The sequence below is a fragment of the Microvirga sp. CF3016 genome (genome assembly GCF_036314085.1).
In the GTDB taxonomy this organism is placed as follows: domain Bacteria; phylum Pseudomonadota; class Alphaproteobacteria; order Rhizobiales; family Beijerinckiaceae; genus Microvirga.
The window spans coordinates 115,015-230,357 of the sequence record NZ_JAYGGM010000008.1; the positions used below are offsets into that span (position 1 = coordinate 115,015).

At 64.7% G+C, this 115,343-nt stretch carries 103 protein-coding genes and 1 tRNA gene (2 of these 104 only partly in view); 52 read left to right on the top strand and 52 right to left on the bottom strand.

From position 1 onward, the window contains the following. A protein-coding gene (locus tag VB672_RS13605; RefSeq protein WP_329784736.1) for an SLC13 family permease crosses the window boundary here: on the bottom strand, positions 1 to 1,037 show its 5' portion. 742 nt of this gene lie to the left of the window's left edge; the window shows 1,037 of its 1,779 coding nt (coding positions 1–1,037); the start codon lies at positions 1,035 to 1,037; its stop codon lies off the left edge, out of view. Positions 1,038 to 1,093: 56 nt separating this feature from the next. Continuing rightward, positions 1,094 to 1,558, bottom strand: coding sequence for a CAP domain-containing protein (locus tag VB672_RS13610; protein WP_329784737.1), 465 nt, complete (start codon positions 1,556 to 1,558; stop codon positions 1,094 to 1,096). Between the two features lie 152 nt (positions 1,559 to 1,710). Here VB672_RS13610 and VB672_RS13615 point away from each other — a divergent pair, with 152 nt between their 5' ends. Both VB672_RS13615 and recQ read left to right on the top strand, forming a co-directional pair. Further along, complete coding sequence (locus VB672_RS13615; RefSeq protein WP_329784738.1) at positions 1,711 to 2,982, top strand: NAD(P)/FAD-dependent oxidoreductase; 1,272 nt, start codon at positions 1,711 to 1,713, stop codon at positions 2,980 to 2,982. Further along, a complete protein-coding gene (recQ, locus tag VB672_RS13620) occupies positions 2,979 to 4,781 on the top strand; it encodes a DNA helicase RecQ (RefSeq protein WP_329784739.1) in 1,803 nt (600 codons plus the stop codon). The genes VB672_RS13615 and recQ overlap by 4 nt, the downstream gene beginning before the upstream one ends. Positions 4,782 to 4,948: 167 nt before the next feature. On the opposite strand, the gene VB672_RS13625 is transcribed toward recQ, so the two are convergent. From VB672_RS13625 to VB672_RS13645, 5 genes are all read right to left on the bottom strand, one after another. Continuing rightward, entirely contained in the window at positions 4,949 to 5,389 is a 441-nt protein-coding gene (locus VB672_RS13625; protein ID WP_329784740.1) for an SRPBCC family protein, read from the bottom strand. Positions 5,390 to 5,401: 12 nt separating this feature from the next. Beyond that, positions 5,402 to 6,541: a Gfo/Idh/MocA family protein gene (locus VB672_RS13630; RefSeq protein ID WP_329784741.1), complete on the bottom strand. Its 1,140-nt coding sequence runs from the start codon at positions 6,539 to 6,541 to the stop codon at positions 5,402 to 5,404. 127 nt (positions 6,542 to 6,668) lie between these two features. After that, positions 6,669 to 7,454 carry an ATP-binding cassette domain-containing protein gene (locus VB672_RS13635; protein ID WP_442932033.1) on the bottom strand — a complete coding sequence of 262 codons (786 nt, stop codon included), beginning with the start codon at positions 7,452 to 7,454 and terminating at the stop codon, positions 6,669 to 6,671. Beyond that, complete coding sequence (locus VB672_RS13640; RefSeq protein ID WP_329784742.1) at positions 7,454 to 8,596, bottom strand: ABC transporter permease; 1,143 nt, start codon at positions 8,594 to 8,596, stop codon at positions 7,454 to 7,456. Before VB672_RS13640 ends, VB672_RS13635 begins: the two co-directional genes overlap by 1 nt. 73 nt (positions 8,597 to 8,669) lie before the next feature. After that, positions 8,670 to 9,611, bottom strand: a complete 942-nt coding sequence (locus tag VB672_RS13645; RefSeq protein WP_329784743.1) for a sugar ABC transporter substrate-binding protein — start codon at positions 9,609 to 9,611, stop codon at positions 8,670 to 8,672. Between the two features lie 261 nt (positions 9,612 to 9,872). On the opposite strand from VB672_RS13645, the gene VB672_RS13650 reads away from it, so the two are divergent. Next, positions 9,873 to 10,733 carry a MurR/RpiR family transcriptional regulator gene (locus VB672_RS13650; protein WP_329784744.1) on the top strand — a complete coding sequence of 287 codons (861 nt, stop codon included), beginning with the start codon at positions 9,873 to 9,875 and terminating at the stop codon, positions 10,731 to 10,733. Between the two features lie 54 nt (positions 10,734 to 10,787). Here the strand turns inward: VB672_RS13650 and iolG are convergent, their stop codons facing one another. Then, positions 10,788 to 11,777, bottom strand: a complete 990-nt coding sequence (iolG, locus tag VB672_RS13655; protein ID WP_329784745.1) for an inositol 2-dehydrogenase — start codon at positions 11,775 to 11,777, stop codon at positions 10,788 to 10,790. 144 nt (positions 11,778 to 11,921) lie between these two features. On the opposite strand from iolG, the gene VB672_RS13660 reads away from it, so the two are divergent. From VB672_RS13660 to VB672_RS13685, 6 genes are all read left to right on the top strand, one after another. Next, positions 11,922 to 13,835, top strand: coding sequence for a bifunctional 5-dehydro-2-deoxygluconokinase/5-dehydro-2-deoxyphosphogluconate aldolase (locus VB672_RS13660; protein ID WP_329784746.1), 1,914 nt, complete (start codon positions 11,922 to 11,924; stop codon positions 13,833 to 13,835). A gap of 90 nt (positions 13,836 to 13,925) precedes the next feature. Then, complete coding sequence (gene iolD, locus VB672_RS13665; RefSeq protein WP_329784747.1) at positions 13,926 to 15,773, top strand: 3D-(3,5/4)-trihydroxycyclohexane-1,2-dione acylhydrolase (decyclizing); 1,848 nt, start codon at positions 13,926 to 13,928, stop codon at positions 15,771 to 15,773. 21 nt (positions 15,774 to 15,794) lie between these two features. Beyond that, positions 15,795 to 16,679, top strand: coding sequence for a myo-inosose-2 dehydratase (gene iolE / locus VB672_RS13670; RefSeq protein WP_329784748.1), 885 nt, complete (start codon positions 15,795 to 15,797; stop codon positions 16,677 to 16,679). Positions 16,680 to 16,691: 12 nt separating this feature from the next. Next, on the top strand, positions 16,692 to 17,495 hold the full coding sequence (gene iolB, locus VB672_RS13675; protein ID WP_329784749.1) for a 5-deoxy-glucuronate isomerase: 804 nt from the start codon (positions 16,692 to 16,694) through the stop codon (positions 17,493 to 17,495). Between the two features lie 51 nt (positions 17,496 to 17,546). Further along, entirely contained in the window at positions 17,547 to 17,744 is a 198-nt protein-coding gene (locus tag VB672_RS13680) for a hypothetical protein (protein WP_329784750.1), read from the top strand. 79 nt (positions 17,745 to 17,823) lie between these two features. After that, a complete protein-coding gene (locus VB672_RS13685) occupies positions 17,824 to 17,991 on the top strand; it encodes a YqaE/Pmp3 family membrane protein (RefSeq protein WP_329784751.1) in 168 nt (55 codons plus the stop codon). 26 nt (positions 17,992 to 18,017) lie between these two features. Here the strand turns inward: VB672_RS13685 and VB672_RS13690 are convergent, their stop codons facing one another. Continuing rightward, positions 18,018 to 18,380 (bottom strand): hypothetical protein, encoded by a 363-nt coding sequence (locus tag VB672_RS13690; RefSeq protein ID WP_329784752.1) that lies wholly within the window; start codon positions 18,378 to 18,380, stop codon positions 18,018 to 18,020. A gap of 248 nt (positions 18,381 to 18,628) precedes the next feature. Between VB672_RS13690 and VB672_RS13695 the strand changes: the two genes are divergently transcribed. Beyond that, entirely contained in the window at positions 18,629 to 18,817 is a 189-nt protein-coding gene (locus VB672_RS13695; protein ID WP_329784753.1) for a hypothetical protein, read from the top strand. Positions 18,818 to 18,833: 16 nt separating this feature from the next. On the opposite strand, the gene VB672_RS13700 is transcribed toward VB672_RS13695, so the two are convergent. From VB672_RS13700 to VB672_RS13725, 6 genes are all read right to left on the bottom strand, one after another. Then, positions 18,834 to 18,910 (bottom strand) — tRNA-Arg (locus VB672_RS13700). Between the two features lie 193 nt (positions 18,911 to 19,103). Continuing rightward, complete coding sequence (locus VB672_RS13705) at positions 19,104 to 19,844, bottom strand: pseudouridine synthase (protein WP_329784754.1); 741 nt, start codon at positions 19,842 to 19,844, stop codon at positions 19,104 to 19,106. Further along, positions 19,841 to 20,746 (bottom strand): class I SAM-dependent methyltransferase, encoded by a 906-nt coding sequence (locus tag VB672_RS13710; RefSeq protein WP_329784755.1) that lies wholly within the window; start codon positions 20,744 to 20,746, stop codon positions 19,841 to 19,843. The genes VB672_RS13705 and VB672_RS13710 overlap by 4 nt, the downstream gene beginning before the upstream one ends. Positions 20,747 to 20,816: 70 nt before the next feature. Continuing rightward, positions 20,817 to 21,035, bottom strand: coding sequence for a hypothetical protein (locus tag VB672_RS13715; RefSeq protein ID WP_329784756.1), 219 nt, complete (start codon positions 21,033 to 21,035; stop codon positions 20,817 to 20,819). 88 nt (positions 21,036 to 21,123) lie between these two features. Further along, positions 21,124 to 21,333, bottom strand: coding sequence for a cold-shock protein (locus VB672_RS13720; RefSeq protein ID WP_099509679.1), 210 nt, complete (start codon positions 21,331 to 21,333; stop codon positions 21,124 to 21,126). A gap of 218 nt (positions 21,334 to 21,551) precedes the next feature. Further along, positions 21,552 to 21,890 carry a hypothetical protein gene (locus VB672_RS13725; protein ID WP_329784757.1) on the bottom strand — a complete coding sequence of 113 codons (339 nt, stop codon included), beginning with the start codon at positions 21,888 to 21,890 and terminating at the stop codon, positions 21,552 to 21,554. A gap of 236 nt (positions 21,891 to 22,126) precedes the next feature. On the opposite strand from VB672_RS13725, the gene VB672_RS13730 reads away from it, so the two are divergent. After that, positions 22,127 to 22,411, top strand: coding sequence for a hypothetical protein (locus VB672_RS13730; RefSeq protein WP_329784758.1), 285 nt, complete (start codon positions 22,127 to 22,129; stop codon positions 22,409 to 22,411). Between the two features lie 6 nt (positions 22,412 to 22,417). Here the strand turns inward: VB672_RS13730 and VB672_RS13735 are convergent, their stop codons facing one another. Further along, positions 22,418 to 23,347: a DMT family transporter gene (locus VB672_RS13735; RefSeq protein ID WP_329784759.1), complete on the bottom strand. Its 930-nt coding sequence runs from the start codon at positions 23,345 to 23,347 to the stop codon at positions 22,418 to 22,420. Positions 23,348 to 23,587: 240 nt separating this feature from the next. On the opposite strand from VB672_RS13735, the gene VB672_RS13740 reads away from it, so the two are divergent. The 4 genes from VB672_RS13740 to VB672_RS13755 all read left to right on the top strand — a co-directional run bounded on the left by VB672_RS13740 (position 23,588) and on the right by VB672_RS13755 (position 27,533). After that, complete coding sequence (locus VB672_RS13740) at positions 23,588 to 24,832, top strand: MFS transporter (protein ID WP_329784760.1); 1,245 nt, start codon at positions 23,588 to 23,590, stop codon at positions 24,830 to 24,832. A 274-nt stretch (positions 24,833 to 25,106) separates the two neighbouring features. After that, the gene (locus VB672_RS13745) at positions 25,107 to 25,433 is read left to right on the top strand and encodes a septal ring lytic transglycosylase RlpA family protein (protein ID WP_329784870.1); all 327 of its coding nucleotides are present in this window, start codon (positions 25,107 to 25,109) and stop codon (positions 25,431 to 25,433) included. A 170-nt stretch (positions 25,434 to 25,603) separates the two neighbouring features. After that, entirely contained in the window at positions 25,604 to 26,362 is a 759-nt protein-coding gene (locus tag VB672_RS13750; RefSeq protein WP_329784761.1) for a hypothetical protein, read from the top strand. A 28-nt stretch (positions 26,363 to 26,390) separates the two neighbouring features. Beyond that, positions 26,391 to 27,533 (top strand): thermonuclease family protein, encoded by a 1,143-nt coding sequence (locus VB672_RS13755; protein ID WP_329784762.1) that lies wholly within the window; start codon positions 26,391 to 26,393, stop codon positions 27,531 to 27,533. 50 nt (positions 27,534 to 27,583) lie between these two features. On the opposite strand, the gene minE is transcribed toward VB672_RS13755, so the two are convergent. The 3 genes from minE to minC are packed head-to-tail and all read right to left on the bottom strand — an operon-like array spanning position 27,584 to position 29,344. Continuing rightward, a complete protein-coding gene (gene minE / locus VB672_RS13760; RefSeq protein WP_329784763.1) occupies positions 27,584 to 27,847 on the bottom strand; it encodes a cell division topological specificity factor MinE in 264 nt (87 codons plus the stop codon). After that, positions 27,844 to 28,659, bottom strand: a complete 816-nt coding sequence (minD, locus tag VB672_RS13765; protein ID WP_329784764.1) for a septum site-determining protein MinD — start codon at positions 28,657 to 28,659, stop codon at positions 27,844 to 27,846. The genes minE and minD overlap by 4 nt, the downstream gene beginning before the upstream one ends. Before the next feature lie 16 nt (positions 28,660 to 28,675). Beyond that, positions 28,676 to 29,344, bottom strand: a complete 669-nt coding sequence (gene minC, locus VB672_RS13770; RefSeq protein WP_329784765.1) for a septum site-determining protein MinC — start codon at positions 29,342 to 29,344, stop codon at positions 28,676 to 28,678. A gap of 463 nt (positions 29,345 to 29,807) precedes the next feature. On the opposite strand from minC, the gene VB672_RS13775 reads away from it, so the two are divergent. Both VB672_RS13775 and VB672_RS13780 read left to right on the top strand, forming a co-directional pair. After that, on the top strand, positions 29,808 to 30,956 hold the full coding sequence (locus VB672_RS13775) for a TAXI family TRAP transporter solute-binding subunit (protein ID WP_329784766.1): 1,149 nt from the start codon (positions 29,808 to 29,810) through the stop codon (positions 30,954 to 30,956). Between the two features lie 69 nt (positions 30,957 to 31,025). Continuing rightward, entirely contained in the window at positions 31,026 to 32,603 is a 1,578-nt protein-coding gene (locus VB672_RS13780; protein ID WP_329784767.1) for a hypothetical protein, read from the top strand. A gap of 52 nt (positions 32,604 to 32,655) precedes the next feature. Here VB672_RS13780 and VB672_RS13785 read toward each other — a convergent pair whose 3' ends face one another. Next, positions 32,656 to 32,913, bottom strand: a complete 258-nt coding sequence (locus VB672_RS13785; RefSeq protein WP_329784768.1) for a hypothetical protein — start codon at positions 32,911 to 32,913, stop codon at positions 32,656 to 32,658. A gap of 180 nt (positions 32,914 to 33,093) precedes the next feature. Here VB672_RS13785 and VB672_RS13790 point away from each other — a divergent pair, with 180 nt between their 5' ends. From VB672_RS13790 to VB672_RS13805, 4 genes are all read left to right on the top strand, one after another. After that, positions 33,094 to 33,630 carry a helix-turn-helix domain-containing protein gene (locus VB672_RS13790; RefSeq protein ID WP_329784769.1) on the top strand — a complete coding sequence of 179 codons (537 nt, stop codon included), beginning with the start codon at positions 33,094 to 33,096 and terminating at the stop codon, positions 33,628 to 33,630. 71 nt (positions 33,631 to 33,701) lie between these two features. Beyond that, the gene (locus VB672_RS13795; RefSeq protein WP_329784770.1) at positions 33,702 to 34,241 is read left to right on the top strand and encodes a GNAT family N-acetyltransferase; all 540 of its coding nucleotides are present in this window, start codon (positions 33,702 to 33,704) and stop codon (positions 34,239 to 34,241) included. A 240-nt stretch (positions 34,242 to 34,481) separates the two neighbouring features. Continuing rightward, positions 34,482 to 35,249: a sulfite exporter TauE/SafE family protein gene (locus VB672_RS13800; RefSeq protein WP_329784771.1), complete on the top strand. Its 768-nt coding sequence runs from the start codon at positions 34,482 to 34,484 to the stop codon at positions 35,247 to 35,249. 128 nt (positions 35,250 to 35,377) lie between these two features. Then, positions 35,378 to 35,860 (top strand): hypothetical protein, encoded by a 483-nt coding sequence (locus VB672_RS13805; protein WP_329784772.1) that lies wholly within the window; start codon positions 35,378 to 35,380, stop codon positions 35,858 to 35,860. Between the two features lie 61 nt (positions 35,861 to 35,921). On the opposite strand, the gene VB672_RS13810 is transcribed toward VB672_RS13805, so the two are convergent. Next, the gene (locus VB672_RS13810; protein ID WP_329784773.1) at positions 35,922 to 36,953 is read right to left on the bottom strand and encodes a cysteine synthase A; all 1,032 of its coding nucleotides are present in this window, start codon (positions 36,951 to 36,953) and stop codon (positions 35,922 to 35,924) included. A gap of 223 nt (positions 36,954 to 37,176) precedes the next feature. Here VB672_RS13810 and VB672_RS13815 point away from each other — a divergent pair, with 223 nt between their 5' ends. Continuing rightward, complete coding sequence (locus tag VB672_RS13815) at positions 37,177 to 38,412, top strand: YeeE/YedE family protein (RefSeq protein ID WP_329784774.1); 1,236 nt, start codon at positions 37,177 to 37,179, stop codon at positions 38,410 to 38,412. Between the two features lie 33 nt (positions 38,413 to 38,445). Here the strand turns inward: VB672_RS13815 and VB672_RS13820 are convergent, their stop codons facing one another. Next, positions 38,446 to 39,363, bottom strand: coding sequence for a LysR substrate-binding domain-containing protein (locus tag VB672_RS13820; RefSeq protein WP_329784775.1), 918 nt, complete (start codon positions 39,361 to 39,363; stop codon positions 38,446 to 38,448). A 93-nt stretch (positions 39,364 to 39,456) separates the two neighbouring features. On the opposite strand from VB672_RS13820, the gene VB672_RS13825 reads away from it, so the two are divergent. After that, positions 39,457 to 40,923, top strand: a complete 1,467-nt coding sequence (locus VB672_RS13825; protein ID WP_329784776.1) for a catalase — start codon at positions 39,457 to 39,459, stop codon at positions 40,921 to 40,923. A gap of 212 nt (positions 40,924 to 41,135) precedes the next feature. Here the strand turns inward: VB672_RS13825 and VB672_RS13830 are convergent, their stop codons facing one another. Further along, positions 41,136 to 41,801 (bottom strand): MBL fold metallo-hydrolase, encoded by a 666-nt coding sequence (locus VB672_RS13830; RefSeq protein WP_329784777.1) that lies wholly within the window; start codon positions 41,799 to 41,801, stop codon positions 41,136 to 41,138. 111 nt (positions 41,802 to 41,912) lie between these two features. On the opposite strand from VB672_RS13830, the gene VB672_RS13835 reads away from it, so the two are divergent. Both VB672_RS13835 and fghA read left to right on the top strand, forming a co-directional pair. Further along, positions 41,913 to 43,025, top strand: coding sequence for an S-(hydroxymethyl)glutathione dehydrogenase/class III alcohol dehydrogenase (locus VB672_RS13835; RefSeq protein ID WP_329784778.1), 1,113 nt, complete (start codon positions 41,913 to 41,915; stop codon positions 43,023 to 43,025). 13 nt (positions 43,026 to 43,038) lie between these two features. Continuing rightward, the gene (gene fghA / locus VB672_RS13840) at positions 43,039 to 43,884 is read left to right on the top strand and encodes an S-formylglutathione hydrolase (RefSeq protein WP_329784779.1); all 846 of its coding nucleotides are present in this window, start codon (positions 43,039 to 43,041) and stop codon (positions 43,882 to 43,884) included. 3 nt (positions 43,885 to 43,887) lie between these two features. Here the strand turns inward: fghA and VB672_RS13845 are convergent, their stop codons facing one another. Continuing rightward, positions 43,888 to 44,463, bottom strand: coding sequence for an NUDIX domain-containing protein (locus tag VB672_RS13845; RefSeq protein WP_329784871.1), 576 nt, complete (start codon positions 44,461 to 44,463; stop codon positions 43,888 to 43,890). Positions 44,464 to 44,601: 138 nt separating this feature from the next. Between VB672_RS13845 and VB672_RS13850 the strand changes: the two genes are divergently transcribed. Further along, a complete protein-coding gene (locus tag VB672_RS13850) occupies positions 44,602 to 45,426 on the top strand; it encodes an SIR2 family NAD-dependent protein deacylase (protein ID WP_329784780.1) in 825 nt (274 codons plus the stop codon). A 60-nt stretch (positions 45,427 to 45,486) separates the two neighbouring features. Continuing rightward, positions 45,487 to 46,812 (top strand): AmpG family muropeptide MFS transporter, encoded by a 1,326-nt coding sequence (locus VB672_RS13855; protein WP_329784781.1) that lies wholly within the window; start codon positions 45,487 to 45,489, stop codon positions 46,810 to 46,812. Positions 46,813 to 46,986: 174 nt separating this feature from the next. Here VB672_RS13855 and VB672_RS13860 read toward each other — a convergent pair whose 3' ends face one another. The 4 genes from VB672_RS13860 to xylF form a co-directional block, all read right to left on the bottom strand. Beyond that, the gene (locus VB672_RS13860; protein WP_329784782.1) at positions 46,987 to 47,739 is read right to left on the bottom strand and encodes an SDR family NAD(P)-dependent oxidoreductase; all 753 of its coding nucleotides are present in this window, start codon (positions 47,737 to 47,739) and stop codon (positions 46,987 to 46,989) included. A gap of 143 nt (positions 47,740 to 47,882) precedes the next feature. Then, on the bottom strand, positions 47,883 to 48,662 hold the full coding sequence (locus VB672_RS13865) for an ATP-binding cassette domain-containing protein (protein ID WP_329784783.1): 780 nt from the start codon (positions 48,660 to 48,662) through the stop codon (positions 47,883 to 47,885). 12 nt (positions 48,663 to 48,674) lie between these two features. Further along, positions 48,675 to 49,973: a sugar ABC transporter permease gene (locus VB672_RS13870; RefSeq protein WP_329784784.1), complete on the bottom strand. Its 1,299-nt coding sequence runs from the start codon at positions 49,971 to 49,973 to the stop codon at positions 48,675 to 48,677. A gap of 96 nt (positions 49,974 to 50,069) precedes the next feature. Next, complete coding sequence (gene xylF / locus VB672_RS13875) at positions 50,070 to 51,113, bottom strand: D-xylose ABC transporter substrate-binding protein (protein ID WP_329784785.1); 1,044 nt, start codon at positions 51,111 to 51,113, stop codon at positions 50,070 to 50,072. Between the two features lie 221 nt (positions 51,114 to 51,334). On the opposite strand from xylF, the gene VB672_RS13880 reads away from it, so the two are divergent. From VB672_RS13880 to VB672_RS13905, 6 genes are all read left to right on the top strand, one after another. After that, a complete protein-coding gene (locus VB672_RS13880) occupies positions 51,335 to 52,546 on the top strand; it encodes an ROK family protein (protein WP_329784786.1) in 1,212 nt (403 codons plus the stop codon). A 75-nt stretch (positions 52,547 to 52,621) separates the two neighbouring features. Further along, positions 52,622 to 55,675, top strand: a complete 3,054-nt coding sequence (gene polA, locus VB672_RS13885; protein ID WP_329784787.1) for a DNA polymerase I — start codon at positions 52,622 to 52,624, stop codon at positions 55,673 to 55,675. 141 nt (positions 55,676 to 55,816) lie between these two features. Then, positions 55,817 to 56,122: an antibiotic biosynthesis monooxygenase family protein gene (locus VB672_RS13890; protein WP_329784872.1), complete on the top strand. Its 306-nt coding sequence runs from the start codon at positions 55,817 to 55,819 to the stop codon at positions 56,120 to 56,122. A 1,662-nt stretch (positions 56,123 to 57,784) separates the two neighbouring features. Beyond that, positions 57,785 to 60,424 carry a calcium-binding protein gene (locus VB672_RS13895; protein ID WP_329784788.1) on the top strand — a complete coding sequence of 880 codons (2,640 nt, stop codon included), beginning with the start codon at positions 57,785 to 57,787 and terminating at the stop codon, positions 60,422 to 60,424. A gap of 189 nt (positions 60,425 to 60,613) precedes the next feature. Then, positions 60,614 to 61,324 (top strand): glutathione S-transferase, encoded by a 711-nt coding sequence (locus VB672_RS13900; RefSeq protein ID WP_329784873.1) that lies wholly within the window; start codon positions 60,614 to 60,616, stop codon positions 61,322 to 61,324. 104 nt (positions 61,325 to 61,428) lie between these two features. Beyond that, the gene (locus tag VB672_RS13905; RefSeq protein ID WP_329784789.1) at positions 61,429 to 61,713 is read left to right on the top strand and encodes a hypothetical protein; all 285 of its coding nucleotides are present in this window, start codon (positions 61,429 to 61,431) and stop codon (positions 61,711 to 61,713) included. A 19-nt stretch (positions 61,714 to 61,732) separates the two neighbouring features. Here VB672_RS13905 and VB672_RS13910 read toward each other — a convergent pair whose 3' ends face one another. Further along, a complete protein-coding gene (locus VB672_RS13910) occupies positions 61,733 to 62,521 on the bottom strand; it encodes a class II glutamine amidotransferase (RefSeq protein ID WP_329784790.1) in 789 nt (262 codons plus the stop codon). Between the two features lie 174 nt (positions 62,522 to 62,695). Here VB672_RS13910 and VB672_RS13915 point away from each other — a divergent pair, with 174 nt between their 5' ends. Beyond that, positions 62,696 to 64,102, top strand: a complete 1,407-nt coding sequence (locus VB672_RS13915; protein WP_329784791.1) for a sodium:proton antiporter — start codon at positions 62,696 to 62,698, stop codon at positions 64,100 to 64,102. Here the strand turns inward: VB672_RS13915 and VB672_RS13920 are convergent. Both VB672_RS13920 and VB672_RS13925 read right to left on the bottom strand, forming a co-directional pair. Then, positions 64,099 to 65,199 carry an NAD(P)/FAD-dependent oxidoreductase gene (locus VB672_RS13920; RefSeq protein WP_329784874.1) on the bottom strand — a complete coding sequence of 367 codons (1,101 nt, stop codon included), beginning with the start codon at positions 65,197 to 65,199 and terminating at the stop codon, positions 64,099 to 64,101. The two genes, VB672_RS13915 and VB672_RS13920, sit on opposite strands and share 4 nt — an antisense overlap. Before the next feature lie 211 nt (positions 65,200 to 65,410). After that, on the bottom strand, positions 65,411 to 66,466 hold the full coding sequence (locus tag VB672_RS13925) for an ABC transporter ATP-binding protein (RefSeq protein ID WP_329784792.1): 1,056 nt from the start codon (positions 66,464 to 66,466) through the stop codon (positions 65,411 to 65,413). Positions 66,467 to 66,775: 309 nt separating this feature from the next. Between VB672_RS13925 and VB672_RS13930 the strand changes: the two genes are divergently transcribed. Then, positions 66,776 to 67,876 (top strand): Gfo/Idh/MocA family protein, encoded by a 1,101-nt coding sequence (locus VB672_RS13930; RefSeq protein WP_329784793.1) that lies wholly within the window; start codon positions 66,776 to 66,778, stop codon positions 67,874 to 67,876. Between the two features lie 89 nt (positions 67,877 to 67,965). Here the strand turns inward: VB672_RS13930 and VB672_RS13935 are convergent, their stop codons facing one another. From VB672_RS13935 to VB672_RS13960, 6 genes are all read right to left on the bottom strand, one after another. Further along, on the bottom strand, positions 67,966 to 68,769 hold the full coding sequence (locus VB672_RS13935; protein ID WP_329784794.1) for an NAD-dependent epimerase/dehydratase family protein: 804 nt from the start codon (positions 68,767 to 68,769) through the stop codon (positions 67,966 to 67,968). 128 nt (positions 68,770 to 68,897) lie between these two features. Then, complete coding sequence (locus VB672_RS13940) at positions 68,898 to 69,776, bottom strand: SMP-30/gluconolactonase/LRE family protein (RefSeq protein WP_329784795.1); 879 nt, start codon at positions 69,774 to 69,776, stop codon at positions 68,898 to 68,900. Continuing rightward, complete coding sequence (locus VB672_RS13945; RefSeq protein ID WP_329784796.1) at positions 69,776 to 70,807, bottom strand: Gfo/Idh/MocA family protein; 1,032 nt, start codon at positions 70,805 to 70,807, stop codon at positions 69,776 to 69,778. Before VB672_RS13945 ends, VB672_RS13940 begins: the two co-directional genes overlap by 1 nt. 11 nt (positions 70,808 to 70,818) lie before the next feature. Continuing rightward, positions 70,819 to 71,685, bottom strand: coding sequence for a carbohydrate ABC transporter permease (locus VB672_RS13950; RefSeq protein WP_442932037.1), 867 nt, complete (start codon positions 71,683 to 71,685; stop codon positions 70,819 to 70,821). After that, a complete protein-coding gene (locus VB672_RS13955; RefSeq protein WP_329784797.1) occupies positions 71,678 to 72,619 on the bottom strand; it encodes a carbohydrate ABC transporter permease in 942 nt (313 codons plus the stop codon). Before VB672_RS13955 ends, VB672_RS13950 begins: the two co-directional genes overlap by 8 nt. A gap of 88 nt (positions 72,620 to 72,707) precedes the next feature. Further along, the gene (locus tag VB672_RS13960) at positions 72,708 to 73,988 is read right to left on the bottom strand and encodes an ABC transporter substrate-binding protein (RefSeq protein ID WP_329784798.1); all 1,281 of its coding nucleotides are present in this window, start codon (positions 73,986 to 73,988) and stop codon (positions 72,708 to 72,710) included. Positions 73,989 to 74,352: 364 nt separating this feature from the next. On the opposite strand from VB672_RS13960, the gene VB672_RS13965 reads away from it, so the two are divergent. Beyond that, complete coding sequence (locus tag VB672_RS13965; protein ID WP_329784799.1) at positions 74,353 to 75,603, top strand: Gfo/Idh/MocA family protein; 1,251 nt, start codon at positions 74,353 to 74,355, stop codon at positions 75,601 to 75,603. Positions 75,604 to 75,687: 84 nt separating this feature from the next. Further along, on the top strand, positions 75,688 to 76,800 hold the full coding sequence (locus tag VB672_RS13970) for an Ldh family oxidoreductase (protein ID WP_329784800.1): 1,113 nt from the start codon (positions 75,688 to 75,690) through the stop codon (positions 76,798 to 76,800). 41 nt (positions 76,801 to 76,841) lie between these two features. Here VB672_RS13970 and VB672_RS13975 read toward each other — a convergent pair whose 3' ends face one another. The 10 genes from VB672_RS13975 to VB672_RS14020 form a co-directional block, all read right to left on the bottom strand. After that, positions 76,842 to 78,122, bottom strand: a complete 1,281-nt coding sequence (locus VB672_RS13975; RefSeq protein ID WP_329784801.1) for an ABC transporter substrate-binding protein — start codon at positions 78,120 to 78,122, stop codon at positions 76,842 to 76,844. A 53-nt stretch (positions 78,123 to 78,175) separates the two neighbouring features. Continuing rightward, a complete protein-coding gene (locus tag VB672_RS13980) occupies positions 78,176 to 79,042 on the bottom strand; it encodes a sugar phosphate isomerase/epimerase family protein (RefSeq protein WP_329784802.1) in 867 nt (288 codons plus the stop codon). A 3-nt stretch (positions 79,043 to 79,045) separates the two neighbouring features. Further along, positions 79,046 to 80,236, bottom strand: a complete 1,191-nt coding sequence (locus VB672_RS13985) for a dihydrodipicolinate synthase family protein (protein ID WP_329784803.1) — start codon at positions 80,234 to 80,236, stop codon at positions 79,046 to 79,048. Then, positions 80,223 to 81,410: a Gfo/Idh/MocA family protein gene (locus VB672_RS13990; protein WP_329784804.1), complete on the bottom strand. Its 1,188-nt coding sequence runs from the start codon at positions 81,408 to 81,410 to the stop codon at positions 80,223 to 80,225. Before VB672_RS13990 ends, VB672_RS13985 begins: the two co-directional genes overlap by 14 nt. A gap of 11 nt (positions 81,411 to 81,421) precedes the next feature. Beyond that, positions 81,422 to 82,807, bottom strand: a complete 1,386-nt coding sequence (locus VB672_RS13995) for an enolase (RefSeq protein WP_329784805.1) — start codon at positions 82,805 to 82,807, stop codon at positions 81,422 to 81,424. Beyond that, positions 82,779 to 83,042 carry a hypothetical protein gene (locus VB672_RS14000; protein ID WP_329784806.1) on the bottom strand — a complete coding sequence of 88 codons (264 nt, stop codon included), beginning with the start codon at positions 83,040 to 83,042 and terminating at the stop codon, positions 82,779 to 82,781. The genes VB672_RS13995 and VB672_RS14000 overlap by 29 nt, the downstream gene beginning before the upstream one ends. A gap of 120 nt (positions 83,043 to 83,162) precedes the next feature. Beyond that, complete coding sequence (locus tag VB672_RS14005) at positions 83,163 to 83,804, bottom strand: TetR family transcriptional regulator (RefSeq protein WP_329784807.1); 642 nt, start codon at positions 83,802 to 83,804, stop codon at positions 83,163 to 83,165. A 103-nt stretch (positions 83,805 to 83,907) separates the two neighbouring features. Beyond that, positions 83,908 to 85,365, bottom strand: a complete 1,458-nt coding sequence (locus VB672_RS14010) for an FAD-binding oxidoreductase (protein ID WP_329784808.1) — start codon at positions 85,363 to 85,365, stop codon at positions 83,908 to 83,910. Positions 85,366 to 85,428: 63 nt separating this feature from the next. Then, entirely contained in the window at positions 85,429 to 86,367 is a 939-nt protein-coding gene (locus VB672_RS14015; RefSeq protein ID WP_329784809.1) for a dihydrodipicolinate synthase family protein, read from the bottom strand. Positions 86,368 to 86,446: 79 nt separating this feature from the next. Continuing rightward, positions 86,447 to 87,415, bottom strand: a complete 969-nt coding sequence (locus VB672_RS14020; protein ID WP_329784810.1) for a Bug family tripartite tricarboxylate transporter substrate binding protein — start codon at positions 87,413 to 87,415, stop codon at positions 86,447 to 86,449. Between the two features lie 347 nt (positions 87,416 to 87,762). On the opposite strand from VB672_RS14020, the gene VB672_RS14025 reads away from it, so the two are divergent. The 3 genes from VB672_RS14025 to VB672_RS14035 all read left to right on the top strand — a co-directional run bounded on the left by VB672_RS14025 (position 87,763) and on the right by VB672_RS14035 (position 91,506). Next, positions 87,763 to 88,551 carry a FadR/GntR family transcriptional regulator gene (locus VB672_RS14025; protein ID WP_329784811.1) on the top strand — a complete coding sequence of 263 codons (789 nt, stop codon included), beginning with the start codon at positions 87,763 to 87,765 and terminating at the stop codon, positions 88,549 to 88,551. Between the two features lie 121 nt (positions 88,552 to 88,672). Next, a complete protein-coding gene (gene araD, locus VB672_RS14030) occupies positions 88,673 to 90,394 on the top strand; it encodes an L-arabinonate dehydratase (RefSeq protein ID WP_329784812.1) in 1,722 nt (573 codons plus the stop codon). 62 nt (positions 90,395 to 90,456) lie between these two features. After that, positions 90,457 to 91,506: an aldose epimerase family protein gene (locus tag VB672_RS14035; RefSeq protein WP_329784813.1), complete on the top strand. Its 1,050-nt coding sequence runs from the start codon at positions 90,457 to 90,459 to the stop codon at positions 91,504 to 91,506. Here the strand turns inward: VB672_RS14035 and VB672_RS14040 are convergent, their stop codons facing one another. From VB672_RS14040 to VB672_RS14050, 3 genes are all read right to left on the bottom strand, one after another. Beyond that, positions 91,507 to 92,271, bottom strand: coding sequence for an SDR family NAD(P)-dependent oxidoreductase (locus VB672_RS14040; protein ID WP_329784814.1), 765 nt, complete (start codon positions 92,269 to 92,271; stop codon positions 91,507 to 91,509). Positions 92,272 to 92,284: 13 nt separating this feature from the next. Next, a complete protein-coding gene (locus VB672_RS14045) occupies positions 92,285 to 93,220 on the bottom strand; it encodes a DMT family transporter (protein WP_329784815.1) in 936 nt (311 codons plus the stop codon). A 180-nt stretch (positions 93,221 to 93,400) separates the two neighbouring features. Next, complete coding sequence (locus VB672_RS14050) at positions 93,401 to 95,011, bottom strand: phosphoenolpyruvate carboxykinase (protein ID WP_329784816.1); 1,611 nt, start codon at positions 95,009 to 95,011, stop codon at positions 93,401 to 93,403. Positions 95,012 to 95,535: 524 nt separating this feature from the next. Between VB672_RS14050 and VB672_RS14055 the strand changes: the two genes are divergently transcribed. From VB672_RS14055 to trxA, 12 genes are all read left to right on the top strand, one after another. Then, on the top strand, positions 95,536 to 96,234 hold the full coding sequence (locus tag VB672_RS14055; protein ID WP_329784817.1) for a response regulator transcription factor: 699 nt from the start codon (positions 95,536 to 95,538) through the stop codon (positions 96,232 to 96,234). Between the two features lie 188 nt (positions 96,235 to 96,422). Further along, positions 96,423 to 98,276, top strand: a complete 1,854-nt coding sequence (locus VB672_RS14060; protein ID WP_329784818.1) for a sensor histidine kinase — start codon at positions 96,423 to 96,425, stop codon at positions 98,274 to 98,276. Next, the gene (locus VB672_RS14065) at positions 98,273 to 98,728 is read left to right on the top strand and encodes an HPr kinase/phosphorylase (protein WP_329784819.1); all 456 of its coding nucleotides are present in this window, start codon (positions 98,273 to 98,275) and stop codon (positions 98,726 to 98,728) included. The genes VB672_RS14060 and VB672_RS14065 overlap by 4 nt, the downstream gene beginning before the upstream one ends. Before the next feature lie 88 nt (positions 98,729 to 98,816). Further along, positions 98,817 to 99,218 (top strand): PTS sugar transporter subunit IIA, encoded by a 402-nt coding sequence (locus tag VB672_RS14070; protein WP_036360951.1) that lies wholly within the window; start codon positions 98,817 to 98,819, stop codon positions 99,216 to 99,218. Between the two features lie 5 nt (positions 99,219 to 99,223). Further along, on the top strand, positions 99,224 to 99,544 hold the full coding sequence (locus tag VB672_RS14075) for an HPr family phosphocarrier protein (RefSeq protein ID WP_329784820.1): 321 nt from the start codon (positions 99,224 to 99,226) through the stop codon (positions 99,542 to 99,544). A gap of 107 nt (positions 99,545 to 99,651) precedes the next feature. Beyond that, positions 99,652 to 101,052 (top strand): adenosylhomocysteinase, encoded by a 1,401-nt coding sequence (gene ahcY / locus VB672_RS14080; protein WP_329784821.1) that lies wholly within the window; start codon positions 99,652 to 99,654, stop codon positions 101,050 to 101,052. A 394-nt stretch (positions 101,053 to 101,446) separates the two neighbouring features. After that, positions 101,447 to 103,984: a PAS domain-containing sensor histidine kinase gene (locus tag VB672_RS14085; protein WP_329784822.1), complete on the top strand. Its 2,538-nt coding sequence runs from the start codon at positions 101,447 to 101,449 to the stop codon at positions 103,982 to 103,984. An 8-nt stretch (positions 103,985 to 103,992) separates the two neighbouring features. Beyond that, the gene (tsaE, locus tag VB672_RS14090; RefSeq protein ID WP_329784823.1) at positions 103,993 to 105,579 is read left to right on the top strand and encodes a tRNA (adenosine(37)-N6)-threonylcarbamoyltransferase complex ATPase subunit type 1 TsaE; all 1,587 of its coding nucleotides are present in this window, start codon (positions 103,993 to 103,995) and stop codon (positions 105,577 to 105,579) included. Positions 105,580 to 105,588: 9 nt separating this feature from the next. Continuing rightward, positions 105,589 to 106,323, top strand: coding sequence for a nucleotidyltransferase family protein (locus tag VB672_RS14095; RefSeq protein WP_329784824.1), 735 nt, complete (start codon positions 105,589 to 105,591; stop codon positions 106,321 to 106,323). A gap of 57 nt (positions 106,324 to 106,380) precedes the next feature. Beyond that, a complete protein-coding gene (gene addB, locus VB672_RS14100; protein ID WP_329784825.1) occupies positions 106,381 to 109,557 on the top strand; it encodes a double-strand break repair protein AddB in 3,177 nt (1,058 codons plus the stop codon). Continuing rightward, positions 109,554 to 112,988 carry a double-strand break repair helicase AddA gene (gene addA / locus VB672_RS14105; RefSeq protein WP_329784826.1) on the top strand — a complete coding sequence of 1,145 codons (3,435 nt, stop codon included), beginning with the start codon at positions 109,554 to 109,556 and terminating at the stop codon, positions 112,986 to 112,988. Before addB ends, addA begins: the two co-directional genes overlap by 4 nt. A 102-nt stretch (positions 112,989 to 113,090) precedes the next feature. After that, a complete protein-coding gene (trxA, locus tag VB672_RS14110) occupies positions 113,091 to 113,411 on the top strand; it encodes a thioredoxin (RefSeq protein WP_036360939.1) in 321 nt (106 codons plus the stop codon). A 75-nt stretch (positions 113,412 to 113,486) separates the two neighbouring features. Here trxA and VB672_RS14115 read toward each other — a convergent pair whose 3' ends face one another. Next, entirely contained in the window at positions 113,487 to 114,812 is a 1,326-nt protein-coding gene (locus VB672_RS14115; protein ID WP_329784827.1) for a bifunctional folylpolyglutamate synthase/dihydrofolate synthase, read from the bottom strand. Positions 114,813 to 114,826: 14 nt separating this feature from the next. Further along, positions 114,827 to 115,343, bottom strand: the 3' portion of a protein-coding gene (gene accD / locus VB672_RS14120; protein ID WP_329784828.1) for an acetyl-CoA carboxylase, carboxyltransferase subunit beta. It continues 374 nt past the right edge of the window; 517 of the gene's 891 nt are visible here — the last part of the coding sequence; the start codon falls outside the window, past its right edge; it ends in the stop codon at positions 114,827 to 114,829.

Sequence of the window (115,343 nt, forward strand, 5' to 3'; positions counted from 1 at the left end):
CTGCGGCTCACCGCGATGAGATTGACCCCGAAGCGTTCGTAAAGGCCGATGCGCTCCGCCGAGAGACCCATGAGCACGGAATTGGGCCCGACAACCGCTTCGATGGCGCCGATCTCGTCCGTCGCTTCGTCGATCTCCGGCTGCCGGTGTTCTCGGCTGAGTCTGAGGCCGGCCCGCGCGACGGCGCTCTCAAGCGCATCCGATTCGCCCTCAAGCATCAGCACGTCGTTTTCACGGATCGTCGCATCGGGCAGAGGGCTGGAACTGCGCGTTTCATTTCGGATGATGGCCGCGACCTTGACTTCGCCGTTGGCGAGCTTGTGCAGATCCGCCACTGTCTGGCCGATCACGTCGGACTCCGACGTGACACGCGCCTCGGTGACGTAATCCTTGATGTTGAGCGCTGCATCGAGGGAAGCAGCCCCTTTGCGCCCCTGCGGCAGCAGGCGATAGCCGAAAGCCAGGAAGACGACGCCCGCCAGCGCAATGCCGAGCCCGACCGGCGTGAAGTCGAACATGCCGAAAGGCTCGCCCAGCAGTTCTTCCCTGACCCGCGATACGATGATGTTGGGCGAGGTGCCGACCAGGGTGACGATGCCGCCGAGAAGGGAGCCAAAGGCCATCGGCATGAGAAAGCTCGAAGGTGGCGTGTTCGTGCGCCGGGCGATTTGGAAGGCGACCGGGATCATCATCGCCAGCGCGCCGATATTCTTCACGAAGGCCGAGAGCACAGTCACCACGCCGACCAGAACGATGACTTGGATCTGCGTGGTGCGGAGATAGGGACCGACTCTGTTCAGCCCGGCCTCAAGGATGCCCGACTTCGCCACGGCTGCGCTCACCAGGAGGGCGCTCGCCACGATGATGACGATATCGTCGCTGAACCCTTCAAAGGCCTTGTCGGCGGGAACGATGCCGACGAGCACGGCCACGAGCAGCGACAGGACCGCCACGAGATCGTAGCGGAAACGGCCCCAGACGAAGAGCGCCATCATCCCGGCGACGATGGCGAAGGAGAGCATTTGTTGGTGGGCCATGCAAAGCGCGAAGGAGAGGAACTTTCATCCTAACGCTTCACGCTCCCATTGGTGCCTTATTGACCGAGAACGAGCGCCCAATAGCGGCCATAACGGTTGTTCGCATCGGCGCGGGCGAGCCCGATCCGGCGGGCCTGGGGCATCAGGAGGTTGCTGTTGTGGCCGGGAGAGGCCTTCCAGCGCCCGATGGCTCCATCGACCGAGTCCGAACCGGCGGAAAGGTTCTCGGCGGAATAGCCGATGATGCCGTAATCATCCATGCGGCTGGCGAAGCTGCCATGGCTGAGACGGCCTGCCGCTGCGACCGCCCGGGCTTGATGTTCGGCAGCCTTGTTGAGCCGGGGATCCACCGTTACGGGACTTAAGCCCCTCGCGACCCGGTAAGCCGAGATCAGCCGAGCCGCCTCGGCGGCATCGCTCGTGGAACTCGCCAGGACGGCATCCTTGGGGGTGAGAGCCAGATCGCCCGCGCAGCCGGCCAGTCCCAGGGCGACGAGGCCCGAGATGAATAGAGCACGCATCGAAAATCCCCTTTGGGCGGCGTTCAAGCGCCGCTCCCCTTGCAAAAACAGCCTGTGGCGTTCATGTGCAAAAGCCATGAGCCCGATGACGCTGAATGCCATGTTGAAGCGCAAGGGTCCAGATTCCACACTCTCCCGCGTCAGCTGACCGCATGCCCTCGTTCCCCTCTTCTCCTGAAGTCGCCGTTATCGGCGGCGGCCCCACCGGCCTGATCGCCGCGGAGGTGCTTGGGCGCGCAGGGCTCGCCGTTACGGTCTACGATCAGATGCCGTCCGTCGGTCGCAAGCTGCTCATGGCAGGCCGGGGCGGCCTGAACCTGACCCATTCGGAGAGCTTCGAGCGCTTCGTCACCCGTTACGCCGAGGCTCAGCCGCGGTTACAGCCCTTGATCGAGGCCTTCCGCCCGGAGGATCTGCGCGCCTGGTGCGAGGGCGTGGGACAGGAGACCTTCGTCGGCTCCAGCGGGCGCGTCTTCCCCAGGGCCTTTAAGGCCTCTCCCCTCCTTCGCGCCTGGCTCGCGCGGCTCGAGCAGCTCGGGGTCCGCTTCGCCCTGCGTCATCGCTGGCAGGGCTGGGACGAGGACGGCCAACTGGTCTTCACCGCAGCATCCGACCAGACGGTGCGGGTCAGGCCCGCCGCCACGATCCTGGCGCTGGGCGGCGCGAGCTGGCCCCGGCTCGGCTCCGATGGGAGCTGGGTCGAGCTCCTGTCGCAGCGCGGTATCGCGATATCACCCCTGCGTCCCGCCAATATGGGCTTCACCCTCGTCTGGTCCGACCTCATGCGCAGCCGCTTCGAGGGCGAGCCCTTGAAGCGAATCGCCATGACCTTCGAGGGCACGACGGTGAGGGGCGAAGCCATCGTCACGGCGGACGGGATCGAAGGCGGCGCGGTCTATGCCCTCTCGGCCCGGCTCCGCGATGCCATCGAGCGGATGGGCGCCGCCACCCTGCACCTGGATCTGCGGCCCGATCTAGCCGAGGAAGCCCTGGCGAAGCGCCTGAGCGCCCCGCGAAAAGGCCAGTCCGCCTCCACCTTCCTGCGCAAGAGCGCCGGTCTCAGCCCAGTCGGGATGGCGCTGCTCCGGGAGGCCTCGCCTTCGCTTCCATCCGAGCCCGATGCCTTGGCACGCCTGATCAAGGCGGTGCCCCTGACCTTGACGGGAACGAAGCCCCTCGACCGGGCGATCTCCAGCGCGGGCGGCATTCCCTTCGGTGAAGTCGACGATCATCTGATGCTGCGCCGGATACCGGATGTCTTCGTGGCCGGCGAGATGCTGGACTGGGAGGCGCCCACCGGCGGCTACCTGCTCCAGGCCACCTTCGCCACCGGTATTGCCGCCGCGCGAGGGGTGCTGGCCCGGTTGGGGATTCCCGATGCCGCATTGACGGGAGGCCTCTCCTCGGCCACACGGCAGACGTGATCGACCCCGCCAAGATTCTCCACGATGTTTTCGGCTTCCCCTCCTTCCGCGAAGGACAGGAGGAGATCGTGCGCGCGGTCCTGGCCGGCGAGGACGTTTTGGCCGTCATGCCCACCGGCGCTGGCAAGTCCCTGTGCTTTCAACTGCCGACTCTCGCCCGCGAGGGGCTGACCCTCGTGGTCTCGCCCCTGATCGCGCTCATGCGCGATCAGGTGGCGGCTTTGCGCCATTTCGGCATCGAGGCCGGCAGCCTCAACTCCGCCAACGATCCGGAGGAGAACCGCCGCGTGGTCGATGCGGTGCGCGACCGCCGCATGCGCATTCTCTACGCCTCGCCCGAGCGCCTTGCCAACACCAGCACGACCGAGTGGCTGGGCCGGGCCGGTGTGAACCTGCTCGCCATCGACGAGGCCCATTGCGTCTCACAATGGGGGCACGATTTCAGGCCCGAATACGCCATGCTCGGCGAGGTGCGCCAGCGCCTCGGCAACGTGCAGACCATCGCGCTCACCGCGACCGCCGATGTGGCGACGCGCAGCGACATCATGCACCGGCTGTTCGAGCAGGAGCCGCGCCTCTTCATCCATGGATTCGACCGGCCGAACCTGCGGCTCGCCATGCAGTCGAAGGAGAATTCCAAGCGCCAGCTCTTCTCCTTCCTCGACAAGCATCGGCACGAGAGCGGCATCGTCTATTGCTCGTCCCGTAACGCCACCGAACGGCTGGCGGATTCTTTGAGCCAGGCCGGCTACCGCGCCCTGCCCTACCATGCCGGCATGGCGCAACAGGACCGCGCCAAGAACCAAGACATCTTCCTCCAGGAGGACGGCGTCGTGATGGTGGCGACCGTCGCCTTCGGCATGGGCATCGACAAGCCGGATGTGCGCTTCGTCGCCCATGCGGCCCTGCCGAAGTCCATCGAGGCCTATTACCAGGAGATCGGCCGCGCGGGCCGCGACGGCGCGCCCGCCGACACCCTCACACTCTACGGCCTCGACGACATGCGCCTGCGCCGCCTGCAGATCGAGGAGAGCGACGCGGCGGACGAGCAGAAGCGCGTCGAACGCCAAAGGCTCAACGCGCTCGTCGCCCTGTGCGAAGCGCCTCGCTGCCGCCGTCAGACCCTGCTTGCCTATTTCGGCGAGAGCGCCGAGCCTTGCGGCAATTGCGACCTGTGCATCGACGGCGTGATGTCCTTCGACGGCACCATCGAGGCGCAGAAGATCCTCTCTGCCATCGTGCGCACGGGCGAGCGTTTTGGCACCGAGCATCTCATCAGCATCCTCGTAGGCGAGGAGACGGATTCCATCCGTCGCTTCGGCCACGACAAGCTGAAGACGTTCGGGGTCGGCAACGACCGTTCGAAGACCGAATGGCGCTCGCTCCTGCGGCAGATCTATGCGGCGGGCCTGATCGGACTGGAACTGGCGGAATACGGACGCTGGACGCTGACGGACAAAGGCGTCGCCGTTCTCAAGGGCCAGGAGCAGATCGAGCTGCGTTCCGACGTGCTCATGAAACCCGCCGAGCGCCGTCGCAGGCGTGGACGCATGGAAGCGGAATCCGTGGTATCGTCCGACGATCCGCTGCTCCTCGATCTGAAAGGTCTGCGCACGCGGCTCGCCAAGGAAGAGGGTGTGCCGGCCTACGTGATCTTCTCCGACCGCAGTCTGATCGACATGGCCGCCAAGCGCCCGACGACCGTACGCGCCTTCGGCGAGATCCATGGGGTGGGGCAGGCCAAGCTCGACCGATACGCGGATGCTTTTCTGGAGGTCTTGAAGGCGCACGCGGCCTGATTCACTCACAGATGAGCCTCCGTCATGGCCGTCCCCGGACTTGATCCGGGGATCAGTCCTGGCCATCTCGATTGGGAGAACGACGCGCTTCACAGCATCGGGATCACCGGCACAAGGCCGCTGATGACGTGGAGGATGTTATCCCCGGCAGGCCTTCAGCACCTCACCTACCGACCAAGATATGCCTCCAGGTCCCGCAGGTGATGATGCCAGCCGGCCGCATGCTGCTCGATCAGCCGCTGCCTCCTGTCGATCGGAAGCACGGACCAGCCGCGGTGCTCCAGGCGAAGGAGCGTTTTCGTCTCGGCGACCGGATCGAGAACCATGGACACCTGGGTGGGTTGAGGCCAATCCTCGTCCGCCCAGGACAGTTCGAGGAATTCCGGCGGCTCGAACCGGCTCACGGTTCCGGTGGTGACCACCCTTCGCCCGGTTTCGTCGGTCCGTTCTTCGCGAAAGCCTCCGCCGGCTTTCGCATCCAGGCTCACATGGTGACCCCACCAGGAGGCGATCGCCTCCGGCGTGGTCAGCGCCGCCCAGATCTGCCGCGGTGGGTGCTTGATATCATATTCGATAACGATCCGATCCGCCGTTGTCCCGACTTTCATGGTCGAACCTCCTCAAGAGGCTTGTCCGTCTCCATTCGCTGCGACATCGACCCACACGCCGGAATGCGCGCTTCTCGCGATCGCGTCCACGATCCGCTCGATGCGGATGCCCTCCTCGAACGTGATCAGATGCGCAGCTTCCCCATCGATGCGGCGGATCAGCTCCCGGCACTCGACGATCTTCAGGTCGTTGAAGCCGAGCCCATGCCCCGGCGCGGGGATGAATTTATCATAAGGCGGGTGATGCGGGGAGGTCAGGATGGTGCGAAAGCCCTGTGTCTCCTTCGCTCCGTCAACCGTATAAAGCTGAACTTCGTTCATGCGCTCCTGGTCATAGACAATCGTGCCCTTCGAGCCGAAAAGCTGCACGAAGATGCGCCCCTTGCGGCCCCAGGCGGAGCGATTGAGCGCGATCACGCCGGATGCGCCATTGTCGAGCTCGATCAACGTCGTGGCGATATCGTAGGTTTCGACGGCCCTGCGGCCGCCAGCCTTCGCCGGGCGGTCCGCATAAGGCTTGGCCATATGCCCACAGACACGGCGCACGCCGCCGAACAGGACCCAGATCAGGCTTAAGCCATGAACGCCGAAATCGTCGAGGGCGCCATGGCCGGAACTCGCCTCGCTCTTCCAGTAAAAGAGCTCCTCCGGATCGGCCATGAAGTCCTCGTCCATCTCGAGGCGCACATGATTGATCTCACCGATCCACCCCTCGCTCACAAGCCTCCGGATCAGGCGGACAATCGGGTTCTGGATATAGTTGTAGCCCAGGGCAGCAATCTTCCCCGTAGCGCGGGCAGCCACCAGCATCCGCTCCGCATCCGGCAGGCGTGTCGCCATCGGCTTCTCGCACCAGACATGCTTGCCCGCTTCCAGCGCGGCGATCGCCATCTCGGGATGAAAGGCATTGGGTGTGGTGATGGACACCACATCGACGGCCGGATCCGTGACAAGCGTGCGCCAATCCCCCGTGGCGCGTTCAAAGCCCAGCTCGCGTGCTTTCCTTTCTGCGAGGTCCTGAGAGGCTTCCGCCAAGACCGCGAGACGTGGTCGCGCGACATCGCCAAAGACGGCCGCAACGGCGTTCCAGGCCAGCGCATGACATTTGCCCATATAGCCGGTGCCGATGAGGCCAATGCCCAGTGCCGTCATGAGTTACCTCTCGCCAATTCCTGTTTCAGCCCCGGCGCGCTCATCCGGAGGGCGCTTCCGGTGCTCGCTGAATTCTCCTTCGAGATGCCGCTCCGCGGCTCCTCAGGATGAGATCGGGCTTTGAAGCTCAGACCATTCCGCCAAGCTCTTCCGAGACCGCCTGCAATTCCTTGCCGCCAGCCATGAGGTTCTGCAGCTCGTCGATCTGGATTTCCGACTTCTTGTACGTGCCAAGCGTCTTGCCGCGGTTGAGCACGGTGAATCGGTCGCCTACTGCGTAGGCGTGGCGGACATTGTGCGTGATGAAGATCACGCCGAGACCCTTGCTCCGCACCTGATGGATGTATTTCAGCACCATGGAGGTTTGCGCCACGCCGAGCGCCGAGGTCGGCTCGTCGAGGATCAGCACCTTGGCGCCGAAATAGACTGCCCGCGCAATCGCCACGCATTGGCGCTCGCCGCCCGAGAGCGTGCCGACAGCCTGATGGGGATCGCGCACGTCGATGCCGATCTTGTGCATCTCCTCGCGCGTGACCTCGTCGCAATGGTCGAAATCTACGTTGCGAAACGGCCAGATCCCCTTCACCGGCTCGCGGCCCATGAAGAAGTTGCGCGTGACCGACATCAGCGGGATCATGGCGAGATCCTGGTAGACCGTCGCGATGCCTGCATCGAGCGCATCACGCGGGCTGGCGAAGGCGACCGGCTGGCCGTCGACGAAAAACTCGCCGGAGGTCGGCTTGTGTACGCCGGCGAGCGTCTTGATCAGGGTCGACTTGCCGGCGCCGTTGTCGCCGAGCAGGCACATGACCTCGCCGCGATGGACCGTGAGCGATACACCCGAGAGAGCGATCACCGAGCCGAAATGCTTGACGAGATTGCGGATGTCGATGAGGGGAGTTTCCTTGTCCATCAGCGTTCTCCCGTCACTTTGCGCCGGATGAAGTTGTTGAACAGCACGGCGAGCAGCAGCATGGCGCCGAGGAAGACCTGGAACCAGTCGGAATCGAACCTCGTATAGGTGAGGCCGATGGACACCATGCCGAAGATGATGGCGCCGAAGAAGGCCCCAATGGCCGAGCCGTAGCCGCCGGTCAGCAGGCAGCCGCCGATCACCGCTGCGATGATGGCTTCGAACTCCTTCTGAAAGCCGCGCCTCGCATCGGTCGAGCCCGCATCGAGGACCGTGAGAATGGCCACGAGCGCGGCTGCGCAGGCGGTGAGCATGAAGAGCACAGTCTTCACCCGGTCCACCGGCACGCCCGAATTGCGCGCTGCATTGGCATCGCCGCCAGCGGCAAAGATCCAGTTGCCGGCCCGCGTGCGCAGGAGAAGCCAGGTGGCAACGAGCGCAAAGCCGGCGAACCAGACGATGGACACGGGAACGCCCGTCACGGTCGGCGTGCCGTTCGGGAACTTGGCGATGATGTTCTGCGCTGCGAGCCACGAGAACACGCCTTCGAAGGCAACGCCCGAGAAAAGTTCGCGGATGAGGCCTTCGCCCGCCTGATCGCCGATGCCGCGCATCTGGGTCGATCCGCCGGTTGCCCATTTCAAACCGACGAGCGAGAGACCGCGCAGGATGAACAGGAAGGCGAGCGTGACGATGAAGGACGGAAGCCGCGTGCGGATCACCATCTGGCCGTTCAGGCCGCCGAGCACGGCCGCCACGACGAAGGTCGCCGCGATGGCGAGGAGGAGCGGCCAGCCGCTGAGCGTGATGAAGGCTCCGAAGACGAGGCCGGTGAATGCCACCATGGAGCCGATGGAGAGATCGAACTCGCCGCCGATCATCAGAAGGGCCGCCGCGATGGCGAGAATGCCGAGCTGCGACGCAGGCGAAAGAATGTTCATGATGCCCGCGAGCGTGAACATGGACGCGTCGGCGGTGGAGAGAAAGAAGATCGCGACCAGAACCAAGCCCGCGAGAGCGCCCAGTTCAGGACGCCGCATGATCTTCGTGACGAGGGAGACCTCCCGCAGCCGCTCATCCTGAATTTTTCTGACTGTGGGGGCCTGAGGCAAATCTGCGGTCGGCTGGGTGGTGTTCACCATGGGCGCCTCCCTCGAATGAATGCATGAAAAACAAGGAGTCCGCGGTCGCATTGACCGCGAACTCCAGCAACGATCAGCGGATGCCCTTGGCGGACAGATCGATCACCTGGCTGGCCTTTTCCTTCGTGATCAGGTTCGGGCCGGACGGCACGTTGCCGCCGGGCATGAGGCCGTACTTGGCATAGTTAGCCAGGAACACCACCGGCAGGTAGCCCTGGAGGTATTGCTGCTGGTCAATGGCGAAGACCGCCTCGCCGCTGGCCACCGACTTGAGGAAGCCGGCCGACATGTCGAACGTGGCGACGCGGATGGCGCCTGTCTTGCCGGCCTCTTTCACGGCTGCAACCGAAGGCTCGCCTGCCGTGCCGGCGCCGAGCGCCAGGATCGTGTCGACCGAGGCGTCGGCGGCGACCGCAGCCTTAACCTTGGCGCGCACATCCGCTGGATCGTTCGTGACGGGGAGCACCGTCACCTTGCCGCCGAAGCCTTCCGTGAAGCCTTTGCAGCGCAGATCAAGCGATACGTTGCCGACCTCCTGGTTCACGCACAGCCCGACCTTACCGCCCATTTCCTTGAGCTTGGCTCCAGCGATGCGTCCGGCCTCGATCTCATCCTGACCCACATGCAGCTGCGCGCCGAGCTTCTTCGACACATCGGAGCCTGAGTTCATGGAGATCACCGGAATGCCGGCGGCGACAGCCTTCTGGATCGACGGGCCGAGCGCCGAAGCGTCGGGGATCGAGACGATCAGGCCAGCCGGCTTCTGGTTCACGGCCGCGTCGATCAGTTGCGCCATGGCGACCATGTCGAAGGTCTCAGGCGCCCGATAATCGACCTGGACCTTCATGTCCTGGCCACCGGCCGCCACGCCGTTCTTGACCACCGACCAGAACGGATCGTTGGCCTGACCATGGCTGACGACGATGATGCGGGAATTCTGCTGTGCCGCGGCCGGGGCGGCGGCGGCAAGGGCCAGAGCTGCTGCGGCAGCCAGACCGGTAACGATGGATTTCATGCTCTTCCTCCCAGATGATTCTCACGCGAGCACCGCAACGCCTGTGCGCTGCGGCGAACGCCGCGGCCTTGCCGCTTGCCTTGCGGGGCAGAGAGAAAACAAATGAGCCGAAGGGCGAATCACCGTCCGTACAGCGTTCCCTCTGCCGATCCGATCGTCCGCCGGAACGGAACGTCAGAACCTTTTTGTTTGTATATTGGAATTTTTATTCCATTTTTGTAGGATCGGTGTCAAGGCCGATCTGGCGTCTTGAGGCCTGCAATGGAAACCGAGGACAGCATGGGCGCGGAAGCGATGGTGACGGAGGCCCCGGACGATTACGATGGCCTTCGCATGCTCCTGCTCAGCCGCCGCGAGTCGATGCCCAAGCGCCTGAAACAGCTCGCCGCCTTCGCCCTCGAGCATCCCGAAGACGTGGCCTTCGGGACGGTCGCAGGCATTGCCGAGCACGCCGGGGTGCAGCCCTCCACTCTGGTACGGTTCGCCAAGAGTCTCGGCTATGACGGCTTCTCCCATCTTCAGCAGATCTTCCGCGACCGCCTGCGGGAGAGATTTCCGGATTACCGGGAGCGGCTCCGCGGCCTGCGTGACGCCGGGGGGCACCATGTTCATGCGGTGTCCCTGCTCGAAGGCTTCACCAATGCCGCAGCCGTTTCCTTGGAGCGCATGCGGGCTTCGGTGCGTCCCGAGGAGCTGTCCCGCGCCATCGAGACGCTGGCCAAGGCGGATACCGTTTATCTCCTGGGCGCCCGGCGGGTGTTCCCGGTCATCGCCTATTGCGCCTATGCTTTCGGAAAGCTTGGCATACGGGCTATCCTCATCGATCATGTCGGCCAGCTCGGCCCCGAGCAGCTCGCCATCGCCACCAAGCGCGATGCGGTCCTTGCGATCAGCTTCACGCCTTATGCACCCGTCACGGCCGATCTCGCGGCGGCTGCCGCGCAACGCGACGTGCCGGTGGTCGCCATCACGGATTCGGCCTTCAGCCCGCTGGTGACGAATGCCGATGTCTGGCTCGAAGTCGCGGAGGCCGATTTCGGCGCTTTCCGGTCGCTCTCCGCGTCCTTTGCTCTGGCCATGGCCCTCGCCGTCGGTACGGCGGAGAAGCGGGCGGAAGGCTGAAGGAGTTCCACGCCTACTCCCAGATGAAAAAGGGCGCTGCCGCGCCCTTTTTGCTTAGAGCCGCACCGGCTTCCCACTCTGAGCCGATGTCGTCGCGGCATCCGCAAGACGCTGCGCCATGAGCCCGTCGCGTCCGGTCGGATTGCACGGCTTTCCGTCGCGGATGGCGTTCAGGAACGTGCTGAGCTCGTCGCGATAGGCTTCGGCATAGCGCTCCAGGAAAAAGTCCTGCACCGGGTCGGCGGTGATGCCCGAGGCGTTGGCGACCTCCACGGTCGTGCGATGGATGTTGCCGGCGCGGATCATTCCCTTGGAGCCGTGGACTTCGATGCGCTGGTCGTAGCCGTAGGTGGCGCGGCGGGAATTGGAGATCTGCACGATCTTGCCTTTGGCGGTCTTCAGCATGACGGCGGCGGTGTCGACGTCGCCCGCCTGACCGATCGCGGGATCGACGAGAGAGGATCCCACCGCATGGACTTCCACCGGCTCGTCGTCGAGGAGCAGGAAGCGAGCCATATCGAGATCGTGGATCATCATGTCGCGGAAGAGACCGCCGGAGGTGGCGATGTAGCTGACCGGAGGCGGGCCGGGATCGCGGGAGAGGATCGTGACGAGCTCCACGTCCCCCACCTCGCCGTCGGCAAGACGGCGACGCAGCGACGCGAAATTCGGATCGAAGCGGCGGTTGAACCCGATCATCAACGGCGTGCCCGCCTTTTCCACCGTGGCGAGGCAGGTTTCGATGCGCTCGCTCGACAGATCGACCGGCTTCTCGCAGAACACCGCCTTGCCGGCGCGCGCGCCACGCTCGATCAGGTCGGCATGGGTCGTGGTCGGCGTGCAGACGAGGATGGCGTCCACATCCGAGCGCTCGACGATCTCTTCTAGCGGCGCGACCTCAGCGCCCGTCGCGGCCGCCAGCTCCTGTGCGGAGGGGGCATGCGGATCAGCCACCGCCACGAGCCGAGCATCGGGATGACCGGCGGCGTTGCGTCCGTGAATCCGGCCGATGCGGCCTGCTCCCAAAACAGCGATTCTGATCATGTCTCCCTCGATCCTTTGCCGGCTCACGGCGGATTTGGAATTGATATTCCAGTGTAAGATGCTAATAGAATAAACGTTCTATAACGACAAGAGCCGAGCGCGGCTCTCACGCGGTTTATCAAGACCGGGAGCGGGAGGAATAGCATGAAGCCAGCCCTGGATGTGATCACCATCGGGCGCGCCTCGGTCGACCTCTACGGCCAGCAGGTGGGCGGACGGCTGGAGGACATGGCCTCCTTCTCCAAAGCCGTCGGTGGATGCCCGGCCAATATCGCCATCGGAACCGCGAGGCTTGGCCTGAAATCGGGTTTCGTGACCCGTGTCGGCGACGAGGCCATGGGCCGCTTCATCCGCGAGCAGATGGAGCGCGAGGGTGTCTCGACGACAGGTATTGTCACAGACAGGGAGAGGCTGACGGCCCTCGTGATCCTTGGCGTGCGGGATGAGAGCTCCTTCCCTCTGATCTTCTATCGCGACAATTGCGCCGATATGGCTCTGAGCGAGAGCGACATCGACGAGAGCTTCATCGCGTCCGCCGGCGCCGTCGTCGTCACCGGCACGCATTTTTCACGTGAAACAACGGCCGCTGCGCAGTTGAAGGCCATCCGCATCGCCAGGGCGAACGGCCGCAAGGTGGTGTTCGACGTGGATTACCGCCCGAATCTCTGGGGCCTTCTCGGCCATGGCGCCGGCGAATCGCGTTATGTACGCTCCGACGCGGTCACGGAACATCTGAAGCCGATCCTCGCCGATTGCGATCTCATCGTCGGCACCGAGGAGGAATTGCACATTGCAGGCGGGTCCGAGGACACCCTGACTGCCATTCGGGCGATCCGGGCGATCTCCAAGGCGACCATCGTGTGCAAGCGAGGCCCCATGGGCTGCGTGGTGTTTCCCGACGCCATTCCGAATTCGCTCGATGACGGTGTCAAGGGGCCCGGCTTCCCGGTCGAGGTCTACAACGTGCTCGGCGCCGGCGACGCCTTCCTGTCCGGTTTTCTGCGCGGGTGGCTCAAAGGCGAGCCGCTCGAGACCTGCTGTGCCTATGCCAATGCCAGCGGTGCCTTCGCGGTGTCGCGGCTGCTCTGCTCCCCCGAGATCCCAACCTTCCCGGAGCTGCAGCATTTCCTGAAGACCGGCAGCCGCCACAAGGCGCTGCGCTTCGACGAGACCATCAACCACATCCATTGGGCGACGACCCGCCGGCCCCAGAGCGACACGCTCATGGCGCTCGCCATCGACCACCGCATGCAGCTGGAAGTGATGGCGAAGGAGATCGGCGCGCCTGTCGAGCGCATCCCTGATTTCAAGGTGCTCGCCGTCGAGGCTGCGGCGCGGGTGGCGGATGGACGCTCGGGCTTCGGCATGCTGATCGACGGAACCTATGGCCGCGAAGCGCTGTTTCGCGCCGCCGATCACCCGTTCTGGATCGGCCGCCCGGTGGAGCTGCCCGGCTCCCGTCCGCTCGACTTCGAGGGCGGCGGCTCGCTCGGCGCCAAGCTCGTGGAATGGCCGGTGGGGCACACCATCAAGTGCCTGTGCTTCTACCACCCGGACGACCCGCCGGAGCTGAAGCAGCGACAGGAGCGTGAGCTCCTGCGCCTGCACGATGCCGCGCGCCGCATTGGCCGGGAGCTGCTGGTGGAGATCATCGCGGGCAAGCATGGGCCTCTCAAACCAGATACGGTCGCCGGCATCCTGCAGCGTCTCTATGACCTCGGCATCAGGCCCGACTGGTGGAAGCTCGAGCCACAGCAGGACGAAGCGGCCTGGCATGCGATCGGCGAGGTGATCACCCGGAACGACACATACTGCCGCGGGATCGTGCTGCTCGGTCTCGAAGCGCCAGAGAACGAGCTGGAGGCCGCCTTTGCCGCCGCCGCCAAGGAGCCGCAGGTGAAGGGCTTCGCGGTTGGGCGCACCATCTTCAATGATGCGGCGCGACGCTGGCTCAAGAGCGAGATTTCGGACGAAGCTGCCGTCAGCGACATGGCCTCGCGCTTCCAGCGCCTCGTCGATGCCTGGCAACGGGTCTCGGCCCGCGCGAAAGCGGCCTAATACCAAGGGCGGAGCCTGTGGAAGGCTCCGAACTCTTTTCATGAATGGGAAAACCTGAAATCCCTGCGACGCCCTTCGAGAGGAACACGCATGAGCACGATCCGCCTGACCATGGCGCAAGCCGTTGCCCGATTCCTGACAGCCCAGAAGACGGAGATCGATGGACGATTGCTGCCGCTCTTCGGCGGCGTCTGGGCCATCTTCGGCCACGGGAACGTGGCCGGCATGGGCGAGGCGCTGCACGGCGTGCGCGACCAGCTTCCCACCTATCGGGCGCATAACGAGCAGGGCATGGCCCATGCGGCGATCGCTTTCGCCAAGGCCTCCCGGCGGCGGCGCATGATGGCCTGCACCACTTCCATCGGCCCGGGCGCCACCAACATGGTGACGGCCGCCGCCGTCGCCCACGTGAACCGCCTGCCGGTGCTGCTCCTCCCCGGCGACGTCTTCGCCAATCGCAGGCCCGATCCCGTGCTGCAGCAGATCGAAAGCTTTGCCGACGGCACGGTCTCGGCAAATGACTGCTTCCGGCCGGTCTCCCGCTATTTCGACCGCATCACGCGCCCTGAGCAGATCATCCCGGCGCTGCAGCGCGCCATGACCGTGCTCACGGACCCGGCCGAATGCGGCCCTGTGACCCTTGCACTCTGCCAGGACACGCAGACCGAAGCCTATGACTACCCGGAGAGCTTCTTTGCGGAAAAGATCTGGGTGCCGCGCCGCATCCGCCCGGACGAGACGGAACTTGCGCAGGCCGCCGATCTCATCCGCAATGCCAAGAAGCCGTTCATCGTCGCGGGCGGCGGCGTACTCTATTCGAACGCCGAGACGGTTCTGGCGGATTTCGCACAAGAACACGGCCTGTTCGTGGGGGAAACGCAGGCCGGCAAATCGAGCCTCCCGCATGATCATGCATCTTGCCTCGGCGCAGTCGGTGTGACCGGGACGGGCGCAGCCAATGCGCTCGCCGAAGACGCCGATGTGGTGATCGCAGTCGGCACGCGTCTTCAGGATTTCACCACCGGATCCTGGGCGCTGTTCAAGAATCCGGACCGGCGTATCGTCGGCCTCAACGTGCAGGCGTTCGACGCCACCAAGCACAACGCGGCCCCGCTCGTGGCCGATGCCCGCGTGGGCCTGGAGGAATTGAGCCGTGCCCTCGCCGGTTGGAAGGCGCCTGAGGCCTGGACGGCAAGAGCGCAGGACGAGAAGGCACGCTGGTTCGAGACCGCAGCCCGTTACACGGACCCGACCAACGCGGAGCTTCCATCCGACGCCCAGGTGATCGGCGCGGTGCAGCGCACAGCCTCGCCGACCGACGTGGTGGTCTGCGCAGCGGGTGGCCTGCCGGGCGAGCTGCACAAGCACTGGAAGGCCAGCACCGCATTGGGCTACCACATGGAATACGGCTATTCCTGCATGGGATACGAGATCGCAGGCGGGCTGGGCGTGAAGATGGCGGATCCGTCCCGCGAGGTGATCGTCATGGTGGGCGACGGCTCCTACCTCATGATGAACTCGGAACTCGCCACCTCCGTGATGCTCGGGCAGAAGCTCACAATCGTGCTGCTCGACAATCGCGGCTATGGCTGCATCAACCGTCTTCAGCGCGCGACGGGCGGCGAAAGCTTCAACAATCTCCTGCAGCACACCAACCACGTGACCCTGTCTGACATCGACTTCGCGGCCCATGCGGCGAGCCTTGGCGCGCAGTCCGTCAAGGTGAAGGGCATCGGTGAGCTGGAGGATGCACTCAGCGAAGCCCGCAGTGCGGACCGCAGCACCGTCATCGTCATCGACACCGATCCCCTCGCCTCGACCGATGCCGGCGGCCATTGGTGGGATGTGGCGGTGCCGGAAGTTTCGACGCGCGAGCAGGTGAAGTCCGCTCGCAAGGATTATGAAACGGCCCTGGCCGCACAGCGCGTGGGCGATTGATCAGGACAAAGGAAAACAGACATGACGATCCGCATCGGGGCCAATCCCATCGGCTGGTCCAACGACGACATGCCGGAGCTCGGCGGCGAAACACCGCTGGAAGTATGCCTGGCCGAGGCCAAGGAAGCCGGTTTCGAGGGCATGGAGCTCGGCAACAAGTTCCCCCGCGAGCCGGAAGCACTGAAGAAGGCGCTGGCGCCCTTTGGTCTGGCCTGCGTGTCGGGCTGGTATTCCGCCGAATTGTTGCGGCGTGATGCCGATGCGGAGATGAAGGCGTTGCGGCCGCATCTCGATCTCCTCAAGAGCATGGGCTCGAACGTGCTCGTCTTCGCCGAGACCTCGAATGCCATCCACGGCGACCGCTCCAAGCCCTTGTCGCAGCGTCCCGTCCTGCAGGCAGGCGACTGGGCCGAGTTCGGCCGCCGCATCACCGAGTTGGCTGAACGAACTCTCCAGGAAGGCGTGCGTGTGGTCTATCACCACCACATGGGCACCATCGTGGAGTCGGAGGCCGATATCGATGCCTTCATGCGCTCGACCGGCGAGGCCGTGCATCTCCTGCTCGACACGGGACACGCGACCTGGGGCGGCGCGGATCCGGCAGCGCTCGCCCGCCGCTACCGTGATCGCATCAGCCATGTGCACACCAAGGACGTGCGCAAGGACGTGATGGAGAAATCGCGGGCGCAGGGCTGGAGCTTCCTCGATTCGGTCATCGAAGGCGTCTATACGGTGCCGGGTGACGGCATGGTGGACTTCGTCTCCGTGTTCAAGGAACTGCCGGGCTATAACGGCTGGGTGGTGATCGAAGCGGAACAGGATCCGAAAAAGGCGCATCCACTGACCTATGCCAAGATGGGATACGCCAATCTCACCCGGTACCTCAAGGAAGCCGGCCTGCGATAAGGGAGAGATGCGATGTCGAAGCTCCTCGTGAAACCGTCGAAGCCGGACGCCCAAGGGCGCATCCATACCATCACGCCGGAATCCGCCGGCTGGACTTATGTGGGGTTCGAGGTCTACCAGCTAAGGGCCGGACAGAGCTTGCAGCAGGAGACGGCTAACCGGGAAGCCTGCATCGTCCTGCTGTCGGGCAAGGCGCACGTGGCAGCCGCGGGGCAGGATTTCGGCGTGATCGGCGGACGCTCCTCGCCGTTCGAGGCGGATCCGTGGTCGCTCTATGCGCCTGCCCGCTCCGAATGGTCGCTCCAAGCGCAAACCGATTGCGAGATCGCTGTCTGCACGGCTCCCGCGGACGGAAAGCTCCCCGCCCGTGTGATCCGTCCCGACCAGGTCGGTCAGGAGACGCGCGGCCAGGGCACCAACACGCGCCATGTGCGCAACATCCTGCCGGAAACCGAAGCCGCGGAGAGCCTGCTCGTGGTCGAGGTCATCACGCCCTCGGGCCACTGGTCGAGCTATCCGCCGCACAAGCACGACCGGGACATGCTGCCGAACGAATCCCTGCTCGAGGAGACCTATTACCACCGTCTGAACCCGCCTTCCGGCTTTGCGCTCCAGCGGGTCTATACCGACGACCGTTCCCTCGACGAGACGCTGGCTGCAAGCAACGGCGACGTGGTGCTGGTGCCCAAGGGCTATCACCCGGTGGGCGCGCCGCATGGCTATGAACTCTATTATCTGAACGTGATGGCGGGCCCGAAGCGGATCTGGAAGTTCCACAACGATCCGGATCACGAATGGATGCTGGCGAAAGCTTGATCCTGCCGCGCGCTTCAGGCATGAGGCGAACGGAACACCTTCAGAGGCCTCATGTCCTGGTCCGATCTCGCCTCGCGCGCCTTCAAGACCGTGATTGCGCTCGTCGGCGCCATCGTGATGGATTACGCGTTCCTGAACGGCCGCATGACGCGCCAAGCCGTGACGGGAATCGAGCGCATGGCGGCCGACGCGCCGGTTCTCATCGACCGGCTGGTCACGAGCGCCCTCAGCATCAAATGGGATCGCTGACCGCACGACAGCTTTGGACTTCGGAACGGAACGGCCACGGTGCCGTTCTTCCCATGGCTTCACCTCTCGCCGCGATATCATGACGAACCTTCTGCGCATCCTTCTGGCCATCCTGCTCCCGCCCGTCGGCGTGTTCTTCACCGTCGGCTTGGGTGGACAGTTCTGGCTCAACATTCTCCTGACGATCCTGGGCTACATTCCGGGCATCGTTCATGCCGTCTGGATCATCGCGCGTCGGACGCCTTGAAAGGGCGACGGACAGTCCGGTGTGAACTACCAGCGTCCCTCTTCCATCGCCCGGTCCGTGCGGCCAGGCCTCGGCCGCTCCACGGGCCAACCATACTCGCGCCGCGGATAATAGGATTGTCCGTAATAGCGGTTTGGAGCATAGCGGTAGGCGCGATAGGCCGGACGATGGCGATAGCGCTCTCGAACATAGGGTCGGCGACGCACGGGCCGGGCATCCTCATAATAGTCGCCGGGCTCATACCAGCCAGGGCCATAGGGGCCGTTCACCATGCCGTTGCGCCAAGTTCCCGTGCTTTCGCCAGCCTGCGCCGGAAGTGATGCGAATGTGGCTGCTCCGGAAAGCACCGCTGCGAGAAGACCAACTTTCAAGATGTGCGAAGAAAACATCAAAATCTCCGGCAGCCCACAACTATAGGGCAACGTCGCCAAGCTGAGCCTCGTTCCCGAGGAAGCCTTCACGAGATTGGCACGCAGCAGATGACGCGCGGATGAATACTTGTTTTCTGGATCGTTCAGCTTTCGTCCTGGTGCTGCAGCGCACATGATGCGACGGATCCCCTGAACGGAGTGGAGACCGGATCGTTTTCACTTTGTGGATACGGCATTGCCGGATCTGAAACGGAAAGACGACGATCATGACTGTTTTCGACCCCATCTCCGGCAAACACGTCCTGATTGACCTGTCGGAAAAGCCACGCAATGCGCGCGGGATTGCTGGCTTTGACGAGGGATTCTTGCCTGACCGCCAGGAATCATCGATTGCCTGCAAACCGGAGCCGCATGCCGGGGTCAGCATTCGGCCAAGGCCGAGCCGCGGAAGCTGATGTTCTGAAGTGGGAATGGCGCACCCGACACGATTCGAACGTGTGACCTTTGCCTTCGGAGGGCAACGCTCTATCCAGCTGAGCTACGGGTGCTTGAGGCGGTGGGCCTGCTCTTTCCCTACCCGATTACGGCCGTGAGGGCAACCTCCGCCGGCGGGATCCCGCCAATGCTCTGTCCATCCGTGTGGAAGCTGCGCCAGTGCCTGGAACCCCACACCTTCCTCACCAGATCGAAGGCTTCGGGATCACCGGAGCTACGCATGCGAGGCCCGCGAGGCGCGATGCCTCAGCCAGGCGGCAGCACGAGGGCGAGATCAGCCTCGCTGAGCAGGTGATAGTGTCCCGGTTCGAGATCTTCCGGCAGAGCTAGCCGGCCAATCCGATCGCGGTGGAGAGCCGTGACGTGGTTGCCGACTGCGGCGAACATGCGCCGGACCTGATGATAGCGGCCCTCCGTCAGGATCAGAAAGGCGCTGGTGCGGTCGATCACCTCCAGTTGGGCCGGCAGAAGGGGCTTGTCCTCGTTCTCAAGCATCAAGGTCCCGGCTGCGAAGATCTGGGCCTCGTCGCCACGTAAAGGCCGGTCGAGATTCACCCGGTAGCGCTTGGGAATGTTTGCGCGGGGCGAGATGATCCGGTGCAGCAGATTGCCGTCGTCGGTCATGAGCAGAAGTCCTGAGGTTTCCTTGTCCAGCCGCCCGATCGTGGAGATGGCCGGGTCGCGCCGACGCCAGCGTTCCGGCAGCAGGCTGTAGACCAGGGGGCCGGCCTCCTTGTGCGAGCAGGTGACGCCCAACGGCTTGTGCAGCATCAGCGCCAGGCCGGGCGGCGGATCGAGCGGCTTGCCCTGAACGCGCATCCGCTCCGGGAGATCGCGCGTCACGGCGATGCGTCGATCGGAATGCTCGATCTCAGCCCCATCCAATGTGACCAGACCTGCATCGACCAGGGACTGGACCTCGCGGCGCGAGCCGTAGCCCATATTGGCGAGAAGCCGATCGAGGCGGAGCGTTGGAACCTTGCTCATCTGAGGGCCTCGTAGATCTTGTAGCCGCTAGCCTCGACCTTCGGCGTCACGCGCTTGAACAGGCTCGTCAGCACGGCCTCATAGGGCAGGTGACGATTGGCCACGAGCCAGAGGACGCCGCCCGGCCGGAGGGCCTCAGCGGCCTGGCGGATGAAGGCCTGGCCCAGGCTCTGGTCCTCGGCGCCTCCGTCGTGGAACGGAGGATTCATCACCACGAAGTCGAGCCCCTTCAGTCCCGTGCCGCTGCGGATGTCGGCCCAGCGCACCTGTGCCCGCGGATCGTCGACATTCCGCGCCGCCATCTCGACGGCACGGCGGTCGATATCGATCATGGCCAGATGCTCCACCTGAGGGGAGGCCAGAATCGCGTGGGCGAGAATGCCGATGCCGCAGCCGAGATCGGCGCCTCGACCGCTGAAAGGGGGCAGGGTCTGCTCCAGCAGGGCACTGCCGGGATCGAGGCGGTTCCAGCTGAACACGCCAGGCCAGGTCCAGAGGCCCAAGGCTTCGTCGACACGAGGGCTGCCCTCGGCCAGAGCCTCCTCCAGGCCCATCGGAAGCTCGGGCCGCGCGACGGTGCAGATGCGGTGATGGCGGCGCGAGGTCTCGGCGACCGCGCAGCCGAACCCTTTGAGCTCTTTGGCGATTCGCGAACCACCCTTGTCCTTGGGCGCAAGAACCGTCAGGGACGCGCCGGGCGCGAGTGCTCGCAGGGCCAATGCGATGGTGTAGCGCCGCTCCACCGTACCAGGCGGGGCCAGGATGATCATGAGGCTGAGAGATCCCTCCTCCTGGCCTTCAAGCCGTCCGGAACCGGGGATCAGCGGCGAGAACTGAATGGCCCCGACTGGGACCTCGGCCAGTTCGGCCGGGGGCGTGCCGTAGACGCCGCTTGGTTTCATGTCTTGCAAAATAACCGAGTCCACACTGAACGGGGGCGTTCTTATTATGCCGCGCCCCGAAAGGGTAGTCTCAATGGCCTCGAGCGGGGCGGGTTGCACCGACGGCGCGGATTTCCGATTCTCCGACCGCGCGCTGGGCGCCGCTCACAGTGTCCCGGATCCGGTAACCCAGCTCACCGCTGCTGTTCTCCGGCATCAGACGAATAACCTCATAGGTGCCGTTCGTGCGATCGGCGAAATGTGTGGCAGCGGCATGAACCAATTGGCCCATGGAAAACTTGTGGCTCACGAAAACCTCCTTGGACAAAAAGCAAAAAGCCGCTCCAGGGGAGCGGCTTTGCAGGCGGCACGGAATGCCAAGCCTGATTCAATCGGCATTACGCCGTCTGAATGTTGTTGACGGCGACCTTGCCGGAGCGGCGGTCCTCTGCGGTGTCGAAGGAGACCTTCTGGCCCTCGCGCAGGCCGCGGATGCCGGCGCGCTCGAGCGCGGTGGCGTGGACGAACACGTCCTTGCTGCCGTCGTCCGGCTGGATGAAGCCGAAGCCTTTTTGATCGTTGTAGAACTTAACGGTGCCCGTGATCATGGGAGTATCCTTGGTAAGGCTTGAAGTGCACGTGAGCAAAAAGGGGGCAAAGCACGACCTCTCGCTCGGGTTCGTCGATGTTTGGGAAGAGGGTCTGAACGTGCGCCTGGAAGACCAAGGCGTAACGGCCCGATTGTCCGGCCAAATGTCGATAAGGGCTATCTAGGCGACCCTTGCGGCAAATACAAGGCAGGATCGCAGAAAACGAGCCAGCCGCTTCAGTATTTCAACCGCAGGGCTTGAACGCTCCGCCCCCCGTCCGCGCAGACGATCCGGGCGCGCGGGCAGTAGGATGCATAGACCGGCGTCGGGCAATAGGTCTGCATGAAGCTCTCATCGATGGCGCAGGTCACGTGAACCCGGTAGGAGCCCTGCGGACCACGCGGCGCGTCGTGCAGCACGGAATAGCCGAGCCCCTGGTCGGCGAGCCGCGAGATGGCACGCCCGGGCTGGAGCCGGGCGGCTTCGAACCGGCTGACTGTCGCCACATCCGCTGCCAGGGCTGCCGACCCCATCAGACCGGTTGCCAGCGCGATTCCCGTCAATACCTGCCTCATGCGGCGCCTCACGTCGATCCATGAATGGTAGGCCGTGCGCAACCCGATTCGCCGGGACAGCAAGGACCTGCCGAGGATAATGCAAAGCTGCCCTCTAGGATCCATCACGCGCATCTGCACGAAAGGTTAACCACACCATCGTCTGGCGGGTAGCGGTTCCGAGACTTTAAGCAAGCAGTAGGATCTCGTGCCCGATAAACACGGCCTGTTGTGAAGCGTGAACTGACCAGGATCCCATGAACCACATCCATCTCGCTGAGGGTATGCGGCTTCGTTTTCCGGCGCGGAGCGCCGATTTCGACCAGGGTGTCGAGATCGGCATCGTGGCAGCGCTGATGAGCCAGGATCTGATGGAATTCACCCGAAGGATCTCCAACGACAATCTGGGCCAGGTGCGCGCCCTCGTGGAGCAGTTCGGCTACCGCCTCGTCGAAGGCCCGGCCGACGGGGAGTTCGTGGAACTCAACTTCTACAGCCGCACGGCCCGCCCGCGCCTGCGCGTCGTCCATTCCGGGGCCTGATATCCATCAGGCTGAAAATCGCTTCTGCATGGCGCGGACGCGTTCGCGATAGGCCGTGTAGAAGCCGCTCATGGCAATGAGACAGGCTCCCGTGATCGTCCAGGAATCCGGCAGCGAGCCGAAGGCCAGGTAGCCGAGCGTACCGGCCCAGATCAGCTGAACATAGGAAAACGGCGCGATCAGCGAGGCATTGCCGTGGCGGTAGGCCAGAACTACGCACCAATGGCCGATGGCGAACAGGATGCCCATGCAAAGGCCGAGGGCAATTTCGGTCCCGTTCGGCGTTACCCAGTGGAAGGGCATGAGCGCGCTCAGCACGATGCTGCCGACCGACGCCGAATAGACGAGCGTCGTAAGAGCCTGATCGCCCGTGATCTTGCGGGTCACCACGGCCCCGACGGCCCAGCTCGACGCGCTGATGATCGGCAGGAAAGCCGCAGGCTGAAAGGCGCCCGTGCCGGGCCGCACGACGATCATGACCCCGATCAATCCGACGGCCGCCGCGGACCAGCGCCGCCAGCCGACGGACTCGCCGAGAAAAAGCACAGAAAGCGCCATGATCAGGATCGGGGAGACGAAGAAGATCGCGGTCGCATCGGCCACGGGCAAATGGGGCAGGCTCTGGATGAACATGATCGAGGAGCCGACCATGCCCAATCCTCTGAGCACCTGAAGGCTCGGCCGCTGCGAGCGCAACAGGGCAGGACCGCCCTTCATCAGAACGACCGGGATGATGACGAGTGCAAAGACGACGTAACGCATCCAGGCCACCTCCGGCGGCGGCAAGGTCGAGGCGAGTTGCTTGGTGATGACGTCCGCTACGGAAAACACGACCGTGGAGGCGATCAAGAACAGGATGCCCCGCAGCGGAGAGGCCGGCGCGCTCGGTGATGGGACCGGGGCCTCGGTCTTCCTGGCAACGGGGGCGGAGGTCATGAAGAGCTCAAAAAAGAGGCTCGCGCGGGGAGCAACGAGCCTGAGGGTCTCAAGTTGGGAGGATATGAGTTTGCATAAAATACTGTTTAGTCGCGCAGAGAAGTGCAAAGACGGCACATATTCCATGCTTTACGCGAATGGATAGGTCGATCGACTGGCTGACTCTTGCGCCTTAAGCATGGAATCTTGGAGGTCGCCGAGCTTTGGATGGGCCTGTCGAGACCTGCCGATCGCGCAGGCATGCGGAATAAGTACATGCAGGATCACGTGCCGGAGACTCCAAGCCGTCTGGCGAGCGGGACGCCCGCCTTTCACCGGTTGAACCTGGCCCTGTTCGCCGCCGGCTTCTCGACCTTCGCCATCCTCTATTGCGTCCAGCCCCTGCTGCCGGAATTCTCGCAGGAATTCCACGTCAGCGCGGCCGTCAGCAGCCTGTCCCTGTCGCTGTCGACCGGCTTTCTGGCCGTGGCGATGCTGGTGGCAGGATCCCTGTCGGACGTCTGGGGGCGCAAGCCCGTCATGGTGGCCTCGCTCTTCGCCTCGGCGCTCCTGACCCTTCTGTCCGCCGCAGCCCCGAACTGGTCCAGCCTGCTCGTCGCCCGCATGCTGATCGGCATCACCCTGAGCGGCCTTCCCGCCGTCGCCATGGCCTATGTGAGCGAGGAAGTGGACACAAAGTCCATTGGCCTCGCCATGGGGCTCTTCATCGGCGGCAACGCGGTGGGCGGCATGGCCGGGCGGATCATCAGCGGCGTGCTGACGGATCTCGGGTCCTGGCGGCTTGCCATCGGTCTAATCGGGGTCGTGGGACTGGCCTCGGCCGTGGCAGCCTTGCGAAGCCTGCCCGCCTCGGCCCATTTCCAGCCACGCCCGGCTCATCCGGCGGAGCTGCTGCGCTCCCTCGGCGAGCACCTGCGGGATCCGGGTCTGCGGGCCCTGTTCGCGGAAGCCTTCCTCCTGATGGGCGGGTTCGTGACGGTCTACAACTATCTCGGCTATCGCCTGACGGAGGCGCCCTATTCATTGAGCCAGAGCACCATCGGGGCGATCTTCTCCGCCTATCTGATCGGCACTGCAAGCTCCGCCTGGATCGGCGCCTTGGCCGGACGGCTGGGCCGCAGGCGGGTTCTGTGGGCGATGATCGCGATCATGCTCGCTGGCGTCGCGCTGACGCTCTTCCACCATCTCGCGCTCATTCTGGCTGGCATCGTCGCAGTCACCTTCGGCTTCTTCGGCGCCCATTCCGTCGCCAGCAGCTGGGTCGGCAACAGAGCCCTGACCGGAAAGGCTCAGGCCTCGGCCCTGTACCTGTTCTGTTACTATATCGGCTCCAGCGCCGTCGGCACCTTGGGCGGCGTGTTCTGGGCCCATGGGGGTTGGTTCGGCGTCTCGGCTCTCGTGACCTCTTTGCTGGTGGTGGCGCTGGCCATCGCCCTCTGGCTCATGACTCTCCCGCCACTGAAAACCAATCAGTCTGCCCAATAAGGAAACGGCCGCCGCAAAGCAATCAAGCCATAGATTATTTGCGTCTAATTTAGTTAACAACTAAATTGTAATAATATCAACAGATGTCAATTGCATAGATGGACTTGATACTGAGGCTATACCTGAGAAATCGACACTGATTATATCGTCTTAATGTTGCCCCATTAGCCTCCATTTTGCAGCCTATCGATAACAATCAAGGGAATGCATTGTGGATCAACGTAAGGTCACGCTCGCGCTCGCAGGTCTTTTCATCTCCGGATCGGCGGTCTTCTTGTCTCCGGCCGCTTATGCGGAACCTGACACATCGTCCAGCAAGGTCATTCAGAGCGGCCGCGCTTCCTGGTACGGACCGGGCTTTCACGGCCGGCGGACGGCGAGCGGCGAAACCTTCAACACCAACGATCTCACCGCCGCCCATCGCACCCTGCCCTTCGGCACCAAGGTCCGGGTCGTGAACAAGAAGACTGGCAAGTCGGTGGTAGTTCGTATCAATGACCGTGGTCCCTATGCCCATGGCCGTGTCATCGACCTGTCAAAAGCCTCAGCGCAGGCCATCGGCATCTCCGGCGTCGGCTCCGTGGACGTGGCCCAGATGTAATGCGGCTTTCGATCCCTCTGCCTTTTTCATCACGTATTTATAGTGAAACTTAGCCTTTGCGGACCGCCTTGGCAGGAGCATCCCTGCCAGGGCGGTTCATGGAACCGAGACGCCGCTCACCCGCTTTTCCCTCGTCACCCTTGTCTCGCGAGGAGGCCATTCGGAAACGCATGCAGATCGACCGGTCGCTGACTTCGATCACCACTCTCCTGACGCTGCTCATGGCCGCGGCCCCCATGACCATGGCGCAGACGGGACGGACCTGGATTGATCCTCCGGCCGAAGGCGGAGCAGTGCCGGCGCCGGCACCCAAGCCGCAGACCCCAGCGCCCGCGAGTCCTCCGCCGCAGGCCGCGACACCGGCCCCTGCTCCCGCGGCCCCGCCGGTCCAGGCGGCGCAGCCCCAGGCACCCGTCGCCAAGCCGGACGCGTCCCCGGTCCGCCAGGCCGAGCAGCCACCCGCAGCCGCTCCATTGTCTCCCGCCGCGACGGCTGAGCCGCTGAAGGATCCCGATGCGGAGAAGCGCAGTGCCCGCGCCTCCGTGGCCAAGAATTTTGCCGTCGACTACCTTGAATCCTGGTCGGCCTCCAACGACGTCGCGCTCGAAGCTACGGCCGCCTTCTACGCACCCCGCATTCTCTTCCACGGCCGCGAGGTGACCATGCAGCGGCTGTTCAACGAGAAGCGCCGCTTCGCGCAGCGCTGGCCCGAGCGCAACTACCGTCCCCGTCAGGATGCGATCGGAACCGTGTGCAATCCGGCCGGCGAGGTCTGCACGGTGCATGCGGTGTTCGACTTCACCGCCTCCCATCCCAAGCGGCGGCGCGTCTCCCAGGGCACCGGGGCCCTTCAACTCATCGTTCACTTCATCGGCGACAAGCCGGTCATCGTCGCGGAACACAGCACGCTGCTCGGTCAGGAGCGCTAGCAAAATCTTGCCCAGGAGGGTGCCTTGCATGATTGATGATTCCGTCACCCACGACACCAAGGCGGATCCGCGCCGCAACTGGACCCGGATGCGGGACAGGATGCGCGAGACCATCCATACGGAGCTCGACAGGTTTCATCCCACCGACGACGCCCGTCGCGCGCTCGAGCTGATCATCGAATCCTCCGTACGACCCTCCGAAGCGGAGGGCGCGCTGAAGCTCACCGTCATCGATCATGAGGGCAAGCCCCGGACGATCGAGAGGGACGGTCAGGGAGCCGAGTTCACGCTGCACGACCTCCTGGACGAACTGCGGGTGAAATATCCGGTGCTGTTCCGACCGGCGAAGCCCGACGGGGCACCCCATGCGCAGGCGGAGGAACCGTCCCGGCCGCGCGAGGCACCGAAGCGTGACTGGCTCACCCTCGATGCCGGCAAGCCGCAGCCGGCCTCTGAACCGCTCCGCCCGCCGGGGGAATCTCCCGCGGTTCCTCATGAGCAGGAGGCCCGGCTGCCGAAGGCGGAATGGCCGCGCAAGACACTCGAGACCCTCAAAGCCGCCGTCACGCCCGACCGCACCTCCGCCGACCGATCGGACGATCGTCCCGTTGCGGTCGCAGAAGAGCATGAGCGCAACGTCTTCGGCGACATGCGTACACGCTCCTGGAAACGGCCGGCTCTGGCGCTCAGCGCGGTCGCCGTCCTCGCCCTCCTGGGCGTCGGCGCCTTCCTGTTCCAGGGCGACGATGCGGCAGCGCCTCAGGCCCGCGCCGCGGCCCCTACGGCCGCGGCCGGGCCGATCCGGGAACCGGAGCCGGTGGCGACGGGCTCGACAGGCTCCCTGGGATCGCTGCGCGGCGTTCCGGACGTGATCGATACGGCAACACTGTCGCTGAATGGGGAAGTGGTGCGCCTGTTCGGCGTCGAGTGGGCTCCCGGAGGCGGCAAGCCCGAGGACCTGACCCAGTATCTCAACGGCCGCGAAGTGTCCTGCGACCAGGTGAGCTCGAACGACGTCTATCGGTGCCAGGTGGGCGGGCAGGATCTGTCCCGCGTGGTGCTGTTCAACGGCGGCGGGCGGCCCACGGACGATGCGACGCCGGAACTCAAGGCCGCAGCCGACAAGGCCCGCGAGGCGAAGATCGGCGTCTGGAGCAAGCAGCAGCCATGAGAAAGCGGCCCCTGTCTCGGCAGGAGCCGCTTAGCCAATTGTCATAGAATTTAAGCGCTCGCCCCTGCAGGAGCCGGAATCTCGATCTCGATCTCGAGGGTCGAGATGTCGGAATCCCGGTTCATCTTCACCTGGACGTTGTCCTGCTCGACCATGACGTGGCGGCGGACGACGGCCAGGATCTCTTCCCTGAGTTGGGCCACGAGATCGGGCTTGCCCCCGACGATGCCGCGTTCGTGCGCCAGCAGGATCTGCAGGCGCTCCCGCGCGACGGGCGCGGATGTGCGCCGGTTGAAGAAACTCAAAAGGCTCATGCAGCCCTCCGTCCGAACAACTTGCCGAACAGCCCCTTCTTGTCGGTCGGGATGGTGAGTTCGACGGTTTCGCCCTTGAGCCGGCGCACGGCATCGAAATAGGCCCGACCCGGGGCGCTGGCCGGATTGTTCAGGGTGACCGGCGAACCGACATTCGAGGCGCGCAAGACCTCTTCGCTCTCGGGGATGATGCCGATCAGCGGAATGGAGAGGATCTCCAGCACATCCTCGACCTTGAGCATCTCGCCGCGCTCGGCGCGGGCGGGATCGTAGCGGGTGAGCAGCAGGTGCTTCTCGATGCGCTCGCCCTTCTCGGCCCGTTCCGTCTTGGAATCGAGGAGGCCGATGATGCGGTCGGAGTCGCGGACCGAGGACACTTCCGGGTTCGTCACGACGACGGCGACATCCGCGTGCCGCATGGCCATGGTGGCGCCGCGCTCGATGCCGGCCGGGCTGTCGCAGATGATCCAGTCGAACTTTTCGCGCAGCTCGTTGAGCACCCGGGCCACGCCCTCTTCCGTCAGCGCATCCTTGTCGCGGGTCTGCGAAGCCGGGAGCAGCGAGAGGTTCTCCATGCGCTTGTCGCGGATGAGAGCCTGGTTGAGCTTCGCATCGCCCTGAACCACGTTGATCAGGTCGAACACCACGCGGCGCTCGGCTCCCATCACGAGGTCCAGGTTGCGCAGGCCGACATCGAAGTCGATGACGACGACCTTGTCGCCGCCATGCGCCAGCGCCGCGCCCAGAGCTGCCGAAGACGTTGTCTTGCCAACGCCACCCTTGCCGGAAGTTACGACCAAGACTTTGGCCATTGTCGCCCTCTTTCTCTCAATCCATTGTTTTCAGGATGATCGAATCGCCATCCAGGTTCACTTGCACAGGCTGACCGAGGAACTTGCCCCCCAGATCGTCAGCGGTCTTGTAGAGGCCGTCGATCGCAATCAATTCGGCTTCAAATTTCCGGCAGAAAATGCGGGCGCGGCCATTGCCCGTGCATCCGGCGATGGCGCGGCCGCGCAGGGTACCATAGACGTGAATCGAACCGCCTGCGACGATCTCCGATCCGGACGCGACGGAGCCCAGCACCGTCACGTCGCCTTCGGGATGCAGGATCGATTGTCCCGACCGCACCGAGCCTTCGATGAGAAGCGACTTTTCCGGCACGGGCGCATCGCCGAAGGGCGTTCCGGCCGCGGCGACGGCCGCGTTGGCGGCATCCGGCACGTCGATTTCACCCGTGGGCTTGCCGCCGGCGATCGGCGGGGGCATGTCGGCATCGACGTTCTCGGGAGCCGCGCCCTCGAGGCCGATGATGCGGATGTTGCGCATCTTGAACGCGGCCAGGAGGAATTTCAGCTCGGACTTGGAGGGCTTCAACGATGAGACGTCAGCAATGATGGGCCGCCCGGTGAAGAAGCCGGGTGAGCGTTCCGACACGGCATCGAGATCTTCGAGCCAGTCCCTCAGCGGCACTTCGGGCGCGAGGACCAGGGCCATGAAGGACCTGCCACGGAAGCGAAGAGATGGACGGTTGCGAACGGCAATGGTCACGGGGGTTCAGATTCCTTTAATTCCCCATGATTTCGACCGCTTATGGTTAACGGACGGTTAAAAGTGCCGCCAGGCGCTAACAATTTTGCGGGCCGCCGCGGGCGATCAATCCGCAGGATCTCTGACGGGCAATCCGTCCGGACATTGAGGCGGATGAGAACTTCCGCTCTTTCAAGGAATATAAAGATAAAACATAGCTCTTTCTGAGTATTCCCTATCACTTCTTGAGTATTACTCCAGCCTCAAAGCCCGATTGACCGCTTCGGTCATGAGCCTACCATGGACGTTCTTTCGTTTTGTTTCATCGTTGCTTAGCGCATATTTTCATCGATAGGGACGAGCACAAAACGATCGAATCGACAAGCAGCCGCAAGGCTCATCCAGGGGAGGATGAAGAATGTCGGGTCGAGTGAATACGCTGTCTCGCTTAAGCAATTTTTTTCGCCGTTTGTCCCTTCCGGCCGCATGCGTCGCAGCCGCTCTCGCGTCCGGCACGGTCGCCGCATCGGCCCAGACGGCGGCCTTCAACCCGGCCCGCGCCAATACGGGCACCCTCGGCGTAATCTCGGGCGGGGCAGACGGCACCTATATCCGCATTGCCGCCGACCTCGCCAACGTGCTCGACGGCGACGACCTGCGGGTGCTGCCGATGATCGGGCGCGGCTCGCTGCAGAACCTGCGCGACATCATGTTCCTGCGCGGCGTCGACATCGGCATCGTGCAGATGGATGCGCGCGAGCAGCTGAAGGCCGAGAACCTCCAGACCGACGCAGTGCGGCGCCTGCGCTTCATCACCCGCCTCTACAACGAGGAGGTCCATATCATCGCCAACCGGGAGATCACCGACATCCGTCAGCTCGAAGGCAGGAAGGTCAACATCGACAAGGCCGGCAGCGGCACCAACCTGACGTCGCGGCTGATCTTCGACAAGCTCGGGATCAAGCCCGAGATGACCACCTTCGACCAGGCCTCGTCCTATGCGAAGCTCAAGTCGGGAGACATCCAGGCGGCGGTCTATGTGGCCGGACGCCCGGTCCGGGCCATCGCCGAGTTCCAGACCGACGGCCGCTTCCATCTTCTCCCGATCCCGTTCGAGGGGGAGATCGCGGAAAGCTACTTCCCCGCCCGGTTCGCGAACTCCGATTATCCGCAGCTCGTCGACAAGGAGAAAGCCGTCGAGACCCTGGCGGTGGGCAGCCTGCTCGCCGTGTTCAACTGGCCCGAAAGCTCCGACCGCTATGAGCGCGTCAAGCGCTTCGTGGATGCGTTCTTCTCCCGGTTCGATGAATTCCTGCAGCCGGGCCGGCACCCGAAATGGAAGGAGGTCAACCTCGCGGCCGACGTGCCCGGCTGGGAGCGCGTGAAGCCTGCGCAAGCCTGGCTCGACCGGGCCGCCATGGCCAGCAAGCCGTCGCCCCAGGGCCAGAGCTTCGAGAGCTTCCTGAAGGGCCGCGGCATCGATGTCTCGGCCGAGCAGCGCGAGGTCCTGTTCCGGGAATTCCTCGCCTGGCAGAGCGATCGGCAAAGATCCGCCCGGCGGGTCACCCGGCAAGACTAAGAATCCAAGACAGGACCGAAGCCGAAGGCTTCACGCGAGGCCTTCGGCGACCACCGAAGGAGGTCCGACATGATTGGACACAAGGCATTTGGATTGAAATCTTTCACCACGGAGTTGCTGACCACCACCTTGATCGGCGCAACACTTCTCGGACCCGCAGCCGCACAAGGCTTACCGGGCGGCGGTGTTCCGACACCGGAGGGAAGCGCCCCTCATGCGGCAGGATCCGACAATCTCCTCACTCTCCTCCCGCTTCTCCTCACCTCGCCGGATCGCAGGCAGCTTGCGGCCGAACTCGAGGCCTCCATCCGGAACGGCGACCTCAAGCGGGCGGAGAACAGCCTCAACGCGGCCATCGAGGTCGGCACCCTTGCGATCGTTCTCGTCGATCACGTGAACAATCCGGACCTCGTCGGCGCCCTGCAGAGCCTCGGCATCCGGGGCGATGCGCGTCCGGCGCCGGAACCGATCAGCGCCGACAAGCCGGCACCGGCCGAATCCTGCCCGGCCCCTCCCGCGGCCACGCCGGTCAACCTCGCCGACATGCAGCAGGCGCTGGACCAGGAACGGTCCTTCAGCGCCACGGTCTCGCAATCTCTGACAGGCCTCATGCAGGAGCGCTCCGCCCTCGAAGCGCACTTGAAGAAGGAGCAGGAATCTCAGGCGCTCGCCGCATCGGAGATGCAGCAGGCCCTGCAACGGGAGCAGGATCAAAACCAGGCCGCCATACGGGAGCTGGAGGCGCGCCAGGAAGAAGTCCGCGCCCTGCGGGCCGCCATGGAGCAGGACAAGGCCGCCATGGCCTCAAGCGTGTCAGAACGGGACGCGCTCGTACGCCGGGAGCGGGAGCAAAGGGATAAGATCGAGCGTCAGCTCGCCAGCGCCGAGAAGACACTGCGCGAACTCCAAGCGTCCAAGGACGAGACGATAGCGTCCGGTGCCGCCCGAGTCGCGGAGCTGGAGAAAGCCCTGACATGGACCCGGGCACGCCACGACATGCTGGCCCAGGAGCTTGTAGACAAGGCAGCGGAATTGCACGCGCTCCAGGAACCCCATCGCCCAAGCGCCACGCCCGTGGTGTTCCGCCTCGCGGCAACGGGAACGGAACCTCCGCTTGCGCCGCCGCAGGAGGAAGGGCCTGCTCAGAACGTTCCCCCAGCGCCGGCTCAGGACATCAGGCCGCCAGTGGCGGAAACCGGGCGGGTTTTGCTGGATGTCACCGCCTCATTGCCGCCGAGACAACCGCCTTCCGTGGTGATTGCGGCCCTGCCCGACGGGATCGGGCCTCTGCCGCTCGGCGCCGCAGCCGTGCCTCCGGTGAAGGCCGAACCTCCGGCCGCCGCGGAACCACCGGGCGGGACCGCACCTGCCGAGCCCCCCAAGGTTGACGAGCGCCTGACCCTGCGGGCGGAAGAACTGTTCCGGAAGGGCGATGTGAGCGGCGCCCGCCTGCTTCTCGAGCGGGCCCTGGACAGCGGCAATGCGCGCGCGGCCTTCCTGCTGGCGGAGACCTTCGATCCGAACGTGCTCTCCAGGCTGGGAGTGCTGGGGATCCGGGGTGATCCCGCGAAAGCGCGGGAACTCTACGGGCGGGCTCGCGCCATGGGCATGGCCCAGGCCGGAGAACGCATGGAGGCGCTCAAGTAGCGGTTGAGAGCCTCGAATGGATCCCAAACGTGGGGTCCGCTTTGGGCCGGTGCTAAAACGGCACCCACTCGCCGCCCTCGGTGAGGGAATCGACGGCGCGCTCGAGAGCGGTGCCGGCATCGAGCAGCTGCTGGGCCGTCTGCTGGATCTGCAGGGGCGGGCCGGGAAGGCCGGCCACGTGTTCGGTGAGCTCCCGGACCCGCTCGATCAACTCGATCAGGTCGGCCGCGAGCGCAGCCCTCTCCTCGGCTTCGGCGGCAGGGGGACGGCCTTGCTTCAGACGCGGCACGAGAGGGATCACGTTCGACATACCTTGAAAATCTTCTTTTGTTCTCCCGAGGGCAATGGACAGCCCAGGCGTGATCCACAGCAAACCGCAGCCAGATGGGCCGGGATGCGCCCTGGCAGGACCCTTTCGTAACCTCGGAAGCTTGCGAGAGACTTAATCCTACGGGTTGACTCCATTATATTGGAGTCTTAGTCTAGTTTAATGGATAGCAGCTCTGCCCTGAACATTCACTTGGCGACGCGCCTGCGCGATCTGCGCACGGAGAGCGGCATGACCATGGACGGGCTGGCGGAGCGCACGGGCGTGAGCCGCTCCATGATCTCCCTGATCGAGCGCGGCGAGAGCAGCCCGACGGCCGCCGTGCTCGACAGGCTGGCCGCGGGCTTGGGCGTGACCCTGGCGTCCCTGTTCGCCGAAAAGGACAGCCAGGGCGCCTCTCCCCTGGCGCGCCGCGCCGATCAGCGCGTCTGGCGCGATCCGGACAGCGGCTACATGCGCCGCAATCTGTCGCCGCCCGGCTTTCCCTCGCCGTTCGAGCTCGTCGAGGTGGTTCTGCCCCCCGGAGCGCGGGTCGCCTACGACACAGGCCCGCGCGCTTCTCCGGTCTATCAGCAGATCTGGATCATCGAAGGCGAAATCTCTCTGACCCTGGGCGACGAGACGCACCATCTGGCGACCGGCGATTGCCTGTCCATGCGCCTCGACCGGCCGACTGTTTTTCGCAACCGTGCCGACTAACCCGCCCGCTACGTGGTGGCCCTCGCCACCGACGGGCGCGCCGGCGCCGGCACTCACCGTTGAGCGACCTCATGACCACGTCGATCACCATCCGCCACCTCTCCCCGCAGGAAGCCAGGGAGCAGATCGGCGCCCTGTCGGCCGTTCTGATCGATTGCGTCGAGGGCGGCGCCTCGGTCAGTTTCATGTCGCCTCTGACGCGAGAACGAGCGGACGCCTTCTGGCGGGGCGTCGCCGAGGGCGTCGCGGCCGGCGAGCGCATCCTGCTCGTCGCCCAGGAGGACGCGGGCGAACGGATCGTCGGCACCGTGCAGGTCGTGCTCAAGCAGCCGGAGAACCAGCCGCACCGGGCCGACATCGCCAAGATGCTCGTTCATCGCGCGGCACGAAAGCGCGGCATCGGCGCCGCCCTCATGCGGGCGGCCGAGGACGCGGCCCGGGCCGCCGGCAAGACCGTGCTCGTGCTCGACACGGTGACGGGCGGCGACGCGGAACGCCTCTATGAGCGCATCGGCTGGTCCCGGTCCGGCGTGATCCCGAATTATGCCCTGTGGCCGAAGGGCGGATTCTGCGACACGACCGTGTTCTACAAGCAGATCTCCGCCGCCTGAGAGGGCTGCGCTAAAGCATCGGACCCAAAAGTGGATTTGCACTTTTGGGATCCATCCGATGCTTCCTCCATAAGGGAGAGCATCACTCAGCGCGGACCCGAAGGGCCGCGTCAGCGAAAACCGGGTCCACTTTTCCGCGCGATGCTCTAGACATTTGGCCTAGTGGGCTCGGGTCCGGCGACCGTGCTAAGGCCGGGCGTCCTCAACTCTCCTGCTTGGCATTTCCGTCAGATCACCATCATGGACCTTTCCACTGCGGCGCTCCTCGCCGCCTCGGGCCTTGCGGCCGGCCTCGTCAATGCGATCGCCGGCGGCGGCACCTTCTTCACCTTCTCGGCCCTCGTGGCCGCGGGTCTCCCACCCGTGGTCGCCAATGCGACGAGCGCCGTGGCGGTCACGCCCGCCAACCTGTCGAGCGCCTGGGCCTACCGGCGGGAACTCGCCGCCAATGCGAGGCGCTTCGCGGCTCTAGGCATCGTCAGCCTCATCGGCGGATTGGTCGGCGCCTACATTCTCACCGTCACCAACAACGATGCCTTCCGGCAGCTCGTGCCGTGGCTGCTGCTGTTCGCCACCCTGCTCTTTGCCGCGAGCCCGAAGATCGTCGCGCTCGCCCGCGCCATCGGCAAGCAGGAGGGGCATCACCCGTCGACGAAGGCGTGGGCCGCGGGCCTCGCGTTCCAGACGGGCGTGGCGGTCTATGGCGGCTTCTTCGGGGCGGGCATGGGAATCGTCATGCTGGCCGCGCTGGCGATCACCGAAGGCGACGATTTCCACCTGATCAATTCCGCCAAGCATCTGTGCTCGACGCTGATCCAGCTCGTGGCCGTCGTGCTGTTCGTCGCGGCCGGTCTCGTGAGCTGGCCCGAAACGCTCATCGTCGGCGCAGCCTCGGTGATCGGCGGCTATCTCGGCGTCGTGTTCGGCCGCCGGCTTCCGGCCAATGTCATCCGCTGGCTCGTCATCGCCGTTGGCGCGGCCCTGACACTGTATTTCTTTATCCGCTGAATTCGATAACCATACTCGAAATAGAACGCGATCCAGCGGCTTTTCGGAAGCGGCTGCCCGATTGACGCCACAACCGTGCTCCTTCCTGCGACGTCTCGATTCTCAATGCTCGCGAAAAGGAAATGCTCGTGGCCGAATCCCAAAACCTCTCAGGACTCGACGGAACGCAATCGGTCAGCGCCCTCGGCCTGCGATGGGCTGCCTTGCGCGGCATGCTGAACTCGCCGCTCATCACGGCCGATGAGCAGCGCGGGCTGCGCGACGAGCTCCTGCGCGAGCTTGCCGCCATCGAACAGGATTTCAGCGACCTGCCGTCGCGCACGACGATGGAGATCTCGGCCAAACTCGACATCGCGAAATCAGCGCTGCGGGAGCGTATTCAGACCGGCGAGACCTGGCTGGTCGACCTGATCGAGAGCATCCAGGCCGATGTCCACGCGGTCAACCTGAAACCGTCTGCCGTGACAGCGCCGACCACCACGGCCAATCGCTCGCCGGCCAATCTCAGCCGGCCGCAGCAACAGCGTTCCGACGAGACCGGTGCCTCGTCGGGTTCTCCCAGCTCGTCGACATCGACGGGTTCGGAAACGACCACGTCTTCGGCCGCCTGATCCTCAAAGCGCGCCGCGTTCGAACGCTATCGGACGCGGCGTCTTCACGTCATGACATTCGCTACACGAGTCCCGGATCGATCGTGCTCCTCTTCTCGAGCCATGCGGGAACGGGCAGGTTCTTCCCGCGCAGGAAATCCGGGTTGAAGAGCTTGGACTGGTAACGGGTGCCGTAATCGCACAGGACGGTCACGATGGTGTGCCCGGGCCCGAGCTCCCTGGCGAGACGGATGGCACCCGCCACATTGATCCCCGACGATCCGCCCAGGCACAAGCCCTCGTGCTCCAGGAGATCGAAGACGATCGGCACCGCCTCCTCGTCCGGGATCTGGAACGCGACGTCGATGGGAGCATCGACCAGGTTGGCCGTGATGCGGCCCTGCCCGATGCCTTCCGTGATCGACGAACCCAAGGCCTTCAGCTCCCCGGTCGTGTAATAGCTGTAGAGAGCTGCGCCCAACGGGTCGGCAAGCCCGATCCGGATCTTCGGGTTGCGTTCCTTCAAGGCTAGGCCGACCCCGGCCAGCGTGCCGCCGGTGCCGACCGCGCAGATGAAGCCGTCGACCTTGCCTCCCGTCTGCTCCCAGATCTCCGGTCCCGTCGTCTCAATATGCGCCTGCCGGTTCGCCACGTTGTCGAACTGGTTGGCCCAGATCGCCCCGTTCGGCTCGGAGGCTGCGAGGCGCTCGGCCAGCCGTCCTGAGACCTTCACGTAGTTGTTGGGATTGGCGTAAGGCACGGCGGGCACTTCAATCAACTCTGCACCCGCGAGCCGGAGCATATCCTTCTTCTCCTGGCTCTGCGTGTCCGGGATCACGATCACCGTCCGGAACCCGAGCGCGTTGGCGACCAGCGCCAAGCCGATGCCGGTGTTGCCGGCCGTGCCTTCGACGATCACGCCGCCCGGGCGCAGCGCCCCGCGTTTCACCGCATCCCGGATGATGAACAGGGCGGCCCGGTCCTTCACCGACTGGCCGGGATTCATGAACTCGGCCTTGCCCAGTATGGTGCATCCGGTGAGTTCGGATGCGCGGCGAAGCTTGATCAGAGGCGTGTTGCCGATGGCGGCAGGAACGTCGGGCTGAATGGTCATGGCACCTACCTGCGGGCTGCAAGGAAACGTCAATGAGGGGGCGAATCCCGTTTAAACCCTTCGGTTCGAACATTCACCGTCAATATTTACATTAGAGATATGTGGTTAGAAAGATAAATGCAATCCTTGACGTTCTTTTTAACGAACCACATTGTAAACGACAACGAGGGGCCGGAGGCTCCTGCCGATCCGCATATTCATTCACGAAAGTTCAGGAGCGACCATGTCGAGCTCTGCCGTGGCTTCGCCTCTTTCCGTCGGAAACCGTGCAAGCCTGACCATCAATGCCCCGGCCTCCCTGGCCGCTGCGGCCGGCATCATCGGCGGCGCGGCGCTGCTGGGCGCCATCATCAATCCGCGTCAGGGGGCGCTTTACGTGCTCGGCGCGGCGCTCGGGCTCGTGCTCTATCATGCCGCCTTCGGCTTCACCTCGGCCTGGCGCGTCTTCATCGCGGACCGCCGCGGCGAGGGCCTGCGGGCCCAAATGGTGATGCTGGCGATCGCCTCCATCCTGTTCTTTCCCGTCCTCGCCTCCGGCACCCTGTTCGGTCAGGCGGTCGCCGGAAACGTGTCGCCGGCGGGTATCGGGGTGATCTTCGGCGCCTTCATCTTCGGCATCGGCATGCAGATGGGCGGCGGCTGCGCTTCGGGCACGCTCTACACGGTGGGCGGCGGCTCCACGCGCATGGTGATCACGCTTGCCGCCTTCATCGCCGGCTCCGCCATCGGGGCGGCGCATCTGCACTGGTGGGTCGCGCTGCCCAGCCTGCCGGCGATCTCGATCATCAAGACCTGGGGCCCCTGGACGGCTCTCGCCATGCAGCTCGCGGTCTTCGCGATCATCGCCGCTGTGACCGTCGTTCTTGAAAAGCGACGCCACGGCCAGCTCATCCAGCCCGCCCCCTCCCCGCGCCATGGTCTTGCACGCTTTACCCGCGGGCCATGGCCCCTGGTCGCCGGCGCGGTCGCCCTGGCGCTGCTCAATTTCGTGACCCTCTATCTCGCCGGTCGTCCCTGGGGCGTGACCTCGGCTTTCGCCCTCTGGGGCTCGAAGATCGCAGCCGCCATCGGCTTCGACGTGGCAAGCTGGCCCTATTGGTCCACGCCGGCCCGGCAGGCCGAGCTCAACGGCAGCATCTTCAACGACATCACGACGGTGATGGATTTTGGCATCATCCTCGGGGCGCTTCTGGCCGCCGCTCTTGCCGGCCGCTTCGCCCCCACCTGGAAGGTGCCGCTGCGCTCCGCCGTCGCGGCCGTCGTCGGCGGCCTGCTTCTCGGCTATGGCGCGCGCCTGGCCTATGGCTGCAACATCGGGGCCTATTTCTCAGGCATCGCGTCCGGCAGCCTGCACGGCTGGGTCTGGCTGGTGGCCGCCTTCGCCGGCAACGTCGTCGGCACGCGCCTGCGTCCGCTCTTCGGTCTGGAAGTGGAGCGCGTGAAGCTCACCGGCTGCTGACGGCAAAGGGGCCGAATGGATCTCGGCTCCTCATCAAGCGGCAGGTTTTCCTGCCGCCGCATATGGCTGCTTGATCGACCGGATCAGGTTGCCGAGAGCCGTGAAGTCGCTCTTGCGGGATGATGTGCGGCGCCAAGCCAGTCCAACCGTGCGCATGGGCGCGTCCTCGGGAAACTCGATGAGCGCGACCCGCTGCCGATCGACCTCGGCCTGGGCGCAGAGTTCGGGAAGCAGGGTGATCCCGTGGCCTGCCGCCACCATCTGCATGATGGTGGTCAGCGAGGCGGCCCCCAGAGCCTTGCGCGCCTGCATGTTGGCGATGTGGCAGAACTGCAGGGCCTGATCCCTGAGGCAGTGACCTTCTTCCAGGAGGAGCAGGCGCTCCTGCCCGATCCGGGTGCGCAGATCGCCGTTCGCCCAGCCCTGGGCGGCCTGTCTTTGAACGGCGATGAGAAAGCGGTCGTCGAACAGCGCCATGGTCTCCACCTGCGGCTGCTGGATCGGCAGCGCGAGAAGGGCGGCGTCGAGATCCCCCCGGACCAATTCCTCGATCAACGCCCCCGTCTGCGTCTCGCGGATCTGGAGATCGAGAGCCGGATATTGCCTTTCCACGTCGGTCAGAATCGCCGGCAGGAGATAGGGCGCAACCGACGGAATGATCCCGAGGCGCAGGGGGCCCGTGAGGACGCCCTGATGCTGACGGGCAAAGTCGGAGAGTTCGCGCACCTGGTTCAGGATCGCCTCGGCCCGGGACGCAATCTCCTGGCCGGCGAGTGTCACGGCGATGGTGTTGCCCCGACGCTCCACGAGTTCCACGCCGAGTTCCCGCTCCAGGTCCTTGATCTGCATGGAGAGGGCCGGCTGCGTGACGGCGCATTGATCGGCCGCCATGCCGAAATGCTTCGTGCGCGCCAGAGCTTCGAAGTAACGTAACTGACGGAGTGTGACCATGCGATAAGAATATCTGATCGCACTTTGTAATCAATACAATTGGATCTTATCGGGCCCCAACGGCATCTTGCGCGGCACTCAATGGGGACGACCATGACAAAACAAACGACGATGACCACGACGGCCGGCGCGCCGATTGCCGACAACCAGAACAGCCTGTCGGCAGGAGCCCGCGGCCCGCTGCTGCTCCAGGACTATCAGCTGATCGAGAAGCTCGCGCACCAGAACCGGGAACGCATTCCCGAGCGCGTGGTTCATGCTAAGGGCTCGGCCGCCTACGGCACTCTGACCATCACCAACGACATCACCCAGTATTCGAAGGCGAAGGTCTTCTCCGAGATCGGCAAGCAGACGGAAGTCTTCCTGCGCTTCTCCACCGTTGCCGGCGAGCGCGGTGCGGCGGATGCCGAGCGCGACGTGCGCGGCTTTGCGCTGAAGGTCTACACGGAAGAAGGTAACTGGGACATCGTCGGCAACAACACGCCGGTGTTCTTCGTGCGCGATCCGGTGAAGTTCCCCGATTTCATCCGCACGCAGAAGCGCCATCCCGCGACGAATCTGCGCTCTCCGACGGCCATGTGGGATTTCTGGTCGCTCAGCCCCGAGACTCTGCATCAGGTGACGATCCTGTTCTCCGACCGCGGCCTGCCCCAGGGCTACCGTTTCATGCACGGTTTCGGCTCGCACACCTACTCGTTCATCAACGAGGCCGGCGAGCGCTTCTGGGTGAAGTTCCACTTCAAGTCTATGCAGGGCATCAGGACTTGGACCAACCGCGAGGCCGAGGCCGTGGTGGCCAAGGACCGCGAGAGTGCGCAGCGCGACCTCTATGAAGCCATCGAAGGTGGCGACTTCCCGCGCTGGAAGTTCTGCGTGCAGATCATGCCGGAGACGGATGCGGAGAAGACCTCCTACAACCCGTTCGACGTCACCAAGGTGTGGCCGCACGCTGAGTATCCGCTGATCGAGGTCGGCATCCTCGAGCTCAACCGCAATGCCCAGCACTACTTCGCCGAAGTCGAGCAGTCGTCGTTCTCGCCGTCGAACATCGTGCCCGGCATCGGCTTCTCACCGGACAAGATGCTGCAGGGCCGCATCTTCGCCTATGCGGATGCACACCGCTACCGCGTCGGCACGCATTACGAGGCGCTGCCGGTGAACCGTCCGCGCTGCCCGGTGCATCACTATCATGCGGACGGCTCGATGCTGTTCGACATCCCGAACCGGGGCGATGCGTACTACGAGCCGAACTCCTTCAACGGCCCGGCGCAGACGCAGCGCGCCGCCGAACCGCCGCTGAAGATCTCTGGCGATGCCGACCGCTACGATCATCGCGCCGGCAACGACGACTACAGGCAGCCGGGCGACCTGTTCCGCCTCATGACGCCGGACGAGCAGAACCGGCTCATGGACAACATCGCGGAGGCGATGCAGGGCGTGCCCGAGGCGATCGTGAAGCGCCAGATCGTGCACTTCTACCTCGCCGACAAGGCCTACGGCCTTGGCGTGGCGGACCGCATGGGCCTCAAGGGCGCCGTGATGATCCAGGCTGCGGAATAAGCGTATAAAAATCCGTAGGGACAAAAGGAGAGCGGCCCGGGAGCAATCCCGGGCCGTTTTTTGTTCTTTAGATGTCAGGTCGCAATCCTCGACGTCATGGCCGGCCTTGTGCCGGCCATCTCGATCAGAAAGGCGCTGCCCTCAAACGATCGGGATCACCGGCATGAAGCCGGTGATGACGTGGGAGAAATCGTCAGCGCTTCAGGTGGAAACTAAAGCAACCCCTCGCCCTGCAGGAACGGATTGGTCTGACGCTCCTGGCCGATGGTGCTCATGGGACCGTGGCCGCAGATGAAGGCGATGTCGTCGCCGAGCGGCAGGAGCTTGTCCTTGATCGAGCGGATCAGCGCCTTGCCGTCGCCACCCGGAAGATCGACCCGGCCGACGGAGCCTTGAAACAGCACATCGCCCACGAGCGCGAAGCGCTCCTTCGGCGAGACGAGCACGACGCTGCCCGGCGAGTGGCCGGGGCAATGCAGCACGTCGAGGGTGAGATCGCCGAGGTCAACGGTATCGCCCTCGTTCAGCCAGCGATCCGGTGTGACGGCGCGGGCCGGAAAGCCATAAGCCTGCCCCTGTTCGGCAAGCCGTTCCAGCAGGAAGCGGTCGGCCTCGTGCGGCCCTTCGATCGGTACGCCGAGATCCTCGCGCAGCTCGGCCGCGCCGCCGGCATGGTCGATGTGGCCGTGCGTGAGGATGATCTTGTCCACGCTCACCCCGGCCTGCGCGACGGCCTGACGGATGCGGTCGAGATCCCCGCCGGGATCGACCACGGCGGCCTTCTTCGTCTTCTCGCACCAGAGCAATGTGCAGTTCTGCTGGAAGGGCGTCACGGGGATGATGGTAGCGCGAACGTCGGGCACAGGCGGCTCCTTCATGGGGTTGACCAGACATATGCCCTGAGGCTGCGCCTGGGAAGCCGCTTCCCTTGACCTTCCATCGCCCGGCTTCACATAGTCCCGGCACCGAATCACAGCGAGGATACGAGCATGGAAACCAGGGCCGCCGTGGCGTGGGAGGCTGGCAAGCCGCTCACCATCGAGACCATCCGCATCGAAGGCCCAAAGGCCGGCGAAGTGCTCGTGGAGGTGATGGCGACGGGCGTGTGCCACACCGACGCCTACACCCTCTCGGGGCTCGACTCGGAGGGCAAGTTCCCGGCGATCCTCGGCCACGAGGGCGCGGGCATCGTGCGCGAGGTCGGCCCCGGCGTGAGCACGCTGAAGCCCGGCGATCACGTCATCCCGCTCTACACCCCCGAGTGCCGCAACTGCAAATCCTGCCTGTCGCGCCGCACCAATCTCTGCACCGCAATCCGCGCCACGCAGGGTCAGGGCCTCATGCCCGACGGCACCTCGCGCTTCCGCTGCGACGGGGAAACCGTGTTCCACTACATGGGCTGCTCGACCTTCGCCAATTTCACCGTGCTGCCGGAGATCGCGCTTGCAAAGGTGCGCGAGGACGCGCCCTTCGACAAGATCTGCTACATCGGCTGCGGCGTCACCACGGGCATCGGCGCGGTGATCTACACCGCGAAGGTGTGGCCTGGCGCGAACGTGGTGGTGTTCGGTCTCGGCGGCATCGGTCTCAACGTGATCCAGGGCGCCCGCATGGTCGGCGCCGACAGGATCATCGGCGTCGACATCAACCCGGCCAAGGTCGAGATGGCGAAGAAGTTCGGCATGACCGACTTCATCAACCCCAACGAGGTCGGCAGCGACAAGGTGGTGCAGGCCATCGTCGACCTCACCGGCGGCGGCGCGGACTTCTCGTTCGACGCTACGGGCAACGTGAACGTCATGCGCCAGGCGCTCGAATGCTGCCACCGCGGCTGGGGCGAGAGCATCATCATCGGCGTGGCGGAAGCTGGCAAGGAAATCGCCACCCGTCCGTTCCAGCTCGTCACCGGGCGTGTCTGGAAGGGCACGGCCTTCGGCGGCGCGCGCGGGCGCACGGACGTGCCGAAGATCGTCGACTGGTACATGGAGGGCAAGATCAACATCGACGATCTGATCACCCACACCATGCCGCTGGACGAGATCAACACCGCCTTCGACCTCATGCACGAGGGCAAGTCGATCCGCTCCGTGATCGTCTATTGAGCGGAGCGGATCGTTGAGTTTCGAGATCGTCTCGCAAGCACACTGCTTCGGCGGCACGCAGTTCGTCTACAGCCATGCATCACGGGAAACCGGCACGCCCATGCGCCTTGCGGTCTTCATTCCGCCGCAGGCGAACGGGGGCAAGGTGCCGGTGGTGTGGTTCCTCTCCGGGCTCACCTGCACGGAGGAGAACTTCACCGTGAAGGCGGGCGCACAGCGGGTCGCCTCAGAGCTCGGCTTGATCCTCATCGCCCCCGACACCAGCCCTCGCGGCGAGGGCGTGCCGGACGATCCGGAGGGCGCTTACGATTTCGGCCTGGGTGCCGGCTTCTACGTGGATGCGGTGCAGGAGCCGTGGACGAGGAACTACCGCATGCGCTCCTATCTCGAGCGCGAGCTGCCGGGTCTGGTGGCCGAGAACCTGCCGGCCGACATGGGCCGCCAGGGCATCACCGGCCATTCCATGGGCGGCCACGGGGCGCTGACCCTGGCGCTTCGCAACCCGGAGCGTTTCAAGGCCGTCTCGGCCTTCGCGCCCATCGCTTCGCCCATGAACTGCCCCTGGGGCGAGAAGGCCCTGTCGAACTATATCGGCCCCGACCGCGCAGCCTGGCGCGACTATGATGCCTGCGCGCTGATCGAGGATGGTGCGCGCGTGCCCGATATCCTGATGGACCAGGGCACGGCCGACGGCTTCCTGGACAGCCAGCTCAGGCCTCAGCTCCTGGAGGCGGCCTGCACCAGGGCAGGCCAGCCCCTGACGCTGCGGATGCAGGAAGGCTACGACCACTCCTACTTCTTCATTGCCACTTTCATCGAAGACCACCTGCGCTGGCATGCGGAGCGCCTCGGCCGCTAGGCTTCACCGCGTCTGGAACAGCTCAGGATGACGGAGCTGCAGGGCCTGGACCAGGGCCAGGGTCTTCATGTCGGCAATGGCGCCGCGCTCCAGCAGGCTCATGAGCTCGTCAAGACCGATTTCCAGCACTTCGATCTCCTCGTGCTCCTCGGCGAGCCCTCCCCCCTCGCCGACCCGGTCGGCGGCCGTATAAGGCGCGAGGAAGAGGTGGAGGCGCTCCGTCGTCATGCCGGGCGCCGACCAGGCGGTCCCGACCGGCTCCAGCTCGGTGATGCGAAGCCCCGCCTCCTCCATGGTCTCGCGCCGGGCGCAGGCCTCCGGCTCGTCCCCGTCGAGCAGGCCCGCCACGGCCTCCAGGAAGTCCGGATGGCCCTCCACATGCATGACGGGGGCGCGGAACTGCCGGATCAGGATGACCTTGCGGGTTTCCGGATCGTAAGGGAGCACCGCAGCGGCGTCGGTGCTGTTCAGGACCTCCCGCGCCATGGTCCGGCCATCCGGCATCTCGACCGTGACCTTGAGAAGCCTGCGCCAGCCTTCATAGAGGGTTTCGACCTTTTGGATTCGATAGCCTGCCACGTCCTGCTCTCTCCGTTCGATGGTGCCGAAGCCTAAGACAACACGCGAAATGCTCAAGTTATCCCTCACCGTCAGGCCGAGGTGAAGCAGAGTGCCGTCTTCGTGCGTTAGAAGCACACGCTAGTGAAGGAGAGTTGCGTGCTGGAAGGTTTGGTTACGGCCATCAGGAGAAGGCAGGCGATCCTGTTTGCCGGTGCCGGGGTCTCCATGACCGTGGGCCTGCCCTCCTGGAGCACCCTGATCGAGCATATTGCGGAGGAGCTGAAGATCGACCTGTCCGACTTCAAGGGAGCGGACCTCAATTATCTGACGCTCGCGGAATATTACCGCCTCAAGCAGGGCAGCATCGGGCCCCTGCGCAGCTGGATGGACCGGAACTGGACCATTCCGGAGGCGACTCTGAAGAAATCCCGCGTGCACGAGCTCATCTGCAGGCTCGACTTCCCGATCATCTACACGACGAATTTCGACCGCAACCTGGAAACCTCCTTCGACCTGCAGGGCAAGGATTACGTCAAGATCGTCAATGCCAAGGACATCGCCCGTGTTCGGCCGGGGGTGACGCAGATCGTCAAGTACCATGGCGACTTCGACGACGACGGTTCCATCGTCATTGCGGAGACCGATTACCTCGAGCGCCTGTCTTTCGAGTCCCCCCTCGACATCAAGTTCCGATCCGATGCGCTGGGCAAGACGATCCTGTTCATCGGCTACAGCATGACGGATCTCAACATCCGCTTCCTCATGCACCGGCTCTGGAAGACCTGGGCGGATTCGGGCTACGAACGGGACCGGCCGCAATCCTATGTGTTTATGCTGCGCCCGAACCCTGTCGAGCAGGCGGTTCTGGAGCAATGGGGTCTGCAGGTTCTGACGGAAAAGGATTGCAAGCCTGACGAAGCCCTCGAAACCTTTTTGGCCAAGCTTCACAAGGCCGTAGAGGCGAAAGAGGATGATGCCTGATTTTGCATCGGCATCACCTTGTGCCAATGTGGCGGCCCTTCTCGCTTCCAAGATGATGTCATGGCCGCCGCACCGAAACGCCGTCTTTCCCTTCGCGACGTTCTGACCGATGGGCGCATCGCCCTCATGTTGCCCTTAGGCTTTTCCTCAGGCCTGCCCTTCCTGCTCGTCTTCAGCACGTTGTCGGCCTGGCTCAGGGAGGCAGGCATCTCCCGCACCGAGATCGGCATGCTGAGCTGGGTGGCCCTGGCCTATTCCTTCAAGTTTCTCTGGGCTCCCATCGTCGACCGCTACGACGTGCCGGGTCTCGCAAACCTTCTGGGGCGGCGGCGCGGCTGGATGATGTTCGCGCAGATCGTCACGGCCCTGGGACTGGTCGGCATCGCCGTGAGCGATCCGCAGACGAGCCTGTCCCTCACGATCGCTTCGGCGCTTCTCGTCGCCTTTGCCTCGGCCACGCAGGATGTGGTGGTCGACGGCTGGCGCATCGACGTGGCGTCCACCGAGCGCCAGGGCATGATGGCTGCGTCCTATCAGCTCGGCTACCGGCTGGCCCTCATCTGCGCGGGCGCGGGCGCGCTCTACATCGCGGAGTTCGTGAACTGGCGTAGCGCCTATCTGGCCATGGCCGCACTCATGGGTGTCGGTCTCGTCGGTACGCTCCTTGCGCCGCGCGGCAACGAGAGCGCCGCGCGCGAGCGCCTCCCGATCACCGCGGCGATCATCGAGCCTCTCACCGATCTCTTTCGACGCAAGGGGCTGATCCTCATCCCGATCCTCATCCTCATCGCCTGTTTCCGGCTGCCGGATTTCGTCGCCGGCGTCATGGCGAACCCGCTCTACATCGACCTCGGCTTCTCCAAGACCGACATCGCCAACGTGTCGAAGCTCTACGGCGTATGGGTCGGCATCATCGGGGCCTTTGCGGGAGGATTGGCGCTCACGCGGCTCGGCCTGTGGTGGACGCTGCTTATCGGCGCCGTGATCGCCGCCTCCTCGAACCTGATGTTCGCCTGGCTCGCCGCGGAAGGCGCGCGGCTCGACCTGCTGACCCTGACGATCAGCTTCGACAACTTCGCGGCGGGCTTTGCGGGCTCCGCCCTGATCGCCTACATGTCGGGCCTCACCTCGCCGGGCTTCGCGGCGACGCAATACGCGCTTCTGAGCTCGCTCTATGCGCTGCCCGGCAAACTCATTGGCGGCGCCTCGGGCGCAGTGGTGGACGCCTACGGCTATCCCCTCCTCTTCACCGCCACCGCCAGCATCGGCATCCCGCTGGTGATCCTGTGCTTCGTGGTTCGGCGGGACACGATGGAGACGGTGGAGGAGAAAGACGAAACAGTCGAGATGACCGCCACGCCGGTGGGGGCCGGCTCGAGGGCATGAGTTCTCCGCCATCCTTCACGTCATCACCGGCCTTGTGCCGGCGTTCCCGATGTGAAAGGCGCCAGCCCTTAAAGATCGGAAAGGCCGGGACTAGCCCGGCCATGACGGAAAGAGCACCTCATCAACGATCTTAATCGACCTTCGTCGTCCGAGCCAACCACTCCTAAGCGGCGATCAAACCCAGCCGCCGTCCACGAGATAGGTCTGCGCCGACATGGCGCTGGAATCGTCCGAGCCGAGGAAGAGCGTGAAATTGGCGATGTCCTGCGGCACGAGCTTGCGCTTCACGCATTGGCGCTTGAGCAGCTCCTTCTCGCCTTCAGGCGTGAGCCAGAGGTCGATCTGGCGCTGGGTCATGATCCAGCCCGGGACGAGACAGTTGACGCGGATGTTCTTCGATCCAAGCTCACGGGCAAGGGCACGGGTCAGTCCGACCGCGGCGGACTTCGCGGTCTTGTAAGCCGCAAAGGAATCGTCGCTCACCATGTAGCTCGTGGATCCCATGTTGATGATCGAGCCGCCGCCGGCTTTCTCCATGTCGGGCAGCACGGCCTGAGCGGCGAAGAACTGATGGTCGAGATTGGTGGCGAAGCGCTCGCGCCAATATTCCGGCGTCACCTGGTCGATGGTGTGGCGGTCGTCGCGGGCCGCATTGTTGACGAGGATCGTGATGGGGCCGAGCGCGTCGCTCGCGCGCCGGATCGCCGCCTGAAAGGCAGGGATGTCGCGCACGTCGCTGTGCTCGAAATGCACGCGCTCGCCGAGTTCCTTCGCCAGAGCCTGTCCAGCCTCGGCATTGTAGTCGAGAACCGCGACCTTGCTGCCCTGGGCATGGAAAGAACGCGCGATGCTCTCGCCGATGCCGCTGGCACCGCCGGTGATGAGAACGGTCTTGCCCTTCAGGGAACCGTAGATGGTCTGGGTCATCGATTTTCACCTTGTTCCAATAAACTGGCGGTCATCCCGGGTCTGCATAGCAGAAGCCGGGACCGTTTGACGAGAACGTCCTTTATCTCGGCACGCAATCCCGGATCTTCGCTCACGCTGCATCCGGGCTGATGCAACGGCCCTCAGCTCGCGCCGGGTCCCGGTGTCGCGCCGGGCGGGCACTTGCCCAGGATGATCATCCCGAGCACTTCGTCCTGCGTGACGTCCTGCACATTCGCCGAGCCCACGAGCTTGCCGTTCTTCATCACGCTGACGCGGTCGGCGAGGCCGAACACGTCGTGGATGTCGTGGCTGATGAGGAAGATGCCGATGCCCTCCTTCTTCAGCTGCAGCACGAGGTCTGCGACCTGCTGCGTCTCGGCGGGGCCGAGCGCGGCCGTCGGCTCGTCCATGATGAGCACGCGGGCGTTGAAATAGATCGCCCGGGCGATCGCCACCGATTGCCGCTGCCCGCCCGAGAGCGCCTTCACCGGCTCCTTGAAGCGGCGGAAATGCGGGTTGAGGCGGGCCATGACCTTGCGGGTCTCGGCCTCCATGGTCGCATCGTCGAGTGTGCCGTAGGGCGTGAGGACCTCGCGCCCTAGGAAGATGTTGCCGGCAGCGTCGATGTTGTCGGCGAGGGCCAGCGTCTGGTAGATCGTCTCGATGCCGTAGCGCTTGGCATCGCGGGGCGTCGCGATATCGGCGTGCTCGCCGTTGACGAAGATCTCGCCAGCATCCGGTTTGTAGGCTCCGGACAGGATCTTGATCAGCGTCGACTTGCCGGCGCCGTTGTGGCCGAGCAGGCCGACCACTTCCCCGGGGCGAAGATCGACGGAGACGCCGTCCACGGCCTTGATGCCGCCGAAGGCGATGGAGATGTTGCGCATCTCGACGAGAGGCGTCGTTCCATTCGTGTGCATGATGCGCTTTCCTTACTTGATGCGACGGCGGTAGAGGCTGTCGACCCAGACCGCGAGCACGAGAACCGCGCCGACGACGATGTTCTGCAAGGGCGTATCGACCCCGAGCAGCACCATGCCCGATTGCAGCGACTGCATGACGAGCGCGCCCAGCATGGCGCCTGCAATCGTGCCGATGCCGCCGGCCAGCGACGTGCCGCCGATCACTGCGGAGGCGATCACGTAAAGCTCGTCGAGGGTGCCGGCCGCATTCGTCGCCGCGTTGAGGCGCGCGGTCGAGATGCAGGCGGAGATGCCGCAGAGCAGGCCCATGAGGCCGAACACCTTCATCAGCGTCCAGCGGGTGTTGATGCCTGAGAGCTCGGCTGCCTCCGGATTGCCCCCGATGGCGAACACGTAGCGTCCGAACCGCCGGCGCGTGGCAATGAAGGTCATGACGAGCCCGACCATGATGGCGATCAGCACCGGCAGGGCCACGCCCTGCGAGATGAACAGGCCGCCCTCGGGCCACGCGATGCCGCGGGCCTCAGCCCAGGCCCGGGCCGATCCCATCGGCATGGGATAGGAGTTGAAGATCGCAGCGGTTGCCAGAACGGCACCACAGGCGACAACGGCAATCACCGCGTCGGCCCAGCCAGGACGCACTGGAAACCCGAAGCGCAAACGACGGCGGCGGGTCAGGCCCAAAGCCACGATGATGAGGCCGCAGGCAACGGCAGCGATGATCCAGGTGGTGGTGGCGCCGAGCGCGCCTTCCACGCCGCCGCCGAAGGCCTTGAAGCGGGTGTCCATGGGCGCGACGGTCTGGCCCGTCGTGACCCACCAGGCCGCGCCGCGCCACACGAGGAGGCCGCCGAGCGTGACGATGAAGGACGGAATGCTGAGATAGGCGATGAGCCAGCCCTGGAACAGGCCGATCGATCCGCCGACGACGAGGGCGATGAGCACGGCGAGCGGTGCGGTCAGCCAATGCTCAAGGCCGAGATAGGCCGGCAGCCACTGCACCTGGGCGACGCCGATGATCATGCCGACGACGCCGAGGATCGCGCCGACCGACAAATCGATGTTGCGTGTGACGATGACCAGCACCATGCCGGTCGCCATGACCGCGACGGAAGCGGTCTGGACCGAGAGGTTCCAGAGGTTGCGCGGAGTCAGGAAGACGCCGCCGGAGAGGATGTCGAAGCCGATCCAGATGACGGCGAGCGCCGCCAGCATGCCGAGCATCCGGACATCGATCTCGAGCTTCGACAGGAGCGAACCGGAAGCGGCGGTCGGCGGCGGGGCAGTCGTGGCAACGGGTGCGGTCATCACGTCACGCTCAAAGGACAAACGAAGGGTTTGGATAAAAGAATGTCATCCCCGGCGGCATGACGCTGCCGGGGATGATAGGCGTCGAAGGCGAGATCAGTTGCAGGCCTTCACGGTACCGGCCTTCACGCCCTGGCAGACCACTTCCTTGGAGGCCCAACCGGCATTGATGACCACGTCGAGGTTGTCCTTCGTGATCGCGACGGGCGTGAGGAAGAGCGCCGTCATGTTCTGCTTCTTCGGGCCGAGATTCCAGGACTTCGCCCCCTGGACCTCGTTAAGCTTCTTGCCGCCGGCCAGCTGGATGGCGATCTCCGCGGCATTGCGGCCGAGTTCGCGGGCATCCTTGAACACCGTGACGGTCTGCGTGCCGAGCGCCACGCGATTCAGGGCCGCCTTGTCGGCGTCCTGGCCGGAGACCGGGACCGAGCCGGCGAGGCCCTGCGCGGCGAGCGCCGCGATGGCGCCGCCCGCGGTACCGTCATTGGCGGCGATCACCGCGTCGATCTTGTTGTTGTTCTTGGTGAGGAACTGCTCCATGTTCCGCTGCGCGTTGGCCGGGAGCCATCCGTCGGTATAGGCTTCGCCCACGTTCTTGATCTTGCCGGCATCGATGGCAGTCTTCAGCACTTCCATCGAGCCCTGGAACAGGAAGTTGGCGTTCGGATCGGAGCCCGAGCCCTTGATGAAGGCGTAATTGCCCTCGGGCTTGACCTTCAGCACCTCGCGGGCCTGGAGACGGCCGACCTCGACATTGTCGAAGGTGAGATAGAAGGCCTGCGGGATCTCGATGAGGCGGTCGTAGCCGACCACCGCGATGCCTTCCGCGATGGCCTTCTCGACCGCCGGACGCACGGCGTCCGCGTCCTGGGCCAGCACGATCAGCGCCTTGGCACCGCGGGAGATGAGGCTTTCGATGTCGGTCAGCTGCTTGGCGGGCGAGGACTGGGCATCGGCCGACACATAGGTGCCCCCGGCCTTCTCGACCGCTGCCTTGATGGCGGCCTCGTCGGTCTTCCAGCGCTCTTCCTGGAAATTCGACCAGCTGACGCCGACGACCGGGCCCTTCTGGGCGAAGGCGGCGGTGGCGGACAGCGCCAGAGCGGCAAGAGAGATCAGTGCGTGTTTCTTCGATAGCATCGGCTTCCTCCTGGATCTTGCGTTCCCTTGCAAGTCCCTCGCGCATGACAGGCCGTCGGTCCGTCTCAGACCGACAAAATGGCTCGCTCTGCCATGTTTATATTTCGAGCGCGGAAATAATTATCTCAGCCGTTCGCCTCTTCAAGCTCCATCTGGCTTATATTTTCGTCTGATATCCCCTTATCCTGGAACTGTTTTATTCATAACCTGAACAAATGATCATGGCGACCATGCTCCCCCTCTCTCCTCGTGAAATGGCCCGGCGGCGCTTGCTCGATGCGTTGCGCCGGGAAGGCCCCATGGCGCGGGTGGAGATCGGCCAGCATCTCGGCATGAGCCCGGCGAGCGTCTCCGACCTGACGGCCAGCCTCCTCGACGAGGGGATTCTGGTCGCGGAAGAGGCTGCCGATTCGGCCTCTGGCCTCATCCGCGGGCGGCCCAAGACCCGCCTTTACTTTGCCGAGACCCTCGGCTCGGTGGTCGGCGTCTGGACCGGGTTCAACCGCATCGAGCTGCGCCTTGTGGACAGCGCCGGGCGCAACCGCGCCAGCCGCCATATCGAGCGCCCCCTGCGCAATCTCGGCGCCGAGGAGCTGATGGATGTGCTGGCCGGCACGATCACGGCCTTCGCCGAGGAGAGCGGCGCCCACGATGTGAAGGCCATAGGCCTGGCCTGCCAGGGCTATGTGGACACGAAGGACGGGATCGTCGCTTGGAGCCCGGTGCTGGGCACCCGCGATCTGCCGCTGGCCTCAGGTCTTGGTGACAGGCTCGGCAAGCCCATCCTCATCGAGAACGATGCCAGCGCCATGGCCTTTGCCATTACGCAGCGAAACTCGGATCTGCGATCCGGGCGCACCGCCTGCCTGATGGTCGGCGACGGTGTCGGCCTCGGCTTTCTGATCCAGGGCGAGCTCTATCGCGGCGCCCGGTTCGGCGGCAGCGAGTTCGGCCATGTGAGGCTGCGCCGGAGCGGCCCGCAATGCCGCTGCGGCGGGCGCGGCTGCATCGAGGCCTATCTCGCCGATTACGCCCTGCACCGGGACGCGCAGCTCATCGACCACCGCCCGGCCCCGACCCTGCTGCTGCCGAGCGAGGACGCCATGGAATCGATCGTCGAGCAGGCCCGGGCGGGCGATCCCGCCCTCCACAATCTGTTCCAGGCCGCCGGCGAAGTTCTGGGCGATGCGGTCGGCATCCTGATCCAGACGCTGGAGCCCGACCACATCGTCATCTGCGGCCCCGGGACGAGGGCCATGGACCTGCTGCGTCCCTCGTTCGAAGCGGCCCTCGACTCGCAGACAATTCCCGAGCTGCGCGCGCTCGCCGCCATCCATGTGGTGGAATCCTCCATGGACCTGCTGACGGAGGGCGTCGTCATGCAGGCCCTGCGCGAGCTGGATCTCGATCTCGCGCGCCTCAGGGCTGCATAAACCGGCCGCGGGCGTAGCCACGGGCCTTCAAAAACACTATCTGTTACAGGTCGATCTTCTCACCAAAAGACACCCATGGCTTCCTCCCGTCCCGTCCAAGCCGGCGACCATGTCTTCCTCGTCGACGGCTCCTCGTTCATCTTCCGGGCCTACTTCCAGTCCATGAACCAGGACCAGAAGTACAATGCCCGCTCGTCGGACGGCATGCCGTCCGGGGCCGTGCGGCTCTTCGTGTCCAAGCTCCTGCAGTTCATGCGCGACGGCGCGGCCGGCCTGCGGCCGACGCATCTCGCCATCGTGCTCGACAAGTCCGAGGGCTCCTTCCGCAAGGAGCTCTACGAGGACTACAAGGGCCACCGGCCGGATGCGCCGCAGGACCTGAAGGTCCAGATGCCGATCATGCGTGAGGCGATCCGCGCCTTCGGGCTTGAGCCCGTGGAGCTGCAGCGCTACGAGGCGGACGACCTGATCGCCACCTATACCCAGCAGGCGAAGGCCCGCGGGGCCGACGTGCTCATCATCTCGTCCGACAAGGACCTGATGCAGCTCGTGGGGCCGAAGGTGTGCTTCTACGATTTCGAATCGGGCTCCAAGGGCAAGCCCGGCTACCGGCCCGAGCGCAACCTCGACGAGGCCGCCGTCACGGAGAAGTGGGAGGGCATCCCGCCGGAAAAGATCGGCGACGTGCTGGCCCTGATGGGCGACACCTCGGACAACGTGCCGGGCGTGCCGGGCATCGGTCTCAAGACGGCCGCGCAGCTGATCAAGGAATACGGCGATCTCGAAACGCTCCTGGAGCGGGCGCCGGAGATCAAGCAGCCCAAGCGCCGCGAGACCCTGATCGCCAATGCGGAATCGGCGCGCCTGTCCAAGAAGCTCGTGACGCTCGACTGCGAAGCCCCGGTGCCAGTGCCCCTCGACGACCTGCGCCTGCCCGAGCCCGATCCGAAGACGCTGATCGGCTTTCTCAAGGCTATGGAGTTCAGCACGCTGACCCGGCGCGTGGCGGAACTCTACGAGGCCGATCCCGCGGCGATCGAGCCCGATCCGCGCCTCCTGCCCGGCGGCGAGGCGATCCGCTGGGAGCGCGACGGGACCGGGGTCACCGCGCCCACCGACGATGCCGTGCCCTTCTTCGGCAAGGCCGACGCGGCGGCGGGGGAGGTCGATCCCTTCGCGGGCCTCGACCTGCCCGAGACCGCGACCCTGCGCAAGCCCGTCGAAGGCCTTGGCACGCCCTCGCAGCTCGCCGGAAAGCGCGCCACGGAAGCCGCGTCGGTTCCGATCGACACGTCATCCTACGAGACCGTCACGAGCATCGAGCGCCTGAAGGAATGGATCGATCAGGCCCGCCAGCAGGGCTATGTGGCCGTCGACACGGAAACGAGCGATCTCGATGCCAACCGGGCGGATCTCGTGGGCTTCTCCCTGGCGCTCGAGGCCGGCAAGGCCTGTTACGTGCCCTTGCAGCACCGGGATGAATCGGATCTCTTCGGCGGCGGCCTGGTCAAGGGCCAGATCCCCGTCGGCGAGGCGCTCGATGTCCTGCGCCCGCTCCTGGAGGATTCCTCCGTCCTCAAGATCGGACAGAACCTGAAATACGACTGGGTCGTGTTCAAGCGCCACGGCATCGAGGTGACGCCTTACGACGACACGATGCTGATCTCCTACGTGCTCGATGCCGGCAAGGGCTCGCACGGCATGGACGAGCTCTCGCGCCGCCATCTCGGCCACTCGCCGATCAGCTTCTCGGATGTCGCCGGCACGGGCCGGAACAAGGTGACCTTCGACAAGGTCGAGATCTCCAAGGCCACCGCCTATGCGGCGGAAGATGCCGACGTCACCTTGCGCCTCTGGCAGGTGCTGAAACCCCGCCTCGTCGCCGAGCGGCGCGCCACCGTGTACGAGACGCTCGAGCGCCCCATGGTCGACACGCTGGCCCGCATGGAGATGCGCGGCATCATGGTCGACCGGCAGATCCTGAGCCGCCTCTCGGGCGATTTCGCCCAGACGCTGGCGCGGCTCGAGGACGAGATCCACGAGATGGCCGGCGAGAAGTTCGCCCTCGGCTCGCCGAAGCAGATCGGCGACATCCTCTTCGGCAAGATGGGCCTGCCCGGCGCGAAGAAGACCCCGTCCGGCCAATGGGCCACACCCGCGACGCTCCTTGACGAATTGGCGCAGGCCGGCCACGAGCTGCCGGCAAAAATCCTCGAATGGCGCCAGCTCTCCAAGCTGAAATCCACCTACACGGACACGCTGCAGGAGCACATGCATCCGCAGACCCAGCGGGTGCACACCTCGTTCTCGCTGGCAGCCACGACGACGGGGCGCCTCTCCTCGTCCGATCCGAACCTGCAGAACATCCCGATCCGCACGGAAGCGGGCCGAAAGATCCGCAAGGCCTTCGTGGCGCCGGACGGCCACAAGATCCTCTCGGCGGATTACAGCCAGATCGAGCTGCGGCTGCTCGCGCATATCGCCGACATTCCGCAACTGCAGGAAGCTTTCGCGGAAGGGATCGACATTCACGCGGCGACGGCTTCGGCCATGTTCGGCGTGCCGCTCGACCAGATGACGGGCGATCTGCGCCGCCAGGCGAAGACCATCAATTTCGGCATCATCTACGGCATCTCGGCCTTCGGCCTCGCCACGCGGCTCGGCATTCCGAACCAGGAGGCCTCCGCGTTCATCAAGCAGTATTTCGAACGCTTCCCCGGCATCCGCACCTATATCGACGAGACGAAGCGGTTCTGTAAGGACAAGGGCTACGTGACCACCCTGTTCGGGCGCATCTGTCATTACCCGCAGATCCGGTCGAGCAACCCGTCCGAGCGCGCCGGCGTGGAGCGCCAGGCCATCAACGCGCCGATCCAGGGCACCGCCGCCGACATCATCCGCCGCGCCATGGTCCGCATGGACGATGCCCTGAAAGCCGAGCGCCTCTCCGCCCGCATGCTGCTGCAGGTACACGACGAGCTGGTGTTCGAGGTGCCGGACGACGAGGTCGACGCCGCCTTGCCGGTGATCTCCCGCGTGATGACGGAAGCCCCCTTCCCGGCAATCACCCTGAAGGTGCCGCTCGCCGTGGAAGCCCGCGCGGCGCAGAACTGGGACGAAGCGCATTAGAACATGGGACCAGAGCATGGGACCCGAAAGTGGAGTTGCACTTTCGGGATCCATCCGGTGCTCATTATTGGCTGGCGCTCATTGAGCAAGGAATATCATGATTCCGTTCCCACATGATGCGCCAAGCATGCACGTGATCGTCTGGAATTCAGCGTCCCGAACGAACATCGGCAGGATTTCGAGCAGGCCTATGGTTCGGACGGCGCCTGGGCTGTTCTGTTCAAGACGGCGCCCGGCTACCTCGGGACCGAACTTCTCAGGGACGAGCAGATGATCGGCCGCTACCTCACCATCGACCGTTGGCGTACGCCGAACGATTTTGCCGCTTTCAAGAGCGTGTCCGGTGACGCTGACGAGAGCCTGGATCGCCAGTTCGAGGGCCTCACGGCCCATGAGGTGAAGGTCGGCACCTTCCGCTCCGTCCCTTCGGACGCTGATCCGGCATAGGGAAGGAGGGCGGCGGGGCGTGAAGCGTGGACGGCTGATCCACGTCCGGTCCTCGACGCTCAACTTGCCGTCATCGGCCCTGTGCCGGTGATCCCGATCGGACAAGCGCGGCGTTCTTCCGGCGGGGCCGGGAGTGGATCAGCCCTGCCATCCTCGCCGTCATCACCGGGCTTGTGGCGGTGATCTCGCTTGTTTGAAGCACGGCGTTCTTCCGATCGGGACGGGGCTGGCCGTGACGCCGTGGGTGTCATCCCCGGCGCACGCAGTGCGGGAAGGGGATCCATGGCGTTGCGCCTGATCGTGGATCCCTTCCCCTGCGAGGGCGTTCGCCCTCTCCGGCCGGGCATGATACGCCGGGCGTGCCGCAGACGGTTCTGGTGACCTGTGGTGATGTCAAAGAGCCAGCCCCTTGGGGCCCGCAGCTTGCGCTGCGAGCCTTTCAGGAGATCGAGGGTGGCGCGATGGGCAGCCCGGCTCGATGATGATGGTGGGAGATGGAAGAGCCGGACGGCACCTCGCGCACGGTTCTTTTCAGGCGGACCAGCTGGGACGACACCCAAGGTCGGCCTCCTGCGCTCCCAGGCGTGCGAGGCCTGCCGCGGGACCGTGCCGGCTCCCGTCACTGCGACGCCTCGCGAGCGCGCCCCTCGCAGGAACCGATCTGCACAAGGGTATAGCTCAGATGCAACCCTGTGTCAAGAACAAAGTGAGAACATTACGGTCTCAAACATCACGGTCTCACGCCTGCTCACCGCTCCTGCTACCCGTCCCATCATCACCGGCCTTGTGCCGGTGATCCCGATCGGAAAAGTGCGGCGCTTCAAGCAAGCGGGATGGCCGGGACTGATCCCCGGATCAAGTCCGGGGACGGCCATGACGTGGGAGAGAGCGACAGCGGGATCGAGGGATCTAGTCAGGCGCACACCGCCATCCGGTCGTTCCGAACCTTCATAGGATGCGGCCGAAGAGGCGGGACGGCAGGCAGAGAGGGACAGTGACAATGGCATGTCCAGCCGAAGCGGAAGCGGCACCAAAGGGATCACGTCGGCATGAAAGCCATAGGGATGCACCCGCCCACTCTGGCTATGGACCGAGCGCTCACCAGACCCCGAGCGATGAGCGGGCCTCCCGGACAGGCATGGCAACGAGGCGCCTCTCACCCGGGAGCGTCTCGGCCGAATCGGCGGCGTTCGTGCCTACGCAGTCCGTCGCGGCTGTGGGCCAATGCAACCCACACCCCCACACGATCATGTGCTCCCGCACACAGCCGAGCTTCACGGCACCCGGTATCTGCAACAATGTCGCATGAATGAGGAGTTTCGAATGCCAGGGCAGAGACTTAACGGCAACCGGGCGCCTATAACTACCCTAAGGAAAGCTTCCGTTACGGCCGACCCTCTCTGAACGGAGAGTTGTGAGCCCGGGCACAGGCCCATATAGCCTTGTTATCAAGTTGCTTCGGCGATGGTGCGGCCGCGAATGCTTCGCAAACCGCAATCGTCACGGCAGCACCCGGCGAAAGTCACAGAGAACCTTTTCATTCACCGAGCACCGATCGGCGACCACGGCCGCCGAACCCTTCCGTGCGCCTGAATGCTGGAGCCAAGCTCCACGGTTCAGCCACGCCCGACACACTCCCTTCCGCCTTCAGGAGAGAAGAAGATGCCCCTTGAGAACCTTGTTGATCCCGTGATCTGGAAAATCCAAAGCGACGTCAGCACTGCCAGTGGCGGCGTCGATCTGGACGCCATCACCATGCTCCCGAACGGCGGGTATATCGTCACGTGGCGCGATAGCGCGCGGATCGCTTTCCAGCTTTACGATGGGAAAGGCGACAAGGTCGGCGTCAACCAATTCGTTCCGGCAGGGGCCGCTCAGCAATTCGCCGACGTGCAGGCGATCGGCCTTGATGGCAATTTCGCGATCACCTGGACCGAGAACACCGGAACGAGCGCATCCGCCCGCGACCTCAAAACCCAGAGATATTCCTTCGATGGAACCACCATCGGACCGGTTGTCACGATCGCCACGACCACGAATGTTAACGACGGCGCGCAGATGGTCGCCAACGATCAGGGTTGGGCGACCACCTATGTCGAAAAGGTTGGCAACGACACTTTCGTGAAGCTGGTTCAGTTCAACGCAACCGCCGATCCCAGCAATCCGATCAAGATCAACATCAAGGCGGATCAGACTCCGGAGCAAGTGACACCTACCTTTCCGGATGTCGCCTGGATCGGCGGCACGAACCACATCGTGACTTACGTCAACCAGGGTCGGATCTTCATGAGAAGCGTCAGCGGCACGACGGTCTCGACCGCGTTCCAGCTTGTAAACGCGGCCATCGAAGCAGACGTCATTGCGCTGAAGGCGCCGAACGGCGCGCCGACGGGTGAGTTCGTCGTCGTCTCCAACACCGACAATACCCCGACTGGCAAGATCCTAGTCCAGAAATTCCATCTCAACGGGACGAATATTGTTGCCGACTGGGCGCCAGTCACGATTTCGACCGGACAAAAGCCGAGCGCAGGCGACAGCAAGGTCAGCGTCACCGGTCTCCGCGACGGCGGGGTCGCGGTCGCTTACGTCGAGGTCCCCACGAGCGACGCGAACGATGCGAACATCTGGGTTAGAGTTGTGGATAAAGACGGTACTCCTGGCACCGCCATCAAGGTGCACAACAATGGTGGCGCACAACTCACGCCGTCCATCTCCGAGATGGCCGATGGCCGCTTGGCGGTGTCGTTCCACAATCCCTCGATCAGCCCCAGCGTCATCACCACCACGATTGTCGATGCACGCGCGAATGCCGTGACCCTGACCGGGACCTCGCACAACGATATTTACGCACCGTCGGTTCATGAGGAAGACGACTTTGACGGCGGCAACGACATCGACACACTGACTTTCCAGGGTGCCAGGAGCGGCGGCGTCGCGGTCAACCTCAGTACCCAGAGCGGGTCCGCGGGCGATGCAAACAAGGACACCTACAAGAACTTCGAGAACATCATCGGCTCTCGGTTCAACGACACCCTGACCGGCAGCGCCGTGGCCAACAGGCTCGAAGGCGGTGCGGGCGACGATACGCTCACCGACGTCGCGGGCAACGGGATCGATACCCTGGTCGGCGGCGCCGGCAACGACACCTACAACGTGTCCGCCAGCAACACGGTGATCGACGAATCCGGCGGTGGATACGACCAGGTCTATTCCACCGTCACCTATATCCTCTCGGCCGGAATCGAGAACCTGTTCGCGTCTGGCGGAAATCCCATCGACCTGACGGGCAACGGGAGCAGCAACATCATCGTCGGCAACGGAGCCGGGAACCGGCTCACCGGCCACGGCGGCGACGACGCCCTGACCGGCCACGGCGGCAACGACGTGCTCGACGGCGGGGACGGCAACGATGGCCTCAACGGCGGCGACAACGAGGACGTCCTGGCAGGCGGCACCGGCAACGACGTGCTCGACGGCGGTGCCGGCAACGACAACCTGGCCGGCGGCAGCGGCTTCGACAACCTGCAGGGCGGTGCCGGCAACGACACCCTCGACGGCGGAGGCGAGAACGACGTTCTCAGCGGCGGCGACGGGATCGACAACCTCAGCGGCGGCGATGGTGACGACGTGATGAACGGCAACGGCGGCGCCGACGTGATGAACGGCGGTGCGGGCAACGACACGTACTATATCGACGACGTCAACGACCAGATCATCGACGGCGCGGGCATCGATACGGTGGTCATCTCGACGACCTACGACATCTCGCGGCTGACGACGATCGAGAACTTCACCGGTATCGGCGCGGCTTCCATCACGCTGACGGGCAATGCGTTCAATAACACGCTGACCGGCAACGACGGCGCCAACATCCTCATGGGCGGTGCGGGCAACGACGTGCTGAGCGGCGGCCTCGGCAACGACAAGATCTACGGCCAGGACGGCAACGACGTGCTCGCCGGCGGTCTCGGCGGCGACATCTTCGTCTTCGACAAGCGGCCGAACAAGCGCACGAACGTGGACAAGATCCTGGACTACAACGTCCGCGACGACTCGATCTATCTCGAGAACACTTTCTTCAAGGTCGGCTCCGGCACACTCTCGAAGCCGAAGCAGATGGCGAGCAAGTACTTCTTCAAGGGCAGCAAGGCCCACGACAGGGACGACCGGATCATCTACGACCAGAAGAAGGGCGTGCTCTACTACGACAAGGACGGCACCGGCTCCTCGGCCGCGGTGAAGATCGCCACGTTCGACAACAAGAAGCCTGCTCTCATCCTCAAGGACTTCTTCGTGATCTGACCCGGTCAAGACTCCCGTAGGGCAAAACCGAAGGGCAACGGCGTCCTGCTTCGCAGGGCGCCGTTTCACTGTTCTAGCAGCAGGACTGCATTGCTGGTCGCATGGTTGGGCCTGCGCCCCTACGAGACCTTGAGCGGAACTCATTCGGGGTCATCGTCCTTTGTGTTGGAGCATCACGGGACGATGAGCATGCCTTACGAACTCTACTACTGGCCGACCATCCAGGGACGCGGCGAGTTCGCGCGTCTGGCGCTCGAGGAGGCCGGCGCCGATTACATCGACGTGGCCCGCGAATCGGAGGGGCTCGCCGTGATGATGCGGATGATGGACCACGCGGAGCGCCCGCCCTTCGCGCCGCCGTTTCTCAAGGACGGCGAGACGATCATCGCCCAGACGGCGGCGATCCTGCTCTATCTCGGGGCGCGGCATGATCTGGCCCCCAAGGACCCGGCCGGCGGGCTGTGGACGCACCAGATCCAGCTCACCATCGGGGACCTGGTGGCCGAGGCGCACGACACCCACCATCCGCTCGGGATCGGCCTGTACTACGAGGAGCAGAAGCCGGAGGCCCTCCGGCGGGCGGACGACTTTCGCGACAACCGGATCCCGAAGTTCCTGGCCTGGTTCGAGACGATCCTCGCCCGCAACCCCGGCGGCAGCTCGCATCTCGTCGGCCGCAGGCTCACCTATGCCGACCTCTCCCTGTTCCAGCTGGTGGAGGGGCTGACCTATGCCTTTCCGAAAGCGATGAGCCGCGCCCTGAAGAAAGCTCCGCGGGTCGCATCCTTGCATGATGCCGTGATGAACCGGCCGCGCATCAAGGCCTATTGCGAAAGCCCCCGGCGCATTCCCTTCAACGAGGAGGGCATCTTCCGCCGCTATCCCGAACTGGACGCGTAAGGGGTTCTTAAGGATCGGCAAGGCTGGATGGGGCCAACTCTTCCATTCTGGCCTCAATTCTTCCACGCTGCCCCTCGATCTTGGCGGCGGATCAGGAGCAGACCATGAGCGAGGACACCGAGGGCGTTGCGATTCGTCTCTGGCGCGACCGGGCGCAGCTGCGCGAGCAGGAGCGGAACGAGGTTCAGGCCCGCCTTCGGATCGCCGAGGAGAAGATCGCCATCCTCGTGGCCGAGAACGACCGGCTCGCCACGGAGAATGCCCGGCTGCGAGCCCTCGCCAGCCCGGACGACGGGTCCACCCGGACCGAGACCGAACTGCAGATGGAGGCGCTCAAGGGCGCCCTGATGTCCCTGATCGCACGGCCGGCCGACAGCCTGAACTCGTGAGGCAGGGCCTGTGCGGACGTCAGGCCGCCAGGCGCCCCATGGCCTCGTTCAGGCACTCGACCGCGACGCCGCCGTCCCTGGCCACGAGGCTGCAGCCCTTCGGCACCTCCCGCCAGCCCCGGGTCTTGTCGTCGATGGGCTCGGAGACCACGAGCAGGTTGCCGCCGTCCTGGCGGAAATACAGCGTCGGCGGCTTGGCATCGCAGGCCCAGCGATAGGCCCATAGGTTCTCGCCGTCGGTGAAGGCGGCGGTGAAGCGCAGGGCTTCCTCGATGCCGGCCTGGTCCATGAGGCCGCGCACCTGCTTGAGGGTTTTGGCCATGGCGGTGACGGGCTCGTCCGGCAATCCGTTGGCCAGGGCGAGGAGGAAGATCGCCTCGGAATCCGTGGTGCCGAGGCGGCGGTCGTAGAGCTCGTCCGGGATCAGGGCTTCCAGCCGGCGCTTGATCCGCCCGTATCCGCCGATCTGGCCATTATGCATGAAGAGATGGCGGCCATGGGCAAACGGGTGGCAATTGGCCCGCGTGGTCGAAGTGCCGGTGGAGGCGCGCACATGGGCGAAGAAGAGCTTTGATCGCACCTGCTCGCACAGGCTCCTGAGATTCTCGTCGGACCAGGCCGGGCGAACCTCCCGGTAGGTGCCGGGCTCGCGGCGCTCGCCGTACCAGCCGATGCCGAATCCGTCCCCGTTCGTCTCCGTCTTGGCCTCGACCGCGTGCAGGGACTGATGGACCAGCGAATGAGCCGGAGCACAGACGAGTTCGTCGAGGAAGATCGGCTCCCCCTGGTAGGCGAGAAAGCGGCACATCGGTTTAACGCAACCCCTTAGCCCAGCAATGCTTTGCAACCATGTTGTACTATCTTTGACTTATGGTGAATAGCCGGTTAACGGCCAGGCCGTTGCGACCCCGCGCTCGTTCCCATAAAAGCGTCCGCAATCGTCCAAGAACGAGCCGGCCGGGCCGGCATGGGGACCAGACACATGCTTCGCCTCCCGCGTTTGGCGCTTGCCGCCGCCCTCACCCTCCTGCCCCAGGCAGCCTTCGCGGCGGAGTTCGACGGGGCGAGCCTCGGCTTCGCCTGGGCCCTGCCGTTCGCAGGCATTCTCCTGTCCATTGCCCTGTTTCCGCTGCTGGCGCCTCATGTCTGGGAGCACCATCAGGGCAAGATCGCAGCCGCCTGGGGCCTGCTGGTGCTGATCCCCATGGCGCTCGCCTTCGGTCCGACGGCGGCGATCCACGCCCTCGCCCATACGGCGCTGCTCGAATACATCCCGTTCATCCTGCTGCTGCTGGCCCTGTTCACCGTGGCGGGCGGCATTCTCGTGCGCGGCAACATCCATGGCGCGCCGGGCACCAACACGATGCTGCTCGGCCTCGGCACGGTGCTCGCGAGCTTCATCGGCACGACCGGCGCCTCCATGGTGATGATCCGGCCGATCATGCGCGCCAACGACGACCGGCGGCACAATGTCCACGTGATCGTGTTCTTCATCTTCCTGGTGTCGAATATCGGCGGCTCGCTCACGCCGCTCGGCGATCCGCCGCTGTTCCTCGGTTTCCTGCGCGGGGTCGACTTCTTCTGGACCACCACGCACCTGCTGCCGGCGACGCTCTTCGCCAGCGGACTCCTGCTCGCCCTCTTCTTCATCATCGATCTCGTCGTCTACAGGAAGGAAGGCCGCGTCCGTCCCGATCCGACGCCGGACAATCCGGTGCGCGTCACGGGCGGCATCAACTTCCTTTTGATCTTCATCATCATCTCGGCCATCCTCATGAGCGCCACCACCGATCTCGGCCGCGTGACCGTGCTCGGCGCGGAGATCGAGCTCGCCAACGCCCTGCGCGATCTCATCATGGTCGTCGTGACGGTCATTTCCCTGAAGGCGACGCCGAAGGCCAACCGGGCCGAGAACGGCTTCTCCTGGGGACCGATCAAGGAAGTGGCGAAGCTCTTCGCCGGCATCTTCATCGCCATCATTCCCGTGCTGGCCATACTGCGGGCCGGCGCGAACGGGGCCTTCGCGCCTCTCGTGGCGCTCGTGAGCAACCCGGACGGCAGCGCCAACAACGCCGCCTATTTCTGGCTCTCGGGCGGCCTGTCGTCGTTCCTCGACAATGCGCCTACCTATCTTGTGTTCTTCGAGCTCGCCGGCGGCGATGCGCAGCAGCTGATGACGACTGGCGCGCTGACGCTCACGGCCATCTCAGCCGGCGCCGTGTTCATGGGGGCGAACTCCTATATCGGCAACGCGCCCAACTTCATGGTCTATGCGATCGCCCGTGAAGGCGGCGTGAAGATGCCGAGCTTCTTCGGCTATCTGCTCTGGTCGGGCGCCATCCTAATCCCGACCTTCCTGCTGCTGACGCTCCTGTTCTTCAGGAGCTAGGCTGACGCAGAAAGCCTGTCTGCCGCGTCCTCGGCGATCGACAGGCACGAGGTTAGGCCCGGACTCTCGATGCCGAAGAGATGCACGAGGCCCGGCAGTCCATGCTCGGCCGGGCCGTCGATCATGAAATCGGCGGCCTTCTCGCCCGGCCCGCTGAGCTTCGGGCGTATGCCCGAATAATCGGGCACGAGCGCCCCATCGGGAAGCCCGGGCCAATAGCGGCGGATGGAGGCATAGAAGCTCTCGGCCCGGCGCGGGTCGACCTCGTATTCCTCCCGTTCGATCCATTCCACGTCGGGCCCGAAGCGCATGCGGCCGGCAAGATCCAGCGTCACGTGTGTGCCCAGGCCGCCATCGACGGGCGCGGGATAGATCAGGCGCGAGAAGGCGGACTTGCCGAGACAGCCGAAGTAGTTGCCCTTGGCAAGCACCAGCGGCGGCACGCGATCGGCGGGATAGCCGTCCGTCGCGCGGGCGAGCGCCTGCGCCCCGAGCCCTGCCGCATTGACCACGGCATCGACGGTGAGCTCGGTCGGCTCCGATCCGCCGACATGCACGTCCCATCCAGCCCCGTTCCGCGTGATCCGCTCCACCGGCGCATGGAACGCGATAATGCCGCCGGCATTCTCCAGGTCGCCCTGGAGCGCCAGCATGAGGGCGTGGCTGTCGACGATCCCCGTCTCCCGGGACAGCACGGCGCCCGTGCAGGCAAGGTTCGGCTCGAGAGCCTGCGCCTCCTCGCCCGTCAGGAAGGAGAGGCCCTCGACCTCGTTCGCGAGCCCCTGTTCGTAGATGCCTTCGATCTTGGCCTGTTCGAGGTCGTTGGTCGCAACGATGAGCTTGCCGCATTTGGCATGGGGCACGCCGTGGCTCTCGCAGAAGGCATAAAGCATCCGCCGGCCGTTGACGCAGTGGCGGGCCCGAAGGGAGCCGGCAGGATAATACATCCCGGCGTGAATCACCTCGCTGTTGCGCGACGAGATTCCGTTCCCGATGCCGCCGGTCGCCTCCGCCACGATCACGCCATGACCGCGAAGGCTGAGGGCCCGCGCAATCGCAAGCCCGACGACACCTGCGCCAATCACCAGGACGTCTATGGCCGCCTCCCCGTTCTACGATAGTCAGGATGCCGGGGCGCACGGCGGAGTTCGATCGCTCTCCAGGGCCGCCGGTTCAATCCAGGAATGACCGCTTTGCGGATCGGATCGGACATGTCGACACTCTGGCCTGCCGGCTCTGATCAGGCTTTGCGGCTCTCATGGAAAAGGCGGCCTCGCGGATGCGGGCCGCCCTTGCTTGTGTGTTCGATCAGAGGCGCTTGCCGGTCTGCTCGTCGAAGAGATGCACGAGTTTCGGATCGGGCGTGACGCGGATCTGCTGGCCGGGCTGAGCGTTCACGCGCTCGCGGAACACCCCGACCACATCGGTGCCGCCGAACTTGGCGAAGACCTGCGTCTCCGATCCCGTTGGCTCGACGACTGCCACTTCCGCCGGCAGGCCGTTGGAATCATCCAGGATGAAGTGCTCCGGGCGGATGCCGTAGATGATCGGCTGCCCGTCCGAGGCCGCAGGCGCGTTGGCCACCGGCAGGGACGTACCGCTCTCGCTGACGAAGCGCCCGCCCTGCAGGTGCCCTTTCATGAAGTTCATGGCCGGCGAGCCGATGAAGCCGGCAACGAAGAGATTGGCCGGGCGGTCATAGAGTTCGAGCGGCGCCCCGACCTGCTCGACGACGCCGTCATGCATCACCACGATCTTGTCGGCCATGGTCATGGCCTCGATCTGGTCGTGGGTGACGTAGATGGTCGTGGTCTTCAGGCGCTGGTGCAGGGCCTTGATCTCCGTGCGCATGGCCACGCGCAGCTTGGCATCGAGGTTGGAGAGCGGCTCGTCAAAGAGGAAGACCTGCGGATCGCGCACGATGGCGCGGCCCATGGCGACGCGCTGGCGCTGGCCGCCGGAAAGCTGGCGCGGATACCGGTCGAGCAGTTTGCCGAGCCCCAGGATCTCGGCGGCGCGGTCGACCCGCGCCTTGATCTCGCTCTTGGGCGCCCGCTTCAGCTTGAGCGAGAAGGCCATGTTGTCGGCAACCGTCATATGCGGATAGAGCGCATAGTTCTGGAACACCATGGCGATGTCGCGCTCCTTGGGCGGAACGTCGTTGACCACCCGCGGGCCGATCCTGAGCTCGCCGCCGGAAATGTTCTCCAGTCCGGCGATCATGCGCAGGAGGGTGGATTTGCCGCATCCGGACGGGCCGACGAGGATCACGAACTCCCCGTCCTGAATGTCGATTGAGACGCCATGAATAACCGGAACCGTTCCGAAATTTTTACGGATGTTGCGGATCTCGACTGAGGCCACGGGGCTTCCTCCAAAACTTTGTGCGTTCACGGCACTCTAAAGGTGCCCTGCCAGAACCTTGATACAGCTATGCTATCGTAGGTGTTTCGACGGCTTGATCAAGTTAAGCACATATCATGTTGCACGACAAATCTTGACATGCAAGCCGGAGTGCCGTTGCATCGCGAAGATTACAGTTCCTGAAGCTCAGCTACAATGAGCGGCTGTCGTCCGTTTGCGGACCTGCTTGCCGCCACACACAGGAACCGGTTTTGGATTATCAAGCTCTGAATGGCCTCTGCGGCTCGGAGTGAAGGGAGAAAGGCGCTCATGATCAAGAATGTTGCGGTCGTCGGCTGCGGAATCGGCCGCACCCACATCGTTTCCTATGCGGCTCATCCGGACAAGTTCCGCGTGGTGGCCATCTGCGACCTCAACGACGAGCGTCTGGCGAGCATCGGCGACGAATTCGGCATCGAGCGCCGGACCAAGGACTTCGCCGAGATCCTGCGGATGGACGACGTGGACATCGTGGATGTCTGCACCCCTCCGGCGGTTCATCTCGAACAGATCCTGGCATCCCTCGCGGCGGACAAGAACGTGGTCTGCGAGAAGCCGCTCGTGGGCTCCGTGGCGGACGTGGACAAGGTGATCGAGGCGGAGAAGCAGTCCAAGGGCCGTGTCCTGCCGATCTTCCAGTATCGCTACGGCAACGGCATCATGAAGGCCAAGCACATCATCGATCAGGGCATCGCCGGGAAGCCCTATCTCGCCTCCGTCGAGGTGTTCTGGAAGCGGACAGCGAAGTACTACGACAATCCCTGGCGCGGCCGGTGGGAAACCGAACTCGGCGGCGTTCTCGTCACCCATGCGATCCACCTGCACGACCTTCTCACCTTCATCATGGGGCCGGTGAAGTCCGTGTTCGCGCGTGCCGCCACGCGCGTGAACGACATCGAGGTGGAGGATTGCGTCGTCGGCAGCCTGGAGCTGCAGAACGGGGCCCTGGCCTCCACGGCGGCAACCCTCGGACCGCAGGACGAGATCAGCCGCCTGCGCTTCTGCTTCGAGAACGTGACCTTCGAGAGCTGCCAGAAGCCCTACGCCCCCGGTGATGACCCCTGGAAGATCATCCCCGCCTCCCCGGACGTGCAGACCCAGATCGACCAGGCCTTCGAGGGGTGGAACTTCGTGCCGACACGCTTCGAGGGCTTGTTCGCCCCCTACCACGAGGCGCTCGTCTCCGGGGGAGAACTTCCCATCACCCTGGCCGACGCACGCCGCTCGCTGGAACTGCTCACCGCCTTCTACCAGTCCATCGAGACGCAGCGTCCGCAGGCTGTTCAGGTCGGCCCCGATCATCCGCGCTATTCGAACTGGAGCCTAGCGAACAAGGGCGCCGACATCCTGCGCTACGCTGCCCGGGCCTAGTCCTCGCGCAATAATGGAAAACCCGGGACGCAGGGCTGCGCCCGGGTTTTGTTTCATCCGCAGTTGAGCGAATCAATCACCCGACACGTTCAACCGAGCCATTCCTTCCGGCCCGAAAACTCATCCGGCACGAAGTTGCCGCCCTGGTAGTTACGGGCGAGATCCGTGCCGAGTTCGATCGCCTCGACTTCCGCCGCGTACACTTCCGCATCGTCCTGCGGCTCATAACCGAGGCGATAGGCGGCGGAGTTGTCCCACCAGGAGCGGGTGTTCCTGGAAACGCCGTAGACGATTTCGTGGATGTAATCGGCGGTCAGGCCCACCTGGACGAGACGCACGAAGTCGCCGTGGGACAGCCAGGTGGACAAGGCACGCTTGTTGTCGGGCTTGGGCAAGCACGAGCCGATCCGTAGGCTGAGGCTGCGGATGCCATGCTTGTAGGCGTAGAGCGCCGCCACATCCTCCCCGATCGCCTTCGTCAGCCCGTAGCGGGAATCCGGGCGGGGCGGACTTTCGCCGGAAAGGATCCTGTCGTTCGGATGCATGCCGGTGGCATGGTTGCTGCTTGCAAAGATCACCCGGTCGACACCCGCGCGCCGTGCGCCCTCATACAGATTGATGGTGCCGACGATGTTGGACTGGAGCAGTTCGGGCCAGCCGGTCTCATACGGGATGCCGCCGAGATGGATGATGGCATCCACCCCCTCGCACAGGGATTGTACGGCCGCAGCATCGGCCAGATCGCAGGCGACGATCTCCTCGCCCTCGCCCGCTGCTCCCATAGGGGCAACGTCGGAGAGCCGGAACAGCTCGAACCGTCCCGCGAAGGACTGACGCAGAAGGCTTCCAAGACGGCCTGCGGCCCCGGTGAGCAGAATTCGGTTTGGGGTCATGGTTCGTCCGCGGTGCTGATGATGGCGAATATTTATACGATATATGATGAATTTTATGGTTTCGACAGAGGATCAGACTTGCCGCGATCCCACAGGATTGTCAGGATCGTCGGCGCCAAGCATGCCTGTCAGGCATCCGCCCAGCGCTCGACCCGCGCACCGGCCACCGGCGAGCTTGCGATGAACAGGCTGCCGGATTGCGGAGCCGAAGCCGCCACGTCGGGATTGTCCGGCTTCAGGGACGTGATCACCAGCGTCTTCAGATCCTCGCCGCAGAAACACGGCATCGTAGGCGCCGGCACGGGAACAGGGTGAGACGAAACGATCTCGCCGTCCCGGGAGAAGCGGTTCAGACGCCCGGCGGACACGCCGCAGCTCCAGTAGAACCCCTCCGCATCGCAGGCACCGCCATCCGGCCGCCCTCGGGCTTCATCGAGCATGGCGATGCGCACCCGGTTCGCGAGACGGCCCGAGGATGGTTCGAAATCGTAACGGTCGATCCAAGGGCCGCGGGAATCCGTATGGAACATGGTGCGCCCGTAGGCCGACCAGGCGAGCCCGTTCGAAACGAGGCAGACATGCTCGAGCACGCGGGTCACCTGACCGCGTCCGTCCACGCGATAGAGGGAGCCGCGGGGTTCCTTCTGGGGACGGTCGTCCATCGACCCGACCCAGAACGCACCGTCCGGTCCGACCTTCCCGTCGTTCAGCCGATGCCACGTGGGCTCGCCCGGCACCTCCGCAATGATCTCCAGGCGCTCGTCCTCCGGATCGAACACGGCGATCGTGCGCTCGAGCGCCACGACCAGCCGGCCGCTGGCCCCAAGCCCGATGGAGCCCACGACCCTCGGCATCGTCCAGGTGCGATGGTCGCTGCCGTCGAGGTGGATGGAATGAATGGCCGGCGCCTTGATGTCGATGAAGAACAGGACCTTGCGGCGGTCGTCCCAGACGGGGCTCTCGCCGATGCCGCAGCGGGTATCCTTGAGCAGACGGAAGTCGAGCATTACCCGACCCTCTGTCCGACTGAAGCGGCTTCCGCGAGCGCCTGAGCCTTGAGGGTCAGCTCCATGGCCTTGAAGCAGTGCTCCTGGCTCATGGCCGTCTCGGTCCGGTCACGAACGTCGTTGAGGAGGTCGCGCCCATAGGGCAGATCCTCGGCGGAGCAGTCGAGATGGCGCATGCCCGTCTTGTCCACGAGGAAGAGGTGATCCTTGCCCTCGCGGCCGGCAATGTCGATGTATTTGCGCATTTCGATAGTGCCGTCGGTGCCGACGATCATGACGCGCCCGTCGCCCCAGATCGGCAGGCCGTCCGGCGTGAACCAGTCCACGCGAATATAGCCGGTGGCATCGGCGGTCTTCAGCGTCATCTCGCCGAAATCCTGAAGACCCGGCGTCTGAGGGTTGTTGCGGTTGGCCACCATCGCGTAGGTAACCTCGGCATCGGTCGCGCCCGTGTAGAACAGGAACTGCTCGCATTGATGAGATGCAATGTCCGTCAGGATCCCGCCATAAGCCTCGCGGTCGAAGAACCAGGACGGACGAATGGATGCATTCAATCGATGCGGGCCGAGCCCTAAGGTGTTCACCACCTTGCCGATGGCGCCGGAGCGGATCAGCTCGCCGGCCTTGTTGGTGACGCGGCTGCTGAAATGCTCGGAGTAGAAGATCGAGTAGATGCGTCCGGTCTCCTGCTGAACCCGGCGAACCTCGGCCAATTCCTCGAGCGTGACCATGCCCGGCTTGTCGACCATGTAATCCTTGCCGTGGCGCATCACCTCGATGCCGATCCGCGCGCGATCCCGGGGGATCGTGGCGCTCAGCACGATGGCGATGCTGTCGTCCTCCAGGATCCGGCGGGCGTCGTGAACGCGCTCCGCCTGCGGATAGCGCTCAGCGAACGGAGCGGCGAGGTCGTCTTCCTTGGCGAAGAAGGACACGAACTCGGCCCCAGCGCTGAGAAGGGCATCAACCTGGCCGAAGATGTGGTTGTGGTTGATGCCGATGACGGCGAAGCGAATTCCCGATGCTGACATTCGCTCGTTCCTCACCCCTTCAAGCCGGTGGTCGCGATGCCTTCGATCAGCAGGCGCTGGAAGACCACGAAGAACAGCAGGACCGGGATCAGGGCGACCACGGACATGGCGAAGAGCGCGCTCCAGTCCGACTTGCCCGTCGAGTCCACAAAGGTGCGTAGGCCGAGCTGGACCGTGTATTGGCTCGCATCGTTCAGATAGATGAGCGGGCCGAAGAAGTCGTCCCAGGTCCAGATGAAGGTGAAGATCGCAGCCGTGGCGAGCGCTGGCACCGACAGGGGCAACATCACGCTCCAGAAAATGCGCCAGGGCCCGGCTCCGTCGATGATCGCGGCCTCGTCGAGCTCCCGCGGGATGCCGCGGAAGAACTGGTAGAGCAGGAAGATGAAGAAGGCGTCGGCTGCCAGGAACTTAGGCACCACCAGCGGCAGGAAGGTGTTCACCCAGTCGAGGTTCAGGAACAGCACATATTGCGGGATGAGCGTCACGTGATACGGCAGCATCAGCGTGCCGAGCATGAGCGCGAACCAGAAGTTCTTCAGCGGAAAGTTCAGGCGCGCGAAGGCATAGGCGGCCAGCGAGCAGGAGAACACGTTGCCAATCACGCTGAGAACCGAGATCACCAGCGAGTTCCAGAAAAAGGTTCCGAAACTCACCGTCAGGCCGGTCCAGCCGCGGATATAGGCGTCGATGGTGAAGGTTTCCGGCCAGAGCGAGGCGTTGCCGAAGATCTCGTCGTCCGGCTTGAAGCTGCTCGCGAGCATCCACAGGAGCGGATAGAGCATGAGCAGCGACACGCCGCACAGGATCACGTGATACAGAAGCGAGCGGCCCCCGCTGACATTCTGCGTCGCTACCGTTGCTGAAGCGTCAGTCATTGTAATGGACCCAGTAACGAGAGGTGAGGAATGAGAAGGCGGTGAAGCAGGCGATGATGATCAGAAGGATCCATGCCAGAGCCGACGCATATCCCATGCGGAAATAGGCAAAGCCCTCCTGGTAGAGGTACAGGGTGTAGAAGAGCGTCGAGTCGATCGGACCGCCCGTGCCCTCGCTGATGATGAAGGCCGGCGTGAAAGCCTTGAACGCATCGATGGTCTGCACGATGCCGTTGAAGAAGATAACCGGGGTCAACAGCGGAAGGGTGATTTTGACGAATTGCTGCACCTTGTTGGCACCGTCGATGTCGGCGGCTTCGTACACGTCCGACGGGATCTGCCGCAGGCCGGCGAGGAAGATGATCATCGGCGAGCCGAACTGCCAGATGCTGAGCAGCACGAGCGTGTAGAGCGAATAGTTCGGGTCGGAAATCCAGCTTGGGCCATCGATTCCGAAGAGCGCCAGCGCCACGTTGACGAGACCGTCCTTGGCGAAGAGCTGGCGCCAGAGCACGGCGATGGCGACGCTCGCGCCGAGCAGCGAGGGCAAATAGAACAGCGCCCGATAGAGGGGCAGCCCGGCGATGCCGCGGTTGAGCACCATGGCGAGGCCAAGCGCGAAGGCGAGCTTCAGCGGCACGGCCATGACGACATAGGCGAACGTCACCTGCATGGAATGCCAGAACTTCACGTCGTTGGTGACGATGCGCTGGTAATTGGCGGTTCCGATGAATTGCGGATCCTGCAGCAGGTCGAAATTGGTGAAGGACAGATAAAGGGACGCGAGCGTCGGGCCGAGCGTCAGCCCGAGGAAGCCGATGAGCCATGGCGCCAGGAAGGAGTAGGAGACGAGCGTGCGGGACAATCCGCCCCGAGGCCTGCTGCGCTTCTCCGGCTCGCTGATCGTCAAAGGGATTTGAGCAGTTGTTGTCATACAGAATGGCTCACAGCAATGTCATGATAGACGGACAGGCCGACCCGGTTCGGCTGGGTCGGCCTGGTGAGTCAGAAGGCGCTCGGCGTCAGGCGCGGCTCAGGATGGCCTGGGCTTCGCTCACGTACTGCTTGCCGCCATCGGCCGTGGACAGGCGCCCGAAGCCGACCTGCTCGGAAATCCGCCGCAGCATGGTCTGAATCTCGCCGGCGCCCTTCGGCGGAGCGGGCGGGATCGGCCCGACCTTGGGCGTGACGTGCGAGATGAAGTCCACCACGAGCTTGCCCTGAGCGTCGAGTTCCGCCGATACGGCCTCGCGGATCTTGGGAGAGGCCGGAACGCCGCGTTCCACGCCGAGCAGCTTCGCGCCGTCCACGTCTTTCACGGTGAAGTTGGCGAATTTCACGGCCGGCTCGGCCACCTTGCTGCGGGCATAGATGCTCCACATCATCGACGGCTTCAGATAATGGCCCGGGTTCGGGCCGGCACCCTGCGGGTACATGGTGATGCCGAGCGGGTTCTTGTTGAGAACCTGGTAGCCGACATACTGGTTCGAGTGGTTGAACGCGCAGGCGGCGCGGCCCTGCGTCAGCAGGTTGGTTTCGATGTTGTTCTTGTCGAGAGCCTGGAGGTCGGCCGGCGGGCAGGCCTTCGTTTCGCGTGCCTTGGCCCACATGGCGAACCAGTCGGCCGCATCCTTCTCGTCCAGGCCGAGCTTGCCGTCCTCGGTGTAGAGCGCCTTGCCGCGCTGCCGCAGCCAGTTCTCGAAGGCGACCTCTTCGGCGCTGGCGTCGGACGTACCGAAATATTCACCGTTATGCGCCTTGGTGACGGCGGCGGCGAGTTCGAAGAACTTGTCCCAGGTCACGTCGATCGGTTCGGCCACGCCGGCCTTCTGGAACGCGGCCTTGTTGTAGATCAGGGCGTTCGAGTTGTTGCCGATGTTGATGCCGTAGAGCTTGCCGTCAACCTTGCAGCTGTCGAGGGAAGCCTTGTCGAAATCACCGATATCGAGCGACTTGCCGAGGAATTCATCGAGCGGCATCAGCGCGCCGCGGCGGGCATATTCCGCGACATAACGATAATCCATCTGGATCAGGTCCGGAGCGTTGCGTCCGGCCGCCTGCGTGGCGAGCCGCGGCCAGTAGTCACCCCAGGCCAGGGTCTCACCGTCGATCTTCACGCTCGGGTTCCGCTCCTGGTAGAGGGAAACCGCCTTCAGAGTGCGGTCGGCGCGTTCCTTGGAGCCCCACCAGTACAGGCGGATGCGTGCATCCTGGGCGAAAGCCGGAAGGCTTCCCAAAGCGCTGAGGCCGGCGGACCCAAGGGCCGCCTTCAGCAAGGTCCTGCGGTTAAGATCGTGAGTCATGTGGCGTATCTCCCTCTTGGGCGCCGCCTCGACGGCCGCCCGGACTTGTTGCCATTCTCGGCGACATTTCTTGTTCGTTGGCACCCGTCCCGCCGAGGTATCGGTCCCCTTCACCTCGTACGTTACGGGAGCCCTTTGCTTTTGTCGCCATCCGACATGAAGCTAAAATTTAGAATGGTTGTATGTCAACCAGTTGTATGATGTAATTTGGCGATCTAAGCTCCCGATTGAGACTTACCAAGAGATAAACGGACAGAGAAAGAGCCTGAACCTCGGGTTTGCCACCGGCCGAAGCTCTGATTTGTCGTACAAATTTGGCGCTCGAACAACCTCGACGAGCGAAGCAGCAGGAGAACGCAAGAGAATGGATCGCCCAAGCAGGAAACGCATCGCCCTCATCGGCACCGGCCATCGCGGCACGAGCATGTGGGGCATCAACGTGGTGAAGGGCTATAGCGACTACGTGGACATCGTCGCCCTCTGCGACACGAACCGGCTTCGTGCCGAGCGCGCCCGGGGCTTCCTCGGGATCGACGCTCCCATCTATGCCGACGCCCAGGAGATGATCGCACAGGTCAAGCCTGACCAGGTTATCGTCTGCACCCGTGATTCGAATCACGACGAGATGATCGTGCGGGCGCTCGAAGCCGGCGTAGACGTCATCACTGAGAAGCCGATGACCACCACGGCCGAGAAGGTGAGGCGCATACTCGATGCCGAAAAGCGCACCGGGCGCCGCGTCGATGTGACCTTCAACTACCGCTACGCTCCGACCGTTCGGAAGATCAAGGAGCTCCTCAATTCGGGAGTGATCGGCGACGTCACCTCCATCGATTTCCACTGGTTTCTCGACAACAAGCACGGCGCGGACTATTTCCGCCGCTGGCACGCCGTCGAAGAGAATTCCGGCAGCCTCTTCGTGCACAAGAGCACCCACCATTTCGACCTGATGAACTGGTATCTGGATGACGACCCGGAAGAGGTCTTCGCCTTCGCCAGCCTGCGCAAATACGGCAAGGTCAATCCGTTCCGCGGCGAGCGCTGCAAGACCTGCGAGCACGCCAGCTACTGCGACTATTATGTCGACATCAGCAAGGATCCCTGGCTCGAGGCCCTCTATGAGGACCCGTCCCGCGAGGATGGATATGTCCGCGATGCCTGCGTGTTCCGCGAGGAGATCAACATCCCCGACACCATGTCGGCCATGATCCGTTACCGGAAAGGCGTGCAGGTCACCTATTCGGTGAACACCTACATGCCGATCGAGGGTCACTTCATCGCCTTCGACGGGACCAAGGGCCGGATTCAAATGCGTCAATACGAGCGTCAGCCCTGGGAAACCCCGGAATATGACGAGATCCAGCTCGTGCGGAATTTCGGCGGTGTCGAGACCATTCAGGTCCCGCACGAGCCGGGCGGGCATTTCGGCGGCGATCCGAAGCTGCAGGACATGCTTTTCAAGCCGGGCACTCCCGATCCTCTGAACCAGCGTGCCGGCTCGCGTGCCGGTGCCATGTCGGTGCTGTGCGGCATCGCAGCGCTTCAGAGCTCGAAGACGGGCCAGATGGTCAGCGTCTCCAAGCTGCTCGATCCGGCCCAGGCCATCGCGGCCTGATGCCGACAGGAGGTGGCGACAGCCACCTCCTCCCATGCGCCGCGGGTGCGAGCGGCCAATAAGGAACACGCGAGAGAACACGCCATGATCGCGAGCGAGAATTTCTCGGCGGATGTGATTCGCGCCCAGATCGAGGCGATCCTGCGCGCCTGGGGCATGAGCGAGGAGAAGCTTCGCCTCACGGCCGAGGTGATGGTCGAGACCGATCTGCGCGGCATCGATTCGCACGGCATTTCTATGCTGACTCAATATGCGCAGATGCAGAAGGCCGGGCAGCTCTCGCTTCGGACAGAGCCCAGGATCGTCCGGCAGAGCGCGAGCACGGCCTTGATCGACGGCGGCGCCGGATTGGGACATCCCGCGGCCCTCATGGGCATGGAACTCGCCATCGAGAAGGCTCTGGCGCACGATGTCGGGGTCGTGTCGGTGTTCAACTCCCACCATTTCGGTGCCGCCGGCTACTATGCCACGATGGCGGCCGAGCGCGGGCTGATCGGCATTGTGTCGTCGACGACCCGCGTGATCTCGGTCGTGCCGACGAACGGAGTCGAGCGCGTGCTCGGCACGAACCCCATCGCGGTCGCCGTACCGGCCGACCGGCATCCGAGCATTTGCGTCGATATCTCCACCAGCGTCGTCGCCGCCAACAAGGTGAAGGTCTATGCCCTCCAGGACAAAGAGCTTCCCGCCGGCTGGGTGATTGACGGCGAAGGACAACCGGTCACCGACTCGGCCCAAGCCTTCCGTCAGATCTTCGAGGGCCAGGAGGGTGGCCTCACGCCGATCGGCGGCGACGGCAGCACCATGGGCGGGCACAAGGGTTACGGACTTGGCCTGATCGCCCAGATCCTGTCGGGCACTCTCTCCGGCGGTTCTTTCTCGCCTGTCAGGAACCGGACCCAGAATCCGTCGGATCCCGACAATATCGGCCATTTCTTCATGGCCCTGAATCCGGCGGCCTTCCGACCGTTCGACGAGTTCCAGGCGGATGTAGATACCGTCATCGACACCCTGCACGCCACCAAGCCTGTTCGTGACGACGAGCCGGTCCTCGTGCCCGGAGAACCGGAATGGGTCGCCCGCGAGGAGCGGCTCGCCAAGGGTATTCCGATCCCCGCGACGCTGAAGCAGAAGGTGCGGGACATCGCGGAGGCTGCAGGCGCCCCCTACCTCTTGCAGGCCGCGATTGCCGCCTGAATTGGTGAGGCTCCCGCCACACGAGTGGGAGCCCCGATCCATCATAAACGCACCCGTGACAGGATCGTATTCGCCTCGGCGATGTATTGCTTTGCCGCAGCCGATGCATTGGCGCGTCCAAAGCCGACCTGCTCGTTGACGCGCCGGAGCAGAACCTGGATCTCGCCGGCACCCTGCGGCGGAGCGGGCGGGATCGGCCCGACGCGCTGCGACACCTCGGCGATGAAATCGACCACTTTCCTGCTCATCTCGTCGAGCTGATCCGACACCACCTGCCGCGTCGCAGGCGACGGCGGCACGCCCCGCTCGACCCCGAGGATACGCGCCCCCTCGGGGTCCTTGACCGTGAAGTTGGCGAACTTCACCGCTTCGGGCGCAACCTTGCTGCGGGAATAGACGCTCCACATCATCGACGGCTTGAGATACTGGCCCGGGTTGGGACCTGCGCCCTGCGGGTAGGTGGCGATGCCGAGCGGGTTCTTGTTGATCGTCTGGAAGCCGACGAACTGGTTGGAGTGATTGAAGGCACAAGCGGCGCGCCCCTGCGTGAGCAGGCTCGTGTCTGGGCCGCTCTTGTCGAGCGCCTGGATGTCCGCCGGCGGACAGGCCTTCACCTCGCGCATCTTCACCCAGAGCGCAAGCCAATCGTCGATATCGGCCTCTCCGAACCCGAGCTTGCCGTCCTCTGTGTAGAGCGCTTTCCCGCGCTGGCGCAACCAGTTCTCGAAGGCGGCCTCATCCGCGCCCGCATCGATGGTGCCGTAATAAGAGCCGTCATGGGCTTTCGTGACCTCGGAGCAGATCTGGATGAACTTGTCCCAGCTCGTGCCGATTACCGGCTCGTCGACGCTGGCCTTCTGGAACGCTGCCTTGTTGTAGATCAGCGCATGGGAGTTGTTGCCGAGATTAACCGCATAGAGCTTTCCGTCGACCTTGCAGCTGTCGAGGGACGCCTGGCCGAAATCGGCAATCTGCAGGTCCTTCCCGACGAACTCGTCAAGAGGAAGAAGGACACCGCGGCGCGCGTATTCGGCGAGGTAGCGATAATCCATCTGAATGAGATCGGGCGCATTACGGCCGGCGACCTGCGTCGCCAGTCTCGGCCAGTAATCGGTGAAGGACAGGGATTCGCCGTCGATCTTGATATTGGGATGACGCTGCTGATACAGCGCCGCCGCCTTCAAGGTCCTGTCGGCGCGCTCCTTGGAGCCCCACCAGAAGATCCGGAATCGGGTATTCTCCTGCGCCCATGCCGCCCTGTGGGCGAGCATGGACGCACCGGCGGCGGCCATGAAGGTTCGTCTTGTAACGTTTCCTGTCATTGTGGTTGTCTCCTGTTCGTCAGGAAATGCCGCTTGTTGGTTGGGGCGTCCTGTCAGACGACCGTGCGGTGCCGCTCGATGCAGGTGGCGAGCACCTCATCCATCGGCTTTGTCCACCAATTATTTTCGGAGAAAATCTCCACTTCCGAGTAGCCGGCATAGCCGACCGCTTCGACGGCCTCGCGGATGCCGCGCAGGTCGATGACGCCGTCGCCCATCATGCCGCGGTCGAGCAGCAGGTCCGTGGTGGGTACGAGCCAGTCGCAGACATGATAAGCAAGCAGCCTGTCCCGTCCCGTGCGGCGGATCTGATCCTTCAGTTCCGGATCCCACCAGACATGATAGACGTCGACGGCAAGCCCGAGCATGCCCGTGCGCTCCGGATCGACCCGGTCGCAGATGTCGAGAGCCTGGCGCATGGTGTTCACGCAGGCGCGGTCCGCCGCATACATGGGATGCAGCGGCTCGATGGCGAGCGGCAGGCCTGCTTGGCGCGAATATTCGAGCAACGTCGCAATGCCGTCCTCGACCATGGCGCGCGCAGCGTCGATGTCCTTCGACGGTTGCGAGCCGGGCCGCGAATATTGCGGCAGTCCGCCCACCACTAGCACCAGGCAGGGAGCGCCAAGCGCAACCGCCTCGTCCACCGCGCGGCGATTGTCGTCGGTCGCCTCCTGCAGCCGTGCCGCGTCGGCCGGGAACATGCCGCCGCGGCAATAGCCGGAGAGTTCGAGTCCCGCATCCTTCACGGCAGCCACGGCCCGGTTCAGACCCACGGCTGCCACCTGGTCGCGCCAGGGCGAGATCGCCTTGATCTCGGCTCTGGCGCAGGCCTCCGCGATGGCGACGAGATCGCCTTGTTTTCTCACCGTCGCCGTATTGATCGACAGGGCGCGGTGATCGCCGGAGAAGTCACGCATTCCTTACGCCTCCACCCCGTGCGTGGCCATGACGAAACGCATGCGCTCCACCGCGAGATCGGGATCGCGCAGCAGGCCGGCCTTGTCCGCCAGGCGGAAGAGTTCTGCGAGATGCAGGGTCGAGCGGGCGCTCTCCTGTCCGCCGACCATGGTGAAGTGGTCCTGATGACCGTTGAGATAGGCCATGAACACCACGCCGGTCTTATAGAACCGCGTCGGGGCGCGGAAGATGTGCCGCGAGAGCGGAACCGTCGGCGCGAGCGCCTCGTGGAACGCGTCGAGATTGCCGGCCGCGAGGCTCACGAGAGCCGACGAGGCCGCCGGCGCGATGGCATCGAAGATGCCGAGCAGCGCATGCGAATAGCCCTGCTCGTCGCCGGCGATCAGTTCGGCATAGTTGAAGTCGTCGCCGGTATACATGCGCACGCGCTTGTCGAGGCGGCGGCGCATGGCGATCTCCTTGTCCTTGTCGAGGAGCGAGATCTTGACGCCATCGACTTTCGAGGCGTTGGCGTTGATGATCGCCACAGACGTGTCCATGGCGGCATCGAGATCGGCCGTGCCCCAATAGCCCGCAAGAGCCGGATCGAACATGTCGCCGAGCCAGTGGATGATCACAGGCTCCTTCACCTGGCCGAGGATCCGGTTGTAGACCGTCAGGTAATCGTCGGCGGACCGGGCGACGCGGGCGAGAGCCCGCGAAGCCATCAGGATGATGCGCCCGCCGACCGCCTCGATGGCGGCGATCTGTTCCTCGTAAGCGCGGATCACGTCGTCGATGCTGCGCGCCGCCTCGGGCGCGAGATGATCCGTGCCGGCGCCGGAGAACACGAGGGCGTCCCCCCGGGCCTTGGCGGCGCTGACCGAGCGGCGGATCAGTTCGAGCGAGGTGGGCCAATCGAGGCCCATGCCGCGCTGGGCGGTGTCCATCGCCTCGGCAACGCCGAGACCGAGGTCCCACAGGCGCTCGCGATAGGCGATGGTCTTGTCCCAGTCGATGGCGGCCTGCAGCCACGGGTCCGCGTCGGCAAGCGGATCCGCCACCACGTGGGCGGCCGAGAACGCGATGCGGTTCATCGGTCCGCTCACCTTGTCCGGGAAGGATTTCGGCGCGGAGAGCCTATAGGTCTCCAGGCTGCGATCCGCCTGCGGCAGGCGGATCGACAGGGCACTGACGGTTTCAGGCCGGTTCATGCTGCTTCTCCTTCGAGGCGCCCACGTTCAGCGGCGGCACGTCGACCCAGCGACGCTCGCGCCAGCTCTCCAATGCGCATTCGACGAGCTGAACGCCTTTGGCACCTTCCACCAGCGTGTAGCGATAGGGTTCATCCTCGACCACGTGGCGGACGAACATCTCCCACTGGGTCTTGAAGCCGTTGTCGTAGACGGTGTTGTCGGGGACCGGCTGCCAGGTATCGTAGAAGTCGATGGTCTGCTTCTGATCCGGGTTCCAGACCGGGCGCGGCGTGGCCTGACGCGGCTGGATCACGCAGTCGGTGAGGCCGGCGACGGCCGAACCGTGCGTTCCGTCCACATGGAACGTGACGAGATCGTCGCGATAGACGCGGGTGCACCAGGACATGTTGATGTGCGCGATCACGCCGCCGTCCAGCATGAAGGTGGCATAGGCGGAATCATCGGCGGTCGCCTGATAGGGCTTGCCCTTCTCGTCGACGCGCTCGGGGATGTGCGTGGAGCCGATGCAGGAGACCGACCGCACCTCGCCGAAGAGATTGTCGAGCACGTAGCGCCAGTGGCAGACCATGTCGAGGATCATGCCGCCGCCGTCCTCAGAGCGATAATTCCAGGACGGGCGCTGCGCCGGCTGGCCCCAATCGCCCTCGAAGACCCAGTAGCCGAACTCGCCGCGCACGGAGAGCATGCGCCCGAAGAAGCCGGAATCGCGCAGCATCCTCAGTTTCTGCAGGCCGGGCAGGAACAGCTTGTCCTGCACCGTGCCGTTCTTCACGCCCTTCTCGCGGGCGAGACGGACGATGCGCAGGGCCTCCGGCAGGTTCGTGGAGATCGGCTTCTCGCAATAGATGTGCTTCCCGGCATTGATCGCCTGCTCCAGCAGGGTCGGACGCATCTGCGTCGTCGCCGCATCGAAGAAGATCTCGTCCTTCGGATCGGCGATGGCGGCGTCGAGGTCAGTCGTCCAGCGATCGATGCCGTGCGCCTTGGCAAGCTCCTGGATCTTGTCGGCGTTGCGGCCGACCAGGATCGGGTCGAGCTGCACCTTCGATCCGTCGGACAGCGTTACGCCGCCCTGAGCGCGAATGGCCGCGACTGAGCGGATGAGATGCTGGTTCATTCCCATGCGGCCCGTCACGCCATGCATGACAATGCCCAATCTGCGTTGAGTCATAACAAGTTCTCCTATCCAAGACTGTGTTGTGCGAATGGAACGAGGCTGCTCCAATCGGGCTCGGCGCCGCTGGCAAAACCTGGAGCAGACAACAGGGACGTGGTCGGCAGCGACCCGCGTTCGAAAGCAAGGCCCATGCGGCCGCCCTGCTCCCGGTAGAGATCTGGATGGGCGGCCGCAAAGCGCGCCGCTTCCGCATCCGATGCAGGGCCGAAGCCCTCGACGTAGTGGTGCCCGTTGCGTTCGGCATGGGTCAGGCCGAGCGCAGCGACGAGCGCCGTGTCCTGCTGGATCCCAAGCCCTACCTGGCACGTGAGATCCTCTGCCGAGACGAAGAACCGGCCCGCTCGCGTCTCGTTCAAGACGGAAACGCGAACGGCATTCAGGATGGACTTGTAGAACCCCTTGCAGGCCTTCGACGACACGCCCCGGTAACCGAGCTCGACCGCGTTGGGGAAGGCCTCGTAATCGCCGTCCGCCTCGTCGATGATGAACGGGATCTCATCAGCGAGGTCGCCCAGAGGCGCCACGAAGGTTCCTGTCCGATCGAAGGGCTGCTCGATATAGAGAAGATGCTCGCGGAAGGCCCGCAACCGGCCACCCATCTCTTGAAGCAGAACTCGCAGACGCTGCGGATCGTACTGCTCGTTGGCGTCCAGGGTCGCGCGATAATCCGGAACATGCCGCGACAGAAGATCATGGATCGCTCTCAGGCGCACGATATCCGCATCGACGTCGCCGCCGATCTTGATCTTGAAGAGCCTCAAGTTCGCCAATCGGATTTCATCTTCGAGTCCGCCGGCTCCGTCGAGGGAGTCCAGCAATCCGATCGTGTGCCGTAGCAGGACATCGGCGACCGGCTGAACCTCAGCCAGAAAGGATTGGATCCGCTCTTCGTCGAGATCCGGTGTCTGACGCGCATCGATTCCGAAGACGTTGCGTCGCAGCCCGTCGGGGAAGCTGAGCTTCAGCGCCTTGAGGACGGCATCGGCGATGGCCTTGTCGACGAGCGCAGGTCCAAAGGACGCGACGAGTCCCGGCAGGTCCCGGTCTCCAGCCCACATCGTCTGGGCCGCGAAGCCACGCCCATGGTGGCCGAAGGCCGTGTCCCAGGCCTGAGCTTCCCTAGAGGCGCGGGCGGCCGCGCTGAGGCTTGCTTTCAGGTCCGCAATCGTGTCCTGCGGGGACTTGGCCGGGTTCTTGTCGAACCATTTCGGCATCATCATCTCGGCCGTGACACCGGTTGCCACGCCGGCGCCTTCCACCTCGACGACGGCCCGCACGAAGGCCTGCGGCGCCTCATTGACCGTCACGAGCCCGAACCGGAACGGCCGCGCGAAGCGCGTGGGCCGCTCGAAGGTCTGAATCTCAAGGATGCGAAGCCGAGCGCCTGACATGATCTTCAATCCAGGTGGTCGCGGGCAAAGAAGTGCCGGCCTCTATGAGAAGATTTTCGTCCCCGCTCCAGAAGGCTACTGCCACGTTCGTCCGCAGCGGCACCAGACAAGCCGGCATTGCGGAGATGCGCGCCGCAAGATCCCGGAGCACGACCGTGAGGACGAGAAGCCCGGACGGCTTGGTCCGGGCGGAGTTCAGCAGGTCGTGACTTGCGCGCGTGCGCTTCGACGTCATGAAGCGTCATCCTCAAGGGCGTTTCCAAAGGGTCCATCGTGGCGGCTTCAGCCGCTCTATGTAACCAACTGGTTAATTAGATGCCCGGTTGTCCGACATGTCAAGCGTTTATTAGCGAATTCAAGCGCGCACCCCGGCCAGGACAAAGTCGACTACGTGGTCGATCCGCTCCTTCATGGCCGGTGCAGACAGAAGCTCGCGCCCGAAGGCCACGGACAGGGTGTAGACGTTCGACAAATAGAAATAGCAGAGCCCGGCAATGGACACGTAGAGCTGGACCGGGTCGATGCCGGGACGGATGGCTTTGGTCTTCTCGCCACGCTTGAGAATGACGCCGATCGTTTCGATCACCGGGGAGTTCATGGTGTGCACCCGCATGGATTTCTTCAGGTGCTTGGCGCGATGCTGGTTCTCCGCATTGAGCAGCATCATGAACTCCGGATACTGAACGAAGTAGTTCCAGGTGAAGCGCACCAGCTCTTCGAGCGCCTGCAGGGGAGAGAGCTCCTCCAGGTGCAGTTCCTGCTCCGCAGCGCGGATATGGTCGTAGGCGGCCTCGAGGGTCGCCAGGAACAGGGCCTCCTTGCTCCCGTAATAGTAGTAGAGCATGCGCTTGTTGGTGCGGGCAGCCTCCGCGATCTGATCCACGCGCGCTCCCCCATAACCGTGACCGGCGAACTCTGAGGTGGCCGCTTCGAGGATCCGCCTTTTTGTCGCTTCGGCGTCTCGGATGACTTGTTTGCTGACGGCAGGGGCGTTCATGACAATCCAATTTGCTGCGGTCTCGCGATGACAAGGCGAGCGTGCGTGTTCAGCCTTGTATCATCAACTTCCGGCAAACCGAAGCGGCCGGCGGGCGCCAGCGTCAGGCCTTGCGAGGCCCCGGCAGGGCAGGAGGCAGGTCTCCTTCCAGGGCCACGACTTTTCCGGGGTTGAGGATATTCTGAGGATCGAGAGCCCGCTTCAGCGTCTTCATCAGGTCCAGGGCAACCGGGTCCTTGTAGCGCGCCAGCTCGTCGCGCTTGATGAGGCCGACCCCGTGCTCGGCGGAAATCGAGCCGTTCATCGCATGGACGATGTCATGGACGATCCGGTTGAACCGCTCCCACTGCGCCAGGAAGAGCGGCTTCTCCATATCGACCGGCTGGGTCAGGTTGAAATGGATGTTGCCGTCGCCGAAATGGCCGAAGGCGCAGACCCGCACGCCCGGAAGGGTCGCCTCGCAGGCCCTGCTCGCCGTCACGATGAAATCCGCCACGTCCGAGACCGGCACCGAGACGTCGTGCTTGATCGACCCGCCCTCGAGCCCCTGCACGTCGGAGAGGCTTTCCCTCAGGTGCCAGAGCGCCGCATTCTGCGCCTCGCTCGCCGCAATCGTCGCGTCTTCGATCGTGCCGCTCTCGAAGGCGGTTCCCAGGACCTTCTCCAGCTGTTCGCGCAGGTCGAGTTCCGGATCGGGCGACGATACTTCGATCAGGGCGTAAGCGGCGTGATCGCCGCTCAGAGGGCGGACGGCGCCGGGAGCATGCCTGAGCACGATCTCCAGGGCAAAGCGCGGGAGGAACTCGAAGGCCGTAAGCTCATCGCCCATGGTCTGGCGCAGACTTTCGAACAATTCGAGCGCCGCATGGGGCGAGGCGCAGCCCACGAAGGCGACCACCTTCGTCTTGGGCCGAGGGAACAGCTTCAGCACCGCGGCCGTGATGATGCCGAGCGTTCCCTCCGAACCGATGAAGAGGTTCTTGAGGTCGTAACCGGTGTTGTCCTTGCGCAGGCTCTTGAGGCCGTTCCAGATCCGCCCGTCGGCGAGCACGACCTCGAGCCCGAGCACGAGATCGCGGGTGTTGCCGTAGCGCAGGACATTCACGCCGCCGGCATTGGTCGCGATGTTGCCCCCGATCCGGCAGGAGCCCTCGGAGGCGAGCGACAGCGGGAAGATGCAATCCACCTCCTTGGCGGCCTCTTGGACAGTCTTCAGGATGCAGCCAGCCTCGGCCGTGATGGTGGCGTTGAAGGCGTTCACCTCGCGGATCCGGTCGAGCCTGGCGAGCGACAGGACGACGCCAGTGTGAGGCACACCTCCGCCGACGAGGCCGGTATTGCCGCCCTGCGGTACGACGGCAACGTTCGCTTTTGCGCATTCCTGCGCCACGAAAGCCACCTCTTCCGTGCTGCCGGGACGGACCACGGCCAGAGCGGTGCCGCGGTAGAGCTTCCGCTCCTCGACGAGGTGTCCCTCCATCTCGGCGGGATCGACGATGACGTGCTTGGCTCCTAGGCGTGCGGCGAGCACGCCCGGGAAATCGGGATGGGATTCAGGCATGGAAATCACGAACGCCTTACATGCTGCCGGCACAGGACCGGCTGACCGACGATGCCGGCCAGATTACGCAGCCGCGGCCTGCTGTCGAGCGGTCATTTCGGCGGCCAGAAGAGCCCGAGCGGCTTCCTTGATCTCGCCGTGGATGGCCGGATCAGCCTCGGTGAGGAGCGGCAGGATCGGGCCCATATCGGCTACGCCCGAGAGGGAGACCGCCGTGTGAAGAACCCGGATCGCGTTGTGGCGCTCGCGGATGGCTTCGAGCGGCAGGAAGACGTCGAGGAGGCGCTTGGCCTCGGCCTCGTCGCCGCGCTTCAGCGCATGCAGGAACGACATCGACAGATGCGGTGCGATGCAGACGCAGCCTGCCGTGAAGCCGGCCAGCTTGAAGTGCAGGAGATGCGGCAGCGCCGGCGGCTCGCCGAAGCCGCTCACGATCCGATCCGCCCCGACCGCCTCGATCAGCTCCTGGAGATAGGCGTCCTGCGTCAGATCGGTTCGCGGCACGGCGTACTTGATGCCGAAGACGGCGCCCTGCTCGACAAGCTTCGCCATCGCCTTGGCGGGCACGTACTGATCGGTCTTGATGTAGACGATCAGCGGCACGCCGGAACGGTCGACGAAGTCCTGCAAGCCGCGGACCACGCCGTCGGGCGTCTGCGGCGCGATCATCGGCAGCGCCATGGCGACGGAGTAGCGGCGGGATTTCAAGATCGCCGCTTCGTCGACGAGCTTGCCATAATCGGGGCCGACGGAAGGGATCAGCCAAGTGTTGTCGGCAACCGCCTCCTCGAGACTGTCGAGCCAGTCGGCAAACTTCGACACCGGCCAGTTGTGAACATTGGCGTTGCCGCCATAGAGAAGGGTCGAGACGCCGCCGGCCTCGAGGTGGCGGATCAGCTTTGCATTGGCCTCCCGGTTGACCTCGAAATCGGGTGTCAGGGCGAATGGCGGAACCGCCAGGACGGAGCGGGCAAGCTCAGAGGTTTCGATCTTCGTCAGCATGGGTGTCGTCTCGTTGTTTGTTGAGGGCGGTTCCGGAAATGGCCGAGCAACGCTCGGCCCGTTCTTCAAAAGCGGTTTTTCACTGGCCGAGCTGGATGCCGACGGTCTTGACCACCTCGGACCATTTCTGCCGCTCGCCCTGGATGTACTCGGCGAACTGCTTCGGGGTCATCGGCGTGGGCGTCGAGGCCAGCTCGGCGGCCTTCTTCTGCACCTCGGGCTTTTCGAGAATGGTCTTCACGTCGGCCGCGATGGTGTCGACGACCGCCTGCGGCGTGCCGGCCGGGGCCCACAAACCGTTCCAAGAGGTGGCATCGAAGCCGGACAGCGTCTCGGCGACAGCCGGGACCTCCGGCGCCTGCGGGCTGCGCTCCGGGCTGGTGACGGCGAGCGCCCGTACGGTGCCGGCCTGTGCCTGAGGCCAGGCGATCGTCATGTTGTCGAAGGCGAGATCGATGTGCCCGCCGATCAGACCGTTGGCGATGTCCTGGGAGCTGCGGAACGGCACATGGGTCATCTTCGCACCGGTCTTGAGCTGGAACAGCTCGGCCGCCAGATGCTGCGACGTTCCCGCACCGGACGAGCCGTAGTTCAGCTTGCCGGGATTCTGCTTCGCGTATTCGACAAATTCCGCAAAGGTCTTCACCGGGACCTTCGGGTTCACCACCAGGAGATTAGGAAGCTTGGCAAGGCCGGTGATCGGGATGAAATCCTTTTCGGCGTCGTGGGGTAGGTTCTTGTAGAGGAACGGATTGATGGCATGCGTGCTCACCGTGCCGACAAGGAGCGTATGCCCATCGGGCGTAGCCTTGGCGACGGCCGTCGTGCCGATGTTGCCGCCAGCTCCCGGGCGATTCTCGATGACGAAGGGCTTGCCGTACTTGGCCTGGAGCTGCTCGGCGACGATTCGGGCGAACAGGTCGGTCGTGCCGCCGGCGCCGAAGGGCACGATGATCGTGACCTGCTTCTGCGGCCAAGCGGGACTTTGCGCCTGCACGGCACCGAGCCCGAGGAGAGAGAGGCCTATGGCGGCGAGAAACTTCTTCATCTTGTACCTCCCTGGTGCATTATCGTTGAGCTGAGCGTGAAACTGGCAGACCATCTTGTATGGCAACATACAAATTTTGACAAGCGCGACACGGCAGGCCACACTGGTTTCAATCGTAACAGCTTTCCACCAAAGGATGTGCCTGTAATAACGATTTCTTTTGACTTGGGAGATGCCAACAAGTAGTGAGACATACGACAAGTTGGCCTGCCGGATCGGACAGCACGCCTATGGTGACCGGCCGCTGCTCCCGGACCCGACGCAGGCTTGACGAATGGCTTCCGCCCGACCGGGAGCCTCAGACACCATCGGTTTTCAGCGCCTTGCAAGAGGCACGCAACGGCTCCATGAACGAACGCTCTTTCCTCTCCGGCCTGTCCCTCAACACCGTCGCCCGCAAGCGCAATCTCGTGAGCGATCTGGCGGAGGCAATTTCGCGCGAGATCGCCGAGGGACGGTTGCAGGCGGGCGATCGTCTGCCCACCGAGGCCGAGCTGGCATCGGCGGCTGGCGTCAGCCGGACGGTGGTGCGCGAGGCCGTCGCGGCGCTCAAGGCGGCCAAGCTGGTCCAGACCCGTCAGGGCGCCGGCGCCTTCGTGCTTCCGCCCCCGCCGAAATCGGATTTCTTCGCGTCCCTCAGCAATGGCGAGGTGGACGACATCCTGGCCATGCTGGAACTGCGCCTGGCCGTGGAGGTGGAGGCGGCTTCGCTCGCAGCCGTGCGACGGACGGACGAAGAGATGGCTGCGCTGGACCGCGCGCTCGAGAACATCACGAAAGGCGAAGACTACGGCATAGCGGCGGATCTCGAATTCCACCGCATCCTCGCGGGCGCGACCAAGAACCCCTATTTCGCACGGTTCCTGGACTTCCTCGGGGAGTTTGCCGTGCCTCGCCGTTCCGGCCCGTTGAATCCGGTGGGAGAGGATCAGCGCCAGCGCGACTATCTCGGCGTGATCGAGCGGGAGCACCGAGCAATCCGGGATGCCATTGCCATGGGCGATTCGAACTTGGCCGCCGCCATGATGCGTGCGCATCTGGCCAACAGCCGCAACCGCTACTCGGCCCGGATGCTGCAGGCTTCCGCCAAGCCCGCTACGAAGGCCGTCAAAATCCGGTCAGTTGCAAAAGCCTAAAGCAAAGCGTGTCAAGCGGAGGCGGCTGCCACCCTTGACAGGCAGCCCCAAAACGGCGACGAATTTCTAAATTTGTATGATATATGGCTTTTGCGCTGCAGAGCGCCGGGAGTGAACAAGAATGGCCAGGAAATCCCCTGAGCAATTGAGAAGCTACCGCTGGTTCGGCGTAACCGACCTGCGCTCCTTCGGGCACCGGTCCCGGACGCTTCAGATGGGCTATGCCCGTGAGGATTTCATGGGCAAGCCGGTGATCGCGATCATCAACACCTGGAGCGATATCAACCCCTGCCATTCCCATTTTCGCGTGCGCGTCGAGGACGTGAAGCGCGGCGTGTGGCAGGCTGGAGGATTTCCCATCGAACTCCCGGCGCTGTCGCTGTCGGAGAACTTCGTCAAACCGACCACGATGCTCTACCGCAACCTCCTCGCATTGGAAGTGGAGGAACTCCTGCGCTCGCACCCCATCGACGGGGCAGTCCTCATGGGCGGGTGCGATAAGACGACGCCCGCGACCGTCATGGGCGCGATCAGCATGAACCTGCCGATGATCTTCATGCCGGCAGGTCCGATGATCCGCGGCCACCATGGCGGCACGATCCTCGGCTCGGGCTCCGACATCTGGAAGTACTGGGCCGAGAAGGAAGCCGGCACCATCACGAACCAGCAATGGAACGACATGGAAGCGGGTATCGCGCGCTCGCCCGGCACCTGCATGACCATGGGCACGGCCTCCACCATGACGTCCATCGTCGAGACCCTGGGCCTCAGCCTTCCCGGCGCCGCCTCCATCCCGGCCGTCGATGCCGCCCACCCGCGCATGGCGAGCCTCACGGGCAGGAGGATCGTCGAGATGGTCTGGGACGATCTCAAGCCCAGCGACATTCTCACCCGGCGCTCGTTCGAGAACGCCCTCATGGTTCACAACGCGCTCGCCGGCTCGACGAATGCGATGATCCATCTCGTGGCGATGGCCGGCCGCGCCGGCGTCGAGGTCGCGCTTCAGGATTTCGACGACTTCGCCCAGAAGGTGCCGGTAATCGCGAACCTGCGCCCCTCAGGCCAATGGCTGATGGAGGACTTCCACATCGCCGGCGGCATTCGCGGCCTGCTCTCCCGCCTCGCGCCGATGCTCCACCTCGACGAGCGCACCGTGGCCGGAACCCTGCGCGATGCTTTGGAGGGTGCGGCCGTCTACAACGACGACGTGATCCGCCCGCTCGAAAAGCCGATCGCCGCCTCCGGCGGCACGGCCATCCTGCGCGGCAACCTGGCGCCGAAGGGCTGCGTGATCAAGCCACCGGCTGCGGAACCGCGGCTGCTGCAGCACACCGGTCCTGCCATCGTGTTCGACACATACGACGAGATGACCAAGGCCGTGAACGACCTCGACCTCGACGTCACGCCCGATCACATCATGGTGCTGCGCAATGCCGGCCCCATCGGCGGGCCGGGCATGCCGGAATGGGGCATGCTGCCGATCCCGAAGAAGCTCCTGAAGCAGGGCGTGCGCGACATGCTGCGCATCTCCGATGCCCGCATGAGCGGCACCAGCTACGGCGCCTGCATCCTGCACGTCTCGCCGGAAGCGCATATCGGCGGCCCGCTCGCGGCTGTGCGTACGGGCGATCTCATCACCGTCGACGTGCCGAACCGCTCGATCCATCTCCACGTCAGCGACGAACAGATCCAGGATCGTCTGCGCACCTGGTCGCCGCCGCCGCGCGACTACCCTCGCGGCTACAACAAGCTCTTCGCGCAGCATATCCGCCAGGCGGACGAAGGCTGCGACTTCGACTTCCTTGAGGGATCCGGCGGTGTGCCGGAGCCTGAAATTCACTGATTCTCCCCAACTGCTGACAGCGTTGCCTCACGGCAATGTTGTCAGCATTTTTGTGTCCGCTCATGAGCATCCAGAAAACTGTCTTCGGCACCATCGACGGCCAGTTGGTCGAAGCGTTCGAGATCGAAGCAGGCGCCGTCCGCGCTACGATCATCACCTATGCGGCCGCCGTGAGCCGGTTGTTCGTTCCCGATGGCGACGGCCAAGCAGCGGATATCGTCCTGGGCTACGACGATCCGGTCTCCTACGTTCAGAACCGCGGCTCGGCCGGCGCGGTCTGCGGCCGCTATGCCAACCGCATCGCCGATGCGCGCTTCACGCTCGATGGCGAGACCTACTCCCTGTCAGCCAACGAGCCGCCCAATCACATCCATGGCGGCTTTCGGGGCTTCAGCAAGCGGATTTGGGCGGGAGAGCCGGATACGGCAAACAACACCGTTCGGCTGACCCTGCACAGCCCTGACGGCGATGAGGGCTATCCGGGCGCCGTGACCACAACGGTCACGTACAGGCTCACCGACGATCCGGTGCTCGAAATCGTCATGGAAGCGACGACGGACCGGCCGACCGTGGTGAACCTGGCCTATCACGGCTATTGGAATCTCGCCGGTCACGATTCCGGCCATATCCGCGACCAGACCCTCCTGATCGATGCCGACCGCTACACACCGGTCGGTCCCGGCAAGATCCCGACCGGAGAACTGGCGCCCGTGGCCGGTACGGCCTTCGACTTCAGATCGTCACGGCCCATCGGCGCGATGATCGACGATACCGCCCAGCTTCCCGAAGCGGGCTACGACCACAATTTCTGTCTTAACGCCAACGGAGAGCCTCTGCGCCGCGCGGCGCGGGCGGTGGATCCCGTCTCGCGCCGGGGATTGGAGATCTGGACCAATCAGCCGGGCGTTCAGTTCTACACGGCCAATCATTTCGGCAAGGCACCGGCCTTCGGCAAAGGCCGCGCCGTCTATGAGAAGCATGCAGGCTTCGCGCTCGAGACGCAGAACTTTCCGAATGCGCCGAATATCTCGCACTTTCCCTCGGCGGTGCTGCGCCCTGGCGAGACTTACCGCCACGTGATGCGCATCCCTTTCTTCATCGCTGAGGCGTAATCAGATTCCGGAGGCGAGATAGCCTCCGTCCACATTGAGCACGGCGCCCGTCACGAAGCCCGCGGCCGGGGAAGCGAGATAGATCGCGGCGCCCACGAGCTCGTCGAGCTGGCCGAACCGGCCCATGGGTGTTCTGATAAGCGCGTTCTCCTTGCGCTTCGCGCTCATCTTCGACTGATTCAGCTCCGTCATGAAGAAGCCCGGCGAGATGGCATTGACGCGAACGCCCCTGTCGGCCCATTCGGCTGCAAGGGTCTTGGTCAGTCCGACGACGCCATGCTTGCTGGCTGCATAGACCGAGGCGAGCGGCCAGCCGCGATGAGCCGAGAGCGACGCGATGGTGATGATCGCGCCTGACCCGCGCTCCAGCATGTGGCGGCCGAAGCCTGTGCAGGTGAAGAACACGCTGCGCAGGTTCGTCTGCATGATCTCGTCGTAGTCCGCCGGCGTGAACTCCTCGGCCGGCTTGAGGATGGTCATGCCCTGGCACGCGACCAGGATGTCCACATGACCGAAATCGCCCAGAACCGATGCGACGAGCGCGTCGATCTCCTCCGGCCGCGCGGCATCGACCACGTAACCGCGCGCAGTCGGATCGGCTTCCTGCAGGCGCTGCGTCGCGTCCTTCAGCTTTGCGGGTGTCCTAGCGGCGATCGCCACCCGGGCGCCGCTGTCCTGGAAGCCATGGGCGATGGCATTGCCGATTCCGCTCGAACCGCCCACGACAAGGGCCGTCCGTCCCTGCAGCGACAATCGTGCAGGCATGATGCTTTGATGGTCAACCAAGCTTCTTCCCCTCTAGACATTGCGACTGCGCCGAAGGCGCGGAACGGTCAGACTTCACCTTGCTCAATGAGTCGAGCCTGCTGTCGGCCCGTCGCTGATAGGCGAGAAGGTACAGCACCGATCCGATCACCAGGAGGGCTCCGGCGAGCACATGCAGCTTCGGCTCGTCGCCGAACACCAGAAGCCCGACTGGGATGGCCCAGACGAGCTTGGTGTACTGCATGGGCGCGACGCTCGAGGCGGGAGCCCGGCGCAGGGCTTCCAGCAGCAGGAACTGCGCCGACACCATGACGAATCCGGACATGGTCACGAGACCCACGTCGCTCCATGCCGGAGCGTGGCTCATCAAGACGCCGGGCAGGCTCGCCGTCAGCTGCCCGACCATCACGGCGGCCACCATGATTGCGCGGTTTTCCTGCGAGCCGATCGTGCGCATGATCAGAATGACGCCGGCTCCGACGAAGATGTTGAGGAACGCGGCCAGATGCCCGAGGGACAAGGCTGCATAGCCCGGCTGCACCATGACCAGGATGCCGGAAAAGCCGACGAGGATCGCGATCCACCGCGCCAGCCCCGTACGCTCGCCCAGGAGCCACGCGGCCGCAACGGTCACCACGAGGGGAGAGCCGAAAGTGATCGCATAGACATCGGCGAGCGGCAGGAGCGAGAAGGCATAGAAGCCGGAGACGGTGCCGACGCCGGCAAGAAAACCGCGGCCGATCAGCATCTTCGGATTGCGGATGGCCGAGAGCCTATACGCCTTGTCGCGCCAGATGACGATGCCCACCACGATGCAGGCGACGCCCGCCTGCATTGCGATGATCTGGAAGATGGGGTAGCGCAGGGAGAGGAGCTTCACGAGGGTGTCGCTGGTCGCAAAAAGACCATTTGCGGCAATCGCAAAGAGGACACCTGTCAGACGAGGCAAAGGCTATCCCACCCGGTTCGAGCCTGCCGAGAGCAGACTCATCTTAGTTGCATGTCATCATACATCTTTTCGCGCGCGGCGGAATGCCCTGCACACATGGGTGGGAAGCGCTATCAGAGGGACCCAAACGAAGAAGGCGGCTCGTGGGCCGCCTTCCGCAACGCACAGAATCGATTGGCCTTAAGCGGCGATCGAGGTCTGAGGAGCCGCAGAGCGCACGTCGGAATCCACGTGGCTCTCGAAACGCTTGAAGTTCTCGTTGAACATGTCGATCAGGCGCTTGGCCGTCTCGGCGAACTCCGCCTTGTTCTGCCAGGTCTTCACCGGATAGAGGATATGCGGCTCGACGCCCGGCACGGAAGTCGGCACCGCGAAGCCGAAATAGGGATCGCGGCGGAAATCGGCGCGGGAGAGCGAGCCGTCGAGCGCTGCCGTGAGCAGGCGGCGGGTAACGCGGATCGGCATGCGCCGGCCCACGCCGTACTTGCCGCCCGTCCAGCCCGTGTTGACGAGCCAGCAATCCACATGGTGCTTGGCGATGAGGTCGCGCAGCAGGTTGCCGTATTCGGACGGGTGCCGCGGCATGAACGGTGCGCCGAAGCAGGTCGAGAAGGTGGCTTCCGGATCCTTCACCCCCTTCTCCGTGCCCGCCACCTTAGCGGTGTAGCCGGAGAGGAAGTGGTACATGGCCTCGGCCGGGGTCAGCTTCGCGATTGGGGGCAGCACGCCGAAGGCATCGCAGGTGAGCATCACGATGTTCTTCGGGATGCCCGCGCGGCCGGTGGCGCTCGCATTGGGAATGAAGTCCAGCGGATAGGCGCAGCGCGTGTTCTCCGTCTTCGACGCATCGTCGAAATCGGGAATGCGGGTGATCGGGTCAATCGTCACGTTCTCCAGCACCGTGCCGAAGCGCTCGGTGGTGGCGAAGATCTCGGGCTCCGCCTCGCGGGACAGGCGGATGGTCTTGGCGTAGCAGCCGCCCTCGAAGTTGAATACGCCATTCGGCCCCCAGCCATGCTCGTCGTCGCCGAGGAGGATGCGGTTGGGGTCGGCCGAGAGGGTCGTCTTGCCGGTGCCGGACAGGCCGAAGAACACGGCGACATCGCCGTCCTTGCCCACATTGGCCGAGCAATGCATCGGCATGATCTTCTGGGCCGGCAGCACGTAATTGAGATAGGTGAAGACCGACTTCTTCATCTCGCCCGCATAGGATGTGCCGCCGATCAGCACGATCTTGCGCTTGAAGTCGCAGGCGATGATCGTTTCGGTGCGGCAGCCGTGACGGGCCGGGTCTGCCTTGAAGGACGGCAGGTCGATGATGGTCAATCCCGGGACGAAATCGGCGAGTTCGCCGCGATCCGGGCGGATCAGCAGATTGCGGATGAAGAGCGAGTGCCAGGCATATTCCGTGAAGACGCGGGCCTTGACTCGGTGGGCCGGATCGGCGCCGCCGTAAAGATCCTGGGCGAACAGCTCCTGGCCCTCGGCATGGGCCAGGAAGTCCTGCAGCAGGGCATCGAAATGGCCGGGCGTGATGGCGCCGTTGTTGTCCCACCAGACGGTGCTTTCCGTGGTCTCGTCGCGCACCACGAACTTGTCCTTGGGCGAACGGCCCGTATGCACGCCGGTATCTGCCAGAAGCGCACCGCCCTGCACGAGCCTGGTCTCGCCCCGGGTCAGGGATTGCTCGTAGAGCGCGGGCGCCTCGAGATTCCAGTAGACCCGTTTGAGATTGCGGAGGCCGGAGGCCTCAGCGCCCTGTGCGCTGTTGAACACGCCGATATTTTCCACGGAAGACTTCTCCTGGTTGGCGGTCCCCGCGCAGCCGGATCAGCCGCCGTCCGATGACCGTCACATGGGGTGGGTCAAACAATCCTGGCAATGCTTTGCCGTCTCGCTTGATCATGGAACCTTCTTTAGGTCAGCTGACGGTGCCGTCAACTCAGGTTGTTTCATCGCATTCTAATTTTCCAGGAACCAGACCTCCATCCGTCTTAGTGCCTAGACTTTCAAAGTATTTCCGGAATTCTTTCGTACAATGGAGACGCGTTTTGTCGGGTTCGACGCCTCTGCCGCTACGGCAAGAGACGAGCGAAGGAGCAGAAGCATCCTGTCCAAACGGCAATGGAACGTTCATCTGCGGTTGAACCTGCCGCCCTTAAGCCCCACTATCTGGACCGCCCCTGGTCACCGCCTGAGGGAAAACCATATTTATGCCACGAGAAAGGCGCAGTTGGGGACGTTTCAGGGCCCTCTGCGTTGTCAGACGAGACGAATAAGCTGACAATCGTCCGTGCCAAGCTAAGGAAGAGTTCATGCCAACGATCGCCCTTGTCGATGACGATCGCAACATCCTGACCTCTGTTTCCATCGCCCTCGAAGCGGAGGGCTATCGCATTCAGACCTATACGGACGGGGCCTCGGCTCTGGACGGGCTCAAGCATACCCCGCCGGATCTGGCCATCTTCGACATCAAGATGCCGCGCATGGACGGCATGGAGCTCCTGCGCCGCCTGCGGCAGAAATCGGATCTGCCGGTGATCTTCCTGACCTCCAAGGACGAGGAGATCGACGAGCTGTTCGGCCTCAAGATGGGCGCCGACGACTTCATCCGCAAACCCTTCTCTCAGCGGCTCCTGGTCGAGCGGGTAAAGGCCGTTCTGCGACGCTTCGCCCCCAAGGACCAGAGCGTCCCCAAGGAGGCCGATCCCAAAGCCCTGGAACGGGGCCAGCTCAAGATGGACCCGGAGCGCCACGCTTGCACCTGGAAGGGCGAGCCGGTCACCCTTACCGTAACGGAATTCCTGATCCTGCAGGCGCTCGCCACGCGCCCGGGCGTGGTGAAGAGCCGCAACGCCCTGATGGATGCGGCTTATGACGATCAAGTCTATGTGGACGACCGGACCATCGACAGCCACATCAAGCGCCTGCGCAAGAAGTTCAAGTCGGTTGACCAGAGTTTCGAAATGATCGAGACCCTCTACGGCGTGGGCTACCGCTTCAAGGAAGCCTGACGCTTTGGCGGCGCAGGCGCATCGCTCGGAAAAGTGGTCCCGGCTTTCCGCGCTCGACGATGCGCTGCTTGAAAGTAGGGAGCATCGGACCCGAAAGTGGAGACCACTTTCGGGTCCGATGCTCCGGCAACCTGGAAAGACAGTCATGGTCCGGGACGGAAACACCGGGCCATGCTTGAACGAGTGGCATGAAGGCTGACCCCATCCACGCCGAGGCGGCGTTCGACGATCCGCCCGCTCCCCAGGGGGCTCTCACACGGCTGAAGCATTTCGGCCGCATGATCGTGCAGCGCGGCTCGTCGAGCCTCACGCGCCGGATCGTGGTGCTCAACCTCGCCGGACTCGTGGCCCTGCTCGTGGGCTTTCTCTACCTCAACCAGTTCCGCGAGGGACTGATCGAAGCCCGGGTCCAGAGCCTTCTCACCCAGGGCGAGATCATTGCCGGCGCGATCGCGAGTTCCGCGACGGTCGAGACCAACACCATCACCATCGACCCGGACCAGCTCCTGCAGATGCAGGCGGGCGAGACGGAACGGTTCAACGACGAATCCTTCTCGTCGCTGGAATTCTCCATCAATCCCGAGCGCGTCGCCCCCCTGCTGCGCCGGCTGGTGACGCCGACGAAGACCCGTGCCCGCATCTTCGACCGGGAAGGCATGCTGCTTCTCGATTCAAGGTCGTTCTACTCCCGCGGCGACATCCTGCGCATGGATCTTCCACCGGTCGCCAATGTCGAGAACACGACGAGCTTCATCGAACGCACCTGGAACAGCCTGCGCAAGATGTTCCGTCGCACCGTACGTCCGGTCCAGGAAGAGGTCGGCCCCGCCAACGGCAAGTCCCTGCCGGAGGTGCAGCAGGCCTACGCCGGCCAGCAATCGAGTGTGGTGCGGGTGAATAACCGCGGCGAGACCATCGTGTCGGTGGCCGTGCCGATCCAGCGCTTCCGCACGGTCCAGGGCGCGCTGCTCCTCTCCACCCAGGAGGGCGACATCGACGCGATCATTGCGTCCGAACGCTTCGCCCTGCTCCAGGTCTTCCTGGTGGCGGCGGTGGTTATGATCGTCCTGTCGCTCTTCCTCGCCGGCGCCATCGCGGGGCCCGTCCGGCGGCTGGCAGAGGCGGCGGAGCGGGTGCGCTGGGGCACAAAATCCCGCCAGGAAATTCCCGATTTTACGGCCCGTGCCGACGAGATCGGCCACCTCTCGGGCGCCCTGCGCGACATGACCAAGGCGCTCTACAACCGCATCGACGCCATCGAAAGCTTCGCCGCGGACGTGGCGCACGAGCTGAAAAATCCCCTGACCTCGCTGCGCAGCGCCGTGGAAACCCTGCCGCTCGCCCGCAGCGACGAGTCCCGTCAGCGCCTCCTGTCGATCATCCAGCACGACGTGAAGCGCCTCGACCGGCTGATCAGCGATATCTCGGACGCCTCGCGCCTCGATGCCGAACTCGCCCGCGCCGATGCGGAGCCCGTGGACATGGTGCGCCTTCTGGATGCGGTGGTGTCGGTGGCCAACGAACGCCGCCAGGAGCACGATCCGCTCATCACGCTGAGCATCGACAGGCAGGCTCAGGGCCGCGACGCCTTCCTGGTCCTCGGCCATGACAGCCGCTTGGGCCAGGTCTTCAACAACCTGATCGACAACGCGCGCTCCTTCTCGCCCCCCGACGAGCCCGTGAGGGTCGCCATGCGCCGCCGCAGGACCCAGGTGGAAATTCTGGTGGAGGACAGCGGGCCGGGCATCGAACCCGATGCCCTCGACCGGATCTTCGAGCGCTTCTACACCGATCGGCCCGAGCAGGGCTTCGGGCAGAATTCGGGGCTCGGCCTGTCCATCTCCCGTCAGATCATCGAGGCCCATCGCGGCACGATCCGCGCCGAGAACCGGCTCGGCCCTCCCGACGAGGACGGCGAACCCGAGCGCCTCGGCGCCCGCTTCGTCATCCGCCTCCCCATCGAGGGCGTGAAGGCCAAGAAGGAACAGGACAGGAAAGACCGCGACAGGGCCAAGCGCGAACCTGGAAAGAACCTGCCTTGAGCGAGGCGCAGACGATCCATGGCGGCTGCGTGCTCGTCGGCGAGGCAGGGCTTCTGATCCGGGGCGCGTCGGGATCGGGTAAGTCGACGCTCGCCCGCGAGGTGGTGTCGCTCGCCCTCAAGGGCGGCCGTTTCGGAAGGCTGGTCAGCGACGACCGCACCCGTCTCGAGGCGCATCACGGCCGCCTCCTGGCGCGGCCGGTGGAACCTCTCGGTGGCAGCATCGAGGTTTTCGGTCTTGGGATCGTCCGGCAGCCCTTCGAAGCTGCTGCCGTCATTCGTCTGGTGATCGACCTCTCCGATGAACCGGCCCGCTACCCGGAGGAGCAGGACAAGCATGTCGTCCTCTGCGGCGTCATGGTCCCTCGCATCCGGATGCAAGCCGGGGCAATCTCGGCGAACGTCGCCCTGGCCTGCCTGAGTGGTCTCTGCGACACGGTAGTGACACTGTGATGAACTTTTCCTCTCAATGCTCTTGCGCTTGGCTTCGCAGTGCACAAAATAGCGGCTCCGCTCTCGGAGCGTTCGGACTTGTAACATTATGATTGGAATGGTGCTCGTCACCCACGGGCAGCTCGCGACCGAATTCAAAGCGGCGCTTGAGCATGTCGTGGGGCCACAGGAGCAGCTCGAAACGATCACGATCGGCCCCGACGACGACATGGAGACACGGCGCAAGGACATCATGGCCGCCGTGTGCCGGGTCAATTCGGGACAGGGTGTCGTGGTTCTGACGGACATGTTCGGCGGTACGCCGTCGAACCTGGCCCTGTCCTGCATGAACGGCGGGTCCGTCGAGGTGGTCGCCGGCATCAACCTGCCCATGCTGATCAAGCTGGCCTCCGTCCGGGACGAGGAACCCCTGTCCGATGCCGTCTCCCACGCCCAGGAGGCGGGGCGCAAATACATCAATATCGCCTCGCGCGTTCTCTCCGGGAAATAACCCTCATGGACCGGACCCTCGACCAGGACTGCCCGCCTGCCGCCGTGCCCGACGGAGCCGAGGTTCGGGAGCTTCCGATCATCAACCGCCGGGGCCTGCACGCCCGTGCCTCGGCCAAGTTCGTCCAGACCGTCGAGCGCTTCAATTCGGACGTCACCGTGACCCGCTGCGGCGAGACTGTAGGCGGGAGGTCGATCATGGGCCTTCTGACCCTGGCAGCCGCTCAGGGCACCTCGATCACCGTCACGGCCAAGGGCGAGGACGCGGCCCTTTGCCTGCAGGCCATCGACGACCTCCTCGCCAACAGGTTCGGCGAGGACGAGTGATCGAAGAAGACATATAAAGACATCTTTATATCTTGATTGCCTCTGCCGCGGCTCTCTGGTAGAGAGGGCGCCAATTCACCCGGAACTGGTGCTAAAGAGAGGCCATCATGGCACAGGATTACATCGTCAAAGACATCAGCCTTGCCGATTTCGGCCGCAAGGAGATCTCGATCGCCGAGACCGAGATGCCGGGCCTGATGGCGGTTCGCGAGGAATACGGCCCGAAGCAGCCCCTGAAGGGCGCGCGGATCGCCGGCTCGCTGCACATGACCATCCAGACCGCTGTGCTGATCGAGACCCTGAAGGCTCTCGGGGCGGACATCCGCTGGGTGTCCTGCAACATCTATTCCACCCAGGATCACGCCGCCGCCGCCATCGCGGCCGCCGGCATCCCGGTCTTCGCCTATAAGGGCGAGACCCTGAAGGAGTACTGGGACTACACGGCCAAGCTGTTCGACTGGCACGGCGGCGGCGTCCCCAACATGATCCTCGACGACGGCGGCGATGCCACCATGCTGGTCCATCTCGGCCTGCGCGCCGAGCAGGGCGACACCGCCTTCCTCGACAAGCCGGGTTCGGAAGAGGAAGAGGTCTTCTTCGCCCTCATCAAGCGCCTTCTCGCCGAGAAGCCGAAGGGCTGGTTCGCTGAGATCGCCGCCTCGATCAAGGGTGTCTCGGAGGAGACCACCACGGGCGTCCATCGTCTCTACATCATGGAGAAGGAAGGCAAGCTCCTCTTCCCGGCGATCAACGTCAACGACTCGGTGACCAAGTCGAAGTTCGACAATCTCTATGGCTGCCGCGAGTCGCTGGTCGACGGCATTCGCCGGGGCACGGACGTGATGATGGCCGGCAAGGTCGCCATGGTCGCCGGCTTCGGCGACGTGGGCAAGGGCTCGGCCGCTTCGCTCCGCCAGGCCGGCTGCCGCGTGCTCGTGTCGGAAGTGGATCCGATCTGCGCGCTCCAGGCCGCCATGGAAGGCTACGAGGTCACAACCATGGAGGACGCGGCTCCCCGCGCCGACATCTTCGTCACCGCCACCGGCAACAAGGACGTCATCACCCTCGACCACATGCGGGCCATGAAGGACCGGGCGATCGTCTGCAACATCGGCCACTTCGACAACGAGATCCAGGTCGCGGGTCTCAAGAACCTCAAGTGGACCAACATCAAGCCGCAGGTCGACGAGATCACGTTCCCCGACGGGCACCGCATCATCCTGCTCTCGGAAGGCCGCCTCGTGAACCTCGGCAACGCCATGGGCCACCCGTCCTTCGTGATGTCGGCCTCGTTCACCAACCAGACGCTCGCCCAGATCGAGCTCTGGAGCAACGCCGGCAAGTACGAGAAGAAGGTCTACACCCTGCCGAAGCACCTGGACGAGAAGGTCGCCTCGCTGCACCTCGAGAAGATCGGCGTGAAGCTCACCAAGCTGCGTCCCGACCAGGCGGCCTATATCGGCGTCTCCGAGAAGGGCCCGTTCAAGCCGGATCACTACCGCTACTGATCGGCTGCCTTGCGACACAGAATCGAAAGCCTGGCTCCGGCCGGGCTTTTTCTTTGTTGGCCGCCTATCGAATCGTCAGAGTGTCGCACCGGCATGTGTGTGTCAGAAATGCAATATGGTTCGACGAATTGCGCACAGGTTCTCCAAAGGAAGTTTAAGCCGGTGTTAACCCCCTTCCTGGCGGAGTCAGGGGTGGTCTAGAGTGAACCCGAATCGACCGGCTGTGCTGTGGTTTCGAACCTGCGCCGGCAGTTCCGTTCATGCGTAGACGGTTGACCTCTGTGGCGTCATGAAGCGCGGCCGGGGATCGATCCAACTTGGCCTGGTCGTCGGGCCGCCAACCAAGGAAGGGCAGCACGGCATGGCCGGGCAATGGGAGTGTCACGATGGCAGAATGGACGGGAGAGTCTCTCTCGTCGGCTCCGCCCGTGTGCCCTTGTCCCTGGCGCTCCTGGCCGGCACCGCTCCCTCGGCCTTCGCCAACGACCTGCTCCTCCCCATCAGAGAAGGGGCCTCGGATCTCCTCGGCTTCCTCCACAGCTTCGACCTGCACAACGCGGCCTATTTCGGCCTCTTCATGGGCCTCGTGGCCTTCTCGACCACCACGGCCCTGCTGCTCATGCGCGAGCAGAAGCGCTCCGCCCGGGTGGAGCGGCGTCTGCGGAACGAGCTCGATGCCCTGCGGGGTGCGGACGATCTCGCAGCCCTTCTCATGGGCTCTGAACGCCAGCTTCTGGTGAGCTGGCACGGACGGGACGGAGAGCCGCGCTTCCAGGGCGACCCGTCCATCGTCGGCGAGAATGCACCGGCCCAGCGTGCCCTGGCGTTCGGCACCTGGCTCGCGCCGACCGATGCAGCCGCCGTGGAAAGTGCCCTCGAACAGCTCAAGCAGCGCGGCCAGAGCTTCCGCCTGACCGGCCGCTGCACGACGGGCAGCCGCTTCGTCGACGTGGAAGGCCGCACCATCGGCGGACGGGCGATCCTGCGCCTGCGGGACGTGACGGGCGACCGGGCCGAACTCATGAAGACTCAAAGTCATCTGGCGACCGCGCGCAGCGACCTGCGGGCCATGACGATGCTGCTCGACGACGTCGCCTATCCGCTGTGGATCCGGGATCAGGACGACAAGCTGCTCTGGGCCAACCAGGCCTATCTGCGCTCGGTCGAGGCCAAGGATCTCGACGACGCCATCGCCCGCTCCCTCGAACTCCTCGGCGCGATCACCCGTGACGAGGCGCGGCGCCAGCGCCAATCCGGCACCACCTTCTCGGGCCGGGTGACGGCCGTGGTGGCGGGCCACCGCGCCGTTCTCGAGGTGATCGAGCGCCCGACCGCCGGCGGCAGCGCGGGAATCGCCGTGGACGTGTCGGAACTCGAAGCGGTTCGCACCGATCTGCAGCGCCAGATGGACGCTCATGTGCGAACCCTGGATCAGCTGCCGACGGCCGTCGCCATCTTCGACGGATCGCAAGCCCTCATCTTCAGCAATGCGGCCTATCAGCAACTCTGGGGCCTCGATCCAGCCTTTCTCGCCTCGCGTCCCACAGACAGCGAAGTGCTCGACCGCCTGCGCGCCGCTCGCAAGCTGCCCGAGCAGGCGGACTTCCGCGCGTGGAAGGCCGACTTTCTGCAGGGATATCGCTCGGTCGAGCAGCAGGAGACCTGGTGGCACCTGCCCGACAGGCGAACGCTGCGCGTGGTCATCAACCCCAATCCGCAGGGCGGCGTGACCTATCTCTTCGACGACGTGAGCGAGCGCTTCGAGCTCGCCTCGCAGGTGCATTCTCTGACCCGCGTCCAGTCCGAGACCCTCGACACGCTGAAGGAAGGCGTCGCCGTGTTCGGTTCCGACGGGCGCCTCAAGCTGCACAACCGCGCCTTCGCCGAGATGTGGAACCTGCCGCCCGAGATGACGGGCGAGAACCCGCATATCGACACGATCATCAAGGCCTGCCGTCTCCTGGCCTCGCAGGACGAGCCGTGGATCGACATTCGCGGCGCGGTGGCGGGGCTTGCCGACATGCGCATGGGCCTCACCTGCCGGATCGAGCGGCATGACGGCTCGGCGCTCGACTGCACCGCACAGCCCCTGCCCGACGGCGCGACGCTTCTGAGCTTCACCGACGTGACCGCAAGCGTGAACGTGGAGCGTGCGCTCACCGAGCGCAACGACGCGCTTGAGCGCGCCTCGCGCCTGCGCGACGAATTCGTGCATCACGTGTCCTACGAGCTGCGCTCGCCGCTGACCAACATCATCGGCTTCACGCAGCTGCTCGGCGACGAGACCGTGGGCGCCCTCAATCCGCGCCAGCGCGATTATGCCGAGCACATCATGCGCTCCTCGGCGGCGCTGCTTGCGATCCTCAACGACATTCTCGATCTCGCATCCATCGACACAGGCTCCCTGGAGCTGACGCCCGAGATCGTCGATATTCGCTCCACCATCGAAGCCGCCATGCGCGGACTGGAGGACCGGCTCGCGGAATCCTCGCTCACCGTGGTCGTCGATACCCCTGACGACATCGGCACCTTCGTAGCCGACGGCAAGCGCGTGCGCCAGATCCTGTTCAACCTGCTCTCGAACGCGGTCGGCTTCTCGTCGCCGGGCCAGACCATCCGGGTTTCGGCGCGCAAGCGTGGCGGCGAAGTTATCTTCGACGTGAAGGATCAGGGTCGCGGCATCCCGCCCGAGATCAAGGCGCGCATCTTCGAGCGGTTCGAGAGCCATACGCTGGGAACGCGCCATCGCGGCGTGGGCCTGGGCCTGTCGATCGTGCGCTCCTTCGTGGAGCTGCATGGCGGGCGCATCGAGGTGTCGTCCGCCCCGGGCGTCGGCACTACGGTCACGTGCATCTTCCCCAACGACCGGCACGAGACGCCGTCCGATGGCCGATCCGCGCAATCTGCGCTAACTCCAATCGCAGCCGAGTAGGAACAGCGATGGTGAATGGACTGGCCCTCATGCCCGAGCAAGACATTCTGCAGGCCGCATGGATCGTGACGCTTCCCGACCACCAATCGACGGAGCGCTTCGCGCGGATCCTGGCCGAAGAGCTGAAAGCCGGCGATCTGGTGACCCTCTCAGGCGGCCTCGGCGCCGGCAAGACGACGCTGGCCCGCGCCCTGATCCGTACCCTCGCCGGCGAGCCTGAGCTCGAGGTTCCAAGCCCCACCTTCACGCTGATGCAGGTCTATGACGGGCCGCGCTGCCCCATCGTCCATGCGGATTTCTACCGCCTCTCCGGCGGCTACGAACTGGTGGAGCTGGGCTGGGACGAGATGACGGAGAACGCCATCGCCCTCGTGGAATGGCCGGAACGCGCCGAGGATGCGCTGAAGCCCGAGCATCTCGACGTCCGCCTCGATTTTGCCCCCGGCGGCCAAGGCAGAGGCCGGATCGCCATGCTGACGGGAACGGGCGCCTTCGCGTCCCGGCTCCAGCGCATGAAGGCCTATCGCAACCTGGTGGAGCGCTGCGGCTGGGGCGATGCATCGCGCCGCCCCATGACCGGCGACGCCTCGGTGATCCGCTCCTACGAGCGCCTCGTGAAGCCTGACGGCTCGACCGCGCTCCTGATGATCTCTCCCCCGCGTCCGGTCGGGCCCGCGGTGCGGCGAGGCAAACCCTACACGACCATCGCGAAGCTCGCCGAGACGGTGAATGCATTCGTCGCCATGGACAAGGGCCTGCGGGCTCTCGGCTTCAGCGCGCCCTACATCTACGGCGAGGACCTGGGGGCGGGTCTCCTCCTCATCGAGGATCTCGGCGCCGAGCCCTTCACGCATGAAAACGAGCCGATCCCGGAGCGCTACGCGGAGGCGACGCGGCTTCTGGCGCAGCTCCATGGCCAGACCCTGCCGCAGGTGCTGCCGGTGGCGGAGGGTATCGATCACTCGATTCCGCCCTATGATCTCGAAGCGCTCCTGATCGAGGTGGAGCTGCTCCTCGACTGGTACGTACCCCACATCATCGGCACGCAGCTCTCGGGCTCCGCCCGGGCCGAATTCGTCAATCTCTGGACCGAGACCCTGGGCGAGGTTCTCTCCGCCCCGGTCACCTGGACCCTGCGCGACTATCATTCGCCCAACCTGATCTGGCTGCCGGAACGCGAAGGCCTCCAGCGCGTCGGCATGATCGACTTCCAGGATGCCGTGCTGGGCTCGCCCGCCTACGACGTGGCGTCGCTCCTGCAGGATGCGCGCGTGACGGTGCCGCCGGAACTGGAGCTGAAGCTCATCGGCCTTTATGCCCGCGACCGGAAGGCCGCCGATCCCGCCTTCGACGTCTCGGCCTTCGCCCGCGCCTACGCCATCATGGCCGGCCAGCGCGCCACCAAGATCCTCGGGATCTTCGCCCGCCTCGACCGGCGCGATGGCAAGCCGCATTACCTCAAGCACCTGCCGCGGATCGAAGCCTACCTCATCCGCAACCTCGCCCATCCGGCCCTGGGGAAGCTCAAAGGCTGGTATGAAAACTATCTGCCGAGGCTCATCCCGTATGGGGATGACGTCCCTCCCGAAATCTGAGCCAGCTCCTTGTCCCAGACCTCCTCGCGCGCGCCTCGCAAAGCCATCGTCCTCGCCGCAGGCCTGGGCAAGCGCATGCTGCCGATCACCGCTACCATGCCGAAGCCCCTCGTGAAGGTGGCAGGACAAAGCCTCATCGACTTCGCCCTCGACCGGCTGCACGAGGCCGGCATGGAGACGGTGGTGGTGAACGTGCATCATTTCGCCGACATGCTCGAAGCGCACTTGAGCACCCGCGAGGTGCCGCGCGTCGTCATTTCGGACGAGCGCGACGCGCTGCTCGAAACCGGCGGCGGCGTGAAGAAGGCCCTGCCGCTTCTGGGCGATGCGCCCTTCATCACCTTCAATTCCGATTCGCTCTGGATCGAGGGGAAAGAGCCCAATCTGAAGCGTCTCGTGAGGGCCTGGGACCCGGAGCGGATGGACATCCTGATGCTCGTGGCACCGTTATCCACAAGCATTGGCTTCGAAGGCCCTGGCGATTTCCACATGGACGACAGCAGTCGTCTGCGCCGCCGCGGAACGGATCCGAGCGCTCCTTTTGCCTATGCGGGCGTGGCCATCGTGAAGCCGGAACTCGTTCACGGAACCCCGGATGGAGCGTTCTCCGCCAACGCGTTCTACGACCGCGCTGTCGCCAAGGATCGCCTCTACGGCTTGTGCATGGAGGGGCAATGGCTGCATGTTGGAGAGCCTCAGGCGATTGCCGAGGCCGAAAGGTGCCTTGCCGCCAGCAAGCGATGAGGTTTCGTGGTGTCGAGTATGACCCGGAAAAGTGGGAACCGGTTTTCCGATAAGGTCATGCATGATTCAAAGACTTCGCCGCGCGTGTTTTCCATTCCTCCGGGTTGCGCCTTCCTGCCGACCCTGGTGGATGCGCTGCTCGACGGCCGACTCGTCGGCCCGCTGCCTGACGATCCCGCGGCGCTTGCCGACATCACGATCTACGTTCCCAACCGCCGCGCCACCCGCGCGCTGATCGCTCTTCTCGCCGAGCGCGGCGAAGGCAAGGCGCAGCTGCTGCCGCGCATCGTCCCCTTGGGCGAAACCGACGAGGCCGAGTTCGAGCTGACGGGCCTGGAGGGCACGCCCCTGCAGGAGGCCGCGAGCCTCAAGCCGCCGATCCCGCCTCTGGAGCGTCGCCTCATCCTCACGCGCCTCGTGCAACGCTGGTCGGCGGAAGTGGACCGCGCACTGCTGCAGCTCGGCCCCGAGGTGCCCTTCATGGTGCCGGCCTCCCCGGCCGACGCGGTGAACCTCGCGGGCGATCTGGAAACCCTGATGGATGCCTTCACCACGGAAGGCATCGACTGGCATGCTCTCGAGCTGGCGGTGGATTCCGACTACTCGAAGTATTTCGAGATCACCCGCCACTTCGTGCAGATCGCGAGCGAGAACTGGCCCAAGATCCTCGCCGAACGCCAGGCGAGCGACCCGGCGCAGCGGCGCAACGCCTTGCTCGAAGCCGAGGCGCGGCGTCTCACCCGCGAGCGGCCGGAGCATCCGATCATCGTCGCCGGCTCGACCGGCTCCGTGCCGGCGAGCGCGAACCTCATGGGCGTCATCGCGCGCCTGCCCAAGGGTGCCATCGTGCTGCCCGGCCTCGACACGGATCTCGACGAGGAGAGCTGGCTCACCATCGGCGGCGTCGGCGACGACGAGACCGATCCGGTGCACGGACACCCGCAGGCGTCCCTGCGCCGCCTCCTCGACAGGCACCTGCGCGTCCCGCGTGCTGCCGTCACCGTTCTCGGCGACGTGCCGGAGGCGGCACGCGCCCGCAACCATCTGCTCTCGCAAGCCCTGCGCCCGGCCGACACCACGGACCGCTGGTCCCTGATCGCGCCCGAGGAGCGCGTGGCCCTGAGCGCAAGCGGATGCGAAGGTCTCGCCATTACCGAGGCCACGGACGAACGCGAGGAAGCTCTCGCCATCGCCATCGCGCTGCGCGAGACGATCGCCCATCCGCACAGGACGGCCGCCCTCGTTACGCCCGATCGCGCACTCGCGGCACGCGTCACCGCGGAACTTGGTCGCTGGGGCCTGAGCGTCGAGGATTCCGCCGGCATTCCGCTGTCCGACACACCGGCGGGGCGGCTTGCGCGTCTGACAGCCGAAGCGGCCGCCGACGATCTGAGGCCCGTGCGCCTTTTGGCGTTGCTTGCGCATCCGATGGTACGTCTCGGCTTGTCCCGCGAGACGGTGGAGCACGCCGCGAGCGTGCTCGAAATCGGCGTGCTGCGCGGGCCTGCTCCTGCGCTCGGCATCGAGGGCGTGCGCGCGGCCCTCGCCAGCCGCCGCGCCGAGATCGATCATCGCACGCCGCGTCCGCGCAAGCGACTGGCGGAGGCCGACTGGGACCTCGCCGACGACCTGCTGCAGCGCCTCGGCGTGGCCTTCGACACCTTCACGCCTGCGGCGCACGGCGAAGGCAAACTCGATCTCATGGCCCTGGTGGAGGATCACCGCCGGGCCGTCGAGCTGCTCTGGACCGGGCCGGATGATGCGCCGGACGACCAGGAGGATGACGCTTCGAGGGAAGCGCTTGCCGCACTCTTCGACGATCTCGAACACTCCGATATCCGTGCCGAAGAGGGCCATCCGCTTGCAGGCCGCTTCGTCGACTACCCCACCTTCTTCACGGCGCTCGCCAAGCAGCGCGCTTTGAGCCCCTCGCCCCGCGCCACGCATCGCCGCCTCAAGATCCTCGGTCTCCTCGAAGCGCGCCTGCTCTCCGTCGACCGTGTAGTGCTCGGCGGGCTGGACGAGGGCTCCTGGCCGCCCCGTACGGTGACGGATGCATTCCTTAACCGCCCTATGCGCTCACGCGTCGGATTGATGCCGCCGGAGCGGCGCGTCGGCCAGACGGCGCATGATTTCGTTCAGGCGCTGGGCACGCGCGACGTGGTGATCACGCGCGCCCACAAGCGCGACGGCTCGCCCATGGTGCCCTCGCGCTTCCTGCAGCGCCTCAAGGCTTTCACGGGCAAGGAGGTGTGGGAGCGCATGATAAAGGCGGGAGAATATTACCGCCGCCTCGCCCGCACCCTCGACACGCCGGAACCCGCGCCACCGCTGCCGCGCCCACGACCCAGGCCCGATCCGGCCCTGTTCCCGCGTTCCTTGAGCGTCACGGAGATCGAGACGCTGGTGCGCGACCCCTATTCCATCTTCGCACGTCACATCCTCAAGCTCGACGCTCTGGATGCGATTGCAGTCACGCCGAGCGCGGCGGAGCGCGGCACGATCATTCATGACGTGCTCGGGAAATTCGCCGAGGCCTATCCGAAGGCCGTTCCAGCCCATGCGCTGGAAGAACTGCTCGCGCTGGGCACAGACGCCTTTGCCGAGATCGGAGAAGCCTATCCCGAGCTCTATGCGGAATGGTGGCCGCGCTTCACGAGGCTTGCCACCGAGTTCGTGACGTGGGAGCAGGCCCGTCGTCCTGCACTCCTCGAAGTCCATGCGGAGCATTCGGGCCGATTGTCGATCCCGCTGCCGGACGGCTCGGTGTTCAACCTCCGGGCCCGTGCCGACCGCATCGAGCACCGCCGCGACGGCGGCTTCGCCATCATCGATTTCAAGACGGGCCAGCCGCCCGGCGTGAAAGAGGTCTATGCCGGCTTCTCGCCGCAGCTCACGCTGGAAGCCATGATGCTGATGAAGGGCGCCTTCAAAGGCCTGCCCAAGGCAAAGGAAACGCCGGACCTGATCTACATCCACACCACCGGCGGGCGCGAGCCGATCAAGCCGCGCGAGATCGGCCCGACGGGCAAGGAAACGCGAACCGTCGCGGAGATCGTGGAAGAGCATCGCCGCCGGTTCGAGGGCATGATCGTGCGTTACGCCAAGGGCGAAGCGGCCTACGTCTCGCGCCCCTTCCCGAAATATGCGCGCCGCTTCTCCGAATACGATCATCTGGCGCGCGTGAAGGAATGGTCGCTGGCGAGCGCGGGTGGCGGTGAGGGATCCGAATGAGCGCCGATCTCGTCATCCCGGAATACACCAAGGACGCGCAGCGCCGCGCCGCCAATCCCCGCGCCTCGGCCTGGGTGTCGGCCAATGCGGGAGCGGGCAAGACCAAGGTGCTGACCGACCGGGTCGTGCGGCTGCTGCTCGCGGGTTCGCTGCCGGGCCGGATCCTGTGCCTCACCTTCACCAAGGCCGCTGCCGCCAACATGGCGATCCGCGTCTTCGAGCGCCTCGGCCGCTGGGTGACGCTCGACGAGGAGAGCCTCGTCAGGGAGCTGACGGAGCTTGAGGGCGCGAAGCCGACGCGCCAGCAGGTCAAGCTCGCGCGCACGTTGTTTGCGCGCGCGGTGGAAACGCCGGGTGGCCTCAAGATCGACACCATCCACGCGTTCTGCGAGCGCCTTCTCCATCTCGTGCCCTTCGAGGCCAACGTGCCCGCGCGCTTCGCCGTGCTCGACGAGAGCCAGACCGACGAGATGCTGGCGCAGGCCGCCGCCAACGTGATGGCCGATGCGGCAGGCGGCAACTATCCGGAACTTGCCGAGGCCCTCGACACCATCAGTGTCGATGCGGTAGGCGATGCGCTCACCGCAGCCATCAACGCGGCCTTGAGGTGCAAAACCGTCCTGCACGATCCGGAGCGGCCTGCACGGCTTCGCGCAGAACTCGGGCTGGGGCCGGGCGAGACGCTCGAGACCATCGAGCGCATGATGCTCGAAGGCGGCCTCAAGCCGGAAGACTGGCCGCCTATCGCGCAGGAGCTGCGCGCCGGAAAGGCGACGGACCAGAAGCGGGCCGACTCCCTGATCGCCGCTGCTGAGGCCAAGGATATCTCAGAGAAGCTCGAGAAGTATCTCTCCGTCTTCCTCACCAATGAGGGAACGCCGCGCAAGGGCTCGGCCTTCCTCACCAAGGATGTCGGCGAGAGCCTGAAGGACGCGTTGCTGCGAGAGCAGGAGCGGGTGTGCTCGCTGATCGACAGGCGCAAGGCCGCGCGTGCGCTCGAGCGCACCAATGCGCTGTTCACGCTGGCGGCCGAAATCCACACCCGCGTCGAGCAGGCGAAGATGCGCCTCGGCGCCCTCGACTTTCAGGATCTCATCGACAAGACGCTGGCCCTTCTCTCTCGCGGCGACACGGCCTGGGTTCTCTACAAGCTCGATCGCGGCATCGATCACGTGCTGATCGACGAGGCGCAGGACACGAACCCGGAGCAATGGGAGATCCTGCGCAAGATTACCGAGGATTTCACGGCAGGCGCCGGTGCTGCGGGCGGGCGCGTACGCACGCTCTTTGCCGTGGGCGATCCGAAACAGTCGATCTACGGCTTTCAAGGAGCCGCCCCGCAGGAATTCGAGTCCACGCGCCGCGCCTGGTCGCAGAAGGTCAAGCAGGCGGAGCTTCACTTCGAGGATGTGTCGCTCACCATGTCGTTCCGCTCGGCCAGGGCGGTGCTCTCGGCCGTGGATGCGACCTTCGCGGTCGACCGGCACTTCAAGGGCCTGTCCTTCGAGGACAAGGCAGTCGGCACCGTGCACGAGAGCGCCCGCCCGCATGCGCCCGGCCTCGTCGAGCTGTGGCCGGTCGAAACGCCGGCGGACGAAGAAGAACCCGAGGCCTGGGTGCTGCCCATCGACGAGCCGGAGCAGCAAGCCCCGCCCGTGATCGTCGCGCGCCGCATCGCGCAGGCCGTGAAGTGCTGGACCACCAAGGGCGATGAGACAGGCCGCGTCTGGACTGCGGGCGACGTGCTCGTCCTGGTGCGTAAGCGCGGCGCCGCCTTCGAGGCGGTGATCCGCGCCCTGAAGGAAGCGGGCGTGCCGGTGGCGGGCGCGGACCGGCTCAACATCGGCGAGCACATCGCCGTGCTCGATCTCGTGGCGGCGGGGCGTGCGGCGCTCCTGCCCGACGATGATCTCACCCTCGCAACTGCGCTCAAATCGCCGCTCGTGGGCCTCACCGACGATGATCTCATCCGCATCGCCGCCGACCGCGCGGACGAGGAATCCCTGCACGTCGCCCTGACGCGCCATGCAGATGCCGGCGATGCGAAAGCGAAGCGCGGATGCGAGGCGCTCGCCGCGTGGCGCGAGCTGGCCCGCGTCCACGGCCCCTTCGGGTTCTTCGCCACTCTGCTCGGTCCCCGTGGCGGCCGTTCGCTGCTCGTGGCGCGCCTCGGCAGCGAGGCGGGCGACGCCATCGATGCGTTCTTGTGCTTCGCGCATCAGTCGGAGATGACGGAGACACCTTCGCTCTCCTACTTCCTCAGCCGGTTCGAATCGGCCGACCATACGATCAAGCGCGACCTGGATTCCGTGAACAACGAAGTGCGCGTGATGACCGTGCACGGCGCCAAAGGCCTCGAGGCTCCCATCGTGGTGCTCATCGACGGCTGCGAGGTGCTGGGGCGCGATCCGCCGCTGCTGCTCTTGCAGACGGCAACGGGCGACAGGATTCCCGTGTGGTCGCCGGGCAAATCTTCCGATTCGAGCGTGGTGGCGCAGGCGCGCGACCTTCTGCATGCCAAAGGCCGCGAGGAGCACAACCGGCTGCTCTACGTCGCCATGACCCGTGCCAAGGACCGGCTGGTGATCGCGCCGTATCTCACGGGCAAGAAGGAATCGCCGCAGGAAGCCTGGTGCGAGATGATCCGTCATGGCCTCGTCGAAAAGGCCGGCGGCCTGGAGCTGGACGAAGCGCCCTACGGCCCGATCTCAGTCTGGCGGGAGGGCTCGCCGCTGGCCCGCACGCTGGCGGCGGAATCCGATATCCAGCCGCTCGATCCCATCGCCGTCCCGGATTGGTTGACGCATGCAGCCTCGCCGGAACCCGAACCCCTGCCCCCGATCCGCCCCTCCAGCGCGCTCGGCGCCGCCGATCGCATGACGCGGCCGGGCGACGGACCCTACGCACCGGAGGCGCGCCTGCGCGGCACCCTGGTCCATGCCCTGCTGGAGCGCCTGCCGGCGCTGGCGCCGGAACACCGGGAGAGCATGGCGCGGGCTTATGTGAAGGCGCGGGCGCCGCGCCTCTCCGCGGCCTTAGGCGAATCGATCTTGGCCGATACCCTTGATGTCCTCGACCATCCCGACCTCAGGCCCCTCTTCGGCAAGGGTTCACGGGCCGAGGCGCCGATCGCCGGGCGGGTGCTGACGCCGGAGGGCGAGATCCTGGTGTCGGGCCAGATCGACCGGGTGGCGGTCCTCGAGACGGAGGTGCTGGTGGCCGATTTCAAGACCACGGCGCGCCCACCCAAGCCCGGCCAGCCGCCGCCGCGGGCTTACGTGGCGCAGCTCGCCCTCTACCGGACGCTCCTTGCCGAGATCTACCCGGGCAAGCGCATCCGCACCTTCCTGGTCTGGACGGCAGGACCGGCCATCCATGAGCTCATGGAACCCGACCTGGAATCGGCACTTACCCTCATCAAAGCCGCGTGAGGGCCGGCGCCCTTGCTTGATTCCCTCAGGCCGGGTTCTTACCTTGGCCCTATAGCCGAGCGGCTCGGATCCTGAGTCGCGTTCAACGTCAAAGGTGATGGTATGGCGACCGTAAAGGTGACCGACTCAAGCTTCGCGCAGGATGTCCTGCAATCCTCCGAGCCCGTCGTGGTCGATTTCTGGGCGGAATGGTGCGGTCCCTGCCGCATGATCGGCCCGGCCCTCGAAGAGATTTCCGACGAGATGGCCGGCAAGGTGAAGATCGCCAAGCTCAACGTGGACGAGAACCCGCAGATCTCCTCCCAGCTCGGCATCCGGTCGATCCCGGCGCTCATGATGTTCAAGGACGGCAAGGTCGTCGCCCAGAAGGTCGGCGCCGCTCCCAAGGGCGAGCTGTCCCGCTGGATCCAGGCTTCGGCTTGATCGGACTGAGATCGGGAAGTTACGAAAGGGGCCGAAAGGCCCCTTTTCTCTTGTGCCGGCGATCATGGCGCGGGATTACTCCGGCAGCGTCCCGTTCGCCGCCAGCACCTCGCCGGCGAGGTAGAGAGAGCCGCAGATCAGCACCCGGGGAGGGTGGTCCCAGACGTAGTTGTGGAGCGAGGCGAGCGCCGATTCGACGCTCGGAGCCGTCGAGGTCGTGAGCCCGACGCTACCGGCGATCGCCGCGACCTCGTCCGCCGGGCGCGCGGCGATCTGGCCGGCAATCGGGACGGCGATCACCTCTCGGGCGAGACCGGAGAAGTTCTTGAAGAAGGCCTGAGAATCCTTGGTGCCGAGCATGCCCGTGATCAGCACGAGCGGCGCGTCCGAGCGCTCGCTCCGGTCCGCCATGGCGGCGGCGAGCACCCGGCCGCCATCGGGGTTGTGACCGCCGTCGAGCCAGAGCTCGCAGCCCTTGGGCGCAATCTCCGGCAGGCGGCCCCGGTTCAGGCGCTGGAGGCGGCCCGGCCATTCGGCGCGGGTGAGGCCCGCCTCGAAAGCCGAGGTCTCGAACTGCTCGAAGCCTGCCGCACGCAGGGCCGCGATGGCCGTTCCGGCGTTGATGAATTGGTGACGCCCGACAAGTCTGGGCCGCGGAAGATCGAGCAGGCCCTTCTCGTCCTGGTAGACGAGCCGCCCGCCCTCCTCGTGCACGGAGAAATCCTGCTGGCCGATGAGAAGCGGGGAGGCACCGATGCGTTCCGCCTCATCATGCAGGGTCTGATCGGCCTCCGTGTAATCCTGCGGCGCGATGACGGCCGGACACCCGCGCTTGAAGATGCCCGCCTTCTCCCGGGCAATGGCCTTCAGCGTCGTGCCGAGATATTCCGCGTGATCGTGCCCGATGGGCGTGACCACGGCAGCAGCCGGCCTGTCGATGACGTTGGTGGCATCGAACCGCCCGCCGAGACCGACCTCCAGCAGGAGCACGTCGGCGGGCTCCTCCGAGAAGATCAGCAGGGCGGCCGCGGTCGTGATCTCGAACACCGTGATGGGCTCGCCCGCATTCACCGCTTCGCAGCGCCGGAAGGCTTCGACGAGTCTTTCCTCGCTCACGTAGCGCCCGCCCCCGAAGCGTCCGAGGCGGACGCGCTCGTGGAAGCGCACGAGATGGGGCGAGGTATAGACGTGAACGGCGAGTCCCGCGCTCTCCAGGATCGCCCGCATGAACGCGATGGTCGAACCCTTGCCGTTGGTGCCGGCCACATGGATCACCGGCGGCAGGCGGCGCTCCGGATGGCCGAGCTGAGCCAGAAGCCGCTGGATGCGCCCGAGCGAAAGATCGATGGTCTTCGGATGCAGGGCGAGAAAGCGCGCGATCAGCGCATCGGAGGATTCCATCGCCCTGATCTCGCTTACTCGGCGGCGACCGCAACGGCCGTCGTTCCAGGCGAAGCCGCCGGCGCCTTGGTGAAGAGGCGCGAGAGGCGCGCAACGGTCGATTTGAGGTCGTGGCGATGCACCACCGCGTCCACCATGCCGTGCTCCTTGAGATACTCGGCGCGCTGGAAGCCGTCGGGCAGCTTCTCGCGGATGGTCTGCTCGATCACGCGCGGGCCGGCAAAGCCGATGAGCGCGCCGGGCTCGGCCAGATGCACGTCGCCGAGCATGGCATAGGACGCCGTCACGCCGCCCGTGGTCGGGTTCGTGAGCACGACGATATAGGGCAGCTTGGCATCGCGCAGGCGGCGGATCGCCACCGTGGTGCGGGGCATCTGCATGAGGGACAGGATTCCCTCCTGCATGCGCGCGCCGCCGGAGCCGGCGAAGAGCACATAGGGCGTCTTCTTGTCGAGGGCCGTCTCGGCGCCCTTGATGAAGGCCTCGCCCGCCGCCATGCCGAGGGAGCCGCCCATGAAGCCGAAATCCTGC

Coding starts and splice junctions, on each gene's coding strand:
- VB672_RS13730 (WP_329784758.1), top strand. CDS start 22,127: ATGAACCACATCCATCTCGCTGAGGGTATGCGGCTTCGTTTTCCGGCG.
- VB672_RS14055 (WP_329784817.1), top strand. CDS start 95,536: ATGCCAACGATCGCCCTTGTCGATGACGATCGCAACATCCTGACCTCT.
- VB672_RS13740 (WP_329784760.1), top strand. CDS start 23,588: ATGCGGAATAAGTACATGCAGGATCACGTGCCGGAGACTCCAAGCCGT.
- VB672_RS13610 (WP_329784737.1), bottom strand. CDS start 1,558: ATGCGTGCTCTATTCATCTCGGGCCTCGTCGCCCTGGGACTGGCCGGC.
- VB672_RS13880 (WP_329784786.1), top strand. CDS start 51,335: ATGGCGACCATGCTCCCCCTCTCTCCTCGTGAAATGGCCCGGCGGCGC.
- VB672_RS13870 (WP_329784784.1), bottom strand. CDS start 49,973: ATGACCGCACCCGTTGCCACGACTGCCCCGCCGCCGACCGCCGCTTCC.
- VB672_RS13965 (WP_329784799.1), top strand. CDS start 74,353: ATGGATCGCCCAAGCAGGAAACGCATCGCCCTCATCGGCACCGGCCAT.
- addA (WP_329784826.1), top strand. CDS start 109,554: ATGAGCGCCGATCTCGTCATCCCGGAATACACCAAGGACGCGCAGCGC.
- VB672_RS13915 (WP_329784791.1), top strand. CDS start 62,696: ATGCTTCGCCTCCCGCGTTTGGCGCTTGCCGCCGCCCTCACCCTCCTG.
- VB672_RS13800 (WP_329784771.1), top strand. CDS start 34,482: ATGGACCTTTCCACTGCGGCGCTCCTCGCCGCCTCGGGCCTTGCGGCC.
- VB672_RS13680 (WP_329784750.1), top strand. CDS start 17,547: ATGTCCTGGTCCGATCTCGCCTCGCGCGCCTTCAAGACCGTGATTGCG.
- VB672_RS13685 (WP_329784751.1), top strand. CDS start 17,824: ATGACGAACCTTCTGCGCATCCTTCTGGCCATCCTGCTCCCGCCCGTC.
- iolE (WP_329784748.1), top strand. CDS start 15,795: ATGACGATCCGCATCGGGGCCAATCCCATCGGCTGGTCCAACGACGAC.
- VB672_RS13820 (WP_329784775.1), bottom strand. CDS start 39,363: ATGGTCACACTCCGTCAGTTACGTTACTTCGAAGCTCTGGCGCGCACG.
- VB672_RS13955 (WP_329784797.1), bottom strand. CDS start 72,619: ATGACAACAACTGCTCAAATCCCTTTGACGATCAGCGAGCCGGAGAAG.
- addB (WP_329784825.1), top strand. CDS start 106,381: ATGCATGATTCAAAGACTTCGCCGCGCGTGTTTTCCATTCCTCCGGGT.
- VB672_RS14075 (WP_329784820.1), top strand. CDS start 99,224: ATGGACCGGACCCTCGACCAGGACTGCCCGCCTGCCGCCGTGCCCGAC.
- VB672_RS13810 (WP_329784773.1), bottom strand. CDS start 36,953: ATGACCATTCAGCCCGACGTTCCTGCCGCCATCGGCAACACGCCTCTG.
- VB672_RS13695 (WP_329784753.1), top strand. CDS start 18,629: ATGACTGTTTTCGACCCCATCTCCGGCAAACACGTCCTGATTGACCTG.
- VB672_RS14085 (WP_329784822.1), top strand. CDS start 101,447: ATGGACGGGAGAGTCTCTCTCGTCGGCTCCGCCCGTGTGCCCTTGTCC.
- VB672_RS13995 (WP_329784805.1), bottom strand. CDS start 82,807: ATGTCAGGCGCTCGGCTTCGCATCCTTGAGATTCAGACCTTCGAGCGG.
- VB672_RS14005 (WP_329784807.1), bottom strand. CDS start 83,804: ATGAACGCCCCTGCCGTCAGCAAACAAGTCATCCGAGACGCCGAAGCG.
- VB672_RS13970 (WP_329784800.1), top strand. CDS start 75,688: ATGATCGCGAGCGAGAATTTCTCGGCGGATGTGATTCGCGCCCAGATC.
- VB672_RS13860 (WP_329784782.1), bottom strand. CDS start 47,739: ATGACCCAGACCATCTACGGTTCCCTGAAGGGCAAGACCGTTCTCATC.
- iolB (WP_329784749.1), top strand. CDS start 16,692: ATGTCGAAGCTCCTCGTGAAACCGTCGAAGCCGGACGCCCAAGGGCGC.
- VB672_RS13825 (WP_329784776.1), top strand. CDS start 39,457: ATGACAAAACAAACGACGATGACCACGACGGCCGGCGCGCCGATTGCC.
- VB672_RS13615 (WP_329784738.1), top strand. CDS start 1,711: ATGCCCTCGTTCCCCTCTTCTCCTGAAGTCGCCGTTATCGGCGGCGGC.
- VB672_RS14000 (WP_329784806.1), bottom strand. CDS start 83,042: ATGACGTCGAAGCGCACGCGCGCAAGTCACGACCTGCTGAACTCCGCC.
- trxA (WP_036360939.1), top strand. CDS start 113,091: ATGGCGACCGTAAAGGTGACCGACTCAAGCTTCGCGCAGGATGTCCTG.
- VB672_RS14015 (WP_329784809.1), bottom strand. CDS start 86,367: ATGCTGACGAAGATCGAAACCTCTGAGCTTGCCCGCTCCGTCCTGGCG.
- VB672_RS13735 (WP_329784759.1), bottom strand. CDS start 23,347: ATGACCTCCGCCCCCGTTGCCAGGAAGACCGAGGCCCCGGTCCCATCA.
- ahcY (WP_329784821.1), top strand. CDS start 99,652: ATGGCACAGGATTACATCGTCAAAGACATCAGCCTTGCCGATTTCGGC.
- VB672_RS14010 (WP_329784808.1), bottom strand. CDS start 85,365: ATGCCTGAATCCCATCCCGATTTCCCGGGCGTGCTCGCCGCACGCCTA.
- VB672_RS13660 (WP_329784746.1), top strand. CDS start 11,922: ATGAAGCCAGCCCTGGATGTGATCACCATCGGGCGCGCCTCGGTCGAC.
- VB672_RS13720 (WP_099509679.1), bottom strand. CDS start 21,333: ATGATCACGGGCACCGTTAAGTTCTACAACGATCAAAAAGGCTTCGGC.
- VB672_RS13895 (WP_329784788.1), top strand. CDS start 57,785: ATGCCCCTTGAGAACCTTGTTGATCCCGTGATCTGGAAAATCCAAAGC.
- VB672_RS13945 (WP_329784796.1), bottom strand. CDS start 70,807: ATGTCAGCATCGGGAATTCGCTTCGCCGTCATCGGCATCAACCACAAC.
- araD (WP_329784812.1), top strand. CDS start 88,673: ATGGCCAGGAAATCCCCTGAGCAATTGAGAAGCTACCGCTGGTTCGGC.
- VB672_RS13950 (WP_442932037.1), bottom strand. CDS start 71,685: ATGACTGACGCTTCAGCAACGGTAGCGACGCAGAATGTCAGCGGGGGC.
- VB672_RS14020 (WP_329784810.1), bottom strand. CDS start 87,415: ATGAAGAAGTTTCTCGCCGCCATAGGCCTCTCTCTCCTCGGGCTCGGT.
- VB672_RS13795 (WP_329784770.1), top strand. CDS start 33,702: ATGACCACGTCGATCACCATCCGCCACCTCTCCCCGCAGGAAGCCAGG.
- minE (WP_329784763.1), bottom strand. CDS start 27,847: ATGAGCCTTTTGAGTTTCTTCAACCGGCGCACATCCGCGCCCGTCGCG.
- VB672_RS13980 (WP_329784802.1), bottom strand. CDS start 79,042: ATGCGTGACTTCTCCGGCGATCACCGCGCCCTGTCGATCAATACGGCG.
- VB672_RS13815 (WP_329784774.1), top strand. CDS start 37,177: ATGTCGAGCTCTGCCGTGGCTTCGCCTCTTTCCGTCGGAAACCGTGCA.
- VB672_RS13705 (WP_329784754.1), bottom strand. CDS start 19,844: ATGAGCAAGGTTCCAACGCTCCGCCTCGATCGGCTTCTCGCCAATATG.
- VB672_RS13640 (WP_329784742.1), bottom strand. CDS start 8,596: ATGGTGAACACCACCCAGCCGACCGCAGATTTGCCTCAGGCCCCCACA.
- VB672_RS13625 (WP_329784740.1), bottom strand. CDS start 5,389: ATGAAAGTCGGGACAACGGCGGATCGGATCGTTATCGAATATGATATC.
- VB672_RS13905 (WP_329784789.1), top strand. CDS start 61,429: ATGAGCGAGGACACCGAGGGCGTTGCGATTCGTCTCTGGCGCGACCGG.
- VB672_RS13855 (WP_329784781.1), top strand. CDS start 45,487: ATGGCCGCCGCACCGAAACGCCGTCTTTCCCTTCGCGACGTTCTGACC.
- VB672_RS13975 (WP_329784801.1), bottom strand. CDS start 78,122: ATGACAGGAAACGTTACAAGACGAACCTTCATGGCCGCCGCCGGTGCG.
- VB672_RS13645 (WP_329784743.1), bottom strand. CDS start 9,611: ATGAAATCCATCGTTACCGGTCTGGCTGCCGCAGCAGCTCTGGCCCTT.
- VB672_RS13710 (WP_329784755.1), bottom strand. CDS start 20,746: ATGAAACCAAGCGGCGTCTACGGCACGCCCCCGGCCGAACTGGCCGAG.
- VB672_RS14035 (WP_329784813.1), top strand. CDS start 90,457: ATGAGCATCCAGAAAACTGTCTTCGGCACCATCGACGGCCAGTTGGTC.
- VB672_RS13755 (WP_329784762.1), top strand. CDS start 26,391: ATGATTGATGATTCCGTCACCCACGACACCAAGGCGGATCCGCGCCGC.
- VB672_RS13865 (WP_329784783.1), bottom strand. CDS start 48,662: ATGCACACGAATGGAACGACGCCTCTCGTCGAGATGCGCAACATCTCC.
- minD (WP_329784764.1), bottom strand. CDS start 28,659: ATGGCCAAAGTCTTGGTCGTAACTTCCGGCAAGGGTGGCGTTGGCAAG.
- VB672_RS13990 (WP_329784804.1), bottom strand. CDS start 81,410: ATGACTCAACGCAGATTGGGCATTGTCATGCATGGCGTGACGGGCCGC.
- VB672_RS13790 (WP_329784769.1), top strand. CDS start 33,094: ATGGATAGCAGCTCTGCCCTGAACATTCACTTGGCGACGCGCCTGCGC.
- iolG (WP_329784745.1), bottom strand. CDS start 11,777: ATGATCAGAATCGCTGTTTTGGGAGCAGGCCGCATCGGCCGGATTCAC.
- VB672_RS13650 (WP_329784744.1), top strand. CDS start 9,873: ATGGAAACCGAGGACAGCATGGGCGCGGAAGCGATGGTGACGGAGGCC.
- tsaE (WP_329784823.1), top strand. CDS start 103,993: ATGGTGAATGGACTGGCCCTCATGCCCGAGCAAGACATTCTGCAGGCC.
- VB672_RS13785 (WP_329784768.1), bottom strand. CDS start 32,913: ATGTCGAACGTGATCCCTCTCGTGCCGCGTCTGAAGCAAGGCCGTCCC.
- VB672_RS13935 (WP_329784794.1), bottom strand. CDS start 68,769: ATGACCCCAAACCGAATTCTGCTCACCGGGGCCGCAGGCCGTCTTGGA.
- VB672_RS13635 (WP_442932033.1), bottom strand. CDS start 7,454: ATGGACAAGGAAACTCCCCTCATCGACATCCGCAATCTCGTCAAGCAT.
- VB672_RS13630 (WP_329784741.1), bottom strand. CDS start 6,541: ATGACGGCACTGGGCATTGGCCTCATCGGCACCGGCTATATGGGCAAA.
- VB672_RS13725 (WP_329784757.1), bottom strand. CDS start 21,890: ATGAGGCAGGTATTGACGGGAATCGCGCTGGCAACCGGTCTGATGGGG.
- VB672_RS13690 (WP_329784752.1), bottom strand. CDS start 18,380: ATGTTTTCTTCGCACATCTTGAAAGTTGGTCTTCTCGCAGCGGTGCTT.
- VB672_RS13910 (WP_329784790.1), bottom strand. CDS start 62,521: ATGTGCCGCTTTCTCGCCTACCAGGGGGAGCCGATCTTCCTCGACGAA.
- VB672_RS14060 (WP_329784818.1), top strand. CDS start 96,423: ATGAAGGCTGACCCCATCCACGCCGAGGCGGCGTTCGACGATCCGCCC.
- VB672_RS14040 (WP_329784814.1), bottom strand. CDS start 92,271: ATGCCTGCACGATTGTCGCTGCAGGGACGGACGGCCCTTGTCGTGGGC.
- VB672_RS13830 (WP_329784777.1), bottom strand. CDS start 41,801: ATGAAGGAGCCGCCTGTGCCCGACGTTCGCGCTACCATCATCCCCGTG.
- VB672_RS13780 (WP_329784767.1), top strand. CDS start 31,026: ATGATTGGACACAAGGCATTTGGATTGAAATCTTTCACCACGGAGTTG.
- VB672_RS14115 (WP_329784827.1), bottom strand. CDS start 114,812: ATGGAATCCTCCGATGCGCTGATCGCGCGCTTTCTCGCCCTGCATCCG.
- VB672_RS13750 (WP_329784761.1), top strand. CDS start 25,604: ATGCAGATCGACCGGTCGCTGACTTCGATCACCACTCTCCTGACGCTG.
- VB672_RS14025 (WP_329784811.1), top strand. CDS start 87,763: ATGAACGAACGCTCTTTCCTCTCCGGCCTGTCCCTCAACACCGTCGCC.
- VB672_RS13930 (WP_329784793.1), top strand. CDS start 66,776: ATGATCAAGAATGTTGCGGTCGTCGGCTGCGGAATCGGCCGCACCCAC.
- VB672_RS13835 (WP_329784778.1), top strand. CDS start 41,913: ATGGAAACCAGGGCCGCCGTGGCGTGGGAGGCTGGCAAGCCGCTCACC.
- VB672_RS14070 (WP_036360951.1), top strand. CDS start 98,817: ATGATTGGAATGGTGCTCGTCACCCACGGGCAGCTCGCGACCGAATTC.
- polA (WP_329784787.1), top strand. CDS start 52,622: ATGGCTTCCTCCCGTCCCGTCCAAGCCGGCGACCATGTCTTCCTCGTC.
- VB672_RS13960 (WP_329784798.1), bottom strand. CDS start 73,988: ATGACTCACGATCTTAACCGCAGGACCTTGCTGAAGGCGGCCCTTGGG.
- VB672_RS13985 (WP_329784803.1), bottom strand. CDS start 80,236: ATGAACCGGCCTGAAACCGTCAGTGCCCTGTCGATCCGCCTGCCGCAG.
- iolD (WP_329784747.1), top strand. CDS start 13,926: ATGAGCACGATCCGCCTGACCATGGCGCAAGCCGTTGCCCGATTCCTG.
- VB672_RS13940 (WP_329784795.1), bottom strand. CDS start 69,776: ATGCTCGACTTCCGTCTGCTCAAGGATACCCGCTGCGGCATCGGCGAG.
- xylF (WP_329784785.1), bottom strand. CDS start 51,113: ATGCTATCGAAGAAACACGCACTGATCTCTCTTGCCGCTCTGGCGCTG.
- VB672_RS13900 (WP_329784873.1), top strand. CDS start 60,614: ATGCCTTACGAACTCTACTACTGGCCGACCATCCAGGGACGCGGCGAG.
- minC (WP_329784765.1), bottom strand. CDS start 29,344: ATGGCCCTGGTCCTCGCGCCCGAAGTGCCGCTGAGGGACTGGCTCGAA.